This is a genomic window from Citrobacter europaeus (assembly GCA_020099315.1).
GTDB lineage: Bacteria > Pseudomonadota > Gammaproteobacteria > Enterobacterales > Enterobacteriaceae > Citrobacter > Citrobacter europaeus.
This window is the reverse complement of sequence record CP083650.1, coordinates 2,768,232-2,883,574: the sequence shown is the minus strand read 5'-3', so window position 1 is coordinate 2,883,574 and position 115,343 is coordinate 2,768,232. Positions and strand designations below refer to the sequence as shown.

General features: G+C 51.0%; 111 protein-coding genes and 3 pseudogenes (2 of these 114 cut by a window edge). 71 read left to right on the top strand and 43 right to left on the bottom strand.

Translation table 11 applies throughout. The features are described from left to right. Together ruvA and ruvB are read left to right on the top strand one after the other, a co-directional pair. Positions 1 to 62: the 3' portion of a Holliday junction branch migration protein RuvA gene (gene ruvA, locus LA337_13670; protein ID UBI14241.1), read on the top strand. Its footprint begins 550 nt before the window's first position; 62 of the gene's 612 nt are visible here — the last part of the coding sequence; the start codon falls outside the window, past its left edge; its stop codon occupies positions 60 to 62. 8 nt (positions 63 to 70) lie between these two features. Beyond that, positions 71 to 1,081 carry a Holliday junction branch migration DNA helicase RuvB gene (gene ruvB / locus LA337_13665; protein ID UBI14240.1) on the top strand — a complete coding sequence of 337 codons (1,011 nt, stop codon included), beginning with the start codon at positions 71 to 73 and terminating at the stop codon, positions 1,079 to 1,081. Between the two features lie 78 nt (positions 1,082 to 1,159). Here ruvB and znuB read toward each other — a convergent pair whose 3' ends face one another. After that, positions 1,160 to 1,945 (bottom strand): zinc ABC transporter permease subunit ZnuB, encoded by a 786-nt coding sequence (znuB, locus tag LA337_13660; GenBank protein ID UBI14239.1) that lies wholly within the window; start codon positions 1,943 to 1,945, stop codon positions 1,160 to 1,162. After that, positions 1,942 to 2,697: a zinc ABC transporter ATP-binding protein ZnuC gene (znuC, locus tag LA337_13655; GenBank protein UBI14238.1), complete on the bottom strand. Its 756-nt coding sequence runs from the start codon at positions 2,695 to 2,697 to the stop codon at positions 1,942 to 1,944. The genes znuB and znuC overlap by 4 nt, the downstream gene beginning before the upstream one ends. A gap of 78 nt (positions 2,698 to 2,775) precedes the next feature. Between znuC and znuA the strand changes: the two genes are divergently transcribed. The 3 genes from znuA to lpxM all read left to right on the top strand — a co-directional run bounded on the left by znuA (position 2,776) and on the right by lpxM (position 6,146). After that, on the top strand, positions 2,776 to 3,720 hold the full coding sequence (gene znuA, locus LA337_13650) for a zinc ABC transporter substrate-binding protein ZnuA (protein UBI14237.1): 945 nt from the start codon (positions 2,776 to 2,778) through the stop codon (positions 3,718 to 3,720). Between the two features lie 15 nt (positions 3,721 to 3,735). Further along, positions 3,736 to 5,055 (top strand): murein DD-endopeptidase MepM, encoded by a 1,320-nt coding sequence (gene mepM / locus LA337_13645; GenBank protein ID UBI14236.1) that lies wholly within the window; start codon positions 3,736 to 3,738, stop codon positions 5,053 to 5,055. A 119-nt stretch (positions 5,056 to 5,174) separates the two neighbouring features. Then, the gene (lpxM, locus tag LA337_13640; protein ID UBI14235.1) at positions 5,175 to 6,146 is read left to right on the top strand and encodes a lauroyl-Kdo(2)-lipid IV(A) myristoyltransferase; all 972 of its coding nucleotides are present in this window, start codon (positions 5,175 to 5,177) and stop codon (positions 6,144 to 6,146) included. 46 nt (positions 6,147 to 6,192) lie between these two features. Here the strand turns inward: lpxM and pyk are convergent, their stop codons facing one another. Next, the gene (pyk, locus tag LA337_13635; GenBank protein UBI14234.1) at positions 6,193 to 7,635 is read right to left on the bottom strand and encodes a pyruvate kinase; all 1,443 of its coding nucleotides are present in this window, start codon (positions 7,633 to 7,635) and stop codon (positions 6,193 to 6,195) included. Between the two features lie 118 nt (positions 7,636 to 7,753). Beyond that, positions 7,754 to 8,623, bottom strand: coding sequence for a MurR/RpiR family transcriptional regulator (locus tag LA337_13630; GenBank protein ID UBI18470.1), 870 nt, complete (start codon positions 8,621 to 8,623; stop codon positions 7,754 to 7,756). Positions 8,624 to 8,991: 368 nt separating this feature from the next. On the opposite strand from LA337_13630, the gene zwf reads away from it, so the two are divergent. The 3 genes from zwf (at position 8,992) to kdgA (ending at position 13,188) form a co-directional block, all read left to right on the top strand. Next, a complete protein-coding gene (zwf, locus tag LA337_13625) occupies positions 8,992 to 10,467 on the top strand; it encodes a glucose-6-phosphate dehydrogenase (GenBank protein UBI14233.1) in 1,476 nt (491 codons plus the stop codon). Between the two features lie 233 nt (positions 10,468 to 10,700). Continuing rightward, complete coding sequence (gene edd, locus LA337_13620) at positions 10,701 to 12,512, top strand: phosphogluconate dehydratase (GenBank protein ID UBI14232.1); 1,812 nt, start codon at positions 10,701 to 10,703, stop codon at positions 12,510 to 12,512. Positions 12,513 to 12,546: 34 nt separating this feature from the next. Next, positions 12,547 to 13,188 (top strand): bifunctional 4-hydroxy-2-oxoglutarate aldolase/2-dehydro-3-deoxy-phosphogluconate aldolase, encoded by a 642-nt coding sequence (gene kdgA, locus LA337_13615; GenBank protein ID UBI14231.1) that lies wholly within the window; start codon positions 12,547 to 12,549, stop codon positions 13,186 to 13,188. 67 nt (positions 13,189 to 13,255) lie between these two features. On the opposite strand, the gene purT is transcribed toward kdgA, so the two are convergent. Continuing rightward, entirely contained in the window at positions 13,256 to 14,434 is a 1,179-nt protein-coding gene (gene purT, locus LA337_13610) for a formate-dependent phosphoribosylglycinamide formyltransferase (protein UBI14230.1), read from the bottom strand. Positions 14,435 to 14,566: 132 nt separating this feature from the next. On the opposite strand from purT, the gene yebG reads away from it, so the two are divergent. The 4 genes from yebG (at position 14,567) to ptrB (ending at position 18,227) form a co-directional block, all read left to right on the top strand. Continuing rightward, a complete protein-coding gene (gene yebG, locus LA337_13605) occupies positions 14,567 to 14,857 on the top strand; it encodes a DNA damage-inducible protein YebG (protein UBI14229.1) in 291 nt (96 codons plus the stop codon). Between the two features lie 121 nt (positions 14,858 to 14,978). Next, positions 14,979 to 15,332, top strand: a complete 354-nt coding sequence (locus LA337_13600) for a hypothetical protein (GenBank protein UBI14228.1) — start codon at positions 14,979 to 14,981, stop codon at positions 15,330 to 15,332. Between the two features lie 94 nt (positions 15,333 to 15,426). After that, on the top strand, positions 15,427 to 16,086 hold the full coding sequence (locus LA337_13595; GenBank protein UBI14227.1) for a tellurite resistance TerB family protein: 660 nt from the start codon (positions 15,427 to 15,429) through the stop codon (positions 16,084 to 16,086). Positions 16,087 to 16,172: 86 nt separating this feature from the next. Continuing rightward, complete coding sequence (gene ptrB, locus LA337_13590; protein ID UBI14226.1) at positions 16,173 to 18,227, top strand: oligopeptidase B; 2,055 nt, start codon at positions 16,173 to 16,175, stop codon at positions 18,225 to 18,227. A gap of 2 nt (positions 18,228 to 18,229) precedes the next feature. Here the strand turns inward: ptrB and exoX are convergent, their stop codons facing one another. The 3 genes from exoX to LA337_13575 all read right to left on the bottom strand — a co-directional run bounded on the left by exoX (position 18,230) and on the right by LA337_13575 (position 19,909). Beyond that, on the bottom strand, positions 18,230 to 18,892 hold the full coding sequence (gene exoX / locus LA337_13585; GenBank protein ID UBI14225.1) for an exodeoxyribonuclease X: 663 nt from the start codon (positions 18,890 to 18,892) through the stop codon (positions 18,230 to 18,232). A gap of 23 nt (positions 18,893 to 18,915) precedes the next feature. Then, positions 18,916 to 19,572 carry a carbon-nitrogen hydrolase family protein gene (locus tag LA337_13580; GenBank protein UBI14224.1) on the bottom strand — a complete coding sequence of 219 codons (657 nt, stop codon included), beginning with the start codon at positions 19,570 to 19,572 and terminating at the stop codon, positions 18,916 to 18,918. Positions 19,573 to 19,678: 106 nt separating this feature from the next. Further along, positions 19,679 to 19,909 carry a DNA polymerase III subunit theta gene (locus LA337_13575; GenBank protein ID UBI14223.1) on the bottom strand — a complete coding sequence of 77 codons (231 nt, stop codon included), beginning with the start codon at positions 19,907 to 19,909 and terminating at the stop codon, positions 19,679 to 19,681. 143 nt (positions 19,910 to 20,052) lie between these two features. On the opposite strand from LA337_13575, the gene yobA reads away from it, so the two are divergent. The 5 genes from yobA (at position 20,053) to pphA (ending at position 24,232) form a co-directional block, all read left to right on the top strand. Continuing rightward, positions 20,053 to 20,427, top strand: coding sequence for a CopC domain-containing protein YobA (yobA, locus tag LA337_13570; protein UBI14222.1), 375 nt, complete (start codon positions 20,053 to 20,055; stop codon positions 20,425 to 20,427). A 3-nt stretch (positions 20,428 to 20,430) separates the two neighbouring features. Then, positions 20,431 to 21,303 (top strand): copper homeostasis membrane protein CopD, encoded by an 873-nt coding sequence (copD, locus tag LA337_13565; GenBank protein ID UBI14221.1) that lies wholly within the window; start codon positions 20,431 to 20,433, stop codon positions 21,301 to 21,303. Between the two features lie 20 nt (positions 21,304 to 21,323). Beyond that, positions 21,324 to 21,662 carry a YebY family protein gene (locus LA337_13560; protein ID UBI14220.1) on the top strand — a complete coding sequence of 113 codons (339 nt, stop codon included), beginning with the start codon at positions 21,324 to 21,326 and terminating at the stop codon, positions 21,660 to 21,662. A gap of 570 nt (positions 21,663 to 22,232) precedes the next feature. Beyond that, on the top strand, positions 22,233 to 23,489 hold the full coding sequence (locus tag LA337_13555) for a hypothetical protein (protein UBI14219.1): 1,257 nt from the start codon (positions 22,233 to 22,235) through the stop codon (positions 23,487 to 23,489). Positions 23,490 to 23,590: 101 nt separating this feature from the next. Next, complete coding sequence (gene pphA, locus LA337_13550) at positions 23,591 to 24,232, top strand: protein-serine/threonine phosphatase (protein ID UBI14218.1); 642 nt, start codon at positions 23,591 to 23,593, stop codon at positions 24,230 to 24,232. Here pphA and LA337_13545 read toward each other — a convergent pair whose 3' ends face one another. The 5 genes from LA337_13545 to yebS form a co-directional block, all read right to left on the bottom strand. Further along, entirely contained in the window at positions 24,233 to 24,424 is a 192-nt protein-coding gene (locus tag LA337_13545) for a YebW family protein (protein ID UBI14217.1), read from the bottom strand. It abuts the gene before it with no gap. 102 nt (positions 24,425 to 24,526) lie between these two features. Further along, positions 24,527 to 24,763 carry a YebV family protein gene (locus LA337_13540; GenBank protein ID UBI18469.1) on the bottom strand — a complete coding sequence of 79 codons (237 nt, stop codon included), beginning with the start codon at positions 24,761 to 24,763 and terminating at the stop codon, positions 24,527 to 24,529. A gap of 100 nt (positions 24,764 to 24,863) precedes the next feature. Beyond that, on the bottom strand, positions 24,864 to 26,285 hold the full coding sequence (gene rsmF / locus LA337_13535) for a 16S rRNA (cytosine(1407)-C(5))-methyltransferase RsmF (protein UBI14216.1): 1,422 nt from the start codon (positions 26,283 to 26,285) through the stop codon (positions 24,864 to 24,866). An 82-nt stretch (positions 26,286 to 26,367) separates the two neighbouring features. Next, on the bottom strand, positions 26,368 to 29,001 hold the full coding sequence (locus tag LA337_13530; GenBank protein UBI14215.1) for an MlaD family protein: 2,634 nt from the start codon (positions 28,999 to 29,001) through the stop codon (positions 26,368 to 26,370). After that, positions 28,970 to 30,253 (bottom strand): membrane integrity lipid transport subunit YebS, encoded by a 1,284-nt coding sequence (gene yebS / locus LA337_13525; GenBank protein UBI14214.1) that lies wholly within the window; start codon positions 30,251 to 30,253, stop codon positions 28,970 to 28,972. The genes LA337_13530 and yebS overlap by 32 nt, the downstream gene beginning before the upstream one ends. A 128-nt stretch (positions 30,254 to 30,381) precedes the next feature. Here yebS and LA337_13520 point away from each other — a divergent pair, with 128 nt between their 5' ends. The 8 genes and pseudogenes from LA337_13520 (at position 30,382) to LA337_13485 (ending at position 41,912) form a co-directional block, all read left to right on the top strand. Next, a complete protein-coding gene (locus tag LA337_13520; protein UBI14213.1) occupies positions 30,382 to 30,879 on the top strand; it encodes a GAF domain-containing protein in 498 nt (165 codons plus the stop codon). 96 nt (positions 30,880 to 30,975) lie between these two features. After that, the gene (proQ, locus tag LA337_13515; GenBank protein ID UBI14212.1) at positions 30,976 to 31,662 is read left to right on the top strand and encodes an RNA chaperone ProQ; all 687 of its coding nucleotides are present in this window, start codon (positions 30,976 to 30,978) and stop codon (positions 31,660 to 31,662) included. Positions 31,663 to 31,681: 19 nt separating this feature from the next. After that, positions 31,682 to 33,730 carry a carboxy terminal-processing peptidase gene (gene prc / locus LA337_13510; protein ID UBI14211.1) on the top strand — a complete coding sequence of 683 codons (2,049 nt, stop codon included), beginning with the start codon at positions 31,682 to 31,684 and terminating at the stop codon, positions 33,728 to 33,730. A 192-nt stretch (positions 33,731 to 33,922) separates the two neighbouring features. Then, entirely contained in the window at positions 33,923 to 34,804 is an 882-nt protein-coding gene (gene htpX / locus LA337_13505) for a protease HtpX (GenBank protein UBI14210.1), read from the top strand. A gap of 332 nt (positions 34,805 to 35,136) precedes the next feature. Next, a complete protein-coding gene (locus LA337_13500) occupies positions 35,137 to 35,718 on the top strand; it encodes a PhoP regulatory network YrbL family protein (GenBank protein ID UBI14209.1) in 582 nt (193 codons plus the stop codon). A gap of 594 nt (positions 35,719 to 36,312) precedes the next feature. Next, entirely contained in the window at positions 36,313 to 36,843 is a 531-nt protein-coding gene (locus tag LA337_13495; protein ID UBI14208.1) for a hypothetical protein, read from the top strand. A 314-nt stretch (positions 36,844 to 37,157) separates the two neighbouring features. Continuing rightward, a pseudogene (locus tag LA337_13490) lies at positions 37,158 to 37,286 on the top strand (ESPR domain-containing protein). A 1,716-nt stretch (positions 37,287 to 39,002) separates the two neighbouring features. After that, positions 39,003 to 41,912 (top strand): annotated as a pseudogene (locus LA337_13485) (autotransporter outer membrane beta-barrel domain-containing protein). A 75-nt stretch (positions 41,913 to 41,987) separates the two neighbouring features. Here LA337_13485 and LA337_13480 read toward each other — a convergent pair. Beyond that, the gene (locus LA337_13480; GenBank protein UBI14207.1) at positions 41,988 to 42,260 is read right to left on the bottom strand and encodes a hypothetical protein; all 273 of its coding nucleotides are present in this window, start codon (positions 42,258 to 42,260) and stop codon (positions 41,988 to 41,990) included. A gap of 241 nt (positions 42,261 to 42,501) precedes the next feature. Between LA337_13480 and LA337_13475 the strand changes: the two genes are divergently transcribed. Further along, the gene (locus LA337_13475; protein ID UBI14206.1) at positions 42,502 to 44,025 is read left to right on the top strand and encodes an EAL domain-containing protein; all 1,524 of its coding nucleotides are present in this window, start codon (positions 42,502 to 42,504) and stop codon (positions 44,023 to 44,025) included. 104 nt (positions 44,026 to 44,129) lie between these two features. On the opposite strand, the gene LA337_13470 is transcribed toward LA337_13475, so the two are convergent. Further along, positions 44,130 to 46,217 (bottom strand): TonB-dependent receptor, encoded by a 2,088-nt coding sequence (locus tag LA337_13470; protein ID UBI14205.1) that lies wholly within the window; start codon positions 46,215 to 46,217, stop codon positions 44,130 to 44,132. A gap of 430 nt (positions 46,218 to 46,647) precedes the next feature. Here LA337_13470 and LA337_13465 point away from each other — a divergent pair, with 430 nt between their 5' ends. From LA337_13465 to LA337_13415, 11 genes are all read left to right on the top strand, one after another. Then, entirely contained in the window at positions 46,648 to 48,234 is a 1,587-nt protein-coding gene (locus LA337_13465; protein ID UBI14204.1) for an ABC transporter substrate-binding protein, read from the top strand. Next, positions 48,234 to 49,208, top strand: a complete 975-nt coding sequence (locus tag LA337_13460; protein ID UBI14203.1) for an ABC transporter permease — start codon at positions 48,234 to 48,236, stop codon at positions 49,206 to 49,208. Before LA337_13465 ends, LA337_13460 begins: the two co-directional genes overlap by 1 nt. After that, entirely contained in the window at positions 49,198 to 50,010 is an 813-nt protein-coding gene (locus LA337_13455; GenBank protein UBI14202.1) for an ABC transporter permease, read from the top strand. Before LA337_13460 ends, LA337_13455 begins: the two co-directional genes overlap by 11 nt. Beyond that, a complete protein-coding gene (locus LA337_13450) occupies positions 50,004 to 50,798 on the top strand; it encodes an ATP-binding cassette domain-containing protein (GenBank protein UBI14201.1) in 795 nt (264 codons plus the stop codon). Before LA337_13455 ends, LA337_13450 begins: the two co-directional genes overlap by 7 nt. After that, on the top strand, positions 50,782 to 51,399 hold the full coding sequence (locus tag LA337_13445) for an ATP-binding cassette domain-containing protein (GenBank protein ID UBI14200.1): 618 nt from the start codon (positions 50,782 to 50,784) through the stop codon (positions 51,397 to 51,399). The genes LA337_13450 and LA337_13445 overlap by 17 nt, the downstream gene beginning before the upstream one ends. A gap of 1 nt (position 51,400) precedes the next feature. Beyond that, positions 51,401 to 51,919 carry a phospholipase D family protein gene (locus tag LA337_13440; GenBank protein ID UBI14199.1) on the top strand — a complete coding sequence of 173 codons (519 nt, stop codon included), beginning with the start codon at positions 51,401 to 51,403 and terminating at the stop codon, positions 51,917 to 51,919. Between the two features lie 96 nt (positions 51,920 to 52,015). After that, entirely contained in the window at positions 52,016 to 52,645 is a 630-nt protein-coding gene (gene zinT, locus LA337_13435; protein ID UBI18468.1) for a metal-binding protein ZinT, read from the top strand. A gap of 140 nt (positions 52,646 to 52,785) precedes the next feature. Continuing rightward, positions 52,786 to 53,424 (top strand): leucine efflux protein LeuE, encoded by a 639-nt coding sequence (gene leuE, locus LA337_13430; GenBank protein UBI14198.1) that lies wholly within the window; start codon positions 52,786 to 52,788, stop codon positions 53,422 to 53,424. Between the two features lie 173 nt (positions 53,425 to 53,597). Continuing rightward, entirely contained in the window at positions 53,598 to 53,960 is a 363-nt protein-coding gene (yeaR, locus tag LA337_13425; GenBank protein ID UBI14197.1) for a DUF1971 domain-containing protein YeaR, read from the top strand. A 3-nt stretch (positions 53,961 to 53,963) separates the two neighbouring features. Next, positions 53,964 to 54,146, top strand: coding sequence for a DUF1869 domain-containing protein (locus LA337_13420; GenBank protein UBI14196.1), 183 nt, complete (start codon positions 53,964 to 53,966; stop codon positions 54,144 to 54,146). 218 nt (positions 54,147 to 54,364) lie between these two features. After that, positions 54,365 to 55,009 carry a hypothetical protein gene (locus tag LA337_13415; protein UBI14195.1) on the top strand — a complete coding sequence of 215 codons (645 nt, stop codon included), beginning with the start codon at positions 54,365 to 54,367 and terminating at the stop codon, positions 55,007 to 55,009. Between the two features lie 52 nt (positions 55,010 to 55,061). Here LA337_13415 and fdhF read toward each other — a convergent pair whose 3' ends face one another. Next, on the bottom strand, positions 55,062 to 57,209 hold the full coding sequence (gene fdhF / locus LA337_13410; protein UBI14194.1) for a formate dehydrogenase subunit alpha: 2,148 nt from the start codon (positions 57,207 to 57,209) through the stop codon (positions 55,062 to 55,064). 361 nt (positions 57,210 to 57,570) lie between these two features. Between fdhF and LA337_13405 the strand changes: the two genes are divergently transcribed. Next, positions 57,571 to 57,819 carry a GlsB/YeaQ/YmgE family stress response membrane protein gene (locus LA337_13405; GenBank protein ID UBI14193.1) on the top strand — a complete coding sequence of 83 codons (249 nt, stop codon included), beginning with the start codon at positions 57,571 to 57,573 and terminating at the stop codon, positions 57,817 to 57,819. A 49-nt stretch (positions 57,820 to 57,868) separates the two neighbouring features. Here the strand turns inward: LA337_13405 and yoaJ are convergent, their stop codons facing one another. From yoaJ to LA337_13390, 3 genes are read right to left on the bottom strand one after another with little or no spacing between them, the layout of a single operon-like run. After that, a complete protein-coding gene (gene yoaJ, locus LA337_13400; GenBank protein UBI18467.1) occupies positions 57,869 to 57,943 on the bottom strand; it encodes a protein YoaJ in 75 nt (24 codons plus the stop codon). A 2-nt stretch (positions 57,944 to 57,945) separates the two neighbouring features. Continuing rightward, positions 57,946 to 58,044, bottom strand: coding sequence for a YoaK family small membrane protein (locus tag LA337_13395; GenBank protein ID UBI14192.1), 99 nt, complete (start codon positions 58,042 to 58,044; stop codon positions 57,946 to 57,948). Between the two features lie 47 nt (positions 58,045 to 58,091). Continuing rightward, a complete protein-coding gene (locus LA337_13390) occupies positions 58,092 to 59,117 on the bottom strand; it encodes a sensor domain-containing diguanylate cyclase (GenBank protein UBI14191.1) in 1,026 nt (341 codons plus the stop codon). Positions 59,118 to 59,303: 186 nt separating this feature from the next. On the opposite strand from LA337_13390, the gene LA337_13385 reads away from it, so the two are divergent. Then, positions 59,304 to 59,552, top strand: a complete 249-nt coding sequence (locus LA337_13385; protein UBI14190.1) for a DUF333 domain-containing protein — start codon at positions 59,304 to 59,306, stop codon at positions 59,550 to 59,552. Positions 59,553 to 59,559: 7 nt separating this feature from the next. On the opposite strand, the gene LA337_13380 is transcribed toward LA337_13385, so the two are convergent. Then, on the bottom strand, positions 59,560 to 59,907 hold the full coding sequence (locus LA337_13380; GenBank protein UBI14189.1) for a DUF488 domain-containing protein: 348 nt from the start codon (positions 59,905 to 59,907) through the stop codon (positions 59,560 to 59,562). 198 nt (positions 59,908 to 60,105) lie between these two features. Here LA337_13380 and LA337_13375 point away from each other — a divergent pair, with 198 nt between their 5' ends. Beyond that, a complete protein-coding gene (locus LA337_13375; protein ID UBI14188.1) occupies positions 60,106 to 60,813 on the top strand; it encodes a CTP synthase in 708 nt (235 codons plus the stop codon). 37 nt (positions 60,814 to 60,850) lie between these two features. Here LA337_13375 and LA337_13370 read toward each other — a convergent pair whose 3' ends face one another. Further along, on the bottom strand, positions 60,851 to 62,038 hold the full coding sequence (locus tag LA337_13370) for a CynX/NimT family MFS transporter (GenBank protein UBI14187.1): 1,188 nt from the start codon (positions 62,036 to 62,038) through the stop codon (positions 60,851 to 60,853). A gap of 98 nt (positions 62,039 to 62,136) precedes the next feature. On the opposite strand from LA337_13370, the gene LA337_13365 reads away from it, so the two are divergent. Next, complete coding sequence (locus LA337_13365) at positions 62,137 to 62,955, top strand: helix-turn-helix transcriptional regulator (protein ID UBI14186.1); 819 nt, start codon at positions 62,137 to 62,139, stop codon at positions 62,953 to 62,955. Here the strand turns inward: LA337_13365 and LA337_13360 are convergent. From LA337_13360 to LA337_13350, 3 genes are all read right to left on the bottom strand, one after another. Then, on the bottom strand, positions 62,912 to 63,358 hold the full coding sequence (locus LA337_13360) for a DUF441 domain-containing protein (GenBank protein ID UBI14185.1): 447 nt from the start codon (positions 63,356 to 63,358) through the stop codon (positions 62,912 to 62,914). The two genes, LA337_13365 and LA337_13360, sit on opposite strands and share 44 nt — an antisense overlap. Positions 63,359 to 63,496: 138 nt before the next feature. Further along, a complete protein-coding gene (locus LA337_13355) occupies positions 63,497 to 64,000 on the bottom strand; it encodes a YbaK/prolyl-tRNA synthetase associated domain-containing protein (protein ID UBI14184.1) in 504 nt (167 codons plus the stop codon). 44 nt (positions 64,001 to 64,044) lie between these two features. After that, complete coding sequence (locus LA337_13350) at positions 64,045 to 65,535, bottom strand: GGDEF domain-containing protein (GenBank protein ID UBI14183.1); 1,491 nt, start codon at positions 65,533 to 65,535, stop codon at positions 64,045 to 64,047. Positions 65,536 to 65,700: 165 nt separating this feature from the next. On the opposite strand from LA337_13350, the gene LA337_13345 reads away from it, so the two are divergent. Genes LA337_13345 through LA337_13335 form a run of 3 tightly spaced genes read left to right on the top strand, consistent with a single transcriptional unit; the run spans position 65,701 to position 67,569 of the window. Then, positions 65,701 to 66,471 (top strand): class I SAM-dependent methyltransferase, encoded by a 771-nt coding sequence (locus LA337_13345; protein ID UBI14182.1) that lies wholly within the window; start codon positions 65,701 to 65,703, stop codon positions 66,469 to 66,471. Positions 66,472 to 66,484: 13 nt separating this feature from the next. After that, a complete protein-coding gene (locus LA337_13340) occupies positions 66,485 to 66,895 on the top strand; it encodes a hemerythrin domain-containing protein (protein UBI14181.1) in 411 nt (136 codons plus the stop codon). A gap of 35 nt (positions 66,896 to 66,930) precedes the next feature. Further along, positions 66,931 to 67,569: a CatB-related O-acetyltransferase gene (locus tag LA337_13335; GenBank protein UBI14180.1), complete on the top strand. Its 639-nt coding sequence runs from the start codon at positions 66,931 to 66,933 to the stop codon at positions 67,567 to 67,569. Positions 67,570 to 67,644: 75 nt separating this feature from the next. Here LA337_13335 and LA337_13330 read toward each other — a convergent pair whose 3' ends face one another. Beyond that, positions 67,645 to 68,928: a YeaH/YhbH family protein gene (locus LA337_13330; GenBank protein ID UBI14179.1), complete on the bottom strand. Its 1,284-nt coding sequence runs from the start codon at positions 68,926 to 68,928 to the stop codon at positions 67,645 to 67,647. Between the two features lie 124 nt (positions 68,929 to 69,052). Beyond that, positions 69,053 to 70,987, bottom strand: a complete 1,935-nt coding sequence (gene yeaG / locus LA337_13325; GenBank protein UBI14178.1) for a protein kinase YeaG — start codon at positions 70,985 to 70,987, stop codon at positions 69,053 to 69,055. 433 nt (positions 70,988 to 71,420) lie between these two features. Between yeaG and LA337_13320 the strand changes: the two genes are divergently transcribed. From LA337_13320 to LA337_13305, 4 genes and pseudogenes are all read left to right on the top strand, one after another. Beyond that, the gene (locus LA337_13320) at positions 71,421 to 72,167 is read left to right on the top strand and encodes a MipA/OmpV family protein (GenBank protein UBI14177.1); all 747 of its coding nucleotides are present in this window, start codon (positions 71,421 to 71,423) and stop codon (positions 72,165 to 72,167) included. A 579-nt stretch (positions 72,168 to 72,746) separates the two neighbouring features. After that, positions 72,747 to 72,989: a hypothetical protein gene (locus LA337_13315; GenBank protein ID UBI14176.1), complete on the top strand. Its 243-nt coding sequence runs from the start codon at positions 72,747 to 72,749 to the stop codon at positions 72,987 to 72,989. 10 nt (positions 72,990 to 72,999) lie between these two features. After that, on the top strand, positions 73,000 to 73,353 hold the full coding sequence (locus LA337_13310; protein ID UBI14175.1) for a hypothetical protein: 354 nt from the start codon (positions 73,000 to 73,002) through the stop codon (positions 73,351 to 73,353). 176 nt (positions 73,354 to 73,529) lie between these two features. Then, a pseudogene (locus LA337_13305) lies at positions 73,530 to 74,384 on the top strand (aldo/keto reductase). 82 nt (positions 74,385 to 74,466) lie between these two features. Here LA337_13305 and LA337_13300 read toward each other — a convergent pair. Further along, on the bottom strand, positions 74,467 to 75,351 hold the full coding sequence (locus LA337_13300) for a D-hexose-6-phosphate mutarotase (GenBank protein ID UBI14174.1): 885 nt from the start codon (positions 75,349 to 75,351) through the stop codon (positions 74,467 to 74,469). Between the two features lie 199 nt (positions 75,352 to 75,550). Further along, the gene (gene gapA / locus LA337_13295) at positions 75,551 to 76,546 is read right to left on the bottom strand and encodes a glyceraldehyde-3-phosphate dehydrogenase (protein UBI14173.1); all 996 of its coding nucleotides are present in this window, start codon (positions 76,544 to 76,546) and stop codon (positions 75,551 to 75,553) included. Between the two features lie 341 nt (positions 76,547 to 76,887). Between gapA and msrB the strand changes: the two genes are divergently transcribed. Beyond that, complete coding sequence (msrB, locus tag LA337_13290) at positions 76,888 to 77,301, top strand: peptide-methionine (R)-S-oxide reductase MsrB (protein ID UBI14172.1); 414 nt, start codon at positions 76,888 to 76,890, stop codon at positions 77,299 to 77,301. A 42-nt stretch (positions 77,302 to 77,343) separates the two neighbouring features. Next, on the top strand, positions 77,344 to 77,619 hold the full coding sequence (locus LA337_13285) for a YeaC family protein (GenBank protein UBI14171.1): 276 nt from the start codon (positions 77,344 to 77,346) through the stop codon (positions 77,617 to 77,619). A gap of 44 nt (positions 77,620 to 77,663) precedes the next feature. Here LA337_13285 and yajD read toward each other — a convergent pair whose 3' ends face one another. Both yajD and LA337_13275 read right to left on the bottom strand, forming a co-directional pair. Next, on the bottom strand, positions 77,664 to 78,008 hold the full coding sequence (yajD, locus tag LA337_13280; GenBank protein UBI18466.1) for an HNH nuclease YajD: 345 nt from the start codon (positions 78,006 to 78,008) through the stop codon (positions 77,664 to 77,666). A gap of 93 nt (positions 78,009 to 78,101) precedes the next feature. Next, positions 78,102 to 79,355: a glycoside hydrolase family 18 protein gene (locus LA337_13275; GenBank protein ID UBI14170.1), complete on the bottom strand. Its 1,254-nt coding sequence runs from the start codon at positions 79,353 to 79,355 to the stop codon at positions 78,102 to 78,104. A gap of 296 nt (positions 79,356 to 79,651) precedes the next feature. Between LA337_13275 and LA337_13270 the strand changes: the two genes are divergently transcribed. The 8 genes from LA337_13270 to LA337_13235 all read left to right on the top strand — a co-directional run bounded on the left by LA337_13270 (position 79,652) and on the right by LA337_13235 (position 88,395). Then, positions 79,652 to 80,728: a zinc-binding dehydrogenase gene (locus tag LA337_13270; GenBank protein UBI14169.1), complete on the top strand. Its 1,077-nt coding sequence runs from the start codon at positions 79,652 to 79,654 to the stop codon at positions 80,726 to 80,728. Positions 80,729 to 80,754: 26 nt separating this feature from the next. Beyond that, on the top strand, positions 80,755 to 82,134 hold the full coding sequence (locus LA337_13265; GenBank protein ID UBI14168.1) for an MFS transporter: 1,380 nt from the start codon (positions 80,755 to 80,757) through the stop codon (positions 82,132 to 82,134). A 17-nt stretch (positions 82,135 to 82,151) separates the two neighbouring features. After that, positions 82,152 to 83,195 (top strand): NAD(P)-dependent alcohol dehydrogenase, encoded by a 1,044-nt coding sequence (locus LA337_13260; GenBank protein ID UBI14167.1) that lies wholly within the window; start codon positions 82,152 to 82,154, stop codon positions 83,193 to 83,195. A 24-nt stretch (positions 83,196 to 83,219) separates the two neighbouring features. Further along, the gene (locus tag LA337_13255) at positions 83,220 to 84,056 is read left to right on the top strand and encodes a ketose-bisphosphate aldolase (GenBank protein UBI14166.1); all 837 of its coding nucleotides are present in this window, start codon (positions 83,220 to 83,222) and stop codon (positions 84,054 to 84,056) included. Positions 84,057 to 84,060: 4 nt separating this feature from the next. Then, the gene (locus LA337_13250; GenBank protein ID UBI14165.1) at positions 84,061 to 85,008 is read left to right on the top strand and encodes a sugar kinase; all 948 of its coding nucleotides are present in this window, start codon (positions 84,061 to 84,063) and stop codon (positions 85,006 to 85,008) included. A gap of 9 nt (positions 85,009 to 85,017) precedes the next feature. After that, positions 85,018 to 86,001, top strand: a complete 984-nt coding sequence (locus tag LA337_13245; GenBank protein UBI14164.1) for an aldo/keto reductase — start codon at positions 85,018 to 85,020, stop codon at positions 85,999 to 86,001. A 136-nt stretch (positions 86,002 to 86,137) separates the two neighbouring features. Further along, positions 86,138 to 86,896, top strand: a complete 759-nt coding sequence (locus tag LA337_13240) for a DeoR/GlpR family DNA-binding transcription regulator (GenBank protein ID UBI14163.1) — start codon at positions 86,138 to 86,140, stop codon at positions 86,894 to 86,896. Between the two features lie 140 nt (positions 86,897 to 87,036). Beyond that, on the top strand, positions 87,037 to 88,395 hold the full coding sequence (locus LA337_13235; protein ID UBI14162.1) for an MFS transporter: 1,359 nt from the start codon (positions 87,037 to 87,039) through the stop codon (positions 88,393 to 88,395). 37 nt (positions 88,396 to 88,432) lie between these two features. Here LA337_13235 and pncA read toward each other — a convergent pair whose 3' ends face one another. From pncA to sppA, 3 genes are read right to left on the bottom strand one after another with little or no spacing between them, the layout of a single operon-like run. Next, the gene (gene pncA, locus LA337_13230) at positions 88,433 to 89,077 is read right to left on the bottom strand and encodes a bifunctional nicotinamidase/pyrazinamidase (protein ID UBI14161.1); all 645 of its coding nucleotides are present in this window, start codon (positions 89,075 to 89,077) and stop codon (positions 88,433 to 88,435) included. 7 nt (positions 89,078 to 89,084) lie between these two features. Further along, a complete protein-coding gene (gene ansA / locus LA337_13225) occupies positions 89,085 to 90,101 on the bottom strand; it encodes an asparaginase (protein ID UBI14160.1) in 1,017 nt (338 codons plus the stop codon). A gap of 55 nt (positions 90,102 to 90,156) precedes the next feature. Continuing rightward, positions 90,157 to 92,013, bottom strand: a complete 1,857-nt coding sequence (gene sppA / locus LA337_13220) for a signal peptide peptidase SppA (GenBank protein UBI14159.1) — start codon at positions 92,011 to 92,013, stop codon at positions 90,157 to 90,159. A 175-nt stretch (positions 92,014 to 92,188) separates the two neighbouring features. Between sppA and LA337_13215 the strand changes: the two genes are divergently transcribed. From LA337_13215 to topB, 3 genes are all read left to right on the top strand, one after another. Continuing rightward, entirely contained in the window at positions 92,189 to 92,740 is a 552-nt protein-coding gene (locus tag LA337_13215) for an NAD(P)H nitroreductase (protein ID UBI14158.1), read from the top strand. A 116-nt stretch (positions 92,741 to 92,856) separates the two neighbouring features. Beyond that, a complete protein-coding gene (selD, locus tag LA337_13210; protein ID UBI14157.1) occupies positions 92,857 to 93,900 on the top strand; it encodes a selenide, water dikinase SelD in 1,044 nt (347 codons plus the stop codon). Positions 93,901 to 93,904: 4 nt separating this feature from the next. Then, positions 93,905 to 95,851, top strand: coding sequence for a DNA topoisomerase III (topB, locus tag LA337_13205; protein ID UBI18465.1), 1,947 nt, complete (start codon positions 93,905 to 93,907; stop codon positions 95,849 to 95,851). Positions 95,852 to 95,940: 89 nt separating this feature from the next. On the opposite strand, the gene gdhA is transcribed toward topB, so the two are convergent. After that, entirely contained in the window at positions 95,941 to 97,284 is a 1,344-nt protein-coding gene (gene gdhA, locus LA337_13200) for an NADP-specific glutamate dehydrogenase (protein ID UBI14156.1), read from the bottom strand. 237 nt (positions 97,285 to 97,521) lie between these two features. Between gdhA and LA337_13195 the strand changes: the two genes are divergently transcribed. Beyond that, positions 97,522 to 97,797 carry a YnjH family protein gene (locus LA337_13195; protein UBI14155.1) on the top strand — a complete coding sequence of 92 codons (276 nt, stop codon included), beginning with the start codon at positions 97,522 to 97,524 and terminating at the stop codon, positions 97,795 to 97,797. Here the strand turns inward: LA337_13195 and LA337_13190 are convergent. Continuing rightward, entirely contained in the window at positions 97,757 to 98,170 is a 414-nt protein-coding gene (locus LA337_13190; protein UBI14154.1) for a pyrimidine (deoxy)nucleoside triphosphate diphosphatase, read from the bottom strand. The genes LA337_13195 and LA337_13190 overlap by 41 nt on opposite strands. 79 nt (positions 98,171 to 98,249) lie before the next feature. Between LA337_13190 and LA337_13185 the strand changes: the two genes are divergently transcribed. After that, on the top strand, positions 98,250 to 98,819 hold the full coding sequence (locus tag LA337_13185) for a carboxymuconolactone decarboxylase family protein (protein ID UBI14153.1): 570 nt from the start codon (positions 98,250 to 98,252) through the stop codon (positions 98,817 to 98,819). Then, complete coding sequence (locus tag LA337_13180; protein UBI14152.1) at positions 98,812 to 99,435, top strand: CDP-alcohol phosphatidyltransferase family protein; 624 nt, start codon at positions 98,812 to 98,814, stop codon at positions 99,433 to 99,435. Before LA337_13185 ends, LA337_13180 begins: the two co-directional genes overlap by 8 nt. A gap of 44 nt (positions 99,436 to 99,479) precedes the next feature. On the opposite strand, the gene LA337_13175 is transcribed toward LA337_13180, so the two are convergent. From LA337_13175 to xthA, 7 genes are all read right to left on the bottom strand, one after another. Beyond that, the gene (locus tag LA337_13175) at positions 99,480 to 100,787 is read right to left on the bottom strand and encodes a sulfurtransferase (GenBank protein UBI14151.1); all 1,308 of its coding nucleotides are present in this window, start codon (positions 100,785 to 100,787) and stop codon (positions 99,480 to 99,482) included. Positions 100,788 to 100,874: 87 nt separating this feature from the next. Further along, a complete protein-coding gene (locus LA337_13170; protein ID UBI14150.1) occupies positions 100,875 to 101,507 on the bottom strand; it encodes an ATP-binding cassette domain-containing protein in 633 nt (210 codons plus the stop codon). Next, complete coding sequence (locus LA337_13165) at positions 101,507 to 103,042, bottom strand: thiamine ABC transporter permease (protein ID UBI14149.1); 1,536 nt, start codon at positions 103,040 to 103,042, stop codon at positions 101,507 to 101,509. The genes LA337_13170 and LA337_13165 overlap by 1 nt, the downstream gene beginning before the upstream one ends. After that, positions 103,015 to 104,184 carry an ABC transporter substrate-binding protein gene (locus LA337_13160; GenBank protein ID UBI14148.1) on the bottom strand — a complete coding sequence of 390 codons (1,170 nt, stop codon included), beginning with the start codon at positions 104,182 to 104,184 and terminating at the stop codon, positions 103,015 to 103,017. The genes LA337_13165 and LA337_13160 overlap by 28 nt, the downstream gene beginning before the upstream one ends. A 31-nt stretch (positions 104,185 to 104,215) precedes the next feature. Then, positions 104,216 to 104,926, bottom strand: a complete 711-nt coding sequence (locus LA337_13155) for a TVP38/TMEM64 family protein (protein UBI14147.1) — start codon at positions 104,924 to 104,926, stop codon at positions 104,216 to 104,218. Beyond that, entirely contained in the window at positions 104,914 to 105,579 is a 666-nt protein-coding gene (locus LA337_13150; GenBank protein UBI18464.1) for a TVP38/TMEM64 family protein, read from the bottom strand. The genes LA337_13155 and LA337_13150 overlap by 13 nt, the downstream gene beginning before the upstream one ends. 223 nt (positions 105,580 to 105,802) lie before the next feature. Next, positions 105,803 to 106,609, bottom strand: coding sequence for an exodeoxyribonuclease III (xthA, locus tag LA337_13145; protein ID UBI14146.1), 807 nt, complete (start codon positions 106,607 to 106,609; stop codon positions 105,803 to 105,805). Between the two features lie 444 nt (positions 106,610 to 107,053). Here xthA and LA337_13140 point away from each other — a divergent pair, with 444 nt between their 5' ends. The 7 genes from LA337_13140 (at position 107,054) to ves (ending at position 114,835) form a co-directional block, all read left to right on the top strand. Then, the gene (locus LA337_13140) at positions 107,054 to 108,274 is read left to right on the top strand and encodes an aspartate aminotransferase family protein (GenBank protein UBI14145.1); all 1,221 of its coding nucleotides are present in this window, start codon (positions 107,054 to 107,056) and stop codon (positions 108,272 to 108,274) included. Further along, a complete protein-coding gene (gene astA, locus LA337_13135) occupies positions 108,271 to 109,305 on the top strand; it encodes an arginine N-succinyltransferase (protein ID UBI14144.1) in 1,035 nt (344 codons plus the stop codon). The genes LA337_13140 and astA overlap by 4 nt, the downstream gene beginning before the upstream one ends. Continuing rightward, positions 109,302 to 110,780 (top strand): succinylglutamate-semialdehyde dehydrogenase, encoded by a 1,479-nt coding sequence (gene astD, locus LA337_13130; GenBank protein UBI14143.1) that lies wholly within the window; start codon positions 109,302 to 109,304, stop codon positions 110,778 to 110,780. The genes astA and astD overlap by 4 nt, the downstream gene beginning before the upstream one ends. Continuing rightward, a complete protein-coding gene (astB, locus tag LA337_13125; GenBank protein ID UBI14142.1) occupies positions 110,777 to 112,120 on the top strand; it encodes an N-succinylarginine dihydrolase in 1,344 nt (447 codons plus the stop codon). The genes astD and astB overlap by 4 nt, the downstream gene beginning before the upstream one ends. Further along, on the top strand, positions 112,113 to 113,078 hold the full coding sequence (gene astE / locus LA337_13120) for a succinylglutamate desuccinylase (protein ID UBI14141.1): 966 nt from the start codon (positions 112,113 to 112,115) through the stop codon (positions 113,076 to 113,078). Before astB ends, astE begins: the two co-directional genes overlap by 8 nt. A 348-nt stretch (positions 113,079 to 113,426) precedes the next feature. Beyond that, positions 113,427 to 113,912, top strand: coding sequence for an ATP-independent periplasmic protein-refolding chaperone Spy (gene spy / locus LA337_13115; GenBank protein UBI14140.1), 486 nt, complete (start codon positions 113,427 to 113,429; stop codon positions 113,910 to 113,912). Between the two features lie 347 nt (positions 113,913 to 114,259). Further along, positions 114,260 to 114,835: an environmental stress-induced protein Ves gene (ves, locus tag LA337_13110; protein ID UBI18463.1), complete on the top strand. Its 576-nt coding sequence runs from the start codon at positions 114,260 to 114,262 to the stop codon at positions 114,833 to 114,835. Here ves and cho read toward each other — a convergent pair. Continuing rightward, positions 114,795 to 115,343, bottom strand: partial view of an excinuclease Cho gene (gene cho, locus LA337_13105; protein UBI14139.1) — the 3' portion only. It continues 339 nt past the right edge of the window; the window shows 549 of its 888 coding nt (coding positions 340-888); its start codon lies off the right edge, out of view; its stop codon occupies positions 114,795 to 114,797. The genes ves and cho overlap by 41 nt on opposite strands.

The window sequence follows — 115,343 nt, the reverse complement described above, 5'->3', positions numbered from 1 at the left end:
TTGCCCGCCCTGATGCCAGCAGTGAAACCCTGATTCGTGAAGCGCTTCGCGCGGCATTGTGAGGTAAAGGATGATTGAAGCAGATCGCCTGATTTCGGCTGTCAGCACTACCCCTGAAGATTTGGTGGATCGTGCGATCCGTCCTAAATTACTGGAAGAGTATATTGGCCAGCCTCAGGTACGTTCGCAGATGGAGATTTTTATCCAGGCGGCGAAGCTGCGCGGTGACGCTCTCGATCACCTGCTGATTTTCGGTCCTCCAGGTCTGGGTAAAACCACGCTTGCCAATATTGTGGCCAATGAAATGGGCGTTAATCTGCGTACCACTTCCGGTCCGGTACTGGAAAAAGCGGGCGATCTGGCGGCAATGCTGACCAACCTTGAACCCCACGATGTGCTGTTTATCGATGAAATCCATCGCCTGTCACCGGTGGTGGAAGAGGTGCTGTATCCGGCGATGGAGGATTATCAGCTGGATATCATGATTGGCGAAGGGCCGGCTGCACGTTCGATCAAGATCGATCTGCCACCGTTTACGCTCATTGGGGCGACCACGCGTGCCGGGTCGTTAACCTCTCCGCTGCGTGACCGCTTCGGTATTGTGCAGCGCCTGGAGTTCTATCAGGTGGCTGACCTGCAGCATATTGTTGGGCGCAGCGCACGCTATATGGGGCTGGAAATGAGCGATGAAGGCGCGCTGGAAGTGGCGCGTCGGGCCCGCGGTACGCCGCGTATTGCCAACCGTTTGTTACGCCGGGTACGCGATTTCGCCGAAGTGAAGCATGACGGCACAATTTCAGCAGACATCGCCGCTCAGGCACTGGATATGCTCAATGTGGATGCGGAAGGATTCGATTATATGGACCGTAAGCTGCTGCTGGCGGTTATCGATAAATTCTTCGGCGGACCGGTCGGCCTGGATAACCTGGCGGCGGCGATTGGGGAAGAGCGTGAAACCATTGAGGACGTGCTGGAGCCGTATCTGATTCAGCAAGGTTTTTTGCAGCGTACGCCGCGCGGAAGAATGGCAACGGTGCGCGCATGGAACCATTTTGGCATTACGCCGCCAGAGATGCCTTAGTGCCTGATGTCGCTACGCTCATCAGGCCTGGGCGATTTTGTATGCCCGGTAAGCGCAGCGCCACCGGGCAACCCACGTTTAGCTTGCCTGCTTTTTCATCATGCTGAAGATAAACAACAGCGCAGCACACAGCACTACGGAAGGACCTGCCGGGGTGTCATAGAAGGCCGAGAAGGTCAGTCCGCCTGTAACCGCTATCATTCCCACACCAACGGCAACCCCTGCCATCTGCTCCGGCGTACGGGCAAAGCGGCGGGCGGTCGCCGCGGGGATGATCAGCAGCGAGGTGATGATCAGCGCCCCGACAAACTTCATCGCCACGCCAATAGTTAACGCCGTAACCAGCATCAGCAGTAGCTTGACGCGTTGCAGTTTCACGCCATCGACAAATGCCAGATCCGGGCTGATGGTCATCGACAGCAGGTTGCGCCACTGCCAGAACAAAATCGCCAGAACGATAACCACGCCAATGGCGATAGAGATAAGATCTTCTGGCGTCACGGCGAGCAAATCACCAAACAGGTAGGCCATCAGATCCACACGGATGTTAGACATCAGGCTAACGACAACCAACCCCAATGACAGCGCACTGTGGGCCATAATGCCCAGTAAGGTATCGATCGCGAGGTGAGGGCGCTTCTCCAGCCATACCAGACCGCCAGCCAGCAACAAAGTGACGGCGATGACCGCATAGAAGGGGTTTACATCCAACAGCAGGCCGAAGGCGACGCCCAGCAGCGAAGCGTGAGCCAGCGTATCACCGAAGTAAGACATTCGACGCCAGACCACAAACGAGCCGAGTGGGCCAGCGGCACAGGCCAGCATGATCCCGGCTAACCAACCGGGTAATAACAATTCAATCATGAGTGACCATTTCCCCGGCGTAAGACGATACGACCCTGTAAATCGTGGCGGTGATTATGATTATGACGGTAAATTCCGAGTTGTTCGGCACCGCGTTGCCCGAACATTGAGATGAATTCCGGGTGCATAGAAACCACTTCCGGCGCGCCAGAACAACAAATATGATGGTTTAGACACAGTACTTCATCGGTTTTTGCCATCACCAGATGCAGGTCATGGGAAACCATCAGTACGGCGCAATCCAGTTCACGTCGCAACTGGTCGATAAGATCGTACAGTGCAACCTGCCCATTGACATCCACACCCTGGGTTGGCTCATCAAGTACCAGTAGCTGAGGTTTATTCAATAAAGCACGGGCCAACAGCACGCGTTGCGTTTCTCCGCCGGAGAGTTTTTGCATCGGCGCATTCATCAGATGTCCGGCCTGAACGCGTTTCAGTGCCGGGAGGATATCCTCTTTTTTGGTGCCGGGACGTAAACGCATAAACCGGCTTACCGTCAGCGGAAGCGTAGTATCGAGGTACAGTTTTTGCGGCACATAGCCGATCCGCAACTGACCATTACGCTTGATAACTCCCTCATCAGCCGCTACCAGGCCTAATACAACGCGCACCAGCGTAGATTTCCCGGCACCGTTTGGGCCGAGTAGCGTTAATATTTTACCGGGTCGAAGTTCAAGCGAAACGTCAGAGAGGACGCGGCGTTGACCATAAGAGACCGAGACATTTTCCAGTGAAACCAAAGTCGTCATATCAATTTTAGTCTTGCAGAAGTTATAGAATGTTATAATATCACATTTCTTACATTCATTACGATGATTGGTCGCATTATGTTACATAAAAATACGCTTCTTTTCGCAGCATTATCCGCTGCTCTTTGGGGTAGTGCAACACAGGCAGCAAATGCCGCTGTCGTTGCTTCTCTTAAGCCGCTGGGGTTTATTGCTTCAGCCATTGCTGACGGGGTCACTGACACCCAGGTTCTGCTGCCCGACGGGGCTTCCGAACACGATTACTCATTGCGTCCTTCAGACGTAAAACGCTTACAGGGCGCGGACTTAGTCGTTTGGATCGGACCTGAGATGGAAGCGTTTATGGAAAAATCAGTCAAGAATATTCCTAACGCGAAACAGGTAACGATTGCGCAGCTCAATGACGTGAAACCGTTACTCATGAAAGGTGCGGATGACGACGACGACGATCATGGACACAATGATGCTGGCAGTGAAAAAAGTGACGAGCATCACCATCACGGCGATTACAACATGCATCTTTGGCTTTCCCCAGAGATAGCGCGGGCCTCAGCGGTTGCAATCCATGAAAAATTAGTGGAACTTATGCCGCAAAGTCGAGCCAAACTTGACGCCAACCTGAAGGATTTTGAGGCACAATTAGCCGCAACCGATAAGCAGGTAGGTAACGAGCTCGCACCGCTCAAGGGAAAAGGTTATTTCGTTTTTCATGACGCCTATGGCTACTACGAGAAACACTACGGACTAACACCGCTTGGTCACTTTACCGTGAACCCTGAGATTCAACCTGGTGCGCAGCGTTTACATGAAATAAGAACACAGTTGGTTGAGCAAAAAGCAACCTGCGTTTTTGCTGAGCCACAGTTCAGGCCAGCGGTCGTTGAAGCCGTCGCGAGAGGGACATCCGTTCGAATGGGAACGTTGGATCCGCTCGGTACGAATATCAAACTGGGTAAAACAAGCTATTCAGCGTTTTTAAACCAATTAGCCAACCAGTATGCGAGCTGCCTGAAAGGAGATTAATGAGGAAGTGAATACGTGCAACAGATAGCCCGCTCTGTCGCTCTGGCATTTAATAATCTGCCGCGACCCCATCGCGTTATGTTGGGGTCGCTTACCGTACTGACATTGGCCGTCGCCGTCTGGCGGCCTTATGTTTACCATCCCGATTCCGCACCTATCGTTAAAACTATCGAGCTGGAAAAAAGCGAGATTCGTTCACTGTTGCCAGAGGCCAGCGAACCTATCGATCAGGCCGCTCAGGAAGACGAAGCTATCCCACAGGATGAACTGGATGACAAAACGTCTGGTGAGGCTGGCGTGCATGAATATGTCGTCTCCACGGGCGATACGCTGAGCAGTATTCTCAATCAGTACGGCATCGATATGGGCGATATCAGCCAGCTCGCTGCTTCCGATAAGGAACTGCGTAACCTGAAAATTGGTCAGCAACTTTCCTGGACGTTAAGCGCGGAAGGTGACCTGCAGCGCCTGACCTGGGAAGTGTCTCGCCGTGAAACCCGTACTTACGATCGCACCGCGACGGGTTTCAAGATGAGCAGCGAAATGCAGCAGGGCGATTGGGTTAACAGCCGAATCAAAGGCACCGTGGGCGGAAGCTTCGTCGCCAGCGCCAAAGAAGCCGGACTCACCAGCTCTGAAATCAGCGCGGTGATTAAGGCCATGCAGTGGCAGATGGATTTCCGCAAACTGAAGAAGGGCGATGAGTTCTCGGTGCTGATGTCTCGCGAAATGCTGGACGGCAAGCGTGAGCAAAGCCAACTGCTGGGCGTACGTTTGCGCTCTGAGGGCAAAGACTATTACGCCATCCGTGCTGAAGATGGTAAGTTCTATGACCGTAACGGTACCGGGCTGGCGAAAGGCTTTATGCGTTTCCCGACGGCGAAGCAGTTCCGTATCTCCTCAAACTTTAATCCGCGTCGCCTGAACCCGGTGACCGGACGCGTTGCGCCGCACAAAGGTGTCGACTTTGCGATGCCGCAAGGCACGCCGGTGTTGTCGGTGGGGGATGGCGAAGTAGTGGTAGCGAAGCGCAGCGGCGCAGCCGGATACTATGTTGCGGTACGTCATGGTCGCACCTACACCACGCGTTATATGCACCTGCGTAAGCTGTTGGTCAAACCAGGACAAAAAGTGAAACGTGGCGATCGTATCGCGCTTTCAGGCAATACCGGTCGTTCAACGGGGCCGCATTTACATTACGAAGTATGGATCAACCAGCAGGCTGTTAACCCTCTGACGGCGAAACTGCCGCGCACAGAAGGTCTGACCGGCTCGGATCGCACCGATTACCTGGCGCAGGTGAAAGAAGTTATGCCTCAGCTACGTTTTGATTAATTAGTACACTGATAAAGCCGGTACGCTATGCGTGCCGGCTTTTTTATTTTGTACGGCGCATCGTGCGCCGCTACACTATCAGCAGATCTACTTTTCGCCGCACCAGACACTGGAAGAGCATGGAAACGAAAAAAAAGAATATTGAGTATATCCCTGAGTTTGATAAATCATTTCGCTATCCGCGCTACTGGGGCGCCTGGCTGGGCGTGGCGGCGATAGCAGGGATTGCGTTAACGCCGGCATCATTTCGCGATCCTGTTCTGGCAAAGCTCGGACGCCTGGCCGGACGATTGGGCAAAAGCTCACGTCGCAGAGCGCTGATCAATTTATCCCTGTGTTTTCCTGAACGTAGCGAAGCTGAGCGCGAAGCCATTGTCGATGACATGTTTGCGACTGCGCCTCAGGCAATGGTGATGATGGCGGAACTCGCCATACGTGGTCCGGAAAAAATTCAGAACCGGGTTGACTGGCAGGGTCTGGAAATCATCGAAGAGATGCGTCGCAACGATGAAAAAGTGATTTTTCTCGTTCCTCATGGCTGGGGCGTAGATATCCCGGCGATGTTGATGGCTTCCCAGGGACAGAAAATGGCAGCGATGTTCCACAATCAGGGGAACCCGGTATTCGATTATGTGTGGAACACGGTGCGCCGTCGTTTCGGTGGTCGATTACATGCGCGTAATGACGGCATCAAACCGTTTATTCAGTCTGTCCGTCAGGGATATTGGGGATACTACCTGCCGGATCAGGACCATGGTCCTGAGCACAGTGAGTTTGTCGATTTTTTTGCTACCTATAAAGCAACGTTACCGGCGATAGGTCGTCTGATGAAGGTCTGTCACGCCCGCGTGGTACCGCTGTTCCCGGTCTATGATGGGAAAACGCACCGTCTGACGATTCAGGTCCGTCCTCCGATGGATGACATCCTGACGGCGGATGACCACACCATTGCCAGACGAATGAACGAAGAGGTGGAAATCTTTGTGACGCCGCACCTTGAGCAATACACCTGGATTCTGAAACTGCTTAAGACGCGTAAGCCTGGTGAAATTGAGCCCTATAAGCGTAAAGATCTCTATCCGAAGAAATAAAAAAAAGCCTCTCAAACGAGAGGCTTTTTTACATCAAACGTTGGCGTTACTCGACGGTCAGAATACGCGTGGTGTTGGTTGAGCCAACGGTGCTCATCACATCGCCCTGGGTCACAATCACCAGGTCGCCGGAAACCAGATAGCCTTTATCTCGCAGCAGGTTCACTGCTTCATTGGCGGCAACGACGCCATCTGTTTCGCTGTCAAAGTGAACCGGGGTGACGCCGCGATACAGAGAGGTCAGATTCAGCGTACGTTCATGACGAGACATCGCGAAAATTGGCAGGCCGGAACTGATACGAGACGTCATCAGCGCAGTACGACCGGACTCTGTCATTGCGATGATAGCGGTCACTCCTTTCAGGTGGTTAGCGGCATACATCGCTGACATGGCAATCGCTTCTTCAACGTTATCAAACTGCACGTCAAGGCGGTGTTTAGAAACGTTGATGCTCGGGATTTTCTCGGCGCCCAGACAGACGCGCGCCATGGCCGAGACGGTTTCCGCCGGGTACTGACCTGCTGCTGTTTCTGCAGAGAGCATGACGGCATCGGTACCGTCGAGAACGGCGTTAGCCACGTCCATCACTTCCGCACGGGTTGGCATTGGGTTGGTGATCATCGATTCCATCATCTGCGTAGCGGTAATAACCGCACGGTTCAGCTGACGTGCGCGACGAATCAACGCTTTCTGAATACCTACCAGCTCAGGATCGCCAATTTCAACGCCCAGGTCGCCACGTGCGACCATCACCACGTCGGAAGCCAGAATGATGTCATCCATCGCATTCTGGTCGCAGACGGCTTCAGCACGCTCTACCTTGGCGACAATTTTCGCATCGCAACCTGCGTCGCGCGCCAGACGGCGGGCATAGTTCAGGTCTTCGCCGCAGCGCGGGAAGGAGACGGCCAGATAGTCAACGCTGATTTGCGCAGCGGTGATGATGTCAGCTTTGTCTTTTTCGGTCAGGGCTTCAGCAGAGAGACCGCCGCCCAGTTTGTTTATGCCTTTATTGTTAGACAGCGGGCCACCGACGGTGACTTCGGTGAAGACCTTCATACCCTGAACTTCCAGCACTTTAAGCTGTACGCGACCATCATCGAGCAGCAGGATATCGCCTGGCACGACGTCAGCAGGGAGACCTTTATAATCAATACCGACTTTTTCTTTGTCGCCTTCGCCTTTACCGAGATTGGCGTCTAACAGGAACTTGTCGCCAACGTTAAGAAATACTTTACCTTCTTTAAAGGTAGATACGCGGATTTTAGGTCCCTGCAGGTCACCCAAAATAGCGACATGACGTCCCAGTTTTGCGGCAATTTCACGGACCTTATCCGCCCGCAGTTTGTGATCTTCTGGAGAGCCGTGAGAAAAGTTCATACGTACGACGTTTGCACCCGCGGCGATAATCTTTTCAAGGTTGTTATCGCGGTCAGTTGCCGGGCCTAACGTGGTTACGATTTTGGTTCTGCGAAGCCTTCTGGACATGTAATACTCCGTTGACTGAAACAACTTGGTGTTGCGTGAACATTAATCCGGCCGTTCTCAAACATTAACGGTAAATGAACGACCCGGATGATAAAAGGGTAGAACATTGTTATTGCTTTTAGCGGTCATCACTCTTGATGAGTAATTCTTTATCAAAACGCGATTCCTTGAGCGCTTCCTTGACACGCTTCAAGTTATCTCTAAATTTTGCCCCACGGCGCAAAGTAAATCCTGTAGCCAGCACATCTATCACGGTCAGTTGAGCAAGTCGAGAGACCATGGGCATATAAATGTCAGTATCTTCCGGTACATCAAGGGTAATTGCCAGCGTTGCTTCACGCGCCAGTGGCGTGCCGGGAGAGGTGAGGGCGATAACCATGGCGTCGTTTTCCCGCGCCAACTGCGCCAGTTCAACCAGGCTTTTGGTCCTTCCAGTATGGGAAATAAGCACAATGACGTCGTCGTCGCTACAATTCATACAACTCATGCGTTGCAGAACAATATCGTCGGAATAGATGACCGGTACGTTAAAGCGGAAAAATTTATTCATCGCGTCATGCGCTACCGCGGCCGAAGAACCCAGGCCAAAGAAAGCAATTTTCTTCGCCTGGGTTAATAAATCTACCGCCCGGTTTACCGCCGCGTTATCCAGCGACTGGCGAACGTGATCGAGGCTTGCCATCGCTGATTCGAAGATTTTCCCTGTGTAAGATTCAACGCTGTCATCCTCATCCACATTACGATTAACATAAGGGGTGCCATTTGCCAGACTTTGCGCCAAATGCAGTTTAAAATCAGGAAAGCCACGGGTATCCATGCTGCGACAGAAACGGTTCACCGTCGGCTCGCTGACGTTGGCTTCTACAGCTAGTGCGGCGATGCTTGAATGGATTGCTCGCTCGGGAGAGACAAGAATAATGTCAGCGACTTTACGCTCTGACTTGCTCAACTGTTCCAGTTTTAACTGGATTTTTTCCAGCATATTCATGATGTAGGTAGACTCATGGGTCATGGGCAAAAACGATTTCAGCGATATGGGGAAACCGAGGCTTGATTCAGTGTATAGATAGTACCCCCGCTGATGCAGCAACGGGGCAAAATGGACAGAATAGTTGTTGTTTTTTTTCATTACATGATCAGAGTCTGGTTTTCTTACTTCTTCATGGGTACAAAAAAAGACGACTTTTTTGTCCATTTTGCGACGGGAAATGGTAATAAAGCGGCTGTTCACGGTAACAGCACGGCTGGATAAGCGTTTACGGTTTCCGGATTCACGTAAAAGCAGTACAGTGCAGTGTAATAAAATTACAACCAGTGTCTGGCAAAAGCACCAGGCACTTAATTGAGGAGAATGACATGGCGGTAACGCAAACAGCCCAGGCATGTGATCTGGTCATTTTCGGCGCAAAGGGCGACCTGGCGCGGCGAAAATTGCTGCCTTCCCTGTATCAACTGGAAAAGGCCGGACAGATTAACCCTGAAACCCGCATCATTGGGGTTGGGCGTGCCGACTGGGACAAAGCAGCCTATACCAAGGTTGTGCGCGAAGCGCTCGAAACCTTCATGAAAGAAAAAATCGATGAAGGTTTATGGGAGACCCTCAGCGGTCGTCTGGAGTTTTGTAATCTGGACGTCAATGACACAGCCGCGTTTAAACGTCTGGGCAAAATGCTGGATCAAAAATCGCGGACCACCATCAACTATTTTGCGATGCCGCCGAGTACCTTCGGCGCGATCTGCAAAGGTCTGGGTGAAGCAAAGCTGAATGCTAAACCAGCCCGCGTCGTGATGGAAAAACCACTGGGTACGTCACTGGCAACATCCCGTGAAATCAACGATCAGGTTGGCGAGTATTTCGAAGAGTGTCAGGTTTACCGCATCGACCACTATCTCGGCAAAGAGACGGTCCTGAACCTGCTGGCACTGCGTTTTGCCAACTCCCTGTTTGTGAACAACTGGGATAACCGCACTATTGATCACGTAGAAATTACCGTGGCGGAAGAGGTAGGTATTGAAGGGCGCTGGGGCTATTTTGACCAGGCCGGTCAAATGCGCGATATGATCCAGAACCACCTGCTGCAAATTCTGTGCATGATCGCGATGTCTCCACCGTCCGATCTGAGCGCTGACAGCATCCGTGATGAAAAAGTGAAAGTACTGAAATCACTACGTCGCATCGATCGTTCGAACGTACGTGAAAAAACGGTTCGCGGCCAGTACACCGCCGGTTTTGCCCAGGGCAAAAAAGTTCCGGGATATCTGGAAGAAGAAGGCGCGAACAAGAGCAGCAACACGGAAACGTTTGTGGCGATCCGTGTGGATATCGATAACTGGCGCTGGGCGGGTGTTCCTTTCTACCTGCGTACCGGTAAACGTTTGCCGACGAAGTGCTCTGAAGTCGTGGTTTACTTCAAAACGCCTGAGCTGAACCTGTTCAGAGAGTCCTGGCAGGATCTACCGCAGAACAAGCTGACCATCCGTTTGCAGCCTGATGAAGGTGTCGATATCCAGGTACTGAACAAAGTACCGGGTCTGGATCACAAGCATAATCTGCAAATTACCAAGCTTGATCTGAGCTATTCCGAAACCTTCAACCAGACGCACCTTGCCGACGCCTACGAGCGCCTGCTGCTTGAAACGATGCGCGGCATTCAGGCGCTGTTTGTGCGCCGTGATGAAGTTGAAGAAGCATGGAAGTGGGTCGACTCCATTACCGAAGCATGGGCGATGGACAACGACGCGCCGAAGCCGTATCAGGCAGGCACCTGGGGACCGGTTGCTTCTGTGGCCATGATCACCCGTGATGGTCGTTCCTGGAACGAGTTTGAGTAAAATATCATCTAGCCCATAGGTGTTATTTTACCGGTAACATGATCTAACACAGATTGTAGAATAATTTTTGCACTTTTAAGCTCCGCGTGGATTCACCCGCGGGGCTTTTTTTATTACACTGCCTGAAACGATTTTGCCCCTGAGCTGCGGCTAACAAGCGATTCAGCCATTTTTAACCCAACTGAAACACATTGTTGATCCAACGCTCTGACAGATAAATTTTAGGAGCCTCTATGAATCCGAATTTGTTACGCGTAACACAACGTATCGTCGAACGTTCTCGTGACACACGTTCCGCCTACCTCGCCCGTATTGAACAAGCGAAATCAACTACCGTTCATCGCTCACAGCTGGCATGCGGTAACCTGGCGCATGGTTTTGCTGCGTGTCAGCCGGACGACAAGGCTTCGCTGAAAAGCATGCTGCGTAACAATATCGCGATCATTACCTCCTATAACGACATGCTCTCCGCGCATCAGCCGTATGAACACTATCCGACCATCATTCGTAAAGCGCTACATGAAGCCAATGCTGTAGGCCAGGTTGCGGGCGGTGTGCCTGCCATGTGCGACGGTGTGACCCAGGGCCAGGATGGGATGGAGCTTTCCCTGCTGAGTCGTGAAGTGATTGCGATGTCGGCTGCAGTAGGCCTTTCCCACAATATGTTCGACGGTGCGCTGTTCCTCGGCGTGTGTGACAAAATTGTCCCGGGCCTCGTGATGGCGGCGCTGTCATTTGGTCATCTGCCTTCAATCTTTATTCCTTCCGGTCCGATGGCGAGCGGTCTGGCGAATAAAGAAAAAGTGCGTATCCGTCAGCTGTATGCTGAAGGTAAAGTCGATCGTATGGCGCTTCTTGAATCCGAAGCGGCGTCTTATCACGCACCGGGTACCTGTACGTTCTATGGCACCGCGAACACCAACCAGATGGTGGTGGAGTTTATGGGGATGCAACTGCCAGGCTCCTCATTCGTGCACCCGGATGCGCCATTACGCGAAGCACTGACCGCGGCGGCAGCCCGTCAGGTAACGCGCCTGACTGGAAACGGCAATGAATGGATGCCGATCGGTAAAATGATTGATGAAAAAGTTGTGGTGAACGGTATTGTCGCGCTGCTGGCGACCGGGGGCTCAACTAACCATACGATGCACCTGGTAGCGATGGCGCGTGCGGCCGGGATACTGATTAACTGGGACGACTTCTCCGATCTGTCCGATATCGTGCCGCTGATGGCGCGTTTGTACCCGAATGGTCCGGCAGATATTAACCACTTCCAGGCCGCGGGTGGTGTGCCGGTGTTAATGCGAGAACTGCTTAACGCGGGTCTGCTGCATGAAGATGTGAACACCGTTGCCGGGTTCGGTTTATCACGTTACACCATGGAACCCTGGCTCAACGAGGGTGAACTGGACTGGCGTGAAGGGGCGGCGAAGTCGTTGGACAGCAATGTGATTGCCACCTTTGACCAACCGTTCTCCCACCATGGCGGCACCAAAGTGCTGAGCGGAAACCTTGGTCGAGCAGTGATGAAGACGTCGGCGGTCCCGGTAGAAAATCAGGTAATTGAAGCACCGGCAGTCGTTTTTGAAAGTCAGCATGATGTGTTACCGGCCTTCGATGCGGGTCTGCTTGATCGGGATTGCGTGGTGGTTGTGCGCCATCAGGGACCAAAAGCGAACGGAATGCCAGAATTACATAAACTCATGCCGCCACTTGGTGTATTATTGGACCGTTGTTTCAAAATTGCGTTAGTTACAGATGGACGACTTTCAGGTGCTTCAGGTAAAGTGCCTTCAGCAATCCATGTAACCCCGGAAGCCTATGATGGCGGGTTGCTGGCAAAAGTACGCGATGGCGACATCATTCGTGTGAATGGACAGACAGGTGAATTGACGCTGCTGGTTGATGAAGAGGAACTTGCCTCTCGTCAGCCTCACATTCCTGACCTCAGCGCATCGCGCGTGGGTACAGGCCGTGAAATGTTCAGCGCGTTGCGTGAAAAGCTGTCCGGTGCGGAGCAGGGCGCAACCTGTATCACTTTTTAAGACTTATTTTGTAATCAGGCGAGAGAAAACTCTGATGAAAAACTGGAAGACAAGTGCAGAAGCAATCCTGACCACTGGCCCGGTTGTACCGGTTATTGTGGTTAATAAACTGGAACACGCGGTGCCGATGGCAAAAGCGCTGGTTGCAGGGGGCGTGCGCGTTCTGGAAGTGACCTTACGTACCGCATGTGCGATGGATGCCATTCGCGCGATCGCCAAAGAAGTTCCAGACGCTATCGTTGGCGCGGGTACCGTACTGAACCCACAACAGCTGGCTGAAGTGACCGAAGCCGGTGCGCAGTTTGCTATCAGCCCGGGCCTGACTGAGCCGCTGCTGAAGGCTGCAACCGAAGGCACTATTCCGCTAATTCCTGGTATCAGCACCGTTTCTGAACTGATGCTGGGTATGGACTACGGTTTGAAAGAATTCAAATTCTTCCCGGCGGAAGCGAACGGTGGTACTAAAGCACTGCAGGCGATTGCGGGTCCGTTCTCTCAGGTCCGTTTCTGCCCAACTGGTGGTATTTCCCCGTCTAACTACCGCGATTACCTGGCACTGAAAAGCGTGCTGTGCATCGGCGGTTCCTGGCTGGTTCCTGCAGATGCGCTGGAAGCGGGGGATTACGATCGCATTACTAAGCTGGCTCGTGAAGCAGTAGAAGGCGCGAAGCAGTAATCCGTTAATGCGTAAACCGTAGGTCAGATACGGCAGCAATGCTTTATCCGACCTACGGGTCTGGTTTTTATCCTGCGACTTTCACCTGTGCGGCTGCGTCTGTCGCGCGTATCACCGCATCTTCAATGCTCTGTGCTGTGGCCAGCACAACGCCCAGACGACGGCTCCCGTCGATTTCCGGCTTGCCAAAGAAACGCACTTGCATACCCGCACCTACAGCGGCCTGCACGTTATCAAACGTGATATTCTGGCTGGTAAGTTGCGGCAGGATAACGGCGGAAGCAGAAGGTCCATACTGGCGGATTGCGCCAACGGGCAGACCGAGAAATGCGCGTACGTGTAGGGCAAACTCGGACAGATCCTGCGAAATCAAGGTCACCATACCCGTGTCGTGAGGGCGAGGGGAAACTTCGCTGAAAATCACCTCATCACCGCAGACAAACAGCTCCACGCCAAACAGTCCATGGCCGCCCAGTGCCAGCACCACCTTACGGGCAATCTCCTGCGCGCGCATCAGTGCCAGGTCACTCATCTGCTGCGGCTGCCAGGATTCACGATAATCGCCATCTTCCTGACGATGTCCTACCGGCGCGCAGAAATGGACGCCATCAACGGCGCTGACGGTAAGCAGGGTGATTTCAAAATCAAAATTCACTACGCCTTCGACGATAACACGTCCGGCGCCTGCCCGGCCTCCCTGCTGAGCATAGTCCCAGGCCTCGGTGAGCCGATCGGCGGAACGAATAAAGCTCTGTCCCTTCCCGGAGGAACTCATTACCGGCTTCACAATGCAGGGGTAGCCGATTTCGGCGACGGCCTCACGAAAGCGGGCTTCGCTGTCAGCAAAGCGGTAAGAAGAGGTCGGCAAAGACAATTCTTCGGCGGCCAGTCGACGGATCCCCTCGCGGTTCATGGTCAGTTGCGTCGCCCTGGCACACGGCACGACGCGTTGGCCTTCCTGTTCCAGTGTTACCAGCATATCTGTGGCAATCGCCTCTATTTCGGGCACGATATAATCTGGTTTTTCACGCTCCACGAGCTGGCGTAATGCATCGCCATCCAGCATGTTGATTACGTATGAACGATGGGCAACATGCATAGCTGGCGCGTCGGGGTAACGATCCACGGCAATGACTTCCACGCCCAGGCGTTGGCATTCAATAGCCACCTCTTTACCCAGTTCACCTGAACCTAATAACATCACTCGCGTTGCTGCGGGACGCAGCGCTGTGCCTAATAACGTCATAAATTAATCCCCTGTTTTATCTGGGCGCAGTATATACGAAAACGTTTGCGTCTGTCTTTATTACCAGGTTGATTTCGAGGCGCAAAAAGAATATACTGTACATAAATACAGGTAATTTGAGAGGCTGCAAAAATGGCGGTTGAAGTTAAATACGTAGTCATTCGGGAAGGTGAGGAAAAAATGTCGTTTACCAGCAAAAAGGAAGCCGATGCGTATGACAAAATGCTGGACACAGCGGATTTGCTCGACACATGGCTGGAACAATCGCCGGTAGCGCTCGAAGACGAGCAGCGTGAAGCACTTTCCCTGTGGCTGGCTGAGCAAAAGGATGTGCTGAGCGCCATTCTGAAAAATGGCAAACTGCCATCGCCGCAGGCGGTCGAAAACGACGCGCACACTGAGGATGATACTCAGGCTGCCTGAAACGACTTGCGCTCCTGACGTTTTGTACCATGCTTTTCCCTGAATCATTGTGCAATCCCTGACGTCATTTCACGTTGCTACAGGCAACATGAATGGCGAAGGGGAGATTAAGGAGAAAAGAATGTATAAAAAAAGAGCGTTACTGAGCCTGCTGTTGTTGTCCGCCAGCGTATCTGTGTTTGCGGCAAATACGGAAAGCAAGAATGTTCAGTTCCCCAAGTGTGAAGGACTGGATGCAAACGGCATTGCGGCGAGCGTGAAACGTGATTATCAGCAAAATCGCATCTCCCGCTGGGCTGACGATCAAAAACGCGTTGGTCAGGCCGACCCTGTCGCCTGGGTCAACACGCCCGATATTACGGGCAAAGACGGGAAATGGTCAGTTCCCCTGACGGTTCGCGGTAAAAGCGCGGATATTCACTATCAGGTAAAAGTCGACTGCAAGGCCGGAACGGCGGAGTATAAGCCGCAATAACGAAGGTATTTGCACATCTTTTGATGACCTGAACACTTCCTGACATCCCCTCGGGTACGCTTTGATGATTATTCGTCTGTACTTGAGGGGCAAAATGGCTAACTGGCTAAATCAACTACAATCTCTTCTTGGGCAAAAAGGATCCTCCGCGTCATCTTCTGGCGAGCAAGGGCTGAGTAAACTTCTGGTTCCGGGCGCGTTAGGCGGTCTGGCAGGATTACTGGTTGCCAATAAATCTTCACGTAAATTACTGAGTAAATACGGCACCAGCGCGCTTTTAGTTGGTGGTGGGGCAGTTGCCGGTACCGTGTTATGGAACAAATACAAGGATAAGGTTCGCGCTGCGCATCAGGATGAACCGCAGTTCGGCGCACAAAGCTCACCGCTGGATGAGCGAACTGAACGTCTGATCCTGGCGCTGGTTTTTGCGGCGAAAAGCGATGGTCATATTGATGCTAAAGAACGTACCGCCATTGAGCAGCAACTCCGCGAAGCGGGCGTTGAAGAGCAGGGTCGCGTTCTGATTGAGCGCGCCATCGAACAACCGCTAGATCCTCAACGCCTGGCACAAGGTATCCGCAACGAAGAAGAAGCGCTGGAAATTTACTTCCTGAGCTGTGCGGCGATTGATATCGACCACTTTATGGAGCGTAGCTATCTGAACGCGCTGGGCGATGCGCTGAAGATCCCGCAGGATGTTCGTGAAGGCATTGAACAGGATCTCAAAGAACAAAAACAGGCTTTACCGGGTTAATTACTTACCGCTAAGGCGCATGTTTCGCTTGCATCATTGCTGTCTTTTGCCACCCTTATAGGATGATTAAGCAAAAGAACAATGACATGCTACCAAAAGCTTCTCGTATTCCCCACGCCATGACGCAGCATGGCGATACTCGTGTTGATAATTATTACTGGTTGCGAGATGACACCCGCTCGCAGCCGGAAGTACTGGATTATCTGCAACAAGAAAATGCGTATGGCCGCCAGATTATGGCCTCGCAACAGGCCTTGCAGGATCGCATCCTGAAAGAGATTATCGACCGAATCCCGCCCCAGGATGCATCCGCCCCTTATGTGAAGAATGGTTATCGCTACCGGCATATTTATGAACCGGGGTGCGAGTATGCCATTTACCAGCGTCAGTCTGCCTTCAGTGAAGAGTGGGATGGATGGGACACCCTGCTGGATGGTAACCAGCGAGCAGCTCACAGTGAGTTTTATACGCTGGGAGGGCTGGCGATATCGCCGGATAACACTATCATGGCACTGGCCGAAGATTATCTCTCTCGTCGGCAATATGGCGTGCGTTTTCGCAATCTGCAAAGCGGCAACTGGTATCCTGAAGTGCTGGACAACGTTGAAGCAGACCTGGTCTGGGCAAATGACTCGCAGACCTTCTATTACGTGCGCAAACATGCAACCACGCTGCTTCCGTATCAGGTTTGGCGGCATATCGTCGGCTCGCCATCGTCACTGGATGAGCTGGTGTATGAAGAAGCCGATGATATGTTTTATGTCAGCCTGCATAAAACCACCTCGCTTCACTATGTGGTTATTCATATCGCCAGTGCGACCACCAGTGAGGTTTTGCTGCTTGATGCAGAACTGGCGGATGCCGAGCCGTTAGTCTTTTTAGCCCGGCGCAAAGACCACGAATACAGCCTCGATCACTATCAGCATACGTTTTATCTGCGCTCTAACCGTCAGGGTAAAAATTTTGGTTTGTACCGTACCCGTGTGCGAGATGAACAAGCCTGGGAGACGCTGATCCCGCCGCGCGATAGCGTCATGCTGGAGGGTTTTACGCTGTTCACAGACTGGCTGGTGGTGGAGGAGCGCCAGCGAGGCTTAACCAGCCTGCGACAGATTAATCGTAAAACGCGCGAAGTAGTCGGCATCGCTTTTGACGATCCAGCGTATGTGACCTGGCTTGCCTATAATCCAGAGCCGGAGACATCGCGGCTGCGCTATGGCTATTCCTCCATGACCACCCCGGACACGTTGTTTGAACTGGATATGGACACCGGGGAACGTCGCGTACTTAAGCAGACGGAGGTCCCCGGATTTGATGCGGCGAATTACCGCAGCGAACACGTATGGATCACCGCGCGTGATGGCACCGAGGTTCCGGTTTCACTGGTTTATCATCAAAAGTATTTCCTGAAAGGAAAAAATCCGTTACTGGTTTACGGCTATGGTTCGTATGGCGCCAGCATGGACGCCGATTTCAGCAGTAGTCGCTTGAGCCTACTGGATCGCGGCTTTGTCTATGCCATTGCCCATGTGCGTGGCGGTGGTGAGTTAGGACAGCAGTGGTATGAAGACGGTAAGTTTCTGCTCAAGAAAAATACCTTCAATGATTACCTTGACGTCTGCGATGCGCTGCTAAAAATGGGCTACGGTGCGCCTTCACTCTGTTATGGCATGGGGGGGAGTGCCGGAGGAATGTTAATGGGCGTCGCCATTAATGAGCGCCCGGAACTCTTCCATGGCGTCATTGCGCAGGTGCCATTTGTCGATGTGGTAACTACGATGCTGGATGAGTCAATTCCCCTGACGACCGGTGAGTTTGAAGAGTGGGGTAATCCGCAGGACGAAGAGTATTACACCTACATGAAAAGCTACAGCCCGTATGACAATGTTACAGCACAGGATTATCCGCATCTGCTGGTTACGACGGGATTACACGACTCCCAGGTGCAATACTGGGAACCGGCAAAATGGGTGGCAAAACTGCGTGAGCTGAAAACGGACGATCGTCTGCTGTTGCTCTGCACGGATATGGATTCCGGGCACGGCGGTAAATCCGGGCGTTTTAAATCTTACGAAGGCGTGGCCCTGGAATACGCATTTTTGGTAGGACTGGCGCAGGGAACACTGCCTGGACAGGCGTAAACTCAGGCGTTATCCAGATAGTGTTTCAGCGTTAAGCGCAGCTCCGGGCTCATACTGTCGAGGTTATTAAATAACCAGCGCAAGTAGCCCGGATCGCGTTCAGCCACTTCTGATACCGGTTTTCCGCGGTACTTACCAAAAGTGAACGTAGTGAGTAACGCAGGGCGACCGGTAATATCGACCATCTGTTCTGCTGACCAGCCTGACGTCTGCATGATGTCGATCAGCAGTGCCGCAGTGATGTAGCAGTCATACAGGGCGCGGTGATGATGCAGACCTGACGGCGTCTGGACGCTCAGCTTACGTGATTTATACAGCGCCATATTGCTGTATTTGATCCCCGGCCACAAACGACGGGAGAGCTTCATGGTGCAAATCCACTCCCCGGGCATGTCGGGTAACACGCGGCGGTCAAAGCTGGCATTGTGCGCCACGTACCACTCGCTGCCGTAGTATTGCGGGATGACATCTTCAATCCACGGCTTATCGGCTACCATCGCTTCAGTAATACGATGGATAGCCATCGCCTGAGGGCTTATAGGGCGGTCAGGACGCACCAGGTGGCTCATTGGATTGACTATTTTTCCGTCAACCACATCGACAGAAGCAATCTCAACAATGCCTCCCTGCAGACCACAGGTTTCTGTATCTATTATGCGCAACATGCCATGCTCCTGACCCAAAACGATTAGCGTAATGGAATGATATCACCTTGCCAACCCCGTGGCGTGCGTTGACCCGTTAAGAGTAAGGAACCGCTGTCTGCACGAACAATCAATCGACCGCGCTCATCCCATAATGCGCTGCTGCCACGCGCATTAGCCATTAATACCGCAATGGCAAACTTATGCGAGAAACTCTGTAGACGAGATGTGGAGGAGAGCAATTCGGGTTCGCTAACGGACTGACTGCTGGTGAACAGGGAATAAGCCGGGTCGATATCGATACCTTCCGGTTGGCTATCCACAACGCTAATGGCATTTCGCTGTCTGGCGATACAGGCCCCGTGACTCTGATGAAACGTTAAGGGCGAGGTCATCCAGGGAGAGAAAAGTGCGATCCCTTTTACGAACCGATTGTTATGCTCTACCGGCAGTCCCGCAATAATCGTCATGCGATAAGTCGCGGCGGCATGCGCGAGAGGTTCTAACAACGATAAATCGGGTGGGGCTGGGAGCGCGTCATGCTCATCAACACAACCCAATAGCGAAAGGGAGGGGAAAACCAGCAATTCACATTGGCATTGAGCTGCTGCCTGAATGAATTGCAGGTGATGCGCGACATGTTCGGTAACTGAGGTATGAAGAGGTTCGTACTGCGCTGCTGCGATTTTCCAGTGTGACATAATGATTTCCTTTTCATAGTGTCTACAACCATCCTTAAATTATAGATTAAGGATATACTTATACTGTAGCAGGCATCATGTAAGGAATCGTAACGTTATATAAGTTTTATTTAACTTTAGGCTCGTAGGGTAAACGCGAAAGGGAAACGGATGCCAAACGGTGCGCGATGAGTCTTTCCCGAAACCAGTCGCGCAAATGTTCGGGTTGTTCACGTTCAACTACTTCGGCAACAACCGGCATATTGTATCGCTCCTTAAATGCGACACCCGCCGCGGCCAGGTCAACATTGACCTTATCCATTTCAGCTTGTTCAAGTTTGGCCAGATTGATGTTCATGGGCTTCTCCTTTTCTCTGTCTTTCGGCGCGCAAAGTTACTAAGAGTGTGCATTAATGGCAAGACCGAAATGATGATTCTCGACTCGATCATTGTAGAAGGTTATTCTCTATAGATTAGACATAACAAAAAGGAATAGTTGAAATGGCTTCATCTGCATCTATGCTTCGCAACGCTCTCATCGTACTGGCCAGCGTTCTGGTCACGCCTGCCGCCCTGGCTCATGCTCACCTGACGAAACAAAGCCCGGCGGCTAATGCCGAGGTTGCGGCATCTCCTCAGGCGTTGACGCTGAATTTCTCTGAAGGCGTAGAGCCAGGATTCAGCGGTGCAACGTTGACCGGTCCAAACAAAGAACAGATCAAAACGGGCAAAGCGTCGCGCAGTGAGCAGGACAAAACGCAACTGATTGTTCCGCTTGCTCAGACGCTGGAAGCTGGAAAATATACGGTCGACTGGCATGTCGTCTCCGTAGATGGTCATAAAACGAAGGGGCAATATACCTTTAGCGTGAAATAACCGATGCTGGCATTTACCTGGGTTGCACTACGGTTCATCCATTTTACCACTTTGATGCTGGTGTTTGGCTGTGCGCTTTACGGCGCATGGCTGGCTCCCGTTTCGGTTCGTCGTTTAATGATGCGTCGTTTTTTACGTCTGCAACGGCATGCCGCAACGTGGAGTTTTATCAGCGCGACGCTGATGCTGGCGATCCAGGGTGGGCTAATGGGCTCAGGCTGGCGGGATGTTATCTCTACAGATGTATGGGGCGCGGTGTTGCAAACGCAGTTTGGCGGCGTCTGGTTATGGCAGATTATCCTCGCGCTGGTCACGCTGGTGGTGGTTATTATCGTACCGCGTAGCATGCCGCGACGGCTGTTAATGTTGACGATTGCGCAGTTTATTTTGCTGGCTGGCGTCGGGCATGCGACGCTGCACAGTGGCATTACTGGGGCATTCCAGCAGGTTAACCATGCCTTGCATCTGATATGCGCTGCCGCCTGGTTCGGTGGCCTGCTACCCGTACTTTACTGTATGCGAATGGCGCATGGCCGCTGGCGAGAACAGGCCATCAGCACCATGATGCGTTTCTCCCGCTACGGGCATCTTTTCGTTATCGGTGTTTTACTTACCGGTATTATGAATGCGCTGTTTATTGTCGGTTTTTCTGTTCCCTGGCACATGGCTTACGGGCAACTGCTTTTGTTAAAAGGTGCTCTGGTAATGCTAATGGTGGCGATTGCGCTGGTGAATCGGTATGTTCTGGTACCACGCATGCGGCAGGATAACCGCAGTATGACACTCTATTTTATTTGGATGACTAAGCTGGAATGGGGAATTGGGGCCGTTGTGCTGGCGATTGTCAGCCTGTTTGCAACTCTCGAACCTTTCTGATTGATGGACTGGCAAAACGCATGAAAAAAATCATTATCTCGTTAGTACTACTGGCAAGCTCCGGGGCCGCACTGGCTGCGCCACAGGTCATCACCGTCAGCCGTTTTGAGGTTGGTAAAGATAAGTGGGCGTTTAATCGGGAAGAGGTGATGCTGACCTGCCGTCCGGGTAACGCGCTGTATGTCATCAATCCCAGTACGCTGGTGCAATACCCGTTAAATGATGTCGCCAGACAGCAGGTGGAGAGCGGGAAAACCACGGCAAAGCCGATCGAGATTATCCAGATTGATGATCCGGCGAAACCGGGCGAAAAAATGAGCCTGGCGCCGTTTGTGGAGCGTGCAGAAAAGCTCTGCTAATTGTCAGATGTAGCACTCTGATTTCCAATAAAAAACCGCAAGGATCTCTCAGGAGAACTTGCGGTTTTTACGTTTGGGTGCGTGACAATCGTCCTTTTTTTCAGGCCACTTTAGTCGCGGACTGGAAAACCTGGCGCTGTCATCTATTCTTAAATGGCAGGGTAACTTAGCCTGCATTAATGCCAACTTTTAGCGCACGGCTCTCTCCCAAGAGCCATTTCCCTGGACCGAATACAGGAATCGTATTCGGTCTCTTTTTATGTGGATTTTTATTTCAATAACTTAGGACATAATGTCTGAAAGTTTCCGAAATTTTTCCGCATATCACTTTTCGGGATTTCTTCGTTATACCATACTGTTTTTAACATTCACACTTCATTTGCACAGAAAAAAATCAGATCGTGATGCCCGTTTTTCCTGAGATCCGGCTGATGTGCCGGCATTTCAGTTGATGCCTGTTCCTCAGAGGCTTGGACACGCCTCTCTCAATAGCGGTATGATTATCCATCAATTGATGAAGTTCTGGTCCCTGATACATGGACTTAGTTTCTCGATAAAGAGACATAAGAAATGGAAAAATTAAAAGAAAGGCTTGTGATGGAGATTGGTAATGCTGATGATCTCTCTGCATCATTAAAACTATATACCAGTTTCTATCCATTAATTCCTGAGTATAAATTTGTCTTTTCATCGCCTAAAGGGCCATATCCGGGTTTTCAAACTAACAAGAAATTCGAGCATGGGGCGTCTATCCGCTCTTTATTCAATGATGAAAATGTTTTCGTGATGGATCCCCAAACCATAGAGGAAATGTTCAGTGAGAAAGGGCACTCTACATTTAAAATAGACTACTCCATATCCCTTGATAGTCAGGCATTAAGCTATCTCAGACCATATATTAATGGCAAAGTTTCTGGTCTGGATGATGATATTGAAGAAATATTTAAATTTATTTCACATAAGAATACGCAAGTAGACTCAGTATTATATGAACTGGAGAATCTTAAAAATCTGGATGAAAAAGATAATCACCATAAAATATTTGACAAGTTGATGGGATACGAATTTATAAAAGATGTTGATCTCGTTAAGTCTGGAAGCAGTGGAATATTGACCTCAAAGATATCTCAAGGTGAGCTTTTTCTCAATACAGACAGACATTTTAGCTCAATGCTCACCAAAAACAGAAACTCTGAGTTCAGGCGTGCGTTAACAGACAGGCACGATAGCGTATACGCTTATGTTCTTATGATGAGTATCATACAAATAAAATCGCCTGCCAGATCGCTTAAGAATAAACTAATCGATCTCTTAAGTTTTGCTCACACCAAAGCTTGCTTTTTGGCGACAAGAGAATTGATCCTGGCGAGTGAGTTTTTTAAGCGAGGGACTGACTTTAGGTTTTTTAACAAAGTACATAAAAAATCGAAAAATCTGTGGCCGGCATTACGGGGTATGGCCTGGGACTTGACTCACTGTAGGTATTTAGAACAGGCACTCACATTCAATACAGGAAAGGATGAGCGGTATTTTTTTCCTGGAATATTGAGTTGTGACAAAGGCTTTGTTGAGGCGATGGAGCTCACGCCGCTTAAGGCTGTTGCATTTAACACCCAAGGTGGGCCACCGTTACTATTTTATCATGAACATGATGTAATAAAAATTACCGGGAATATCCCTGCGGTTAATGATTTTTATCAGGAGTTGTGTAGTAAACAGAAAAGAGAAGAAAGAGCCTGTGCACGTAATGCACCTGATTATGACCTGCAATTTTTAGTCGCTGAACTGGAAGAAGAACTGGAAGCTGTTGCGATTGTACCTCGTTGACGCGCGGATAGCGTAGGGCCACGACGTCTGGTTCGGTCATTCTGTTTTTTACTGCTAAGGTTTAATTAAGAACAGGGCAATATTTGTGTACAGGAGGTCAAATGGGACTGCCTGACAATGCCTATCAGAGAGTGGAAGCGACGCGCTGGCGTCACGTCTGGGTGGTCGGGGACATCCACGGTTGCTTCTCATTATTGATGGCTAAATTGCGCCACTGTCATTTTGATCCGTGGCAGGACCTGCTGGTTTCAGTGGGAGATGTTATCGATCGCGGGCCTGACAGTTTGCGCTGCCTGAAATTACTGCGTAAAAGCTGGATTGTCGCGGTCAGAGGGAATCATGAACAAATGGGGTTGGATGCGCTGGCAACAGGGGAGCAATCGCTGTGGTATATGAATGGCGGTTCGTGGTTTGCACAGGCGGAGCAGCCAGCGGCAAAATTCGCTCTTGAAGAATGTCAGCAATTACCCTGGATTCTGGAGCTGCGTTGCAGCAATGGCATTCATGTCATTGCCCACGCAGATTACCCTGATGATGATTATCAGTGGCAAAAAGATATCGATTTACAGCGGGTGCTGTGGGATCGCTCAAGGCTAATGAATAAAGGCAACGGCATTCGCGGCGCGGATCACTTTTGGTTTGGTCACACGCCATTGCGCCAACGGTTGGATCACGAGAATCTGCACTATATTGATACCGGAGCGGTATTTGGAGGCGAGTTAACGCTGGTGCAACTGCAATAATCAAAAATCGCTGTACTCCTGGGCCGGACGCCAGAAGCTGTCGATATAGTCATCCGCGGGTAAACATCCGCCGTTACGAATACGCTGATCGTCCATCGATATCAGGCACTGCTGCTCGGTTTTGTAGACATCAACAACGATATCTTCACAACCGCCGCCCAGGTAGCACACAAAAAGAACCAGCGTGAACATTCCATCCTCAAAGGGTAAAGCCATACCTGTAGTGTAGAAGATGTTGATAGATGAGGGAAATTAACCAGGAAATAACCCGTCTGGCGACGGGTTCTTTTTGAATCAGGCAAGGCGCATGATCCAGGCATCTGACTTACGATCGTAGTGCTCGCGAAATAGAACCGAATGTTCTCCGTTAAGAAGGGCCGGGACGCTGGTGTCGGCATCCCAGGCGTCCAGTTGCATACATAAATCCGGATCGGATTTACACGGAATGGTTAACGTTCGATCCCCTGGCGATTCGCCATGTAATTCGGCGTCGTCGATTTCAAAAGCGCCAATGCGCACACTGGTTTTCATCATCGTGCTCTCCGTTTATTTGCTGGTTGTGGTACGACCAGTTAGGGCGTCCATTTTTCAGCGTAGCCAACGTTAGCAAAAGCGCCAGTAAAAACGTGCGTTATCCTGTAAAGAGTTTGCCATCCCGGACAAGATCGCGTGGATAGCTATTCTTTAATCGCGAACCAATACGCTTTGCCAGGCCGAGCGGCTGATGCTGGAACGTAACCAGTACATCATCGGTGGTCGGCGCGGTTTGTGGGTAGATATCCCGGCCACGGTACCACTCTTCGGCTTCGGCAAGGGTCAGTTCAAACGCATGGCTGTGATTTGGGTTGGCAAGAGCAATTACGGCCTCATGCTGCCAGCGGTATCCTTTATTGTGCGTTTCAGCCAGTTTGACACCGAGTCGGGAAAAACGAACTTTGCCAATCAGGGGTTCAATCTCGGTTGGAAACAGCCAAATTTCTTTATCACGCTGCCACAGGCGCAGACTATCTTCCCACTGCAATCCACAGGCGTTAGCAGCCTCAGTGATAAGGGCAGATTCACGTCCTTTTAGCGGAGTGAACGGGAAGTTACCGACTTTGTATTTCGGCGCGGGTAACGCAGGAATGGAGGCCGTTTTGCGCAAACGCGCAACGAAGAAACCTTCACAATCGTAGATCTGCGGGAATACATGCAGGAATCCTTCCGGCGTCAGGGCGCGTTCGGCCTCCGGGAATAAATCGCCCAACGGTAAAAACTCGACGGCATCCGGGTAGGACTCAATCAACCATTGCATGATGTTTTCATTTTCGTCACGATTCAGCGTGCAGGTCGAGTAAACCATCGTGCCACCGGGACGCAGGGCATGAAAGGCGCTGTCGAGCAGTTCGCGCTGGGTCTCGGCGATTTGCAGATTACTTTCTGGCGACCAGTTTTTTAGCGCATCGGGGTCTTTACGCACCACGCCTTCACCGGAACATGGGGCGTCCAGCAAAATGGCATCGAAGGCTTCTGGTAATGCTGCGCCAAATACCCGTCCGTCAAAATGGGTGAGCGCGACATTGGCTATCCCGCAACGGCTGATGTTGGCGTGCAAGACTTTGACACGACTGGCGGAAAACTCATTCGCCAGAATCGTGCCCTGATTATTCATTTTCGCAGCAATTTGTGTGGTTTTGGAGCCGGGGGCAGCCGCAACATCCATTACGCGTTCCGGGGTATTGCCTTCGGCAAACAGCGCGGCGACCGGCAGCATCGAGCTGGCTTCCTGAATATAAAACAGACCGCTCAAATGTTCCGCGGTGCTGCCAAGAGGCACTGACTCCTCATCATCGCGTTCGATCCAGAAGCCTTCTGCACACCAGGGAATTGGAGTGAGTGACCAGTTGTAAGGCGCAGTCAGAGTGAGGAAGTCAACAACGGAGATTTTCAGCGTATTGACGCGGATACTGCGGCGCAGCGGGCGCTGGCAGGCAGCGAGAAAATCATCGAATGAGAGCGTGGAAGGCATTGCTTCACGCATTTGCGTCAGAAAGGCGTCGGGAAAATAAGCCACTTGGTACCACCGGCAAAAAAACAGGTGCGCAGTGTAGCATAACTGCTCCGGCGTACGTACTCGCGCCGGAGCAGTGGATACATTAACGTGGCAGGGCGGTGCCCCATTCACGCCACTCTTTTGGTTCGCTTTCGAGTAGCAGGAAGTGTTTACCGGCCTGCGCTTTCGGGGCCAGTGGCGTACCCGGCGGCGTAGCGAAGGCGATACCACCGCGGATGAACTGATTGAAGGTACCGGTCTTCACAACGCCGCCAGTCAAACCAAAGTCGAGATTGTATCCGGATGCCAGCCAGAACACGGAGTTGTTGCGCACCAGATGCTGATAGCGCTGGCTAATGCGCATGGCAACCATCACGCGGTCAGAAAGCGAGCCCAGCGTCAACCCGGTGACGGTACCCACTTCAATGCCTCTGAACAGGACTGGCGTACCGATATTCAGCGAACCTGCTTCCGGCGCTTCCACCACAATGCTCAAACCATCGAGGTAACGAGAGTCGGTGATAGTGGCTTCCTGCAGCTCAAAATCACGGCGCGGGTTACCGCGTCCTGGTTCAACGTTAATATACGGCTGTAAGATCGTATCCAGATGCTCTACGCCTGCCGCCGAAATTTGCGGTGTGATCACGGAGAAACGGGTACCGCTTCGGGCAAAGTTTTGCACGTATTCCGGATACAGAACCGCTTTTGCCTGAACTTCGTTACGGGCGGTGATCAGCTCAAGCGTCTGGATCTGGCCGATATCGATTCCCAGGTAGCGAATTGGCATGCCGGCAGCGAGTTTACCAGCGTCGAACGCGTGCAGGGTAATCTGGCCGCCCACTGCGCGCGCGGCGGTTTCGGAAGCATACAGAATACGCTTGTCGCCTTTGCGTTGGCTGGCGCTGGCGCCGCTCAGGTTATCGAAGCTAATCGCGCCCTTAAGCGCCCGCGAAAGGGGAGATGCCTGTACGGTCAAACCGCTGCCGTTAAGCTGAACCTTTGCCCCGCCTTCGGCCCAGAATACGCTGTTGCTGGTCAACAGATTGCGATATTCCGGTTTGATATGCAGATCGATATCAAATGCATCGGCGCGTGGACGAACGCTGATCACTTCACCGACTTCGAATTTGCGATAGAGCACCACCGAACCAGCCTGCACATCAGGTAACGTTTCGGCGCTCAGGCTGACCGTGGTGGTCGGCAGATCGCTCAGGCTGTTTTCAATCGCTTTTTCCAGGTTAGCATACAGCGGGTAGCTTTTTTTCATTTCACCTTTGGTACCGGGTAAAATGCGAATGCCGCCGCTGAGCCACTCACTGGCGCTGGCGCCAAGGAATTCAACGCCATCAAGCCCTACTTTGACATCCACACGGCTGTTGACCACGAACTTACTGTCACCTTGCACCAGGGCACGATGCTGTGGTTCAACGGCAACGGTAAATGAGACGCCTTTGCTGGAAAGCGTGCGCTCAATCACCTGACCGACCTGTACGCCGTGGAGAATCAGCGGCTGGCCAGCATCAATACCGTAACTCTCCGGCGCGGTCAGCGTAAACGTCATGACGCCCGGATCGTGCAATAAAGACTTCTCAGCGGGGATCACGGCAAACTGGCTACGCGGCTCTCCCTCGCCGGGTACCAGCTCGAAAGTTTTCCCCGTCAGTAGCGAACTGATATTTGCATCGCTTAACGACAATTTAGGGCTGTGTAATTCAATCCGCGTGTTGTCACGCAGCAGCGTTACGACACTGGGATCAACCGTCATTTCGCCGGTGACTTTACCGCCTGGATTTAAATCCAGTTTGGTCAGTTGACCGACTTCTAATCCTTGATACATCAGCGACGTTGAACCAGCCTTGAGTCCGTCGCCGCTGGGTAAATCAAGTTTGACGATCACCCCGCGCTGGCTATGCGCGAGATCCTGATATAAACCAAACGTGTCATCGGCCACCGCGGGTTTTGAGTCTTCAGGCGAATCAAAAGCAATGGCTCCATTGACCAGCGCCGCCAGACTCTCGAGCTTGATCTTCGCTCCGCTGAGGCTGACATCGGCATTTACGCCGGACACGTTCCAGAAACGGCTGCCTTTTTTCACCAGATTAGTAAAGCGACGTTCGATCAGCACGTCGATGGTTACGCCCTGATGATTTGGGTTGATGGTGTAGTCATACACCCGACCCACCGGAATCTTACGGAAATAAACCAGCGAACCGCTATTGAGCGATCCGAGGTCAGGGGCCCGCAGATGCAGCATCAAATCGCCATTATCCAGGCGATATTTAGGTTGCGTATCGAGGGCGACGAAATGATCTTCCGGCTCGCCGGTTCCGGGCATCATGCCGATATAGTTGCCGCCAACCAACGCATCCAGACCAGAAACCCCGGCCAGTGACGCTTTTGGCGTGACCAGCCAGAACTGGGTATCTTTGCGCAGAGCATCTTTCATGGTCGATTTGATGCTGACGCGGACTTCAATTTTGCGCAGATCTTTGCTGAGGTTGATATCCTGCACCGTGCCCACTTCAACGCCCTGATAACGAACGGGAGTACGGCCCGGAACAATGCCGTCCGCAGACATAAAGTCAATGGTTACGGTATTACCGCGATCTTCATAGCTTCCCCAGATAAGCCATCCTGCAATCATCAGCGCGATGAACGGCAGCAGCCAGAACGGAGAAATACGGCGTTTAGTTTTAATCTGCGCTTCAGTCTGCGAAGCGGGCGTTTCCTGACTCATGTGCATCCCAAAGTAAGCGGCTGTCCAGCCATTCCACAGCAAGAATAGTCAATATTACCGCTGCGCCGAAATAAAACGCAGCCGGTCCCATAGTAAAAGCAAGTATCTGATCGCGATTAATCAGCGACATGGTTAAAGCGATAACAAACAGATCCAGCATCGACCAGCGACCAATCCAGGTCACTATACGCAGCAGTTTGATGCGGGTACGCAATCCTTGCTCACATTTAAAATGGATGCTGATGAGCAACGTAAACATCACAATCACTTTGGTGAATGGCACCAGAATACTGGCGATAAAAACGATCGCCGCCACGCCGATGTTGCTGTTCGCCAGTGACATTATGCCTGACAGGATCGTATCTTCCTGTCGGCCGCCGTTGACATAAATTACCGAGATGGGCAGCAGATTAGCAGGCAAAAGCAGGACTACTGAGGCCAGCAGAGCAGCCCAACACTTTTGGATACTTTGATTTCTGCGCCAGCGCAATGGGATATGGCAGCGAGGGCAGCGACCGCGGGCGTCCGGATAACCTGTAAAATGGCAGCCGAGGCAGACGCGGAGCTTTTCATCGGGCCGACGAGCCGGTCTTTGCGGGTAGAAACGGTCCCAAAGCTGCTCAACGTTAAGATGCGACAGCGTCAAAATGCTCAGGATCACCAGCGCAATAAAAGCAAACAGCCCCACACCAGGTTGCAAAAAAGCATAGTCCTGAACTTTGATTGATGCGACGCCAATACCAACCAGATAGATATCAAGCATCACCCATTCTTTGAGTCTTTCCAGCATCAGCAGCACCGGGCGCAGGTTCATGCCAAGAATATTGCCGAACCATAGATAAGCGATTGAGGTAACCAGAATGATTGGTGCCCCGGCAACGCAAAACAGTACGAAAGATGCGGTGAGTGGGTCACCTTGTCGGGTCATTTGCCAGATACCTTGCAGCACATTGGCGTCAATGCGCACACCTAATAAATAGATGTGCAGGAGTGGTTCTCCCCAGGCAAAGGGCATCAGCAGCAGCATGGTGAAAGCCATTGCCGCCAGCCGTGTTAATGACCAGTCGCGTCCGTCACGAATTTTTGCCTGACAGCGTGGGCAAAATGCACTTTGGTGCGAACGCATTTTAGGCAAGCTAAAGATCAGGTCACATTCAGGGCAGCGATGGTAATGCGCACGAGGAATTGCATCACCAATGGACCTGATGGCTATTTTTTTAGTCGGCGTGATGCGTGGTGTCGTTAAGGCCATGTATCGCGAATCAAATTGTTGAAGTAATGTTATCTTAACTCATGACGGGAATGATCTTGAGCATTAACGCATTTAATGTTTATTTTAGTAGGCTGCAGTTTTAGGTAAGACAACCAAGTGATTAAATAATGAACAAAATAGAGCTATACACGGATCTAAACCGTGATTTTCAGGCATTAATGGCAGGTGAAACCAGTTTTCTGGCAACGCTGGCGAATACCAGCGCGTTGTTGTACGAGCGTCTTGCAGAAGTAAACTGGGCCGGTTTTTATCTACTCGAAAACGATACGCTGGTGCTTGGACCCTTCCAGGGAAAAATCGCCTGTGTGCGGATCCCGGTAGGGCGCGGGGTGTGTGGTACCGCAGTAGCGCAGAACCAGGTGCAGCGCATTGAGGACGTTCATGCTTTTGACGGGCACATCGCATGCGATGCCGCCAGCAATGCAGAAATCGTTCTGCCAATCACCGTCGAAAATCAGATGATCGGCGTGCTTGATATCGATAGCACGGCGTTTGGCCGCTTCAGTGAAGAGGATGAACAGGGGCTGCGAACGCTGGTGGCAGCGCTTGAAACCGTGCTTGCAACGACGGATTACAAAAAATTCTTTGCGCGCGTCGCAGGATAATCAACGGATAACGTAGCAATTACTGATGACGTCATTATAATGTCGCCTGTTCATGCCTGCGCTTGTTGGCTACGTCCGTTGTAATCAGGAAATTTCATGGAAAATCAACCTAAGTTGAATAGCAGTAAAGAAGTCATTGCGTTTCTGGCCGAACGCTTCCCGCAGTGTTTTAGTGCGGAAGGCGAAGCGCGCCCACTGAAAATTGGCATTTTTCAGGATCTGGTAGAGCGTGTTGAGGGCGAAATGAACCTCAGCAAGACGCAGCTCCGCTCTGCCTTACGTCTCTATACTTCAAGCTGGCGCTATCTGTATGGCGTAAAATTGGGCGCAACGCGTGTCGATCTTGACGGCAACCCTTGTGGTGAGCTGGATGAGCAGCACGTTGAACATGCCCGCAAACAGCTCGAAGAAGCTAAAGCCCGCGTTCAGGCGCAACGTGCAGAGCAACAGGCGAAAAAACGCGAAGCGGCCGCTGCTGCCGGTGAAAAAGAAGACGCACCGCGTCGTGAGCGTAAGCCGCGTCCTGCTCCGCGTCGTAAAGAAGGCGCTGAGCGTAAACCTCGCGCTGAAAAACCAGCAGCAAAAGCACCGCGTGCTCCTCGTGAAGAACAGCATACCCCGGTATCTGATATTTCAGTACTGACGGTAGGGCAATCTCTGAAGGTGAAAGCAGGTAATAATGCGATGGATGCCACCGTATTAGAAATCACCAAAGATGGCGTCCGTGTACAGCTGAATTCGGGTATGTCTTTGATTGTACGCGCAGAACACCTGGTGTTCTGAAACGGAGGCCAGGCCTGGCATGAACACTTTTTTTAGGCTTACTGCGTTAGCTGGTCTGCTTGCATTAGCAGGCCAGGCACTTGCTGTAGAAGATATCACGCGTGCCGATCAAATCCCCGTATTAAAGGAAGAAACCCAGCATGCGACGGTAAGCGAACGTGTGACATCGCGTTTTACGCGTTCACACTATCGCCAGTTCGACCTGGATCAGGCGTTTTCGGCAAAAATTTTTGACCGCTATTTGAATCTGCTCGACTACAGCCACAACGTGCTGCTGGCGAGCGATATCGAACAGTATGCAAAAAAGAAAACGGTCCTCGGCGATGAACTGCGTACCGGTAAACTGGATGTCTTTTACGATCTCTATAATCTGGCGCAAAAACGTCGATTTGAGCGTTATCAGTACGCATTAAGCGTACTGGCTCGTCCAATGGATTTCACCGGTACCGACACCTTTAACCTCGACCGGAGCAAAGCCCCATGGCCGAAAAGCGAAGCAGAGCTTAACGCGCTGTGGGACGGCAAGGTTAAATTTGACGAACTCAGCCTGAAGCTGACCGGTAAAACCGATGCGGAAATTCGTGAAACGCTGACGCGTCGCTACAAGTTTGCGATTCGCCGTCTGGCGCAGACCAATAGCGAAGATGTGTTCTCTCTGGCGATGACGGCTTTCGCCCGTGAAATCGACCCGCATACTAACTATCTGTCTCCACGCAATACCGAACAGTTCAATACTGAAATGAGCCTGTCTCTGGAAGGTATTGGCGCGGTTTTGCAAATGGATGATGACTATACCGTCATTAACTCCATGGTAGCGGGTGGCCCGGCAGCCAAGAGCAAAGCGATAAGCGTTGGCGACCGTATTGTCGGCGTGGGCCAGACCGGAAAAGGTATGGTTGACGTGATTGGCTGGCGTCTTGATGACGTCGTGGCGCTGATCAAAGGACCTAAGGGCAGCAAAGTTCGCCTTGAAATCCTGCCCGCTGGTAAAGGTACCAAGACGCGCACCGTAACGTTAACGCGTGAACGTATTCGCCTCGAAGACCGCGCCGTGAAAATGTCCGTGAAAACCGTTGGCAAAGAAAAAGTTGGCGTACTGGATATCCCTGGCTTCTATGTTGGCCTGACGGATGATGTCAAAGTTCAGTTGCAGAAGCTGGAAAAACAGAACGTCAGCAGCATCATTATCGATCTGCGCACCAACGGCGGTGGCGCGCTAACCGAAGCCGTTTCACTTTCCGGTCTGTTCATTCCTTCTGGCCCGGTGGTTCAGGTTCGTGACAATAACGGTAAAGTGCGTGAGGACAGCGATACCGACGGCGTTGTGTACTACAAAGGCCCGCTGGTGGTGTTAGTCGATCGCTTCAGTGCTTCGGCATCAGAGATTTTTGCCGCGGCAATGCAGGATTATGGTCGTGCGCTAATCGTTGGTGAACCAACCTTCGGGAAAGGCACCGTACAGCAGTATCGCTCCCTGAACCGTATTTACGATCAGATGCTGCGTCCGGAATGGCCGGCGCTCGGTTCTGTTCAGTATACGATCCAGAAATTCTACCGTGTAAACGGTGGCAGTACGCAGCGTAAAGGCGTTACGCCGGACATCATCATGCCGACAGGCAATGAAGAAACTGAAACCGGTGAGAAGTTTGAAGACAACGCGCTGCCGTGGGATAGCATTGATGCTGCGACCTACACCAAATCAGATAACCTGACGCCGTTTGGGCCTGAATTGCTGAAAGAGCACAATGCGCGTATTGCCAACGATCCTGAGTTCCAGTACATCATGAAGGACATTGCGCGTTTCAATGCGCTGAAGGATAAACGCAACATCGCATCTCTCAATTACGCTCAGCGTGAGAAAGAGAATAACGAAGATGACGCAATGCGTCTGGCGCGTATCAACGATCGGTTTAAGCGCGAAGGCAAACCGCTGCTGAAGAAACTGGACGATCTGCCGAAGGATTACCAGGAACCCGATCCGTACCTGGATGAAACGGTAAAAATTGCGCTCGACCTGGCGCATCTTGAAAAAGAAAAGCCAGCGGAACAGCCCGCAACCGGTAAATAACCTTAAACAGGCACAAGAAATTGTGCCTGTTTTTTTAACAAACGCATGAAGACGTCAGTCTGATACGATAAAATGTAAAGTTGTGTCTTTCTGGTGACTTAGCACCTATGGATGCTTGAAAATAGCCATAAGACCCATACGATATGGGTAATCGCATAGTGCGTTTTGTTAAATTGAGGTTAAAAGAAAATTATGATGCGAATCGCGCTCTTCCTGCTGACGAACCTGGCTGTGATGGTCGTTTTCGGGCTGGTATTGAGCCTGACAGGGATTCAGTCAAGCAGCGTTCAAGGCTTGTTGATCATGGCACTGCTGTTTGGTTTTGGTGGTTCCTTCATTTCGCTGCTGATGTCCAAGTGGATGGCGTTAAAGTCCGTTGGTGGGGAAGTAATCGAACAGCCCCGCAATGAAAGGGAACGCTGGCTGATGAATACGGTAGCGAATCAGGCTCGTCAGGCCGGGATCGCCATGCCACAGGTCGCAATCTACCATGCGCCAGATATTAACGCGTTTGCTACCGGTGCGCGCCGGGATGCTTCGCTGGTGGCTGTGAGTACTGGCCTGTTGCAAAACATGAGCCCGGATGAAGCCGAAGCCGTCATCGCGCACGAGATCAGCCACATTGCCAATGGCGATATGGTTACCATGACGCTCATTCAAGGGGTGGTGAACACCTTCGTTATCTTTATCTCACGTATTCTGGCGCAAATTGCCGCTGGCTTTATGGGCGGAAACCGCGATGAAGGTGAGAGCAGTAACGGCAACCCGTTGATTTACTTTGCAGTGGCGACGGTGCTGGAGCTGGTATTTGGTATTCTGGCGAGCATTATTACCATGTGGTTCTCACGTCACCGTGAATTCCATGCGGATGCCGGTTCAGCAAAACTGGTGGGGCGTGAGAAAATGATCGCCGCGCTGCAGCGTCTGAAAACCAGCTATGAGCCGCAGGAAGCGACCAGCATGATGGCGTTCTGCATCAACGGTAAATCCAAATCACTGAGTGAGCTGTTTATGACTCACCCTCCGTTGGATAAACGTATTGAAGCGCTGCGCAGCGGTGAATACCTGAAATAACTGGCAGCAAGCTAAAAGTAAAGAGCGCGTCGACAGACGCGCTTTTTTTTATCTATATTATTTGACGGGGAGTTCAAAACAGATTTACCCGTCTCCCTGGTTGCCAGAAGATTCATTTACTTCAGTTCGTGTGCAGTACCATCAGATAGCAAATGGATTCGGCGTAATGAAGATGTGATAGCGGCAATTAGAAAAATGAACTGGGTGAATACACATCTCGTTTAACTACCATTGAAATACATGGATACATAATAGTTTTAACTGGCAGAACTCACTGACGCAGGTTAGTTGAGGCGAATTCATTTTCCTTAGGGTAAGAGTCAAAAACTATTATGAAACAAGAGCTTGTATTGACAGATGAAGACTTGCTGGCAAGAGGTAACGACCGATACGTCTTTCAGCATCCTCAGGATAGCAAGCTGCTGATCAAAATCGTTATTTCAGATATAGCTAACTATAAAAGCAAATTACGTGAAGTCTTCCGCGATCTCAAAGAGTGCAAGCCTAACCATCAAACTGACTCGCTTTATATGCAAAAGATCGAAGGTCTTGTTGAAACAAACAAAGGAGTAGGGCAGATCACTGTGAAGGAGTGCGATGAACATGGCAATATTGCGCAAACTCTTTATCAGCTCGCCGTGAAAAAAGAACTCGATGACAGTAAATTACAGAAGCTGAATGCTTTTTTAGCATGGTTTGTCAGCACCAGAGTCATTATTAACTCTCTGCATTGTAAAAACATTGTTTACGCCTGGGACAGCGAGCGTCAGGAGTATCGCTTCAAAGTCATTGACGGGTTTGGTGACAAAACGTTTTTTCAACTCAGTAAGCTTTCACAGTCAGTTCGCGATAAGAATAAAATCAAATGTCTCAAGCGGATGCTTAACGATTTGAATGGCCTTCAACAAGCTTAACCACACTGGTTAGAAATAGTCTAATCATAATTGTTTGTTGCTGGATATCCAATACAACGAGCTGATTAATAGAGGTTTATACTCAGACGTTCGTTGTATATCAACTTCTTGAAACATATTCTTAATTGCCCGGCTTATGTGCTCATGTTTGCAGCTTAAGTATAGATTGCTGGCAGTTTCATTATCGGCTTAACCCGATATCAGTATCCTCGTAGACCCAGTGAACTTTCTTATCAACCCTCCCGTTATCTATTTTTCATTCCTGTCTTCGATATAGCAAATATCTCTTCCTTTGAAGCAATATTTACTATTTTCCCAATAGTTCGGTCAGGATCTGATCTTAACAACACAGTATGATCTACTGAAACGATGGTGGATTTTTTGTATTTTATATTTTACAGACTGTGCTGCCAGATATCTTTATGGCCAAAACATCTATAAATTAATTTTTTATTAGTATAAATAACTGACATTGTGCATGCCGATTATAATGAAGGTGTCATTTTAAAAGTAAATACATTACAAGATTTCTCATCTACAGTATCGATTCCTGAACGGAAATTCAGGAATTAGAAAACGACAGGAGTTATTGGTTTGCTGCAACAAAAATATATTGTTTTTACTCAGGATACTTACCTTCGTTGTTCTATAGACGCTTTGATGCAAGCGAGTTTTACAGAGAAAATATTGTGTTTCTGCGATGTAGATTCATTTCCTACACTGGATGCGCTTTATCGTGCAATTGAATCAGTCTGTACAGATACTAGAATAATTACTATCTCACGGGGATTATGGCTCTCCCGGTTACTTGGAACACTAGTAGATTTGGAAATGACAGATGATTTCTACAAGTGGCGTTTATGTATCTTCAGGGGACAAAAAAATCACTCCCGTAAGGTAATCGATAAAATACTAAGCATCAGACAACTTAAGACATTAACCCGACGAGAGATATATGTTATTCATTTATTACTGGCTGCAAATAGCGTCAGCGAAGCTGCTAAATTAGCAAGAATTGACGTTAAGTTTTTCCAGGCGATAACAATCGCTATTGCGCGAAAATATAATTTACGTAATTCTAACGAACTGCACTTTTTTGTTCGTAAATTTATGCTGTGGAGTTAGCGTGGTAACAGCTATGTGGAATTTATCTATACAAATCATTAACACCGCCTTGTCTTAGCATTAAACTGAATTGGTGTTAATGACTGTTTTTGTCATATAAGTAAGATAAAGTATCTATAATACGTCAAACTATCGATATAAATGGATGTTTTTGTGAGCCGGGAATAGTATCCGTCCCGTACAGGTGCTCAATGTTTCTGCGGAAAAGACCAGAAAAGAGAGGCTATCTGTTGAGTGTCGTTATATTCATTGCTGTACCGCCATGATAATTAGCCAAAATATAAAGGCTTCGTGGTCTTATTCGGAAGGTGATTATGAACAAGATTTATCGTGTTATATGGAATTCGGCTCAAAATTTATGGGTTGTGGTTTCGGAGTTTGGTAAAGGTAAAACGAAAAGTAAAAGCACTACCCAGTTCTCCCCGAAATCCACCAGTATGCTGTTTAATCTTAAAGCTGTTAGCACGGTTGTTACATTAATACTATCAGGGAACGTTAATGCGTTAGAAATCAATGGATATACTGAATTCAATTCATCAGATAGTATAAATGATGGTTTGCAATGGAACACAACCTCTACTGTGCAGGTAAATAACGGTGCGGATGTTATTATTACAGGTGGCAATCCAACAATAAATATGGCGCCACCTGCCAATGAAAATACATCTATATGGATCAATGGCGGCAGTTTAACAGCGGAAAATAGCGGTGCACTATTAATGGGAAATAATAGTATGCTGCAAATTGGTGGTTCCCAATTAGGAGGGTTGACATCGGAGCAATCCGGGGGGACTGCCGGTGTTATCTCTGCTGGTGATATTAAAACGAATACTGGCGCGACAGATGCGACCATCTGGATGTTTGGTTCAGCGAATGCAATGGCTAGGTTAACTGCAGAAAGCATTAGTCTTACTGCAGATCATAATAGCATATGGCTGGCAAATCCCAGTTCTTCAGAGCAGGGTGCCGAAATTAATGTTACGGGTGACATGACCGTAAAAAACACCAGTGGCGGCACGTTCATGATGGTGGGCAATTCCCAGCTTAACGTGGGCGGCGATCTGTCTCTTGATACTACGAACGGTAGTTTTTTAGCGACTAACAATTCAACTTCGAATGGTATCAACGTTGGTGGCGATCTTACTTTCAGTAATAACGTTGAAATCAATAACATTGATGCTGTTAGTACTGCTGCAGGCATTTATTCAACGGTGGTAAATGTTGGTGGAGATATAAATGTTGTTGGTAAAAACGTAGGGGGTACGGGTCTTCAGATATTGAATGCAACAGGAACGGGCATAACGACGAATGGTGATTTCAATATATCGTCAGCAGTCGCTGACAACGTGACAAAAGTGATCCTGGGGCACGCTTCAAAAGTGACTGCTGAGAATGATATCACATTAAACAGTGTATCCGGCGGCGCTACCCAGCTTTATATTGGTGATGCTAAGTATGGTGCCCCTACCTCTATTGCTGCCAAGAGCATAGCAATGAGTGGCGATGGCCAGAATACGGTTATTTTCAATAACATCAATCAGGCTCAACCTGGTACTGAAGGCTATTTATTCAATATTGCGATTAATGGCGATGGCGCGGTGGAGCAACAATCAGGACATACTACTCTGGCTGCTGTGTCAAATTACACTGGTGGGACGGTAATTAGCGGTGGTTTACTTTCCATTGCGGATAGTAAAGCACTGGGAAGTGGTGTGGTATCTGTTAATACGGCTCCAAACACTAATACTGGACTGGATATTGCTTATGCTGATGGCAGTGCATTCAATAACATATTATCAGGTAGCGGTAATTCAACCGTATCTGGTAATGCCCAGATAACCGGTACTAACCAAAACTATGCGGGTAACTGGAACGTAGCGGGCACTGCTTCAACGGATACCGCGGTGTCCTCTACGCAGAATAATTTCGGTACCGGTGATGTAAATATCAGCAGTGGCGGACGCTTGCTCGCGACAACAAACAATGGGTTCAGCTTTGATAATAAGTTAACCGGAGCCGGATATCTTGTTGCTGATAATAATGGTAATGCGTTTAACTTTAGCAATACCACGGGTTCTGAATTCGCAGGGAATGTGATTCTCAATAATAATCTGTTCGCATTAGAGGCAGACAATACGTCTGCGTTAACGAATGCCACGCTTACCGTGGGTACTGGCAACGCTACATCGGTTGGAACTGGAACACAAAACATTGGTGGTCTGGCCTTTAATGGCGGGACATTAATTTTTGGTGCTGTTTCTCCTGGCGATACGCTTAGCGATCGTTTCATTCAGACGGAAAACGATCTGAATTTAACCGGTAGCGGGCAAATTCAAATTAGTACTGGTGGCGATTTTGAGAACACGCCGCAGCATCCTGACACAACTTTACCTTTGCTCCAGCAGGATGAAGGTGACGTCCTGGTTAAATTGGCTGATAGCTACGGCACGGTTACAGGTAGTGCTGGGAATCTTAGCCTGGTCGATCAGAATGGTAATGTGGTTTCTAATGCCCAGACATCTCACATTACTCAGAATGGTGAGACCGTGGCAAATGGTGTTTACGATTATCGTCTGACAAGTGGTGAAAATGGCGATGGACTTTACATCAATTATGGTCTGACCCAACTCGAATTACTTGCGCAAGGGAATAATGCCCTAACCCTCAATGCCGAAGGGAATACCGGTAATGCCGCAGATCTCAGCGCCCGCGTGACCGGCACTGGCGATCTGGCGTTTGACAGCGCCAGAGGGCAGACGGTATCGCTGTCGAATATGGATAACGATTACACCGGTATCACCGATGTACGCAGCGGCAACCTGCTGATGAAAAACGATAATGTTCTGGGACAGACCAGCGAACTGCATCTGGCCGCTGATACCGGTTTTGACATGAATGGTCACAGCCAGACTGTCGGTAAGCTGACGGCGGCAGCTGACTCACTGCTGAACATCAATGGCGGTAACCTGACCCTGCAGCAGGGTGGCACAGCTGATGGAATATTGACCGGAAGCGGCGCGCTGAACATCAATGGCGACACGCTGACCATCACCGGTGAAAACAGCACGCTGACGGCAAAAACGACCATTGCAGAAGGCGCGCGCGTGCTCATGAACACGACGCTGGGCCTTGGCACCGGCGATATTGTGGCGGCGGGGACGCTGACGATGAGCAAGGCCGCAGGCGCGCTTTACAACAGCATCAGCGATGCCGGACGGGTTGAACTCAGCGAAAGCGATGTCGCGCTGGTGGGCAACAACAGCGCCTTTACGGGGCAATTTGCTGTGGATGCGGATTCCCGGCTCACCGCGTTCACAGCAGAAAATCTGGGCAGCGCAGAGGTGAGCAACGGCGGTTCACTGGTGCTGAACAGTAATACCGACTGGCAGCTTAATAACGAGGTTTATGGTAGCGGCGATGTGACCAAGCTGGGAGCCGGCTCCATTACCGTCGGCAATAACGCCGCCTGGACGGGCAAAACGGAGATTGAGCAGGGCGGCCTGGTACTGGGGGACGGCACATCTCCGGTCACGCTGGCCAGTAGCGAAGTCAACATTGCGGCTGCGGGGATGCTCTCGGGCACGGGGGGCGTTGCAGGTCATGTGAATAACGCCGGTGTGCTGCAGGTGGGAACCGGGACCGGCGACAACCTCCTGTTCACGGTGGGGGGCGACCTGGTTAACAGCGGTACCCTCGCAACCGGTGTGAGTGGTCAGCAGGCCGGTAACCAGCTGGTGGTCAATGGCAATTATACGGGGAATGGTGGCCATCTTTCCCTGAACACCGTGCTGGGGGATGACAATTCCGTTACGGATAAGCTGGTGGTGAAAGGCGATACCAGTGGCACCACCTCCGTCAGCGTCACCAACGCCGGTGGGAAAGGGGCCGCCACGATTGATGGGATCGAAGTTATTCATGTTGATGGCGCATCGGACGGTGAGTTCACCCAGGCTGGCCGTATTGTGGCAGGGGCATATGACTACAGCCTTGGGCGCGGTCAGGATGAGAACAGCGGCAACTGGTATCTGACCAGCGGCAAAACCAATCCGGATCCCGAACCAAATCCGGATCCGGATCCCGATAAAGATCTGCGCCCGGAAGGCGGCAGCTACACGGCTAACCTGGCGGCAGCCAACAACATGTTCGTCACCCGTTTGTACGATCGCCTGGGCGAAACGCAGTATACCGATGCCCTGACCGGCGAGCAGAAAGTCACCAGTATGTGGATGCGCCACGTTGGCGGGCACAACAACTGGCGTGACGGCAGCGGCCAGCTGAAAACCCAGAGCAACCGTTATGTATTGCAGCTGGGAGGTGACATTGCGCAATGGAGCCAGAACGGACTTGACCGCTGGCACCTGGGCGTGATGGCGGGATACGGGAACGACCACAGTAACACCCGGTCATCACGCACGGGTTATCGTTCCCGGGGTTCAGTCAATGGCTACAGTACCGGCGTGTATGCCACATGGTATGCCAATGACGCGTCGCATAACGGCGCCTGGCTGGACAGCTGGGCTCAGTACAGCTGGTTTGATAACAATGTTAAAGGCGATGACCTGCAGGGCGAGTCATATAAATCGAAAGGGGTGACCGCCTCGCTGGAAATGGGATATGCCCAGAAAATGGGCGAATTTGCCGGCAGTCATGGCACGCTGAATGAATGGTACATCCAGCCTCAGGCGCAGGCGGTCTGGATGGGCGTGAAGGCGGACGATCATCAGGAAAGCAACGGCACCCGTATCACCAGCAACGGTAACGGCAATGTACAGACCCGGCTGGGCCTGAAAACCTGGATTAAGAGCCATCATCAGATGGATAACGGTAAAGAGCGTGAATTCCAGCCGTTTGCCGAACTGAACTGGCTGCACAATTCACGTGATTTCAGTACGACCATGGACGGCGTGAATGTTCGTCAGGACGGGGCGAAAAATATCGCCGAAGTAAAAGTGGGTGTGGAAGGACAGGTGAGTCCGCGTCTTAATCTGTGGGGCAACATCGGGGTCCAGGCTGGCGACAAAGGCTATAACGACAGCGCTGCGATGGTCGGTGTGAAATGGAACTTCTAAGCTGATTCTGCCGGGCAAGTTCAGCCAGACTGGCGTATGTCAGTCTGGTTATTTTAAACCCAATAATGAGTGCAATTATTCTTTTGATGAAAGTTTGTACGGGAATACATGCAGAGCGTTGGCTGCGATGGGATAAACGCCAAGGCCTTCAGTTCTGGCTTTGATTTCCTCGAATGAGAGTGAAGGGGAGGGTTCTCGTCCGCCCCACAAATTAATACCTTCAGGAACATCGTCCCGGCTATACTCCTCGGCGATCTCGATAGTGCCGCCGCTATTCAATTCGATGACAACGCTTTTTCCGTCAACAGGAATCAGGTTCCCGTCACTGTCAGTGATAAAGATTTTCATTGGCTCACCTCTTATTCGTATATTTCTATGATAGCAAAATTGGATGAGGTACTACGCCGGTTATGTAATGCTATTTTTAGTGATTTTTTTATATACAAATTATACGGTTACGTTTTTATTGGGGAAGTGTGACTGGGCTTATGGCGGTTTCTGATTCTGTCTACCATGCTCTGTAGAGATAAATTTGAACACGTAAATGTTCATCATCATGAGTTTTTAATTTTCGCCACAGGACACGAGAATGCGCAAAGCATTGTTACCGGTAATTGCTGCGGTGTGCCTTTTATTCATCGGTGTTTTTATTCTCAATATGCAGCTCTGGTATTCCTCCTCGTTGGAAACTCTTGGAGGAGCCAGATATGCCGCGAAAAATATGGATAACATACTCGATGAGGCTTTCCAGGCAACCGGTACAGCCATGCGTATCGCTGAAAAAAAATGCGACCAGGATGCTCAGTACCAACTTGGAACCGAGGCAGCGCTTCGGCCTCATTTGCGAACGCTGATCATTATCCGGCAGGGGAAAGTTTGGTGTACGTCTTTGCCGGGGAACAGGATCTTACTTAAGCGAATTCCTGTAATAACTGATTCAAATTTGCTGCTGACTCCCGCAGGCAATACGGAAAACGAGATACCCGTTCTGCTGTATCAAACTCGTTTTCAAACCAGTCGTATTATTGTCACGATCAGTGGGGTGCATATTCGTGGCGCTCTAAAAGTTCCATTAAAGGGTGCGGCATACTCACTGCTCGTGGGCGATAACGTACTCGGTTTAGTGGGCGATGTGAAAACCGTCACAGCAAGTACTCGTACGTCTGGACAGGTGAATTCCGCAAAGTATCCGTTCAGTATTATTTATAATAAACCACCATTATTTAGTGCAAAAAGGCTGGTTACACAAGGCTCAGGAATTTTGGTTTTTGTCCTGTTAATTTCTGTTGCAGCCGCTTATGCCATTGATAAATATCTGAACAAGAATGATACCCCCGAAGAAACGTTGCGTAGGGCGATAGCAAAAGGAGAGATCGTGCCTTTTTATCAACCTATCGTAAATGGTCGAGAGGGGACGTTACGTGGCGTTGAAGTGCTGGCCCGATGGAAACATCCGAAGGTCGGGTATATCTCTCCCGCTTCCTTTATTCCCATCGCCGAAAAGTCAGGTCTGATCGTGCCGCTAACACAAAGCCTGATGAGGCAGGTCGCTGCGAATATGAACTCTATTTCCAGCAAATTGCCACCCGGCTTCCATGTCGGTATTAACTACAGTGCATCTCATATCATATCCCCTACATTCGTGCATGAGTGCCTGCAATACAGGGACAGTTTTAACCGCGATGATCTCAATCTGGTCATCGAAGTCACTGAGCGCGAACCGCTGGATGTGGACGAGGATCTTGTGCAGAGACTCAATACGCTCCATGAAAATGGCTTTGTGATCGCCTTGGATGATTTTGGTACCGGTTATTCTGGCCTTTCTTATTTGCATGATTTGCATATTGATTACATCAAGATCGATCAGAGCTTTGTGGGAAGGGTAAATGAGCATCCCGATTCAACCCGGATTTTAGATTGTGTACTTGAACTGGCACGTAAACTGTCTTTAAGCATCGTTGCAGAAGGGGTTGAAACAAAGGCGCAGCTTGATTACCTGAATAAAAACAACATCGTTTTCCTGCAAGGATACTATTTCTATAAGCCCGTAACTTTCACTGAGTTCGTCATTATTCTGCTGTCAAAACCTAAAGTGAATGTTTTTGTCGAATAAAACTGGATTAACTCGGTACCAGAAGAATATCTGTTGCCTTATAGATCTTGAGCTCCTGCTGACTGAGATACATGTGATAGCTCGGCCAGCAGGATTTGTAAAAATTAGAACTGATAGTTTAGAGAAACCCAGTAGTTACGACCCGGGTTTACGTATCCGGTTGTAGATTGCGCAGTCTGATAATAATCACCTGCGTAGGTGCTATTACGGCCCACCTGGTACAGTTTGACTTCACTAAAGTCTTTATCCAGCACGTTATTAATCGCTGTATTAAGCGTCAGGTCTTTGGTCAGCTTATAAGACATCCCCATGTCGAGAACGGTCCAGGCTTTTAAATCAGCGCCTTTGTCGTCATATACGGCCTTTTGTACCGCGCTGAGGTTGTCGTAATTTTCGGTAAAGCGTGGAGCTTTACCGCGATAACGTGCGCTCAGCCAGGCGTTCATATCTTCCGTTGCCTGCCAGTTCAGGCGGGCGTTAGCCATATGTTTTGGCGTGTAACTTAATGGCGCGCCTTTATTGTCACCATCTTTTTGCTTGCTCTGGGTGTAGGTATAGTTGAGGGATAAGGTCAGCACATCTGACCACAGCGGGAAGGTGCTGGCAAATTCAACGCCATCGGTCCTTGCCTTGCCGCTGTTGGTATAGCTGTTGGTATTATCATCGATAGAATATGAGACAATTTTGTTTTTATATTCGGTATAGAAGCCAGTAACGTTGGCGTTAAGCCCTGCATCGTTCTCGTAATACAGCCCGGTTTCGTAGCTGAGACTTTCCTCCGGTTTGAGGTCCGGGTTACCGACCGTATTCACCGTTCCTTGCGCAGTTACGCCGCTGATCCCGTTATGCAACTGGCTCAGCGAGGGGGCTTTATAACCTGTCGTTACGCCACCTTTGAGCGTCCATTCGTCGGAAACATCCCAGACCATATACGCTCGTGGGCTGAGATGACCGCCAAAGACATCGTTATGCTCATAGCGTGTTCCTGCGGTTAAGGCCAGCGAATCGAGAATATGCCATTCATCTTCCGCATAGGCTGCCCACGTTTTTTGGTGGAACGTCTCACCGGTATTGGCCAGCACCACACCATCTTTCATTCGTGCATCCCAATATTCCCCACCGAGGGTTAAGAGGTGCGAATCACCCAATGGCGTCAGCAGCACTGAGTCCAGGATGACGTTGGTGTTCTTCAGTTCACGTGCATCACCGGCCCGGCCTGCGTTCTCTGGCGTGAGTGCCGAGGAGACCAGTTGTCGGCCTTTGTTCTCGGTTTCATTCCAGCCGAGGGAGGATTTCCAGGTGCCGAACGTTAAGGCGGTATCGTGACCGAGGGTAACTTTGTTACGCTCGTAGCGCAGCGTTTTGTCGTAACCCCCCGTCAGGTTTCCTAATTGACCGTCGTCGTTGTCATAACGCTGTCTGGCAGAATCGAGATCTAACCACAGCGTATTGTTTTCATTCGTTTTCCAGTCGAGGCGCGTACCGATGTTATAGTTTTCCGATTCGGTCGGATAAGGTACGCGGGTGGAGGCGGTATCGCTCAGGGAGGTGACGCTGGAACCCTGACGCTGGGTTGTGCTCCCCCGAACCTGCATATCCAGTACGCCCGCGATTAACGGGCCGCTTGACCAGAAGTTGGCGACCGTACTGTTACCCCATTTATTACTCTCTTGCAGGTTAACGCCAGTATTGATGGAGGTGCTCCATTTATCGGTGCTTTTTTTGGTGATGATATTCACTACGCCACCGATTGCGTCGGAGCCATAAAGCGTCGACATCGGGCCGCGGATCACTTCAATATGGTCGATTGCCGCCAGCGGAGGCATAAAGCTGGTATTCATGGCAGAGAAGCCGTTTGGCGTCACGTCGCTGCTGCCGTTTTGACGAATACCGTCAATCAGGATCAAGGTATAGCTGGCGGGCATACCGCGGATGCTGACCTCCAGCCCACCGGTTTTACCGGTACTGCTTTCAACATCGACCCCTTCAACAGAACGCAGAGCTTCGCCTAAGTCATTATATTTATTGGTTTGTAACTCTTGCTGCGAAATAACGGAGACGCTGGCAGCGGCGTTGGTGATTTTCTTTTCATAACCGGAAGCGGTTACCACCATGACATCTTCAGCGAAGACCAGAGGACTAGAAAATCCTAAACAGGACAGAACAACAGAAGCAACAGGTTTTAAGCGCATAGTCAAACTTCCTTTGTTAAAATTCAAAGGCAGTAAGATAATTGATGGTAATGATAATACAAATAATTATCATTATGTATTTACATAACTTATCACTTCTGGTCTTTTTCTTGAATAAATATACATAAATTGTCATTAATTTGAGCTAAGGGAATAGCGAAAAAGACCAATAATTAGTATTTGCAATCATTAGGTTGTCATTAATTTGCCATTAATTAAATGGCTAACTTTTGCTCTGTTTCTGTAATTCAGTGCGTACTCATAACGGAGTATCAAAAAAAAGTATGATAATTTTAGAAAATCGTCATACTTTTCTGCGCCGCATCATTTTTTTCGTCATTTCTGTCCGCCATAATCCCTTCCCCAGGAGACCGTTAAACGACAAGACATCGTTGAGCGGCATAAAAATAACGTAAATCTGGATAACATAATGATCAAAGGCAAGCTGGCACTGCTTACGTGCGCATTGACTCTCGCATTAACCTCACCACTTCTCGCCGCGCAAAATGCGAGCGAAGGGCAGACGTTAAAACTGGCAATTGGACCGGAGCCAACGGAAGGGTTTGACCCGATGTTGGGCTGGAGTCATGGCAGCTATTTGCTTTTGCACGCACCATTATTAAAACAAAATGCAGATATGAGCTGGGGAAACCTGCTGACGGAAAAAGTAGAGACCAGCGCAGATGGCAAAACCTGGACATTGACGTTAAAACCCGACCTTAAATTCTCTGATGGATCCCCGCTAACCGCGGAAGATGTGGTGTTCACCTATAACAAAGCCGCAAAAAGCGGCGGCAAAATCGACATGGGGAACTTCAACCATGCCAGCCTGAAAGATAACCGCACGGTAGAAATTACGCTGCGCAGCCCGCAGAGCACCTTTGTAAACGTGCTGGGTTCTTTGGGTATTGTCCCGGAAAAACGGTATGACGAAAAAACCTTCGCCAAAAATCCAATAGGCGCGGGTCCTTATCGGCTGGTGAGTTTTCAGCCGGGGCAGCAGTTGATCGTGGAGGCTAACCCCTGGTATGCCGGTAAGAAAAATGATTTCAGTAAGCTGGTGTTTGTCTTCCTTGATGAAGATAACGCTTATGCCGCAGCGCGCAGTGGCCAACTGGGACTCGTGCGTATTGCGCCGTCGATGGCAGTCGCCCCTCAGCAGCAGAATTTGAAGCTTTGGGTTCGCGACAGCGTGGAAAACCGTGGCATTGTGTTCCCGATGGTTCCTGCGGGTAAAAAAGACGCCAATGGTTACCCAATTGGTAACGATATCACTGCCGATGTCGCTATCAGACGCGCCATCAATTACGCCATTGACCGTAAGCAGCTTGCCGAACAGGTCATGGAAGGCCATGCGATTCCGGCGTATAGCGCGGTTCAGGGCCTGCCATGGCAGGGGCAGTCCGTCGCGTTCAACGATGGCGACAGCGAAAAAGCACGGACAATTCTGGAAGAGGCCGGCTGGAAGGTGGGGAAAGACGGCGTACGAGTGAAAGACGGCAAAGAAGCTCGCCTGACGCTGTGGTACGCCAGCGGTGACAGCACGCGCCGGGATTTAGCCGAAGCCGTACGTGCGATGCTGGAGCCCGTGGGTATTCAGGTCTCGCTGCAATCCGGAAGCTGGGAAACCGTTGAGCGCCATATGCATGCGAATCCGACGCTGTTTGGCTGGGGAAGCCTGGATCCGATGGAGCTTTTCCATCACTACAGTAATCAGGCCGCGGGCGTGGAATACTACAATCCTGGCTATTACAGTAATCCCGTTGTTGAACAGCATCTTAAACAGGCTATTGACGCCCCGGACTGGCAAAAAGCATTGCCTTTCTGGCAACAGGTGGAGTGGGATGGCAAGCAAGGGGCTGGCGTGCAGGGCGATGCCGCCTGGGCCTGGCTGCTGAACATTCAGCACACTTACTTGGCTAATCCGTGTATTGACCTGGGCAAAGGCGCACCGGAAATTCACGGTAGCTGGTCACTGCTCAATAATCTGGACGAATGGACCTGGACCTGCCGTTGATGAAGTCTGTTGTGGGCCATTTTCTACGGCTGATTGTGCTATTAGTGCTGGTTGCGGCTGGCACTTTTGTGCTGCTCAGTTTTTCTCCTGTCGATCCGATTCGCGCCTATATCGGCAACGATCTCCTGCACGTGCCGCCGGAACAATATGCGCGGATCGCTGCTCGCTGGGGATTGGACCAGCCGCTATGGGAGCGTTTTGTTCACTGGTTTATACGCGTATTGCAGGGCGATCTCGGCTATTCAATGTTATTTAATGCGCCGGTTGCCAGCGTGATTAAAGAGCGCTTTGCTACCTCGTTTGCGCTACTTGGCGGCGCGTGGTTACTTTCCGGTGTACTGGGAACGGTGATGGGATTTGTCGCGGGTCGCTACTTGAATCGCTGGCCGGATAAAGCAATTTGTCGCCTCAGCTATTTGCTTTCTTCGCTGCCGACCTTCTGGATTGGCATGCTGTTACTGGCGTTATTTGCTGTGCGCTGGCCGGTATTTCCGGTCTGCTGCGCATGGGAGCCGGGCAACAGCGGCGATATGGCCACGCTGACTGAGCGTCTGCGCCATCTGGTGCTTCCCGTTTGCGCGCTAAGTTTGCTGGGACTGGGACAAATTACGCTTCACACGCGGGAAAGTATCGCCAGCGTGATGAAAAGTGATTTTGTTCGTTTTGCGCGTTCTCAGGGAGATAAAGGCTGGTCGCTGTTGCGTCATCAGGTTCTGCGCCACGCTATCACGCCAGCGCTGTGCCTGCAGTTTGCTTCGCTGGGAGAACTACTGGGCGGCGCGCTGCTGGCGGAAAAAGTGTTTGCTTACCCGGGACTGGGACAGGCCACTATTGATGCCGGGTTACGCGGCGATCTGCCGTTACTCATGGGGATAGTGTTATTCAGTACCGTATTGGTGTTCATTGGCAACTCGCTGTCAACTTGGCTTATCCATGTGTTGAATCGCGCTCTGGAGCGACCTGATGCTCTATAACCCAACGCCGACGCTAATTCGTCTTTTGTTCTCTTTTAGCTGCCTGCTTTTTATTGCGGTGTATGGCGCAGCGACGCTGGATAATCCGTTGAGCGTTAATCTGCTTGCCCGTCATCTGCCACCCGATGCGCTTTACTGGTTTGGCACCGATAACCTGGGTCGCGATTTGTGGACACGATGCTTTCAGGGCGCGTTAACCAGTCTGCAAATTGGTATTGGCGCGGCGTTGTGCAGCGGCTTCATCGCATTAATGATGGCGGCGGTTTCGCGCATACATCCGCGTCTGGATGTGCTTATGCGTCTGATTACCGATGCCATGCTGTCGATGCCGCATCTGCTGTTGCTCATTTTGATCTGCTTTACGCTGGGTGGCGGGAAAAACGGGGTGATCATGGCGGTTGCGCTGACCCACTGGCCGCGACTGGCGCTGATCCTGCGTGCCGAAGCGCAGCGCGTGGCTCATAGTGACTATCTGACGCTGACCTGGCGTCTGGGACACGGACATTTTTACTGCTGGCGGCACCACTATCTACCCGCATTATTACCCCAGTGGTTAACGGGAACATTGCTGATGTTTCCTCACGCGGTGTTGCACAGCGCGGCGTTAAGCTTCCTCGGTTTTGGGCTGGCGCCGCATGAACCGTCACTGGGCCTGCTGCTGGCGGATGCGCTGAGATTTATCAGTCATGGCGACTGGTGGTTGGTGCTGTTTCCAGGACTGATGCTGTTCAGTCTGGTGATGCTATTTGATCAGCTCGCAAGGGCGGTGCATCGTTTATGGTTACGAGGTGACGCATGTTGAGTTTAAGACAGGTTTCGCTGGATGTAGCGCGTTATCGCTGGTACGGCGCGAAACAATGGTCTTCGCTGTTGCAGGATATCTCTTTTGACGTAGCGCCTGGTCAGATGGTGGCGCTAGTTGGGGGAAGTGGGGAAGGGAAGAGTCTGCTGCTGCAATGCCTGCTCGATCTCTTACCGGATAATTTGCGCTTCCAGGGGGCTATCACCCTTGAGGGTAAAACGCTGGACAACGATGATATTCGTAAATGTCGCGGCAATACCTTCACTTATGTCCCGCAAGGCGTTCAGGCGCTTAACCCGCTGCTCTCGATTGAAAAACATCTGCGCAGGGCAAGCCAGCTTTCTGGCCAGCAATGGAATGCCGGAAAAATCGACCGATTGCTCCAGCGTAGCCGACTGGAAAGTCAGGTATTAGATGCTTTCCCGCGCCAGCTTTCAGGGGGCATGGCGAAACGTGTTCTGGCCTGTCACGCATCTCTGAGTCAGGCTCGCTATATTCTGGCGGATGAAATTACCGCCTGGCTTGATGCGCCGCTGGCGAATCAACTGCTTGAACAACTGCGCGAGCTTTGTGAGCACGAGGCAGGCGTTTTGTGGGTAACGCATGACCTCACGCTGGCGGCCCGTCATGCGGATCGTATTGTCGCGCTGCATCAGGGTAGGGTGTCGGATAACGTCAGCCGGGAACAGCTGTTACGCGGAGAGATTAGCGAGCATCTGCAACGACAATGGCGGGCGCTGCCTGAAAGAAATCAACTTTTTGGAGAGCGCGATGCTGTGCTGTCGTGATGTTACGATTTGTCAGGGGGGAAAAGTGTTATGGCAAAATCTGACCTTCTCTCTGCCCCCTGGAGAACGCATTGGGATTTGCGCGCCCAGCGGAACCGGAAAAACGACGCTGGGGCGCGTGCTGGCGGGTTGGCAAAAGCCGACCTCGGGTGACATTGTTGTTGATGAGCAACCGCTGCCAATGCACCAGTATTGCCCGGTGCAACTGGTGCCCCAGCATCCGGAATTAACCTTTAACCCCCGGCGCAGCACCGGCGATGCGGTTCATGATGCCTGGCGACCTGATGCTGAAATGCTTACCCGTCTTCACATCAACTCAGAGTGGTTGGATCGCCGTCCCGGACAGCTTTCCGGCGGTGAACTGGCGCGAATTGCCTTACTTCGCGCGCTGGATCCGCGGACACGTTTTCTTATTGCCGATGAAATTACCGCCCAGCTCGATCCTTCCATCCAACGGGATATCTGGGCGCTGCTGCTTGAAGAATGTCAGCGTCGGCCATTAGGTATGCTAATTATCAGCCATCAGCAGGCGTTGCTTGATCAGATCTGCACGCGAGCGCTACTCTCTTCGGACGATTCATCCTTTCAGGCTAATATCTAACGTGAGCGTAAAATCAATTGGTTTGGCTGCGCTATTGTGCGGTGCAGTTGTTGTTGCCGCGCATGCTTCGATTCAGGTGGGCTTTTCGCCGGAAGGTTCGGCCCGGGTTTTAGTGCTGGATTCGATTAACCATGCGCAGCGCAGCATCGATATGATGGCTTATTCATTTCAGTCGGCAGATATTGTTCAGGCCCTGGTAGATGCCGAAAAGAGGGGCGTTGTTGTTCGGGCGGTTATCGATAAAAAACGAAATCAGGGCAAGGTCAGCCAGAAGGCCATCGCTTTCGCTGCCGCGAATGGGGTCGATGTGCAACTGGATGGCCACTACCACATCCAACATGACAAAGTAATGATAATAGATGGCGACACACTGGAAACCGGCTCGTTCAACTTTGCCAAATCTGCAGAATTTGCCAACTCCGAAAATGTGCTGATCGTTCGTGGCGAACCTGCCGTTATTGCGCAGTATCAGGCCCATTTTGACAGTCGTTGGAAAATCGCACACCGGAGCGTTGAATAGTTTTCACAACGGCGTTGATTTAAATGTAACGTTATATTATAACATTTCACTCGCAAATGATTAGAGGGTGAAATTTTGGCTATTCGTTTTAAAAAAATGACAATCGCTCTGGGGATGCTTTTAGTCAGTGGTTCGGTTTTGGCGCATGGTCATCATTCCCATGGTGCGCCAATGAGTGAGGCAGAACAAAAGGCGTCGGAGGGGGTATTTGATGATAACCAGGTGCAGGACAGGGCGCTGACCGACTGGGATGGCATGTGGCAATCCGTCTATCCGTATCTGGTCAGCGGCGAGCTTGATCCGGTATTCAAAAAGAAAGCGGAGAAAGATAAAAGCAAAACGGCAGAACAAATTAAAGCTTATTATCGTACAGGCTATGCAACCAACGTAGACACCATTGGCATAGAAAATGGCGTGATGGAATTTCACACCGGTAATCAGGTTGCATCGTGCAAATACGACTATGCCGGGTTTAAAATCTTGCACTATAAATCAGGCAAGAAAGGTGTACGGTATTTGTTTGAGTGTAAAGCCGCTGACAGCAAAGCACCTAAATACGTGCAATTCAGCGATCATATTATCGCACCGCGTAAATCCAGCCACTTCCATATCTTTATGGGAAATACCTCGCAGGCAGCCTTGCTTGAAGAGATGGAAAACTGGCCTACCTACTACCCTTATCAGTTAAAGGGTGAAGAGGTTGTGGATGAGATGCTGCACCACTGATCCAAATTAACCTTATCTGTACACACCCGCCACCAGTGGCGGGTTTTTTTAATTAATAACCTTCTCTTTCCATCACCTGTCGCATTCGTTAGCATATTGTATTGCAGCAAGTGCATGTGTTTTTTCAGGAAGAGGTTAACGTGTTCGCAGAGTATGGAGTTCTGAATTACTGGACGTATCTGGTGGGGGCTATTTTTATCGTGCTGGTACCGGGGCCAAATACGATATTTGTGCTGAAGAACAGCGTCGGTCGGGGAGTGAAGGGCGGTTATCTCGCAGCCAGCGGTGTGTTTATCGGTGATGCCGTGTTGATGTTTTTGGCCTATGCCGGCGTTGCCGCATTGATCAAAACAACGCCCGTTTTGTTTAACATCGTTCGTTACCTCGGCGCGTTCTATTTACTGTATCTTGGCGCGAAGATCCTGTATGCAACACTGAAATCGAAAGTAGGCGACGCCGCGCCAGAGGAAGTCCCGTTTGGTGCCATTTTTAAACGCGCACTCATTCTGAGTCTGACCAATCCCAAAGCTATTCTGTTTTATGTTTCGTTCTTCGTGCAGTTTATTGATGTCAATGCGCCGCACTCAGGACTGTCGTTCTTTATTTTGGCTATTACGCTTGAGATAGTGAGCTTTTTCTACCTGAGCTTCCTTATTTTCTCCGGCGCGTTCGTGACGCAGTATATCCGTACGAAGAAAAAATTGGCCAAAGTGGGTAATTCCCTTATCGGTCTGATTTTCGTCGGTTTTGCCGCTCGTCTGGCCACGCTTCAGTCGTGATGCTATCGGCCCGCTGATTGCGGCGGGCCTTCGATATGATGCTTTGCTTTTCATTGATAATCGTATGGTTATAACCAATAAATGGTATTTTAAATGTATATTTTGAGGCGTACCCTGTGTACAGCAGCGGTTCAATAAGACTCGCTGGTTGTCGACTGGAAAAGGGAAGAAAAATGCTTCAAATTCCACAGAATCATATCCATACACGCTCTACTCCATTCTGGAACAAAGAAACGGCGCCTGCCGGAATTTTCGAACGCCACCTTGATAAAGGAACCCGGGCTGGGGTTTATCCTCGACTTTCGGTTATGCAGGGGGCGGTCAAATATCTCGGATACGCAGATGAACACAGTCCGGAGCCAGTAGAGGTGATGGTTATTGAAGCCGGTCAGTTTGGCGTTTTTCCACCGGAAAAATGGCATAACATCGAAGTGATGACCGACGACACTTACTTTAATATCGATTTTTTCGTTGCCCCGGAAGTTCTGATGGAGAGCGCAAATCAACGAAAAGTCGTGCGCACCGGCAAGGAGTAAATCATGGGTAAAGCAACCTATACCGTAACAGTGACCAATAACAGCAACGGTGTTTCTGTTGATTATGAAACAGAGGCACCTATGACATTACTGGTGCCGGATGTGGCAGCAGAAGTGGTCAAAGATCTGGTCAACACCGTGCGTTCGTACGATACCGAGAATGAGCACGAAGTCTGCGGGTGGTAAGCGTTAGCTACTGTTACTGATTGAATACATTAGTTTTTAATCTAAAAACCGCACTGCGTTTCGATGGCGCAGTGCGGTTTTTTTATCCGCGCGAAACACGAATGTGTCCGGAAAAGGATTCCTTAAGAATACCTTAAGAAATTCGCATTGATTGCTAATAGTTGATCATTCACAGGGGTTATGATCGCGAAACAGTAACAATACAGAACATCGCGCTTATGAAACTCAATACCCGACTTACATTATCCACAATCATTCTTGGACTGGTCATTGTCGCGATCCCGTTCGTCGCGAACTGGCATCTACCGCTGCTCAACGGGACTGTGGTCAGATGGATTGAAAATGGCCAGGCGCTTTGGCTGCTGTTTGGCGCGGTATTTACTCTTATCTACATCCGACCTTTGTCACGTCCTGTAGGCGAGAAGCAATTTTGGCTTTGGGCGGCAGCGTGGTGGGTGGTCTTGCTGGGCCGAAGCACCAGTTGGGGACGCGATTACTTCCCTGAGCATCCTAAACTTCTGTTCAGAGCTATCTCAGTTGTATTAATTGCCATGCTTATTCTGCCGGTGCTGCTGTCGAAGCACTTACGCCAGGATATTGCCCGCCGTGTGCGTAATGAACCGTTACCGCTCTGGCTGTTGGCGATCACCACCTGTGCATTTTTAATCTCTGATACGGTGGAGCATCATCGTCTGCTGGCCCCCATCTTTCTGCACAATGCACAGTATGGCGATCTGATTGAAGAATTGTATGAGCTACCGTTTATGGCGGGATTGTTCCTGATGAACCTGGGCTTTATGCGACGTGATAAGCAGGAGGAAACTGCTTCCATCCGTTTTAGTGAACCGCAGCTGGCGAAGTAATGAGATAAGGCCTGAGTCTGGAAAGTTAGACTCAGGCGATGATGGCGCTGACTTACGCAATAGCCTCACACAGGCGTGATTTCATGTCACTATACGTTTGCGCGGCATATTTCTCTGCCCATCCCTGATCGGTAATGTGCTCAATATTCACGGCGCAATATTTGGTTTCCGGCGTTTTCGAAATAGGATCAAGGTTATCCTGGGTTAACTCGTTACACGCGCCAATCCACCATTGATAAGTCATATAGACTGTTCCGGCATTGATGCGCTCGGAGACGTCTGCGCGGCTGATGACCTTACCCCGACGCGAGCTGACCCATACCAGGTCACGATGACGAATACCCAGCTTTTCTGCATCATGGGTATTGATTTGCACATATCCAGGCTCGTCTGCCAGCGCTTGCAACGCTGCACAGTTGCCGGTCATCGAACGGCAGGAGTAGTGTCCGACCTCGCGCACCGTACACAGTACCAGCGGATATTTGTCATCAGGAACTTCTGCGGGCGCTCGCCACTGTGCGGCAAACAGTTTGCCTTTGCCATTGGCGGTATCAAACTGGCTGTGCGCGTAAAGGTATGGTGTTCCAGGACTATCGAGATCCGTGCATGGCCACTGAACATGCCCCATCTCACCCATTTTCTCATAGGTCACGCCGTAGAACAGGGGGCATAGTTCGCGCATCTCATCCCAGATTTGCTGGTTATTTTGATACTGCATTGGATAACCCATTTCGCTGGCCAGCAGGCTGATAATCTCCCAGTCACGCTTTACATCACCGGTGGGGTCAATCGCTTTCTCAAAACGCTGGAAGCCGCGATCGGCGCAGGTAAAGACGCCGCCGTGTTCGCCCCATGAGGTGGCAGGCAGGAGAACATCAGCCATTTCCGCCGTTTTAGTCATGAATATATCCTGCACGACGACAAAATCGAGCGCGTTAAATCCTTCGCGGACCAGGCCCAAATCGGCCTCGGTTTGCAGCGGATCTTCTCCCATGATGTAGTAGGCTTTGATTTTACCTTCGATAGCCAGATGCGGAACTTCGGTGATACGGGTCCCGACCTTGCCATCCATCTGATTAACATCGATGCCCCAGGCGGTGGCGAATTTCTCCCGAACGGCAAAATCGGTCACGTCCTGATACCCTGGGAACTGGTTAGGCAGTACCCCCATATCGCACGCGCCCTGCACGTTATTTTGCCCGCGCACCGGGCCAACGCCGACGTTAGGACGTCCCAGATTTCCGGTCAGCAACGCCAGACTCGATAAACCGCGAACCACGTCAACGGCCTGACCAAACTGGGTGACGCCCATTCCCCACATTACGGTTGCCGATGGCGCCGCGGCAAATGTACGCATTGCCTGACGAACCTGTTGTGCTGGAACGCCGGTCAAATGTTCAACAGCTTCAGGCGCATAGTCCTTAACGACTTCCCAATATGTTTCCAGGCCTTCCGCATGCTTTTGCACATATTCGCGATCGTAGAGTTGCTCTTCGATCAGAACATGGCCAAAGGCGTTGACCATCGCCATATTGCAACCGTTTTTTAACTGCAAATGTTGGTCAGCGATACGGGCGGTTTCAATACGACGCGGGTCGCAGACAATGATTTTTGCGCCGTTCTGGCGAGCTTTAATTACCCGGCGAGCCACGATTGGGTGTGAGTCTGCGCAGTTATAACCAAAGATCAGCAGGCATTTTGAGTTTTCAATGTCGCTGATGGAGTTGCTCATTGCGCCATTGCCTAACGTTTCCTGTAACCCGGCAACGGAAGGACCGTGACAGACGCGGGCACAGCAATCGACATTGTTGGTATGTAGCACGCCACGTGCGAATTTTTGCATCACATAGTTGGTTTCATTCCCGGTGCCTCGGGAAGAACCAGTGGTCATGATGGCGCGAGGGCCATAGGTATTTTTGATTTCAGATAAGCGTTTAGCGGTGTAACGAATGGCTTCATCCCAGCTAACGGGAGTGAATTTTCCACCTTTTTCATAACGGATCATCGGGCGAGTCAGACGAGGGGTCAGAAGGCGAGTATCGTTAAGAAAGTCCCAACCATAGTAGCCTTTCAGGCATAACTGATTTTGGTTTGTTACACCCTCTGCGGCTTCAGCGCGGATGATTTTGTTATTTTCAACGACAAGCTTAAGCTTGCACCCGGCCCCACAGTATGGGCAAACACTGGTGATTTTTTTCATCAATAACAGACCTGTTAAATGCTGAAATAGCGCGAATTGTAGACGCAGCCAAGCGATAGGCATCGCGGGCTACGATTTGTCATGGTGACGGGCTGTTAAAGCATAAAGTGTGCCAGAAGTGAAAACCCAGCAATAGCGGGGCTGACAGCCAAAGCGTTAAGTATGATGACTGACGATTCGACATTAATGACGAGATGCGACAAAAATTTAGCACGTTGCTCAGCAGTCATAACATTATGAAACATCGGAAAAAGATGAAAATAAGAAGTGATGATGATCACAAATTTTAATTTTTCAGCGCTATGCTATGCTTTTATACGACGAGTGAATCGTTAATTTAAAAACATAAGTGAGGAAAATTATGGGCATCATTTCATGGGTGGTTTTCGGTCTTATCGCTGGGATTTTGGCAAAATGGATTATGCCGGGTAAAGATGGCGGCGGATTCTTTATGACCATTATCTTAGGGGTGGTTGGTGCGGTAGTGGGTGGCTGGATAAGTACCCTCTTTGGTTTTGGTAAAGTCGATGGCTTCAACTTCGGCAGTTTCGTCGTAGCGGTTATCGGCGCGATTGTGGTGTTGTTTATCTACAGAAAAATCAAAAGCTAAGTAAACATACAGACAACAGAGGCCACTGATAAGTGGCCTTTTTCTTTGATTACCACCAGCCCAGTTCCGTTCCCAGAACGACGATGATAGCCACCCCAATCATAATCAACGTTGTTTTTTTCATCGTTATGCTCCCGGCGCAGCGTAACCGCCAATAAAAAACCAGGATAAGAAAACGACAGCGGAAATGAAAATGATGACGGGGAAAATAATACCGAGTCGCATACGATTATCTGCCAGAGTGATTTAAAGACGAGTCAGCATAGCAGGGCTTAATGTACGACAAAAGGGGTTTTATCCTGACGTTTCTTATCTTTGTACATAGCGCTGTCTGCAAGGTGAAGCGCACAGTTTACATCAGTCTCCAGCGGATCAATTTCCACGATGCCCAGACTGGCGCCAGGATAAAACAGATGAATGTCACCCAGGAGGTAGTCGCCACAAATTTGCTGATGCAGTTGATTCTTTACCTGCAGCAGGCGATCGCGTTGCTCTTTGTCATCTTCCGGTGACAGGCTAACGACTAAAAATTCATCACCGCCCAGTCGACCAAGAATATCATTGTCACCGCATTTACCAAGCAGGCGCTGACCAATCTGGATCAGGAACTGATCGCCAACCTCATGACCAAAGCGGTCATTGATCAATTTGAAATCATCCAAATCAATATAGGCGACGACTACCTTCTGCCTGAGGTGGCGGGCAAGCGAAAAAAGGGTCTCGACATTTTCAAAGATTGCGCGCCGATTTGGTAATCCGGTCAGGGCATCGGTATAGGAGTGGGCAATCAGCGCGGCATTCGCTTCGCGTAACTGAGCCACCAGCGACTCTTTTTGAATCGACTGGGCGATCAGGCCCGCAAACAGATGTAACACCTGCTCGCCACGTTGGCTCAAGGCATGCTGGCGACGGCTGGTGGCGCAGAGCGTTCCGTAAAATGTTCCGTCGGGAAGATGAACCGGAGTGCTCAGGAAGGTGGTTATCTCCAGCGTGCGGGCGGCGGTGCATTCCGGCCAGCGGGCGGGTACGTTATCGCTGTAAAGACAGTTTTCGTCTATGGCGCGTTTGCACAGCGTCTCATCCCACGGTACGGACAGCCCCTCAGGGATCTGCATCTGCTTGCTATTGCGCGCGTACAAAATATGCTGCAGGCGGGCATCTAAATCGACCTTGGTTAAATAGGTGGATTCCATCTCTGTCACCACTTCCAGCATCTCCAGAAGTTGGCGAACCAGACTCTCAACTGACTGCTCCGTAGCTAAGGATTGTGAGACTCTGGCAAGGATCATGTCCGACATGAGGTGTAAATGCTCCTGAGTAATGACTGGGCTGACGTTGCCCGCATGATAGAACATCAAGGTGAAAGATGAAACACGCCATCCAGCACAGAATGTAAACATAAAATGGATAGCTGGCAGGAAAATATGGAGATAGATGTAAAGTCGGGGTAACCTGCCAGGATAAGTTTTTTAACAGGAGTAAATATGAAACTGGCGTCTATTGTTTTGCCCGGCTTGTTGGTGCTGGCGGGATGTACCGCTCAGCCTGAAGCCCCCAAACCACCTAAGATTGGCATGGCGAATCCGGCATCGGTGTATTGCGAACAAAAGGGCGGCTCGCTGATTGCGGTGCAGACCCCACAAGGCGTAAGGTCAGACTGCAAACTACCCGGCGGTGAAGTTATTGATGAATGGGCGCTCTGGCGTAGAGATCATCCGGAAACGGGTAAGTGATACGCGGTCAGCATTGACGTAGCCACTCAGCGAGCACCAGTGCGTGGTTTTGCTGAGTATTTTTCGCCGCATACAGTAGCGTTAAGGTTTGCTGTCGGGCAATCTCTGCGAGACGCTTTCCTTCCTGCTGCTGTTGAGCCAGTTCAGTGCGGTATTGCTCGGAAAAGTGCGAAAAATCAATCAATTCTGCGTGGAACGCCTTACGTAAATCAGATGACGGCGTAAGCGCTTTATTCCATTCATCAAAAACAAGGTCGGTTTTTTTTATCCCACGAGGCCACAACCGGTCGACCAGTACGCGATAGCCATCATCTTTTTCCGCGGGGTCATACACGCGTTTACATTGAATTTTCATCTTTTCATCCGCTCCTTTAAGCCACTGCTTTGATATATTTCATCACCTTTATTACGGTTAAATAAGATCGTAAAACGTGACCATTATAGCATTCTGCCCGCTCTGACACCCAATTTAAGGGATTGTGATATCAACAAAAAATAGGTAGGCTGAGGCTCCTTATAGTGTCCCTCATTGTCTGGACATAAGGAAAGCTTAATGGAAATTTCCCCAATTAAAGATACGCTTCGCATTGCGCTGGTGGGCGATTACAGTCCCGATATTGTAGCGCACCAGGCTATCCCTCTTGCCATCGATGATGCCGCCGCCGTCCTGGAATTGGTGGCTGATTATGACTGGCTAACCACATCTGATATCAGCAGCAGTGAAGATTTGATCGGCTATGATGCCATCTGGGTCGTTCCTGGCAGTCCATATCGCCATGTTGAAGGGGCGTTGATAGCGATACGCCACGCGCGTGAAAACAGCATCCCATTCTTGGGGACTTGTGGCGGTTTTCAACATGCGGTTCTGGAGTATGCCCGCAACGTGCTGGGCTGGAGCGACGCCGCACACGCGGAGACGGACAGCACGGGTCGGATGGTGATTGCGCCGTTGACCTGCTCGCTGGTAGAAAAAACGGATGATATTGAGCTGCGGGCCAATACGCTGATTGCCAAAGCCTACGGACGGGATGTTATCACCGAGGGGTATCACTGCAACTACGGCGTATCGGAGGATTTTGCCGCCGAGCTTGAAAGCGGCGATCTTCGGGTAACCGGTTGGGATGAAGCTGGTGATATCCGCGCCATTGAGCTGGTGACGCATCCATTTTATGTCGGTACGCTCTTTCAGCATGAACGCGGAGCTCTCGCGGGAAAACCCGTGCCGTTAGTTCAGGCGATGCTGCGCGCCGCGCGTGGATGAAAAAACAGGCAGGTTGTTCATGAACCTGCCCGCTGTATTATGCGTTTGCGATTTCCCGATTGCGTCCCGCGCACAGACCAAACACTGCCATCAGCATCGCTAACACGGCGACACCCGCTAATGGAATCAGCCAGCTACCGTTGAGGTCGTGAATTTTACCCATCAGCGGTGGCCCGCAGGCGGCCAGTAAATACCCAACAGATTGTGCCATGCCGGACAGGGCAGCAGCCTGATGTGCTGAGCTTGCGCGCAGGCCAATAAAGGTCAAGCCGAGGATCATCGTCGCGCCTGAGCCAAAGCCAAACAGGATAGTCCATAGCAATGCCTGGTCTGGCATTACCGCGAATCCTGCCGCGCCGAGGGCGCACATTAACGAAACCAGAGCGGCGATGGCGCGCTGATCCTTAAATCTGTTCAGTACGAGAGGGATTAATAACCCTGGCGCGGCGGTCGCCAACTGCAGTAAACCATGTAACGAACCAGCCTGCGCCTCGCTGTAACCGTGGCTGATCAAAATGGCAGGCAGCCAGCCGATGATCACGTAGTAGATAAGTGAATTGATCCCGAGAAACAGCGTCACCTGCCAGGCGAGGCTTGATCGCCAGATGGCGCGGGAATGCAATGCGCGCGAGTTGCTCAGACTGGCATTGGCCTTCTGGCGGCATTGAGGTAACCAGATAATCAGCGCCAGCAGCGGAAAAACCATCAGTACCATCAGCGCACCGCGCCAGCCAAACCCGTTCAACGCCAGCGGAACCACAATAGCTGAACCCAGTGCCGCCGCCGCGCCCATGGTCAATGAGTATGCGCCAGTGAGTTTTGCCACATGCTGAGCAAAATCACGCTTGATCAGCCCAGGTAAAAGCACATTTCCCAGTGCGATTCCGCAACCAATGATGGCGGTGCCACTAAACAGGAACCCAGGTGAGGGTAGCGAACGTATCGCAATACCTGCGCAAATCAGTAGCATAGCGGCAAACAGGCTGCGCTCGATGCCCCAACGGCGCGCAACGGCGGCGGCCAGAGGCGATACCAGTGCAAACGCCAGCAGCGGCAGGGTGGTCAGAAGTCCCGTCTGGGCGGTGCTCAGACCATAATCGGCGCGAATTGCATCCAGCAATGGGGCGGCACCGGTAAAGGTGACGCGCAATGTGGTGGCAATCATCAGGATCCCTGCAATCAGCAAAGCTGCGTTTTTGCCGCGGGAGGAAGGCGTATTTGTCATTTTTTTCTCATATCGTCAGGCGAGGCGATACTTTAGCGTTTTTACTCTATGGATGAATCAAGCTAAAATGACAGTTTATCGCTAAAAACGGACATTTTATGTTAGGACTGAGGCTGGATGGGTATGAGCCCGACCTTCATCACGATGCGGCGGTGGCGTTTTGTATTCAGGCCCGGGAAGATGAACTCTTCAGTCCGCTACATCAGCACCGTAAGGGTCAGTTGATTCTGGCGTTGCATGGCGCGATCACCTGTGAGGTTGAAAATGCCATGTGGATGGTGCCTCCACAATATGCCGTATGGATCCCCGGTGAGATTCCACACAGCAACCACGTTACCGTTGGCGCGCAATTGTGCTTTTTGTTTATTGAGCCGCAGGCCGTCGTGATGCCCGAACGCTGCTGCACGCTGAAAATCGCCCCGTTATGTCGGGAGCTTATTCTGGCGCTGGCGTCCAAAACGGATACTCAACGACTGGAGCCGGCAACCCAGCGACTGACGCAGGTATTATTTGATGAACTTCCGCAGCAACCGCAGGAGCAAATGCAGTTACCGGTTTCCGAACACCCGAAAATCCGCAAAATGGTCGCGACGATGGCGCGGGAACCGGCGCAGTGGCAGACCTTGGGGCAGTGGGCCAGCGTATTTGCGATGAGTGAGCGGAACCTTGCCCGTCTGGTCGTTAAGGAAACGGGGTTGAGTTTTCGCCGTTGGCGTCACCAGCTTCAACTGATTCTGGCGCTGCAGGCGCTGATAGATGGTCATAACGTGCAACAGGTTGCGCAAATGCTCGGTTACGATTCAACCACGGCATTTATCACCATGTTCAAAAAAGGCCTGGGACAGACGCCAGGCCGTTATCTGGCTGGGCTGGCTACTGCTTCCCAACAATCAATGACACCAGACCTGCTGCAATGAGCGGCCCCACCGGCACACCGCGAAATAGCGCCACGCCCAGTACCGTGCCCACCAGTAAACCGGCAACGAGCTGAGGTTGGCTGCCCATAAGCGTGATACCGCGCCCGCCAAGCCAGGAGACAAATACCCCGACGGCAATAGCGACCAGTGATTTCCAGTTAACAAAGGAGTGGATGAGCGTGGAGGGCGGTAGCGTTCCGCTGGCGATCGGCGCCATAACGCCAATGGTCAGAATGATAATCCCGACGGTCAGGCCCTGTTTTTCTATCCATGGGAAGAAAGTATTCAGAGGGGTAACACGGACAATGATCAGCACCAGAATTGAAACAGCGACAGTGGTGTTGTGGCTGACAAAGCCCAGAGCTGCCAGTCCGAGCAGGATCAGCAGAGTGACATCAAACATCGTAGTTTCCTTGCCAAAAGAAAAAATAAGCCTGCTTACTGTACGCGTAAATGCGTGACGGAACAGGCTTTTTTTAATGATTATGATTTTTTTTGGGCTAACGCACGATGCGACGTTTTTTACTGCTAACTCGGGCTGTTATTGCTCGCGGCGGAACGGGATTAATTCCGGTTGCGCGATGCGCAGATAATCTGCGGTATCCATAATCACGGATTTTTCGAGCACCCCGGCATTGAACGCAATTTCATTAAAACGCGCAAATAATAGCGGATCGGCAACCAGCTTGAGATTTGGATGGAAGCTAAACGGTGGGATAGCGCCAAATACGCAGCCTGTCAGCTCATCGACTTCCGCAGGGCTGGCAAGTGATGCTCTTAACCCGCCGATATGACTGGCGAGCAGGCTCAGGTCAGCCTGCTGGTCGGCAGGCAGAATCGCCAGTACATGCTGATTTACACCGTTGCCTTTCACCTTACAGACCAGCGCTTTTGCTCCCTGACCCAGCGCGGTACCACGAATTTCAGAAACCGCTTCACATTTACCTACGGCTTCATGGCTTATCACGCGATACGTTGCGCCTTGTTCTGCCAACAGCGAAATTAAACGCTGATGTGTGGCGTTACCTTTGTTCACTTCCGTCATGACTTACTCCTGGTACAACAATGAAAATCCTGTCAGAAAAAAGATCACGCACCGGTGCGTTTTTTCTGTTTGTTCAGGTAGAGCTGTGCATCGGATGCTTTATAGGCATCATCGATGGTGTCGTTTGGCTGCATATTATAAATCCCTGCGGAAAAGCTGATTGATATATCTTGCGCAATAATTTGTAAGTTATAGCGGATCCTCTCCAGCAGACGAGGCGTTAATTCGCCGGGGTGATCGATGAGGATAATACAAAACTCATCCCCACCGAGGCGGATGGCATAGTCGCTTTTGCGAATCGAGGTTTGAATAGCTTTGGCCAAAATGGTGATAATGCGATCGCCTTCCTTATGACCCAGCGTATCATTAATGACTTTTAGTTTATCGCAATCAATGGCGATAAAGGTCACGAGGGTGCCTGAGTTTACTAACTGCTGTAAACGCTGTTCGAGCGTCGGCGTGAGAATTTTACGGTTATAGAGCCCGGTCATCGCGTCACTGATGTTTTCCCGCGTGACGTTGTGGTACAGCCGAAAGTGTGTTCTGACCATATTCAGCAGCAGGATCGTCGCCAGCAGATAGAAGGCGAATATTTTCCAGGAGGAGACAATAAAGTACATAAAATCAAGCGATAAAGTGATGCGTATCCCGCCGGGTATCTCCTTCTGGTAGTGAACGTAGCGAAACAGGTTGGTCTCGCTTTGGTGAACGAGTATCTCTTTACCAGAGTTGATGTCCGAGAGCGTTACGTTAAGATAGCGCCAGACGAGAGGGCGGTCGCTGGTATAAAAAATATTCTTTAAATTCTCTTTGTTGATATCCACCATCACCACGCCTTTTAACTTACTGGCATAGTAGACCGGTGTTAAAAAGCTCATCACCTTTTTCTCGGTCAGATTATCTTCATAAATGCTGGAGATCACCGTGCGCCCCGTGAAGATACCGTCAATATCATTCTGGTCGATTCCCAGAGTACCTTTTTGCAAAAACGACCAGTTGTGTATCGCAAATTTTCGCGAGTCGATCAGATCATAGAAATAGACATAATTATTCTTGAGATCGACGTAATATCGAAATTTATACTCCAGCGTACCTAATCCCTGGCCGTAATCTTTTTGCTCACGATTAACGTTTACCGCCTGGTCAAAAGAAGGCAGTAGAAATATATCTTCAAGTTTCTCGCTACATTTTGTGGAGGTAGTTTGCAACGTACCGTGTAATGGCTGGTAGCTATGCTTCGTGAGGTTGAGCCCATGAGTGCCGTTAACGCTGTCGAAAGCGTTGCAAAGTGCTTTTTGTTGCTCGACAGAAGCAGGTTCCTGGGGGGATGAAAAAGTGCGCATCAGATGGGCTGCAATGCTTTGATTAGTATACTTATCATAGAGAAACGACGAGTCTGCTTTCTCATTGATATAGCGCATATACGCATTCATTGCTTTATCGCTGGCAATGAGCTCATAAACCAAAAAAGAAGACGTCAAAACAATTACGCTGACGGAGATAAAGAGCCTGAGCGCTTTATGATGCAATTTCATAATGATTTACAGCCCTGTAAGTCTGATACTTCAGTCTATCACACGGCATACATCCGCTCTAACGCTACTGGAAAGGACATTTTGTAATAAAAATCATTCGCGTGCTTCACCTTTAACTCTTAATGTTGTATTTATAATGCAACTTATAGAAAAGGAGACAGACAGATGAGCGCGACTGAAAAAGCGGGGCATACTTTCTTAGCCAGCCTGGGCAAAACACGTCTGCGTCCGGGAGGCGTTGAAGCAACAGAGTGGTTGTTCAGCCAGTCACAGTTAACGTCCAACAGCCAGGTACTTGAAGTGGCATGCAACATGGCCACGACGGCGATAGAGTTAGTTCAACGCTATGGTTGTACGGTATACGCCATTGATATGGATAAAACCGCACTGGAAAACGCCAGAAACAACGTGGCGGCAAAAGGTCTGGAAAATCACATTCACGTCATGGCTGCTAACGCCAACATCCTTCCTTTTGCGGATAACAGTTTCGACGTTGTGATTAACGAAGCCATGCTGACAATGTATGCCGATAAAGCGAAGGCGAAGTTAGTTGCCGAGTATTTTCGCGTATTGAAGCCCGGCGGTCGTCTGCTCACTCACGACATTATGTTTACCGCACAAAAACTGGGCGCGGGCGAGCAGGGCCAGCTTGTAGAGGTGGTGAAGTCGAATGTCAGCCCGATGACCAGACAAGCCTGGCGCGAGTTATTTCTCAACTGTGGGTTTGAACAGGTCCTGCAGCAGAATGGCGATATGTCGCTGATGTCGCCGCGAGGATTAATTCGTGATGAAGGGCTGACAGGAGCGATTAAAATTGTGTTTAACGGATTACGCACGAGTGACAATCGTCGCCGGTTCCTGAAAATGTTTCGCTTCTTCCGTTCGCAACGTCACCAGCTCAACTACATTGCCTGCTGCTCCGTAAAGGGAAAATGAAAAGGATAACCGGATGAATATTGATAAAATGAAAAATCAGCATGTTGAAATCCTGGAAAAAATATCATTTCTGCGTAAGTTGAGCCATGCAGGGGTATCATCCAATGCTCAGGAAATTGCTACTGCGATCGTTAGCATGAGTGCAATTATTAAAACGCATTTGTCTGCTGAAGATCAGTTCCTTTATCCGCATATTGAACATGATGGAAGCAGCACGCTCAGACAGGTTAGCTCAAAATTTCAACGCGAAATGACGGATATCGTCAGTGAATATGAAGTTTTTTCCCGGCGCTGGAATATTGCCAGTAAATTAGTAGGTAATGATGCGGCATTCAGATGTGATGCAAACAATGTTCTACGCAAAGTGTATGAGCGTATGCAAAAAGAAAATAAAGACTTCTATCCGCTGGTGGAAAGGATGTAGGGTGTTTTAAAACTCAATGATAAAAGGATTGTGAAGTGTCAGAAAAACACTGGTCGAGAATGGAGTATCTTCATCAGACGGTGACCAACCCTAATATTATTATTAAGGGTACACATAGTTATTACAGTGATTGCTGGGATCAAGGATTCGAACGTTCGGTTGTGAGGTATTTACTCGGCGATGAGATCAGCAAAGACTGGGAACCGCTTGGACATTTGGATAAGTTGATTATCGGGAATTTCGTCTGCATAGGCGCGGAAAGCGTTATTCTGATGGGTGGAAATAGTACGCATCGGCTTGACTGGATCAGCCTTTATCCTTTTATGGCGTCAATCAAAGATGCTTACGAGTTTCGTGGCGACACGGTGTTGCATGATGGTTGTTGGTTAGGTATGCGGGCCATGATCATGCCAGGCGTTACTATTGGGGAAGGCGCTGTTGTTGCAGCAGGTGCGGTGGTGACTAAAGATGTGCCACCGTATGCTGTAGTCGGAGGTAATCCGGCTAAAATAATAAAATATCGCCTGCCGATGGGTGAAATTGAACGATTACTGGCCCTTAATTTGTACCAGCTACCAGAGGAGTCACTCGTGAAAATGCAACTTCTGTTGTCTTCTGGCGATATTTCCGCGCTCGAAGTGGAAGTGGCTTGCCTGAGACAAAATGCGCTATGACATAAAGTCTGGTCAAGATACGTGGTCATAAAAATCAGCCAGAGGAGGCAATCTCTGGCTGATTTGTTTATGTGGTCAGCTATTACTGGTCGTACTTTGCTTATGAAACAGTTCGCGGAATACCGGATAAATATCATCCTGGTCGCGGATATGTTGCATCGCAAAATTTTCAAACGTTGACTGTAGATGTTCGTATTCACGCCACAAGGTCTGGTGCGCGCGGCGGGTGATTTCGATATAGCTATAATATCGCACCACCGGTAGCAGTTTTTTCGCCAGAATCTCGTGACACAACGGTGAATCATCCGCCCAGTTATCACCGTCCGAGGCCTGCGCGGCATATATATTCCACTGGGCCGGGTCATAACGGTCTTTTACCACTTCATCCATTAACTTCAACGCGCTGGAGACAATGGTGCCACCGGTTTCCTGAGAGTAGAAGAACTCGTGCTCATCCACCTCTTTCGCCTGGGTATGGTGGCGAATATAAACCACTTCCACGTTTTTGTAGGTCCTGCTCAGGAACAAATACAGCAGGATGTAAAAACGCTTGGCCATGTCTTTGGTCGACTGATCCATTGAGCCAGAAACGTCCATCAGACAAAACATCACTGCCTGGCTGGAAGGATCGGGCCGTTTTTCATAATTCTTGTAGCGTAAATCAAAGGTGTCGATAAACGGCACGCGTTCGATTTTTGCCCGTAATTCGGCAATTTCTTTGCGTAACCGTTCTTCTTCCAGCAACTGCGCTGGTTCACTTTTCGCGATGGTTTCCAAATCTGCTTCGAGCGCATGCAGTTCGCGACGCTTACCCGCCGTCATCGCCGTGCGGCGCGCCAGTGAGTTTTGCAGGGAGCGCACCACGCTGATGTTGGCAGGCACACCGTTTGAGGTAAACCCTGCCCGGTGCGTTTTGTACTCCGTTAACTGACGCTGCTGATTCTGCTTCAGGTTAGGAAGTGCTAAATCTTCGAACAACAGATCGAGATACTCATCTTTAGAGATCTGGAAGACGAATTCATCCTGACCTTCGCCATCCTGGCTGGCCTGGCCTTGCCCGCTTCCTGAACCGCCGTCGCCACCCTGTGGGCGCTCAATACGGTCATTCTGCACAAAATGGTCGTTACCCGGATGCACACGATGGCGCAGGCCGCCACGCCCCTGGTGGAACATCGGTTCGCTAATATCATCGGTCGGAATAGAGACAGATTCGCCGCTATCCACATCAGTCACCGAACGCTTGTTAATGGCCTCGGAGATCGACTGTTTAATTTGCGATTTATAACGGCGTAAGAAGCGCTGACGGTTTACCGTGCTCTTGTTTTTGCCGTTAAGACGTCGGTCTATGAACCAGGTCATATGCCCCCCGTACTGCCAACTGTTCGCCATGTCTGTAAGTGCCGGATGGCGCTGGCGCTATCCGGCCTACGGAACATTGTTTTGCAAGCCCGGTAAGCGCATGCGCCGCCGGGCATTTATGCTATTAGGACGATTTACGTACGCGCAAATACCATTCGCACAGTAAACGCACCTGTTTACGCGTGTAGCCTTTTTCCATCATACGATCGACAAAATCGTCGTGCTTTTTCTGCTCGTCAGTCGAGGTTTTGGCGTTGAACGAAATGACCGGCAGCAGCTCTTCGGTATTGGAGAACATTTTCTTCTCAATAACCGTGCGCAATTTTTCGTAACTGGTCCAGTTTGGGTTACGACCGCTGTTATTCGCTCTGGCACGCAGAACAAAGTTAACGATCTCGTTACGGAAATCTTTCGGGTTACTGATACCCGCCGGCTTCTCAATTTTCTCCAGTTCTGAGTTCAGCGACTCACGGTCAAACAGCTGACCGGTATCCGGGTCGCGATACTCCTGATCCTGAATCCAGAAATCCGCATAAGTGACATAGCGGTCGAAAATATTTTGTCCATATTCGGAATAGGATTCGAGATAGGCTGTCTGGATCTCTTTGCCAATGAATTCAGCATATTTCGGGATCAGATAACCTTTCAGGAACTCAAGATATCGTTCAGCCAGCTCCTGTGGGAACTGTTCGCGCTCGATTTGCTGTTCCAGGACGTAGAACAGATGCACCGGGTTCGCCGCAACTTCTGCATGATCAAAGTTAAAGACGCGAGAAAGGATCTTAAACGCAAAACGCGTGGAGAGACCGTTCATTCCCTCATCTACCCCAGCGTAATCCCGATACTCCTGGTAGGACTTCGCTTTTGGATCGGTATCTTTCAGGCTTTCACCATCGTAAACGCGCATCTTCGAGTAAATGCTCGAGTTCTCAGGTTCTTTCAGACGAGAAAGAATGGTGAAGCGAGAGAGCGTTTCCAGCGTACCCGGCGCGCAAGGCGCATGGGTCAGCTCACTATGATTGAGCAGTTTTTCGTAAATCTTGATCTCTTCGGAGATCCGCAGGCAATAAGGCACTTTGACGATGTAAACACGGTCAAGGAACGCCTCATTGTTTTTGTTATTACGGAACGTCACCCATTCGGATTCGTTCGAGTGGGCAAGAATAATCCCGTTAAACGGCAGGGCGGAGATACCTTCTGTCCCGTTGTAGTTTCCTTCCTGGGTTGCGGTCAGCAGAGGATGCAGCACTTTAATCGGTGCTTTAAACATCTCAACGAACTCCATAATCCCCTGGTTTGAGCGGCACAGTGCACCCGAATAACCATAGGCATCAGGATCGTTCTGGGCGTGGTGTTCGAGTTTACGAATATCCACTTTCCCCACCAGCGCAGAGATATCCTGGTTGTTTTCATCACCAGGCTCCGTTTTGGCGATTGCGATCTGCTCCAGAATAGACGGCCAGACTTTGACGACGCGGAATTTTGTAATGTCCCCGCCAAAATCATGCAGACGTTTCGCAGCCCACGGCGACATGATCGTACCGAGATAGCGACGCGGGATCCCATACTCTTTTTCCAGAATCTGCGCGTCTTCCTGTGGATTAAACAGGCATAACGGATGATCGTTTACCGGACTACGTTCGCCATTGGCGCTCAGGACATAAATCGGTACTCGCTGCATCAGCGACTTCAGCCGCTCAGCAAGAGATGATTTCCCCCCTCCCACAGGCCCCAGCAGATACAGGATCTGCTTCTTCTCTTCCAGACCTTGAGCCGCATGCTTCAAATAAGAAACAATCTGCTCAATGGCGTCTTCCATGCCGTAAAACTCTTCAAAGGCGGGATATCGTGCAATCACCCGATTCGAAAAGAGTCGAGAAAGTCGAGGTTCGTGGGCAGTGTCGACCATGACAGGCTCACCAATAGCCATTAATAGCCGCTCTGCCGCGTTGGCATAAGCACTGCGATCTTGCCGACAAGTGGTAAGAAACTCCTGCAGCGTGAACTCTTCGTCCTTGGCAGCTTCATAACGCTGGCGATAGTGATCGAATATATTCATGGTATGCCGTCCTTTCGTTTTTTAGCACATGTTAAGAGCCGTTCATATGAATAGTAGAGGCCCCTGAAGAGGTAAACTGAACGACGTCGCCGCTGAAGAAATAAGCAACTCTCATGCCATTGTGGTGGTCAGGAGATCAACGCATTCGGTGATACACCTTCTAAAATTAAGCGTAGATGGCATTTGCAAAACTTGCCTGTGTGCGCAAATGAATTTCAATGGCATATCAATAACTCATCAGCAAAAAAAGCACATCTTATGTAAAGAAATGAGGCAGGATTCATACAGTGTTAACCCTTCTGCAAGCAAATTGTCATCACTCGCTGAGAAATTAGGGGGTTACATTCCGGGGCGAATACGTAAAATAGTTGGGCTGAAGCGTATTGGCGGTTAAACTTTGACCGCTACACATTTGAATAAGGAATTATGGACTGTGACCAAACTCAAACTTCTGGCATTGGGCATCCTTGCAGCAACCGCAGTTAGCACCGCACAGGCGGAAAGTCAGTGGACTGTTGGTGCAGGTGCCGGCGTGATTAACAGCCCGTACAAACAGTATGACCGTGATGTTTATCCCGTTCCGGTTGTCACCTATGAAGGCGATAACGTCTGGTTCCACGGTCTGGGTGGCGGCTACTATCTGTGGAATGATACGGCAGATAAGCTCTCCATCATGGCGTACTATGATCCGACGCACTTCAAGCCGGGTGATAGCGATAGCCATGCTTTGCGCCAACTCGACAAGCGTAAAAGCAGCTTGATGGCTGGCCTCTCGTATGTACATAACACCCAGTATGGTTTCCTGCGTACTGCACTGGCGGGTGATACTCTGGATAACAGCAATGGTTTTATCTGGGATCTGGCCTGGCTCTACCGTTACACCAACGGTGCGCTGACTCTGACGCCGGGTATCGGTGTGCAGTACAGCAGCGAAAACTACAACGACTATTATTATGGCGTGTCTAATAACGAGTCTCGCCGCAGTGGTCTGAAAAGCTACAACGCTGACGATGGTTGGGATCCGTTCCTGGAGTTAACCGCGAGCTATAACTTCCTTGGCAACTGGAACGTATACGGCACTGGCCGTTATGTGCGTTTGAGTGATGAAGTGAAGGACAGCCCAATGGTTGACAAGTCCTGGTCTGGCATCTTCTCAGTGGGTGTGACCTACAAGTTCTGATACCACTGCGTGTCAAACACTAGCCCGCAGAGATGCGGGCTTTTTTGTGCGTAACAGAGATAAATGTTGATCTAAAACATGAGATTTGATTTTTTGTGCCATTATGACATTACACCTGGTCGCAACGAATATTTAACGTAGTTTCTCTGTCGCAATTACCAAAATTAAACCTCTTGCATGATTAACCTTAAATATCTTCGTTTGGTAAGGGAGGCGTATCTGCACAATTTTACGAATCATTGTCCTGTGTAAGTGATTTTGGTTTGTGCAATATCTTGATAGGATTCTCTTTTATAATCGTAGCATGCATTTATTATTTCTTATCGTGCGCTATAAAACAGTTGATAACTATTTTATTCTTTTTGATTAACATTGAAAGTTAACTTTCATTTGAAAAAAAAGAAAAGCATTCAATTCATTTTTACTTTACATCTTTTGGGTATTTATCTGAAAAAATTAAAATTGACATTAAATTATCTATTGCAGATATTAATCCAACTTAAAGTTAAGACAGTAACTCTGCGTGGCTGAGGTATTACATGCCATGTGGCTTTCTTGAGAATCAACCGGGTATAAATAATGAAAAAGTTAATCTTGATAGCGATGATGAGCTGCGTTCTGGCGGGATGTTCCACTGAGGCTTCACGCATGAATGCTTGCGAAAGCAAGGGCGTGAGCCGCGATGCCTGCTATATCGCAGAGCAAAACCGTCAGGCGACAATCAATGCCGCAGCTGAAAAACAGGCTATGGAAAACGCGCAAAACGTATATAGCTCAAATGATACTAATACCAGTCATCACCACAAACACGACAAATATTAAGATTTAACTTATGAAAAAATTAATAATTATCGCTGTGCTGGCAGCGACATCTGCAGCGGTGCCCGCCTATGCCATCAGTGAAGCATATCGACAGCAGCTGCAGCATGAACATAAAACGATGGTCAGCGATGCGAATGCTCCGGTACACGTCACTAAAATCACACCAGTGCATGTGAATAAACTGGGCGTAGACTTTAAATGCGGCGCTGATGGTATTGCTTATATTAATGGCAAAGCTGCGGCAAATGATGAGAACAGTGCAGAAGCTCAGACTTATAGCGCGGGCCTGATTTCCGTCATCGTTTATAAAAATGGAAAGATCAATGCGATGAAAGAGGGTAAATATTTAGGCCGCTTGAAATAACCACCGCGCAGTTAAGATTTTTTGCTATTTAGCCCGGGAGCATTATTTCTTCCCGGGTTTTTTATGCCATTGCCATAGCGGTCAATTCCAATCACGGATGGTGCAATTTGTGCACCTTAACAGGACACATGCCGGTTGTTTTGCTTTACTGTGATGCATTAACACAGGAGGGTGCGATGACAGCGAAACAGGTGATGTTTACAAAGCAGGAATCGCTTCCTGCTATTGGGCAGGGAACATGGTACATGGGCGAGGACCGAAGCCGACGTCGGGATGAGGTTTCAGCCCTGCGAGCGGGTCTTGATCTCGGGCTGCGGCTGATTGATACCGCCGAAATGTATGCTGATGGCGCAGCGGAAGAGGTTGTGGGTGAAGCAATAGCGGGGCGGCGTGATAACGCCTTTTTAGTCTCGAAAGTTTATCCCTGGAATGCCGGTGGACAGAAGGCCATTACCGCCTGTGAAGCGAGCTTGCGTCGACTGAAAACTGATTATCTGGATCTCTATTTGCTGCACTGGTCGGGAAATTTTTCATTTGCTGAGACCATCGACGCTATGGAAGCGCTTATCGCGCAGGGGAAAATCCGTCGCTAGGGCGTCTCAAATCTCGATTATGATGATATGCAGGCGTTATGGCAGGTACCAGGTGGACGGGAATGCGCAACTAACCAGGTGCTTTATCATTTAGCATCGCGCGGTATTGAATATGATTTGCTGCCGTGGTGCCAGCAGCAGCAGATGCCAGTTATGGCTTACAGCCCACTGGCTCAGGCAGGTCGACTGCGCGGTGACTTGCTTTCTAACTCTGTGGTTAACGACATTGCGCGCACGCACAATGTTAGCGCTGCTCAGGTTTTGCTGGCGTGGGTGATTCGTCTTCCGGGCGTAATGGCGATTCCGAAAGCGGCAAGCGTAGCGCATGTGGAACAGAATGCCGCTGCCCTGGAGATAGCGCTCTCTGTTGATGAGCTGAAGCAGTTAGATAAGGCATATCCGGCACCAAAAGGCAAAACGGCGCTGGATATGGCCTGATTTGTCGAATAGCCTACGGCTGCGAGCGGTTTGTTGGCCGGATAAGGCGTGAGCCGCATCCGGCATGGTGCGCAGAGCTGTGTTAGCGTTTAGCTACCCGGATAGTTTGCGCCAGGCGAGACGGTTTTTCTTCAGTGGTTTTCTGCGGAGCTGTCGCATAAGCCGTCTCTACGCAAACAAACGTTTTGTAGCCGTCATCAGGCATGTCGCCCATGCTGACGGACAGTGCCGGGCCCGGGTTCCAGCCCACGACGTTCAGATGATGGTGGTGGACGACGTCGATATTGCGATTCAACGCAGCATCATGAATCACGCTGCACGCTTCCGGGTTCAGATAAACACGATCGGTCCTGTCCGGGAAGGTCTGGATACCATCAGCCAGCACATCTTCTTTAGCATCATTCACTTTATCGATCAGTCGATCGCCAAGACCACTGACTTTCACTGCCGCAATGTCACCCACGTTGAAATAGGTATGCAGCGCAGAGGTGGTTTCAAACTCACCGTGAGCTTCCAGTTCCATCTCACAGGTAGCGCCCACTTTGAAACGGGCCAACAGGCAGAATTCATGCGGCCATAGCTGACGCGTTTCAGCGTTGCTTTGCAGTTCAAACGTCAGCACCACGCTATTGTCGTCTTCGTTGTGTGCTTTTAGCGTCCATGGCAGGTTACGGGCAAAGCCATGAGAAGGCAGACCCTGCTGAGCCGCCGGACCAAACCACGGCCAGCATATTGGTACGCCGCCACGCAGCGCTACGCCGGTTTTAAACGGAGTGTTGTTACTTAACCACAGAACGTCCTCTTCGCCGTTTGGTTTCCAGGAAAGAAGGTGTGCGCCCTGCAGTGCGAAAGAAGCTTTAACCTGTGGGTGATCGACAACAAGAACCTCAAGCTCATCAAGCTGACGGCGGGAGAGGACAGGGGTAATTTGTTCAATGACCGGGAGAGCGAAAATTTTGTTAATCATGATGCAATCCTTTTTAACCCTAAATAATTCGAGTTGCAGGACGGCGGCAAGTGAACGAACCCCCGATGAGCTTACTGTAGTAAGTGATTCGGGTGAGAGAGCGTAGCCAACACACCTGCAATTTGAAGTATGACGGGTATCTTCGGGCAAAAAAAAGAGCGACCTGAGTCGCTCTTACAGATTACTGTTTCATCTCAACTTATTTGGAGATGTGAGCAATCAGGTCCAGAACTTTGTTGGAGTAACCAGTTTCGTTGTCGTACCAGGATACCAGTTTCACGAAGTTGTCGTTCAGTGCGATACCAGCTTTAGCATCGAACACGGAAGTGCAAACTTCACCGTTGAAATCGGTAGATACTACGTCGTCTTCGGTGTAACCCAGAACGCCTTTCATCGGGCCTTCGGAAGCAGCTTTGATTGCTTTCTTAATTTCTTCGTAAGAAGCAGCTTTTTCCAGACGAACGGTCAGGTCAACAACAGATACGTTCGGGGTAGGAACGCGGAACGCCATACCAGTCAGTTTGCCATTCAGTTCTGGCAGTACTTTACCTACAGCTTTAGCAGCACCGGTAGAGGACGGGATGATGTTCTGGGATGCGCCGCGGCCGCCGCGCCAGTCTTTGTGAGACGGGCCATCAACGGTTTTCTGAGTAGCGGTGGTTGCGTGAACAGTAGTCATCAGACCTTCGATGATGCCGAAGTTGTCGTTGATAACTTTAGCCAGCGGAGCCAGGCAGTTAGTGGTGCAGGAAGCGTTAGAAACGATGTCCTGACCTTCGTATTTGTCAAAGTTAGCGCCTTTAACAAACATCGGAGTGTTATCTTTGGACGGACCAGTCAGAACCACTTTTTTCGCGCCAGCAGTGATGTGCTTACGAGCGGTTTCGTCTGTCAGGAACAGGCCAGTAGCTTCAGCTACTACGTCAACACCAACTTCGTCCCATTTCAGGTTAGCCGGATCACGTTCAGCGGTAACACGGATTTTTTTACCGTTTACGATCAGATGACCGTCTTTCACTTCAACGGTACCGTTGAAACGGCCGTGAGTGGAGTCATATTTCAGCATGTAAGCCATGTAGTCAGCGTCTAACAGGTCGTTGATTGCAACGATCTCGATGTCAGAGCGTTCTTGAGCAGCACGGAAAACAATGCGACCGATACGGCCAAAACCGTTGATACCTACTTTGATAGTCATATATTCCACCAGCTATTTGTTAGTGAATAAAAGGTTGCCTGTAAAATTACAAAAACCTTACGCAGCGTCAAGCGGAATCGTGTCAATCATTGCGACAAATCAAACTGCTGCCTAAGCTTTGCGCAACTGACTCGCCTCACTCTTCCTTTGGGCTTGAAACCACATGGGGTCGGCGGCCCGAATTTTAAAGGGCAATCAAGATAAAAATGTGATTCTGATCACGAATTGCAGGCTGCCATTTCGCAAGTATCAAGTTTAGAACAAAAGTTCGTACTCCGGTGTTAATGTTTTGTTAGAATCTGTCTCGCGATGTGAGTTTAGATAAAGCGAGATGTGAGCAAATGGCTAATCAACCTTCTCCAGAAGAACTGAAAAATAATTTAACCGAAATGCAGTTCTACGTGACGCAGAATCACGGGACAGAACCGCCATTTACCGGGCGTTTGCTGCATAACAAACGTGACGGCATCTACCACTGTCTGATCTGCGACAAACCGCTATTTCGTTCCGAGACAAAATATGACTCAGGCTGCGGCTGGCCCAGCTTTTACGAGCCTGTCAGTGAAGAGGCTATCCGTTACATAAAAGATACGTCACACGGTATGCAGCGCATTGAAATCCGCTGCGGTAACTGCGATGCGCACCTGGGACACGTCTTCCCGGATGGCCCGAAACCTACCGGTGAACGTTACTGCGTTAACTCAGCGTCTTTGAACTTCACCGATGGTGAAAACGGTGAGCAAACCAAGGGCTGAAGAAACGATTCAGCAAATTATTCTGCGGAGAGTGGATTTAACATGAATCTTGATGAGATGATCAACAGCATGACGCCGGAAGTTTATCAGCGCTTATCTACTGCCGTTGAACTCGGAAAATGGCCGGATGGCGTGGCGCTAACGGCAGAACAAAAAGAGAACTGCTTGCAATTGGTCATGTTATGGCAGGCGCGAAACAATATTGACGCGCAGCATATGACAATTGATACCAACGGTGAGATGGTGATGAAGAGTAAGCAGCAGCTGAAAGTGGAATTTGGTATTTCACCCGAACCGATAGCGACGTTTAAATCTTGATTACCCAGGCCCGGCATATATAGGTGTCGGGCCCGCAGCTGAAGTTATTTCTTGTTCATCATCGCCTTCAGATCGGCGAACGGGTTATATTTCGCTTCGCCGACGTCTTTCTGCGCATCTTCGCCCGCCACTACGGTAGAACCATACTGATCCACTTCTGTGTATTTCGAGTGCTCATGATCGTGGCAGTACAGGCACAACATTTCCCAGTTGCTACCATCTTCCGGATTATTGGAGTGATCGTGATCGATATGGTGTACCGTCAACTCGCGCAAATTTGAATACGCGAATTCACGGGAACAACGTCCGCAGACCCAGGGAAAGAGTTTAAGCGCCTTTTCCCGGTAACCGACTTCCAGACGGGCGTAATTTTTAGGGATAAAAGCCATAAAGCTCATGCCTCCAGTAGAAAATGAAGAGCTGCGCCAAAAGCGGGCGCAGCAGAATGCGCTAATCATAACCTATTGTGTCAGGCGTTGGGATCAGTGTTTGATGCCTAACGAATCGGCTAACTGCTTCGCCAACTGATTTTGGTCATCCGCACCGTATTCCCAGAACATGGCGCCACCCAGCCCCTTACTCTTGATGTAGTCAGCCTTAATCGCTACCGAGCGCGGATTTTCATAGGAGAGAGCAAAGAGTGCTTTTCCATCCGCAGACTTTACCGATAACCACGGCACTTTCGCTTCATCATCCCAATGTTGGCTAAAGCGCTTTTGCGGATCGTTGATCAACTTCGCCACGATATCGTTGTACTTCACATAGGTATCTTTGCTCAGATCGACGCCCAGTGATTTGAACAACTCAATTTGCGCGGGTTCGAAATAGGGCTGGGTAACGGGGTTTTTCTGCGCGTCGGGTTTGCTCCAGTCAATGCCTGGCTCAACGGCGCGTTTTGGTACTCGTCCATAAAAACCAATGCCAAGGTTCATCTGACTCGCTTTTAGACCAGCGGCAAGATAGTTGTTAACGACAAAGTCGGCGCTGTACTTATCCGCCGTGGCGACCGTCGGCCAATGCGTCGAATCGTACAGGTTCGAGTTGAAATACTGGGTGCCGTAAGCCATGTCATAAGTCATCAGGTTGATGTAGTCGAGCGATGGCGCAATGGCTTTCACATCCACCCAGCTTTTCGGACTTTCCGCATTCGCGCCCACGGCGATGGTCAGTAGTTTTTTATGCCCTAATGCGGCACGCAGCTCAGTTAACAGTGCGGTAAAGTTAGCGCGGTCGCCCGGCTGACTTTCGACCAGTCCCCAGGCGCCATTGACCGGATATTCCCAGTCGAGATCGATGCCATCAAGACCATATTTCGCAATTATCTCCTGCGCAGACTGAATAAATACCGCACGTGTTTCTTTCGTTGCCGCCGCGCCAGAGAATCCACGTGCGCCCCAACCACCGACGGAAAGCAGAACTTTCAGGTTCGGGTTTTGTTTACGCAGTTGTGGAATTTTCAGCAAATCATCCTGCACTTTCTGTGAAAGCCAAATCTGATGCAACTTGCTGGCGTCTTTTAAGGCGTCATTGGTCTCGTCTTTTTCATTGTTGTAGACAAGGCCAAATGAATAGTTGAGGTGGGTTATCTGACGAACATCCAGTTTATTGATGTCGCCACCGGGGCCGGCAGTGACGTCGCCGCCACCATTAAAGTAGCCAACTGACATCAGTGAACTGGCGGAAACAACGCTGGCGCAGAGCAGGGATAATGCTGCCAACAAAGGCAATAGTTTCATCGGTGTTCCTCTTTGACATTTAAACAAGCAAACACGCCACGGAAATGGCGTGGCGAAAAAAACAGCACTCGTAGGTTAACAGTTTCATAACAGAAAAAATGCGAAGAGGTTCACGCCATTTTTAGCGAAGCGGCTGCCGTGTTCCATTGAGTTTCAGTTCATCTTTGCACTGATTTGTGATCTGAGTTGTGAAATGCAGATCTGTATCTGTGTTTTAAAGATTTAATGTTGACCTCAAAAATTATATGGATAAGTATGATGACCACTGATGCAAAACGAACACAAAGGAAAATTCAATGAAAGCACTGGCAAGATTTGGCAAGGCCTTTGGTGGCTACAAGATGATTGATGTTCCGGAGCCAGTATGCGGTCCGGATGACGTTGTGATTGAAATCAAGGCGGCTGCTATCTGTGGCGCGGACATGAAACACTACAATGTCGACAGTGGATCCGACCTTTTTAATTCGATTCGTGGTCATGAATTCGCTGGGCAAATTGTACAGGTTGGCGACAAGGTTAAGGACTGGAAGGTAGGGCAGCGAGTGGTGTCAGATAACAGCGGGCACGTTTGCGGCGTATGTCCTGCATGCGAACAAGGCGATTTTCTTTGTTGTACAGAAAAGGTGAATTTAGGTCTGGATAACAATACCTGGGGCGGTGGGTTCTCGAAATATTGTCTGGTCCCTGGGGAAATCCTCAAGATTCACCGTCACGCGCTGTGGGAAATCCCTGCTGGGGTCGATTATGAAGAAGCGGCTGTGCTGGATCCTATCTGCAATGCCTACAAATCTATCGCTCAGCAATCCAAATTTCTTCCGGGCCAGGACGTTGTGGTTTTCGGTACCGGCCCGTTAGGACTCTTTTCCGTACAAATGGCGCGCATTATGGGGGCTGTTAATATCGTGATGGTCGGTCTGGAAGACGATGTCGCGGTGCGTTTCCCCATTGCCAAAGAAATGGGGGCGACAGCGGTCGTCAACGGTTCGACCGAAGATGTGGTTGCACGTTGTCAGGAAATCTGCGGGAAAGACAATCTGGGACTGGTTATCGAATGTTCCGGTGCCAACATTGCCCTTAAACAATCAATTGAAATGCTGCGTCCCAACGGTGAAGTCGTCCGCGTGGGCATGGGCTTCAAGCCTCTCGAATTTTCCATTAACGACATCACTGCGTGGAATAAAAGCATCATTGGCCATATGGCTTACGATTCCACCTCCTGGCGCAATGCCATCCGTCTGCTGGCCAGCGGCGCGATCAAAGTCAAACCGATGATCACTCACCGTATTGGTCTGTCGCAATGGCGCGAAGGTTTTGACGCCATGGTCGATAAAACCGCGATTAAGGTCATCATGACCTATGACTTTGATGAATAACCCATTTATTAAAGGAAGGTTCCCGGATGGAACAGATAGCAAAACCGCACTGCGGCGCGAGGTTAGACAGGCTGCCTGACTGCCGCTGGCACATGTCGATGTTTGCAATGGTTGCCTTCGGATTACTGGTTTGTTGGAGTAATGCCGTTGGCGGATTAATTCTCGCGCAGTTAAAAGAACTCGGCTGGACCGATAATTCCACCACCGCCACGTTTTCTGCCATTACGACGGCAGGAATGTTTCTCGGCGCGCTCGGGGGGGGAATTATCGGTGACAAAACCGGGCGTAAAAACGCATTTATCTTGTATGAAGCGATTCATATTATTTCTATGATAGTTGGTGCGTTTTCACCCAACATGACCTTCCTGATCGCCTGTCGTTTTGTAATGGGAGTTGGATTAGGTGCATTGCTGGTGACCTTATTTGCCGGGTTTACCGAATATATGCCAGGCCGAAATCGTGGTACCTGGTCCAGTCGGGTATCGTTTATCGGTAACTGGTCTTATCCACTTTGTTCGCTGATTGCTATGGGGCTGACACCACTTATCAGCGCGGAATGGAACTGGCGTGTCCAGTTGTTGATTCCAGCTGTGCTGTCGCTTATAGCAACTGTTATTGCATGGCGCAGTTTCCCGGAGTCGCCTCGCTGGCTGGAATCTCGCGGACGCTACCAGGAAGCCGAACAGGTAATGCGGATAATTGAGGAGGGCGTTATTCGCCAGACCGGCAAGCCGCTGCCACCAGTCGTAATAGATGATGATGGCAAACAACCGCGTTCTGTTCCGTATTCCGCCTTATTAACAGGGGTGTTACTTAAACGGGTTATTTTGGGTTCCTTTGTTCTGATTGCCATGAACGTCGTGCAGTACACCTTAATTAACTGGCTACCGACAATATTTATGACTCAAGGTATTAATCTGAAAGACTCCATTGTTTTAAATACCATGAGTATGTTTGGCGCGCCGTTTGGGATTTTTATCGCCATGTTGGTAATGGATAAAATTCCGAGAAAAAGCATGGGGGTTGGCTTATTAGTGTTAATCGCTGTGTTGGGTTATATCTATTCACTGCAAACCAGCATGCTGTTAATAACATTAATTGGTTTCTTCCTGATTACATTTGTTTATATGTACGTCTGTTATGCCTCAGCGGTTTATGTTCCGGAAATATGGCCGACCGAGGCGAAACTTCGCGGGTCTGGGCTTGCCAACGCGGTAGGGCGTATCAGCGGTATCGCGGCACCTTATGCTGTCGCGGTATTGCTTAGCAGCTACGGTGTGACGGGAGTATTTGTACTACTTGGCGCTGTCTCAATTATTGTCGCGGTTGCTATTGCCACTATCGGAATCGAAACAAAAGGCGTCTCTGTCGAAAGTCTCGGTATTGATGCAATTACCAGCAAATAATATTGATGGGAAATAAGATGAAAAATTCAAAAGCAATCTTAAAAACACCGGGAACGATGAAAATTATCGACGCCGAAATTCCGGTGCCAAAAGAGCATGAAGTGCTGATTAAAGTGGAATACGTTGGAATTTGTGGATCAGATGTTCATGGTTTTGAATCGGGTCCTTTTATTCCGCCGAAAGATCCCAATCAGGAAATTGGTCTGGGGCATGAATGCGCTGGTACGGTGGTGGCGGTAGGAAACCGAGTGACAAAATTTAAATCCGGAGACCGGGTGAACATTGAGCCGGGCGTGCCGTGTGGTCACTGTCGCTACTGTCTTGAAGGGAAATACAACATCTGTCCGGACGTCGATTTCATGGCCACTCAGCCCAATTATCGCGGCGCGCTAACCCACTATCTGTGTCATCCGGAGAGCTTCACTTACAAGCTGCCCGATAACATGGACACGCTGGAAGGCGCGCTGGTGGAGCCTGCGGCGGTCGGTATGCATGCTGCAATGCTGGCGGACGTTAAGCCGGGCAAGAAAATCATCATTCTGGGGGCTGGCTGTATTGGTTTAATGACCCTGCAAGCTTGTAAATGTTTGGGCGCAACCGACATTGCGGTGGTTGATGTGCTGGAAAAACGCCTGGTGATGGCCGAGCAACTTGGGGCGTCGACCGTTATCAACGGTGCAAAAGAGGACACCATCGCCTGTTGCCAACAATTCTCTGGCGACATGGGGGCGGACATTGTTTTCGAAACCGCCGGCTCAGCCATCACCGTTAAACAGACTCCCTATCTGGTGATGCGCGGCGGGAAAATTATGATCGTGGGTACAGTACCTGGTGATTCAGCGATTAATTTCCTCAAAATTAACCGTGAAGTGTCGATTCAGACGGTTTTTCGTTATGCCAACCGCTACCCGGTAACGATTGAAGCCATCTCCTCTGGTCGTTTCGATGTGAAGTCGATGGTGACGCATATTTACGATTATGCAGATGTTCAGCGCGCGTTTGATGAATCCGTTAATAACAAGCGTGAAATTATCAAAGGCGTTATTAAAGTAAATCATTAATTTATTCAAAAGGGAGAAATAACCATGTTGGCAGATATTAAATATTGGGAAAATGATGCCCAAAATAAACATTATGCAATTGCCCACTTTAACGTGTGGAATGCAGAAATGCTAATGGGTGTGATGGATGCGGCGGAAGAATCTAAATCGCCGGTGATTATTTCCTTCGGCACTGGTTTTGTAGGTAATACCTCATTTGAAGATTTCTCGCACATGATGGTTTCAATGGCGAAAAAAGCCTCGGTTCCGGTTATTACGCACTGGGATCACGGACGCAGCATGGAAATTATCCATAACGCCTGGACCCATGGTATGAATTCGCTAATGCGTGATGCCTCTGCCTTTGATTTTGAAGAGAATATTCGTCTGACGAAAGAGGCTGTGGATTTTTTCCATCCGCTGGGTGTGCCGGTCGAAGCTGAACTGGGCCATGTGGGGAATGAAACGGTTTATGAAGAGGCGTTGGCGGGCTATCACTATACCGACCCAAGCCAGGCGGCGGAATTTGTCGAGCGTACCGGCTGTGATTCTCTGGCGGTGGCGATTGGCAACCAGCACGGGGTTTATACCTCTGAACCGAAACTTAATTTCGAGGTTGTTGAGCGCGTACGCCGGGCGGTTTCTGTTCCGCTGGTGCTACACGGTGCGTCAGGTATCAGCGATGCGGATATCAAAAAAGCCATTTCATTAGGCATCTCTAAAATCAACATTCATACTGAACTATGCCAGGCCGCCATGGCGGCTGTACAAGCGAATCAGAATCAGCCGTTTCTCCACGTTGAACGTGAAGTTCGTAAAGCAGTAAAAGAGCGAGCATTAGAAAAAATTAAATTGTTTGGCTCTGACGGTAAAGCGGAATGACAATATGGATAATATCGAGGTTATTTGTATAGGGGCGGCAATTGTTGATATTCCTTTGCAGCCAGTGAGCAAAAATATCTTTGATGTAGACTCTTATCCTTTAGAAAGAATAGCCATGACCACGGGCGGCGACGCTATTAATGAGGCGACCATTATTTCTCGCCTTGGCCATCGTACAGCGTTAATTAGTCGGGTGGGGGATGATGCGGCAGGTCATTTTATTATCGAACATTGTCGTCGGGAGAGTATCGATATTCAGAGTCTGAAACAGGATGCCGATGTTGATACCTCTATCAATGTGGGCTTAGTCACTGCTGATGGTGAGCGTACTTTTGTGACTAACCGCAACGGCAGCCTGTGGCAGTTGAATATAAACGATGTAGATTTTGACCGTTTCTCTCAGGCAAAACTGCTGTCGCTGGCAAGTATTTTTAATAGCCCATTATTGGATGGCGATGCGCTGACGGCAATTTTCACTCAGGCGAAAGCGCATCAGTTAATTATTTGTGCCGATATGATCAAGCCGCGGCTTAATGAAACACTGGAAGATATTCGCCAGGCGTTAAGCTACGTCGATTATCTGTTTCCCAATTTCGAGGAGGCAAAACTGCTCACCGGGAAAGAGACGCTGGATGATATTGCCGACAGTTTCCTGGACTGTGGCGTGAAAACAGTGGTGATTAAGACCGGCAAAAGAGGCTGCTTTATCAAACGTGCCGATCTGAAAATGGAGGTCCCGGCAGTTTCGGGAATTACCGCTATCGACACCATCGGTGCGGGAGATAATTTTGCCTCGGGATTTATCTCTGCACTGCTTGAAGGCAAGCCGCTGCGCGAGTGCGCGCTGTTTGCTAACGCAACGGCAGCGATATCGGTACTGAGCGTGGGCGCCACGACGGGCGTGAAGAACAGAAAGTTGGTTGAACAACTTCTTGACGAATACGAAGGGTAATAGCGGCAGATGAAAATGATTCCTTTAGGCAGTACGGATATTATGCTTTCCCGCATGGGATTAGGCACATGGGCTATTGGCGGCGGCCCCGCATGGAATGGCGATCTCGATCTGCAGATTTGTATCGATACCATTGTTGAGGCGCATCGCTGCGGTATCAATTTGATAGATACCGCGCCAGGCTACAACTTTGGCAACAGTGAAGTGATTGTCGGGCAGGCGCTGAAAAAGCTGCCGCGCAGTGAGGTAGTGGTTGAAACCAAATGCGGCATCGTCTGGGAGCGAACAGGTAGCCTGTTTAACAAAGTGGGCGATCGCCAGCTGTATAAAAACCTCACGCCTGAATCTATTCGCGAAGAGGTTGATGCCAGCCTGCAAAGATTGGGTATCGACAGCATTGATATCTATATGACCCATTGGCAGTCGGTCGAACCCTGTTTTACGCCGATAGCGGAAACTGTTGATACGCTGAACGCCCTGAAGAAAGAAGGCAAAATTCGATCTATAGGTGCCGCAAACGTGGATGCCGGGCATATCAAAGAGTATCTCAAACATGGTGAGCTGGATATCATCCAGGCCAAATACAGCATTCTTGATCGCGCACTGGAAACTGAACTGCTGCCGTTATGCCAGCAGAATGGCATTGTTGTGCAGGTTTATTCACCGCTCGAGCAGGGACTCCTGACCGGGACTATTGATCGGGATTATGTCCCTGGCGGTGCGCGGGCCAACAAAGTCTGGTTCCAACGGGACAATATGCTGAGGGTGATTGACATGCTTGAGCAATGGCGGCCGCTGTGCGAGAAATACCATTGTACAATCCCCGCGCTGGCTCTGGCGTGGATATTAAAGCAAAGTGATTTAATCACCTTACTGAGCGGCGCAACTGCGCCTGAGCAGGTTCGTGATAATGTTGAGGCGTTAACTATTCCTCTGTCAGATGATGATTCATTATTGATGAGACAAATGGCAGAAGCGTTGGATAGCAAATAAGCCTGATGGGACTGACCTCTGTTTCTGTGTAAAATAGCATTAAAATCTGTGATTCAGACATGTTCTTTTGAAAATAAACATAGCCTGTGAGATACTAGGGTCTTATTATTACTTTGCAGGAAACAGAGGTGTCATCGTGGCGGCAAAAGACAGGATTCAGGCCATTAAGCAAATGGTGGCTAACGATAAGAAAGTGGCGGTATCGAATTTAAGTTCAATCTTTCAGGTAACTGAGGAAACGATTCGCCGCGATCTTGAAAAACTGGAAGATGAAGGTTTTTTGACTCGAACATATGGCGGTGCAGTGCTCAATACCACCGCGTTGTCCGATAATATTCATTTTTATAAGCGAGCAAAATCTTTCTTTGAAGAGAAGCAGATCATTGCCCGTAATGCATTGCCGTTTATTAAAAATAAGACCACGATGGCTGCCGACTCCAGCAGTACTGCGATGGAATTATTAAAGCTGTTGAAGGAAAGAAACGATCTGACACTGCTTACCAACTCGGCTGAAGCTTTTCATGAATTGGCGCAGTCAGAAATTAACGTGGTTTCTACCGGCGGTGAATTGAACAAGAATACACTGTCGCTGCAGGGAAGGATCACCAAGGAGATTATCAGCCGCTATCATGTTGATATTATGGTGATGAGCTGCAAAGGACTGGATATGCAGAGCGGGGCGCTTGATTCTAACGAAGCGGAAGCGGAAATCAAAAAAACCATGATCCGTCAGGCGACTGAAGTGGCGCTGTTGGTTGATCACTCAAAATTTGATCGCAAAGCTTTCGTCCAGCTCGTTGACTTTAGCCATATTAATTATCTTATAACCAATAAGGCACCGGGTGCAGAGTGGATTGCATTTTGCCAAGAGAATAATATTCAACTCGTTTATTAATTGTAGCGTGAGTTGCGTCGATATTATTTTAGTTTGCACCTGGAAAATGCCATAAGAATCTAATGATGATGGATGGCGCGGCAAAATTGTTTCTGCCGCGATCGCCATACTTTCTATTTAGCTGAGTTTGAGGCATCCAGATGGAAAAATGTGACCCTATCGGCGCAAGATTAGATCGCTTACCTTTATCTCGATTTCATTTTCGTATTTTCGGCATTATTAGTTTTAGTTTATTAATAACCGGTTTTCTCAGCTACTCCGGGAATGTGGTATTGGCAAAATTAGTCAGTACCGGCTGGTCAAATAATTATCTGAATGCCGCGTTTACCTCAGCGTTGATGTTCGGCTACTTTATCGGTTCACTCGGCGGTGGCTTTATTGGTGATTACTTCGGACGACGCAAAGCGTTCCGTATCAATTTGCTAATCGTCGGGGCCTCAGCCTGTGCGGCAACGTTTGTGCCCAACATGTATTGGCTTATCTTTTTCCGCTGTCTGATGGGGGTTGGAATGGGGGCGCTAATTATGGTGGGCTATGCCTCATTTACGGAATTTATTCCGCCTGAGGTGCGCGGAAAATGGTCTGCCCGCCTGTCGTTTGTCGGCAACTGGGCGCCAATGCTATCGGCGGCAATTGGCGTCGTGATTATTGCCTTTATAAGCTGGCGGGTGATGTTTTTGCTTGGTGGTATGGCAATGCTGTTGGCCTGGTATCTGTCGGGAAAATACTATATTGAATCCCCGCGTTGGCTGGCTGGTAAAGGTCAAAGAAGTGAAGCTGAAAAACATCTTTTACAGGTGGAATCGCAAATTGAGAAAGAAAAAAACATCACTTTATCCTCCTGCCAGAATGGTTGCCTGACGGCGGACTTAAGCACGGAAAGTGGGTCATTTTGGCTCCTGTTCAAGGGGCCGATGTTGCGCTGTACGTTGGTGGCGATCACTGTGCTTATCGCGATGAATATTTCGCTCTATACCATTACGGTATGGATCCCGACGATATTTGTTAATTCAGGAATCGATGTAACGAAATCCATCTTTATGACCGCGATAATTATGATTGGCGCGCCGGTTGGAATATTTATTGCTGCGCTAATTATCGATCGCTTTCCACGGCGGTTATTTGGTTCATCCTTGTTGATTATTATCGCGCTGCTCGGGTATTTCTATTCGATTCAAACCGAAGAGTGGGCCATTCTGAGCTATGGGCTGGTGATGATCTTTTTTCTGTATATGTATGTTTGCTTTGCTTCTGCGGTGTATGTCCCTGAACTGTGGCCCACGCATCTTAGATTGCGGGGGTCGGGTTTTGTGAATGCAGTCGGAAGGATTGTCGCGGTGTTTACGCCTTATGGCGTTGCTATTTTGTTGACCCGTTACGGGTCGATTACGGTCTTTATCGTGCTAGGCGTAATGTTGGTGCTATGCGCGCTGATTCTTTTTTGTTTTGGCATCGAAACACGCAAAGTATCGCTGGAAGAGATTTCAGCGCTGGCCTGAGAAAATGCGCCGACAGGAGTGACCCTGTCGGCATCGCTTACGGCTGGGTTTCCAGCCAGTCATCAAGCGTATACAGCGTTGCGCCCGCCGCCGCCATTTCCATAAAAGCCTCTGCACTGTCCTGGGGGTGAATATTGACGCCACGACAGCCGTCGGTAATCACGCTGACGGTGTAACCAAGATCGAGCGCATCCAGTACGGTGAACTTAACGCAATAGTCGGTAGCCAGCCCCATGATAATAAGCTCGGCAATGCGGTGTTCGAGCAGCCAAGCGTTCAGCGCGGTTGCCTGACGACGGCCGTTATCAAAAAATGCACTGTAACTGTCGACCAGTAGATTCTCTCCCTTGGTGAAGGTTTGAGAAATCGCACGTTGGTTCAACAGCGGATGCAAAGCTGCCCCTTCGCTGTTTTGCACGCAATGATCGGGCCAGAACGTCTGCGCCAGGCCATCGAGTTGCCCCTGACTGTAGGGTTCGACCTGATGCTGACTGGCAAAGCTACCGTGATTCGCCGGGTGCCAGTCCAGACTGGCAACGACAGTGTCGCCGCGTACTGTGCACCAGTCAATCAGACGGTTGGCAATATCGATTGTGCTGTCGCCTTGCGGAACGGCGAGAGCGCCGCCGGCACAAAAGTCATTTTGTAAATCGACCAACAGTAAGGCTCGGGCCATGGGCATAGACTCCTTATTCGTCCGGGGTAAGCTCGCCGCGCAGATTTTGCGTCATTGCTTCACGAATGGTCTGCGTGTCCAGTCCTTGGCTCAGTAGATAGTGCAATTTGGTGAGCGTAGCCTCGACGGTCATATCCGCGCCGCCAATCACGCCAGCATGCGCCAGGGCATTCCCCGTCGCATAGCCACCCATATTTACCTTGCCGGACATACACTGGGTCAGATTCACCACCACAATGCCACGCGAACTCGCATCTTCAAGCTCTTTCAGAAATTCTTTGTTTTGTGGGGCATTGCCCACGCCGTAGGAGCGCAATATTAACGCTTTTACCGGTTGGCGCAGGAAGTTGCGCACCACATCAGCAGAGATGCCGGGATAAATGGTGACCACGCCAATTGGTTGTGGAGTAATAGGATGAACAATCAGTTCGCCTGTGCCGTGTGGGGCTGGTGGTGTACCCAGTCGACGGATATGGATCCCGGCTTCCAGCAGCGGTGCAAGGTTAGGGGAAGCAAAGGCGTCAAAACCATCGGCGTGCGCTTTAGTGGTACGGTTGCCGCGAAACAGTCGGTTGTTGAAAAACAGGGTCACTTCATTGATCGGGTAATTTGCCGCCACGTACAGCGCATTCAGCAGATTGATTTGCCCGTCTGAACGTAGCTCTGCCAGCGGGATTTGTGACCCTGTCACAATTACCGGTTTACCCAAATTCTCCAGCATGAAAGAGAGCGCTGAAGCCGTAAACGCCATGGTGTCAGTACCGTGCAGGATGACAAAACCGTCGTAATCGTCGTAGTGCGCTTTAATGTCTTCCGCAATATGCTGCCAGTCTTCAGGCGTCATGTCGGAGGAATCCATCAGCGGGACATATTCGTGGATGGTGAAGTCTGGCATCTCTGGGCGGTGGAATTCAGGCATCAACGCCAGCTGACGCTGGAGATGACCGGAAACAGGAATATAACCCTGTTCGGAGCGCTGCATACCAATGGTACCGCCGGTATAGGCAACGTAAATCGATTTCTTTTGCATGACTTATCTTCTGTCTCAAAGAAAACCCCTCTTCATCCTGAAGAGGGGTCAATAGTTAGCGAACGTTGGCGCAGGTCAGGCAAAACGCATATCGGTTTTGCGGATCGTTAAACGCGGCCAGCTTATCGCTTTCCGCTTTTACCGCGCTCGCCGCAGAAGCAAGCGGTGGCGGGAGCATGGCCTGAATGGCTTCGGGCAGCATGGCGCGAACGGAGCCTGACATGCTGTCCATCACCATATCGACGAATGTTGGTTCGTCCTGATAATACTCAATATGCCACTGTTTCAGTTTGGCAAGCTCAGCCGCTTTCGCGACGGCGTCGTCAAAATCACCGAGGCTGTCTACCAGTCCGTTGGCTTTCGCATCCTGACCGGTCCAGACGTGGCCCTGCGCGATTTTGTCAATCTGCTCAGGCGTTGTCTTACGCGCATCCGCAACCAGCGTGATAAAGCGCTTATAGCCGTTCTCAATGCTCAGTTGCATCATTTGCTGGACTTCAGACGGTAACGCTTTGGTGATGGAGATATCCGCCAGCGGGGATGTCGCCACGCCGTCGGTATGTACGCCAATAGAATCCAGACTGTTTTCGACGGTGTTGATCACACCAAAGATCCCGATTGACCCGGTCAAGGTGCTGGGGTTTGCCACAATGTAGCTGGCTGGCGTGGAGATCCAGTATCCACCAGAAGCCGCCATGCCGCCCATGGAAACGACAACCGGTTTACCCGCCGCTTTTACCGCAGCCAGTTCAGCACGAATGACTTCAGAGGCGCTGACGCTGCCGCCAGGGCTGTTCACACGCAGCACAATCGCTTTAACTTTCGGGTCGAGACGCGCTTCGCGGATCTGTGCGGCAGTGGTGTCGCCACCCACATTTCCCGGGGTTTCTTCACCGTCCATAATCGCGCCATTCGCGAAGATAACGCCAATGCTGTCTCCGGTATCCGCTGGCGTTTTCAGCGAATAATCGTAATAGCTGACTGCGCGATAGTTTTTATCCGCTTTGCTCCAGCCAAACTGTTTGGTCAGCATTTTTTCGACTTCAGCGCTGGAAGCGAGTGCATCCACCAGTTTGTTGTCGAGCGCGTATTTCGCGGTATCACCATCGACTTTCGTTAATCCGTCCAGCATCGCCTGCGCGCCAGGGAACACCTGCTGAGCAGGGATCTGGCGGTTGGCGGCGACCGTGTCGAGATAGTTCTGCCACAGCTCGCCGATCCAGCGGCTGTCCGCTTCACGCGCGGCAGGAGACATATCATCGCGGATAAACGGCTCTACGGCAGACTTATAGGTTCCGACACGGAACACGTGCGTGGAGACTTTCAGTTTGTCGAGCAGAGACTTGTAGTACAGACCGTTGGTGGCAAAGCCGTGCAGATCAACGGAACCCTGAGGAGAGAGGTAAATTTTGTTGGCAAAACTGGCGAGGTAATACTGTCCCTGGCTGAAGTTATCGCCCACGGCAAAGACCGGTTTCCCGCTGTCACGGAATTCCCGCAGCGCTTTGCCGATATACTGCATGGAGGGCTGGTCAGCCCCGGCAAAATTTTTCAGATCCATCACGATGCCGGTGATGTTGCGATCATCTTTTGCCTGACGAATGGTATTCACGATATCGAACAGGGAGTTTTCCTGCAGACGATCGGAACTGGCACCAAACAGCTGACGGCCAATCACGCTTAAACGACTGGTGCTTGAGGGTTTATCAACAATCACCCCCGAAATATCCAGCAGCAGCGCGCCTCGCTCAGCGTGTTCGCTGGTATTGCTGCTGCTGACCTGCATCCAGATGCCCACGCCAACCAGCACCAAAAAGATGAAGAACAGGTTAAGCACAAATTCACGGACGAAATTGAGTAATCGCCATGTCCATTTAAAAAATCCGGCAATAAATCGCCACAGGGTTCGCATGTATTCTCCCTACCGATTAACAACACGCCATCCCGAAATCCCGGAGAAAGGCGATAAGATGAGGCTATCGTAATGACCCGACAGGCACTTGTCAGCAGGAATCACCGCCTGTGCTGTAACAAAATCCGCTCACGTGTTAATTTTGTGAACAAATCTCATTGTTGGAGTTAAGCAAATGGATGCACTCGAATTACTTATGACCCGTCGTAGCGCCTCTCGTCTCGTCGATCCGGCCCCGGCTGGAGAGCAACTGCAAAATATTCTACGGGCGGGAATGCGCGCGCCGGACCACAAAACGCTGCAACCGTGGCAGTTCTTTGTTATTGAGGGCGAGGGACGTGAACGCTTTAGTGATGTGCTGGAAAAAGGCGCGATTGCCGCAGGCAGCGATGAGAAAGCCCAGGAAAAAGCGCGCAGCGCACCGTTTCGCGCGCCGCTGATTATTACCGTGGTGGCGAAATGTGAAGAAAACGACAAGGTTCCGTTATGGGAACAGGAAATGTCTGCCGGTTGTGCGGTGATGGCCATGCAGATGGCTGCAATTGCGCAGGGCTTCGGTGGTATCTGGCGCAGCGGCGCATTAACCGAAAGTGCGGTCGTTCGTGACGCGTTTGACTGTCGCCCGCAGGATAAAATCGTTGGTTTTCTCTATCTGGGCACACCACAGCTCAAAGCGTCCACGACGGTTAACCTTGCCGATCCGAGCGCATTCGTCCGTTATTTCTGATATCAACGGCAAAACTGTCTGGATTATGAGCAAAGACACCCGAATTCAGACAGTCACTCTTACCACATCATGGAATGAGCGCTACCATATCCGGATTGCAATGACAGGAGATGTCCATGAGCGAGCAAGCTATTCGTTTAACGCAATACAGCCACGGAGCCGGTTGCGGTTGTAAAATTTCCCCAAAAGTGCTGGAAACCATTCTGCACAGCGAGCAGGCGAAGTTTGTTGATCCGAACTTACTGGTGGGTAATGAAACCCGAGACGACGCGGCCGTATACGATCTGGGGAACGGCACCAGCGTTATCAGCACCACCGATTTCTTTATGCCGATTGTCGATAATCCGTTTGATTTTGGCCGCATCGCTGCGACTAACGCCATCAGCGATATTTTCGCAATGGGCGGCAAACCGATTATGGCAATTGCTATTCTGGGTTGGCCGCTTGATAAGCTGGCGCCGGAAATCGCCCGCGAAGTTACCGAAGGCGGACGCTTTGCCTGCCGTCAGGCGGGTATTGCGCTGGCGGGCGGCCACTCTATCGATGCCCCAGAACCTATCTTTGGCCTTGCGGTAACCGGCATTGTGCCGACCGAACGCGTGAAGAAAAACAGCACCGCCGAGGCCGGATGTAAGTTGTTCCTGACCAAGCCGCTGGGTATTGGCGTCCTGACTACCGCAGAGAAAAAATCGCTGCTGAAAGACGAACACAAAGGACTGGCGACGGAAGTGATGTGCCGGATGAACATTGCAGGGGCGGCATTCGCCGATATCGACGGCGTGAAAGCCATGACCGACGTTACCGGTTTTGGTCTGCTGGGACATCTGAGCGAGATGTGTCAGGGCGCGGGCGTTCAGGCGCAGATCGTCTACCAGGATATTCCTAAGCTTCCTGGCGTTGAAGAATACATCGCGCAGGGCGCGGTGCCGGGCGGAACCCAGCGTAACTTTGCCAGCTACGGACACCTGATGGGTGAAATGCCGCAGTCGGTACGCGATCTGCTCTGCGATCCGCAAACTTCTGGTGGTCTACTGCTGGCGGTAACGCCGGAAGCTGAAGCCGAAGTGAAAACGGCGGCAGCGCAGTTTGGCATCGACCTCACCGCGATTGGTGAGTTAGTGGAAGCTCGTGGCGGTCGCGCCATGGTTGAGATCCGTTAACTCGATGCGGTTGTTTATTGCCGAAAAACCGAGTCTGGCGCGCGCTATCGCCGATGTGCTGCCGAAGCCGCATCGCAAAGGTGACGGTTTTATTGAATGCGGAAACGGACAAGTGGTGACCTGGTGCATTGGTCACCTGCTTGAGCAGGCGCAGCCAGATGCCTACGACAGTCGCTATGCTCGCTGGAGTCTGGTCGATCTGCCGATTGTCCCGGAAAAGTGGCAACTGCAGCCGCGTCCCTCGGTGACCAAACAGCTCAATGTCATTAAGCGCTTTTTACATGAGGCCAGCGAAGTCATTCACGCAGGTGACCCCGACCGTGAAGGACAACTGCTGGTGGATGAGGTACTTGATTACCTGCAACTGGCCCCTGAAAAGCGCCAGCAGGTGCAACGCTGCCTGATTAACGACCTCAACCCGCAGGCCGTCGAGCGGGCTATTGAGCGCCTGCGCGCCAACAGTGAGTTCATTCCGCTGTGCGTGTCGGCACTGGCGCGGGCGCGGGCGGACTGGCTGTACGGTATCAATATGACGCGCGCTTACACCATTCTTGGGCGTAACGCGGGCTATCAGGGCGTACTTTCGGTCGGGCGCGTACAAACGCCGGTGCTCGGCCTGGTTGTGCGTCGCGATGAAGAGATTGAAAACTTCGTCGCCAAAGATTTCTTCGAGGTAAAAGCACATATCGTGACGCCTGCCGATGAGCGATTTACCGCTATCTGGCAACCGAGCGAAGCGTGTGAGCCGTATCAGGATGAAGAAGGGCGCTTGCTGAATCGTACCCTGGCTGAACACGTGGTAAACCGCATTAACGGCCAGCCGGCGATAGTCACCAGTTATAACGATAAACGGGAATCAGAATCTGCGCCGCTGCCGTTTTCGCTGTCGGCGTTGCAGATTGAAGCGGCGAAACGCTTTGGCTTAAGTGCGCAAAACGTTCTGGATATCTGCCAGAAGCTGTATGAAACCCATAAGCTGATTACCTATCCGCGTTCGGATAGCCGTTATCTGCCGGAAGAACACTTTGCCGGACGTCACGCGGTGTTGAACGCGATTAGCGTTCATGCCCCCGATTTGCTCCCGCAACCAGCGGTCAATCCTGATACGCGAAACCGCTGCTGGGACGATAAAAAAGTGGATGCGCACCACGCCATCATTCCTACCGCACGCAGTTCGTCCATCAACCTGAACGATAACGAAGCGAAAATTTACAACCTGATTGCCCGTCAGTATCTGATGCAGTTCTGTGCGGACGCGGTCTTCAGGAAGTGCGTTATTGAGTTGGATATCGCCAAAGGAAAGTTTGTCGCCAAAGCGCGTTTTCTGGCGGAGGCCGGATGGCGCACGCTGCTTGGCAACAAAGAGCGCGATGAAGATAACGACGGGACGCCGCTGCCGGTGGTGGCAAAAGACGATGAGCTGCTGTGCGAAAAAGGCGAAGTGGTTGAACGTCAGACCCAGCCCCCGCGGCACTTTACTGATGCCACGCTGCTGTCAGCGATGACCGGGATTGCGCGCTTTGTGCAGGATAAAGATCTGAAAAAGATCCTGCGTGCCACGGATGGATTAGGAACGGAAGCGACGCGCGCCGGGATTATCGAGCTGCTGTTTAAACGCGGATTCCTGGTAAAAAAAGGGCGTTATATCCATTCTACCGACGCGGGAAAAGCGCTGTTTCACTCGCTGCCCGAAATGGCGACGCGTCCGGACATGACCGCGCACTGGGAATCTATCCTGACCCAAATCAGTGAAAAGCAGTGTCGTTATCAGGACTTCATGCAGCCGTTGGTGGGAACGCTGTATCAGCTTATCGATCAGGCGCGCAGCACGCCGGTACGACGCTTCCGTGGCATTGCCGCTCCGGGCGGTAGTGGTGGCGATAAGAAAAAGAGCGCGCCGCGTAAACGTACGGCGAAAAAAAGCCCGCCATCCGAAGAGGCAGGCGTGTAAGTCTGTAGGCCTGATAAGCGTAGCGCCATCAGGCTTTGCCGGATGCGGCACTCGCGCCTTATCCGGCCTACGGATCTACAGAGACAATATTAAATCACACCCTGGCCCAACATCGCGTCGGCAACTTTCACGAATCCTGCGATGTTGGCGCCACGTACGTAGTTGGTTTGCTTGCTTTCGCCGCCATACTCGACGCAGGCATGGTGAATATCCAGCATGATGTGATGCAGACGCGCATCCACTTTCTCCGCCTTCCAGCCCAGACGAGCGGCGTTTTGCGCCATTTCCAGACCAGATGTCGCTACGCCACCGGCGTTGGCTGCTTTACCCGGTGCGAACAGGATGCCCGCTTCGAGGAACAGGTCGGTGGCTTCGATGGTGGTCGGCATGTTGGCCCCTTCGGCGACAGCTTTCACACCGTTGGCGATCAGCACGCGCGCCGCATCGACATCCAGTTCGTTCTGAGTGGCGCACGGCAGGGCGATATCAACCGGAACCGACCACGGCTGTTTGCCTTCCAGATAGGTCAGGCCAAACTCACGAGCGTAATCCGCCACGCGACCGTCACGGCTGTCTTTGATCGCGCACAGACGCGCCAGTTTTTCTTTGGTAAAGCCGCTTTCGTCAACCACGGTACCGCTGGAATCGGAAGCGGTAACGACGCGGGCGCCAAACTCCATAGCTTTTTCAATGGCGAATTGCGCCACGTTACCGGAACCAGAGACCGCTACGCGCATGCCTTCAAAGCCCAGACCATGGCGTTTCAGCATTGCTTCGGTGAAGTACACAAGGCCGTAGCCGGTGGCTTCCGGGCGAATCAGGCTGCCGCCAAAAGAGAGACCTTTACCGGTAAAGACGCAGGCGCTGTTGTTGGACAGTTTTTTCATCATCCCGGCCATAAAGCCGACTTCACGACCGCCCACCCCGATATCGCCCGCCGGAACGTCGGTATCGGGGCCTAAATGGCGGAACAGTTCGGTCATCAGCGCCTGGCAGAAGCGCATGATTTCGCCTTCGCTTTTTCCTTTCGGATCGAAATCGCTCCCGCCTTTACCACCGCCCATTGGTAACGTGGTGAGGGCGTTCTTAAACGTCTGCTCGAAGCCAAGGAATTTCAGGATCGACAGATTCACGGAAGGGTGAAAACGCATACCGCCTTTGTACGGGCCAATGGCGGAGCTGAACTGCACACGCCACGCGCGGTTAACCTGTACCTGATTGCGATCGTCCAGCCAGACTACGCGGAACTGGATCACGCGCTCCGGTTCAACCAGACGTTCCAGCAATGACATCTGACGATAACGTGGGTTTTGTTCGAGGAAGGGCCACAGTGTCGTCATTACCTCACGAACGGCTTGCGCGAACTCGGTCTGATTCGGGTCGCGCTTTTGCACATGGTTAAGGAATGACTCCAGAGAACATGTCTGATCCATAGATATAAGAACCTCTTATGTATTGATATGGTTATATTTTTGATTTTTGTGTTAAGTGTTTTGCAGTTTTTGACTATAACATCAGCAGTGTGACGGGACGCAAGAAAAAATTAACCCCGCTAAGTAAATTAATATTGCGCCGCGGGTCATAACCAAAAACGATGACGGAAGGGGCTAAAGTTTCTGCCGATTTATACCGTTATACTGAGCATAACTGTCAGTCAAAAAGGAAAGAATATGCGCCGTTTAATCGTGGCAGGAGCGTTGGCAATAATGTCCAGCGCGACGCTGGCAAATCAGCTTTATCGCCCGGACGTGCAGGTGAATGTGCCGCCGGAAGTGTTCAGTTCCAGCGGTCAGCGGGCGCAACCCTGTAGTCAGTGCTGTATTTATCAGGATCAAAACTACTCAGAAGGGGCGGTGATTAAGGCGGATGGCGTTCTGTTGCAGTGCCAGCGTGATGATAAAACGATCAGCACGAATCCGCTGGTCTGGCGGCGCGTAAAAGGATAAACGCTTCTAACAACGGGATATCGGCAGGCGCCAGCGGATAACGCAGCGCCTCTTCGGGTGAACACCAGACGATATCCTGATGCTCATACGCCTTCAGTTCTCCCTGATATGACGGCACATGCCAGGCATGTAAGTGAATCAGTCGGCCTGAAACCTCGCGTTGATGGCTGGCAATGTAGTGCCCAACGACCGCCTCGATGCCCAACTCTTCACGCAGTTCACGGACCAGCGCCTCGGGCTGACTTTCGCCAGACTCAACCTTACCGCCGGCAAACTCCCACATACCTGACTGATCCGCATGCTGCGGACGTTGAGCCAGTAAAATTTTGCCATCACGTTCTATGATAGCGGCGACCACGTCGAGGGTTTTCATTATATTCATCAAGATCTAACGGCAGAAAGTGACATACTATCGTTATCTTCGTTTTATCTAAAGTATTCAGGAGCAACCGTTGAACGATCCTCAGTCGTGGGTAAAACCGTTAACGCGTATCCCTTTCAGTTTAAAACCGCTCGTTGCGACGCAGAAAAAGCATTATGGCGATGTGCTGCATCCCACGCGCTGGTGGGGGCGGATGCCATTTCTGTTCTGGCTGGTAGCGCTGTTTGTTGGATTTCTGGAGCGTAAAAAGGCGCGCTTAACGCCGGTGATGCGCGCATTGCTAATGACCCGCGTATCTCAGGTGTGCCACTGCGCTTTCTGCGTTGATGCCAACAGTTTACGGCTGGCTGAACGCTGCGGCGCGCTGGATAAAGTCTTGCAGGTTGCCAACTGGCAAGAATCGACGCTGTTCAGTGCAGAAGAGCGCGTAGCGCTGGCCTATGCGGATGCGGTGACCGCAACGCCTCCACAGGTTGACGATGCGCTGAAAGCGCAGATGAAGCAGTATTTTACCGATACCGCCATCACTGAAATGACCGCGCTGATTGCGTTTCAAAATCTCTCGGCGCGTTTTAATGCCGCACTCGATATCCCCTCCCAGGGACTGTGCGACAGTTATAAAGGACGCCCGCATGCTTGACCGTCATCTTCACCCGCGATTAAAACCGCTTTTGCATCGCTGCGTGGGGGTCATTGATAAACCCGCGATTACTCCGGACGGACTTACGCTTGTCGGTTTTGCCATTGGTGTGCTGGCGTTGCCATTTCTGGCGCTAGGCTGGTATCTGGCGGCGCTGGTGGCCATTGTGCTCAATCGGCTGTTTGATGGGCTGGATGGGGCGCTGGCTCGGCGTAGAGGGCTTACCGATGCGGGAGGATTTCTCGATATCTCGCTTGATTTTCTGTTTTACGCTTTAGTGCCGTTTGGTTTTATTCTTGCCGCACCGGCGCAAAATGCGCTGGCAGGCGGCTGGCTGCTGTTCGCGTTTATTGGCACCGGCAGCAGCTTTCTCGCCTTCGCCGCGCTGGCGGCTAAGCATCAGATAGATAACCCTGGCTACGCGCATAAATCGTTTTATTATCTGGGTGGGCTGACCGAAGGAACCGAGACGATTTTGCTGTTTGTGGTGGGATGTCTGTTCCCGGAATATTTTGCCGTGCTGGCGTGGATCTTTGGCGCGCTGTGCTGGATGACGACGTTCACCCGGATCTGGAGCGGGTATCTGACGCTGAAAGCGGTTCAGCGTCAGGCGTAATGTATTGCGTTGCCGGATGCGCTTATCCGGCAATCGTGACCATTTTACTTGCTGGCGTCCGGACCCCGTTCACCGCGGGCGACCGGGTTTTTCGGATTACTGCTCCACTCATACCAGCCGCCGTCGTAAACAGAGACGTTTTTCCAGCCCATCGCGCGGGCATACATAAACGTTTCTGAAGCACGCCAGCCGGTGCCGCAGTAGAAAGAAACCTGCTGGTCTGGCGTGATATTCCACTGTTTCCACATGGCGGCGATGTCATCCGCGCTGCGCATGGTGCCATCCGGATTATGGAAATCTTCCATATGCGTGGAATCGCTGCCTGCGTGGCCCCAGCGTGCGCCTGCGATCTCACCTTTTGGCTTGATGTAGCTATAGCCGCTGGTAGTACCGATAAACTCCGGCCATGAACGAATGCTCACCAACGACGCATCCTGTCGATGCAGCAGGCCGCGAGCCTGTTCCATATCCAGCATCAACTGCGGCTGGGCAGGAATTTTCACGCCGAAATCAGGTTCTGGCTTCACCGTCGGCGGAGTACCACGTTCGACCGGTAAACCTGAGTCGGACCAGGTTTGCCAGCCGCCGTCGAGTAGACGAACATCTTTCACGCCTGCGTACAGCATAATTTGCGCCACGCGCGCGGCGGCATAAACATCGCGTCCATATAAAATCACCGTGGTGTCGTGGCGGATACCGTGTTTCGCCAGCATCGCTTTGAGCTGCTCGTCGGAAACTTTATTCCACAGTGGTTCGCTTTCGACTTCGTTGGTATCAATATAGCCCGCACCGGGGATATGGCTCAGCAGATACAACTTCGGCGCGCCCCAGGCGGCTTCAATCACTTTCCAGTCACCGGTCGGTTTGGCAGTCACGTCTTTACCCTGCTGCAGGTCGTGCAGCCACTGCGGGTAAACCAGTTGTTCGAAGTGCGGCAGACGTTGCAGACGGGCAGGGTCCGTAAACGCATCGCTGAGGGTTGAGATATGGCTAAAGCCGACTTTCTGCAGGCGGGATTTGACGGCCTGCATGTCGCTATCGCTGCCATACAGCGCCACCGGCGCGTCGGTTTTCAGCTGATGTGACTTAACCCAGGCGCTGAGTTGTGCATCATTCATCGTGTCGAGCCAGGCGGCAGACAGGTTCAGCGCGGAAGGTTCGTGTCCTGAAGGACCATTGAGCGACTGCGGCCAGCCGTTGTAAAAAGCGCTCTGACGGGTATCGATCGCCGCGCCTTGCTTTTGCTGTAACTGGTTGAGGGTGAGCGTTTGTGCTGTTTCAGCAGCCCAGGATGAAGCGCAAGCGAGCCCTAAAGCCAGTGCCAGCGCGGTCATTTGAGAAACACGTTTCATCGAATAGCCCGACGTTGAAAAAAGAGGACGACATTCTGTGCCGCCAGTGAAGTAAAAACCTTGCGTTAACGCAGCATATCGCTACATTCACGCCCAGCTTTCCATCTGTAATACACGGCCTGCGGGCGGAACGTCCTGCGCGTCATGGGTAACCTGGACCACCGGTATACCCAGCTTACGGACTTCAGTGAAGACCCACTGGCGAAAGGTATCGCGCAGTGACGCATCCAGCCTGCTAAAGGGTTCATCGAGTAACAGCGCCTGAGGCTGCGCCAGCAGCGCGCGAAGCAGGGCGACGCGCGAACGCTGCCCACCGGAGAGCGAAGCCGGATCGCGTGAATAAAATCCTGACAGGTCCGCGCGAGCGAGGGCGCTTTCTACCTCATGACGCCTGGCGGGACCTTGCAGGCTGGCGGGTAAGGCCAGCAGTAAATTCTGCCCAACGCTGAAATGGTCAAACAGCAGCGCATCCTGGAACAGGATGCCAATCTGGCGCTGCGCGGTAGGCAGGGTGTCAATGCGTCGTTCGTTGAGCCACAGTTCGCCTGACGCCTGAAACTGAGGAGACAGCGCTCCGATCATCCACGAAAATAGCGAAGACTTTCCGCTGCCGGAAGGCCCCATAATAGTGACAATGTCACTTTTATTTACCTGAAAATTAACGTCCTTCACCAGCGCTGTCGCGCCCTGGTACAACGAAACGTCTCGTACGGTAAGCATTAGCGGAGTCCTTGTCGAAAGCGGCCAATCCACGCAGCGAGAAACGCCGTGAGTGCGAAAACTAACAGTGGTAACAGAAGCTGCCATAATGCCTGGGTCGCCAGAATCGCGGTGCTACCACCGCTGCTTAATGCCACCGCTTCGGTGGTCAGCGTCGGATAGCGTCCGGCACCTAACCACAGCGTCGGCATATACTGGGCAATACTGACTGAGAATCCTACCGCGAAGGCAATCAGCGCCGGGCGCACTAGCAGTGGGCATTTCACCTGCCAGAATATCCGCCCCCGCGTCCAGCCCAGCGTTTGTGCAATCAAAATCAATCGCGGATCAATGCGTTGCCACGCCGGTTTGAGAACAAACAGCATCCATGGCATCACCCACAGCAGGTGGCTCCATACAATGGTCGTCATCAGCCCATCCTGTCCGCCATATAATGCCAACAGGTACTGTCCGGTCACCAGCGGCAGCGCAGGCAAAATGAGCGGTAGCCAGACCCAGCGGTGTCCGGTTTGTGGACCCCATTCCAGCCAGGCAAACAGTATCAGCAGCGCCAGCACGCTGGAAAGGAGTCCCAGTTGCAGGCTGTTGCTGAGCGCCTCGCTGTTTAGCGAGGAATAGTTGGCGAGAAGCGCCAGCACCAGCGCACATACCACACCGCTCAGGGGTAAAAGCTGTACCAGCGGGCGTGCGGCCGTAGCGGATGAAAAACGCAGGCGTTCACCGTTGACTGCCGGAATAGTGCGTCGCCAGATGCGCCAGAACAAATAACCCGCCAGCGCAATAATGAGAAGTAACAACACCAGCAGCAGGCTGGCGAGCGCACCTTTAGCCTGCTGTTCAACATCGCCCTGACTGAGCCATTGCCAGCTCAATACGGCAAGCGTTGGCGGATTGCCGGGGCCAAGAACGATTGCCACATCCACAACGGAGAGTGACCAGGCGACAATCGCCAGCATAGCTTTGCCCAACGCCGGGGCGATAGCGGGCAGAACCAGCCACTTCAGGCATTGCAGTCGGCTGTAACCCAGCGAATCCAGCACGATAACCTGCTGCGAAAGTTGTTTTTCACTTAGCAGGGCCGAGAGGATCCATAACAAAAAGGCGCTCTCTTTCACGGCCAGCGTCACGCCAAGTCCAATGCCGTAGCGATCCGGCTGGGGGCTGAAAAACGCAAGCCATTGCCAGAGCAGGCCGCCTTCGGCAAAAACTAACAGCACGCTGGTGGCAAAGGCAACGTGCGGAATTGCCAGCAGCCAGGGAAGACGCGTATACAGACGCACCCAGCCAGCGCCGGGCCACAGGGCGAGGATTGCCAGCAGAGCGATGAGCAGCGCGCCGCCAGCCGCGAGGATTACGGAAACCAGCGTTGCCAGTAACGCCTGCGGGAATTGAGGATCGGTGACTAACGCCAGCCAGTGTGCGGTGTTAAGCGCCGGTGCTATCAGCGACAATGCCGCTGGCGCCAGCGGCAGATATACTGCCGCCATAATGGCCCAGAGTAGCAGTATTAATGCGTACCGTAGCGGCGTAGCCATTCTTGTTCCAGAGCGTTTACCCAGGCTGCATGCGGTTCTGGCAGTACGGCAGGGAGTCCTTGCGGGATCCGTGCCAGCAGCGCATTACGCTGTTCGACAGGTAATTTTTGTGGATCAAGCACCGAAGGATCCCCCCAGACAGTCGGGTCGGCTTTGCGCAGTTGCGCTTCGGGCGAAAGCAGGTAGTTTGCCACGACTTTCGCTCCGGCGCTGGCGCGCGCATTCGCCGGAATGGTGACAAAATGCACGTTGCCGAGCATGCCCTGTGAGAAACCAAAACTATAGCTGCTTTTGGGCAATTCGCCGCTGGCCACTTTTTGCTGTGCGTGGGCAGGGTTAAAGGTTATTGAGAAACGCAGAACGCCACTATTAAGCAGCGCATCCATTCGCGCAGGCGTGGGCGGAAAGTCTTTGCCTTCGCGCCAGAGTACAGGGTGCAACGCATCAAGATAGTGCCATAACGGGGCAGTAACGTCGGCGAAGGTGGTTGCATCGGGAGCGATTTTCAACGCTTGCGGTTTGGTGGTGAGCGATAGTAACAACTGCTCAAGAAACGCTGTTCCGGTAAAATCTGGCGGGCGCGGATAGGTCACGGTACCGGGGTGCGCCTGCGCGAACTCCAGAAGCGCCTGCGGGGATTGCGGCGGCTGCGCGGTGAGGTCGCGCCTGGCAATAAAGGTTAGCTGGGCGCCGCCCCACGGTGATTCAGCCCCCTCCGTTGGAACGGAGAAATCTTCCGTCACCGGTTTTTGGGTATCAACATAGCGCCAGTTAGGCAGCGTTTGCGCCCACTGAGTTTGCAGCAGTCCGGCTTCTTTCAGCGTACGGAAGTTTTCGCCGTTAACCCACAGTAAATCGACAGAGCCACCGGTTTTTCGCCCGGATGTCGCTTCCGTCTGAATGCGTTTTACGGCGTCGGCAGCATCCGCCAGGCGCACGATTTTTAGGTTAATGGCGTAGTGCGTTTTCATCTCACCGCTAACCCAGTCGAGATACTGATTAACTGCATTGTCGCCACCCCAGGCGTTGAACCACACCGTCTGACCGCGGGCATCTTTTTTGATTTGCTGCCAGGTGGCGTCCTGGGCAAACGTCGCCAGCGGGCAGAGCAACAAACTCAGGCACAATAAGCAGTAACGCATAATATCTCCATTGCTAAAAATGGGGGAAGTCTCAGGTTTTTTTCCGTTGATGCTCAAGATAAAGGCTTCTCGCCACGGATATCACTACGCTCAGGGCGAACAGAATGAACAGGCCGGTAACAAACCAAAATGTGCCGCCGGTTAACAGGCTACCCGCCCACGAATAGACGATAGTGGCAGGTAATTGTCCGATGCCGGTGGCGATGAAAAAATGGCGAAAGCGAATCGAGGTCAGGCCTGCTGCATAACTTACCGGGTCGAAGGGCACAAAAGGTAACAGGCGACAGACCAAAATTGTATGCTTGCCATAGCGCTCGAAAAAAGCGTCCATGCTGTTTAGCACCGTTTTTCCGGTCAGTTTTTCCACCGCGCCGCGACCTAAAACGCGGGCAATAAAAAAGCACAGCGCCGCACCCACCATCGCGCTGCTCCAGGACAGTACGCCGCCCCAAAATGCGCCAAACAGTGAGGCATTGGCAAACGTAATAACAAAGGCAGGAAGGGGCGCGACGATGGCCTGCAGGATCATCAGGAAGAACGACACCACCGCGGCCTGGGTTCCGTAAGAACGAATGAAGTTCTCAACAGCATGCTGATCGAGCGTAGCAAACGCCGCCAGGCTGGCGTGGAGAAAGTCGCTCACGCCTGGTATCCACGCCCATGCGATTAGCGCGAGCAGCAGCAGAGCAAGCAAGCTTACCCGGTAATAGCGTGTCAGCCGCGGTGTATTCATTTTGAACATTTACCCGCGCACTCATGCCGGGACGATGGATCGATATGCTTATACCTAGCCCAGGCTTTGGCGGCCTGAACAAGGGCGAATAACACCAGCCCCGCAATGCTGAGCGTACCGATAAATGCCCAGCTAATCCCTTCGCTGGCCAGTTCGTGCGACATCAGCGTATAAATGAAGATGCCGGGCAAGGTGGTTACCGCAGATATCACGGTAAATGACCAGAACGGAATCGCCGTCAGCCCATAAGCGTAGTTTTGAATGTTATAGGGGAACAGCGGCACGAGCCGGGTCAGGATCAGAAAGTCTACTCCGCTATGGGCAATGCCTTTTTCGATAGCCTGAAACGTCGCTGTGTGCCCAACGTATTTTTGCAGTAGATCCCGACCAAGCCAGCGAGCCAGCAAAAACGACAGCGCCGAGGCAACGGTTGCCGCCACTAACGAGATGAGCGTTCCTGTCACGGGACCAAATAGCACCCCGCCGACGATCACCAGGATACTGCCTGGGATCAGACACAGCGCAGCAACAATAAACAACAGGATATAAAGCGTATAGCCGAACATACCGCTTTGGCGGATGACGTCTCGTAAATGATGGAAATTGGTTATCAGGTCGGTCAGACCATAATGATGGAAAACTCCCGTCAGAACGCAGAACAGGACCGCGACAATCAGCAGCCGGTATTCTGCTTTATGCGAACTTCTTTTTCATGGGGGTTCTCCTGTAAAACCGAGTGCAATGCAGCATTTTCGTCAGCGAAAAGTGCGCGGGAAGATATAATAAATTCCCGGCCGTAACAATGTATTACCGTCGCTTTATTGATTTTGCACAGAATAAACAGACTCTCCAGGCCGGGCCCGGAGAGTGAAAAGACGAAGAAGGTCAGACGCGGAATTTAGCCCATACAGGCGCATGATCGGACGGTTTTTCCATGCTGCGAATTTCATAGTCGATGCCGGTTTCTTCGCAGCGCTCCGCCAGTGGGTTGCTCGCCAGCAGAAGATCGATACGCAGGCCACGGTTATCGTCAAAGCCTTTTGAGCGGTAATCAAACCACGAGAACTGGTCGTTCTTTTCAGGATAAGCGTGGCGATAGGTATCTACCAGACCCCAGCCCAGCAGGCGCTCCATCCACTCGCGCTCTTCCGGCAGGAAGGAACATTTACCGGTCCGCAGCCAGCGTTTACGGTTCTCTTCGCCGATGCCGATATCGAGGTCGGTAGGGCTGATATTCATATCGCCCATGATCAACACCGGATTGTCGCGTTTCAGTTCTGTCTCCAGATAGTTTTGTAGGTTCTGATAAAACGCGGCTTTGGCCGGGAATTTAGTTTCATGGTCACGGCTTTCGCCCTGCGGGAAATAGCCGTTGATCACCGTGATGCTGCCCAGCGGGGATGGAATTTCCGCCATGATGATACGACGCTGCGCTTCCTCGCCATCGCCCGGGAAGCCACGACGCACCGCGATTGGCGTTTCTTTCGTTAACAGCGCCACGCCGTAATGACCTTTCTGTCCATGATAAAAGACGTTGTAACCGAGCTTTGCTACCTCTTCGAGAGGGAACATATCGTCGTGGACCTTTGTCTCCTGTAAGCCAATAACATCCGGTTGGTGTTTTTCGACAATGGCTGCCAGTTGATGGGGACGGGCGCGCAGGCCGTTGATATTAAAAGAGACAAATTTCATAGTCGCTGCCACTTTGCAAGATGAATAGTGCAAGGATGGTAGCAGAATTTCCGCAGGCTGACTGCTTCTTGTCACCTGATTCCAACAATGATTGCTAATGGCGTTAACGATGGAGCAAAAACTGCACCGTTTTGGCGCGAAGCGCGTCGGAATAGGGCAATAATTTCCGATAAATTTCGTATACGATCACAATTTCAGAATTATATTTGGCGACTGAATAAAACTGCGTTTTTTCCTCTGTTTAGTCGCCGGATGCGCAAACATATTCACTTTATATGCACATATAGTGAATATCGCCACGTTGTAACCTGTTGATATTCCGTTACCAACCTCTGTTTATGCACTTTTTTCGCTGGCTGGCACGAACCCTGCAATCTACATTTACACCGCAAACACTATATTTATTAACATACAGATAACTTTTTATTTACCGTTGAGGTCGCTATGTCTCTGTCAATTACGCGTGAAAATTTTGATGAATGGATGATGCCCGTATACGCTCCGGCCCCTTTTATTCCGGTGCGTGGTGAAGGTTCACGTCTGTGGGACCAGCAGGGCAAAGAGTATATCGATTTCGCGGGAGGCATTGCGGTTAACGCGCTGGGTCACGCCCATCCGGCATTGCGCGAGGCATTAAATGACCAGGCGAGCAAATTCTGGCATACGGGAAATGGCTACACCAACGAGCCGGTGCTGCGTCTGGCGAAAAAGTTAATTGACGCCACCTTCGCCGAGCGCATTTTCTTCTGTAACTCTGGCGCAGAGGCCAATGAAGCGGCACTAAAACTGGCGCGTAAATATGCTCACGATCGTTTTGGCAGCCAGAAGAGCGGCATTGTAGCGTTTAAAAATGCTTTCCATGGCCGCACGCTCTTTACCGTCAGCGCCGGAGGACAGCCTGCCTATTCACAGGATTTCGCACCGCTGCCGCCGGATATCCGTCATGCCGTATACAACGATCTCGACTCTGCCAGCCAACTGATTGATGACACCACCTGCGCGGTTATCGTGGAGCCGGTGCAGGGTGAAGGCGGCGTGGTGCCGGCAACGAATGCCTTTTTACAGGGGCTGCGTGAATTATGCGATCGCCATAATGCACTGCTGATATTTGATGAAGTTCAGACCGGCGTTGGCCGTACCGGAGAACTGTATGCCTATATGCATTATGGCGTTACGCCGGATCTACTGACGACAGCAAAAGCGCTGGGCGGTGGTTTCCCCATCGGCGCACTGCTGGCGACAGAGCATTGTGCCAGCGTGATGACGGTCGGTACGCACGGTACAACGTACGGCGGAAACCCGCTGGCCACGGCGGTGGCGGGCAAACTGCTGGAAATTGTTAACACGCCGGAAGTGCTCAACGGAGTGAAACAGCGCCACGACTGGTTTGTGGAGCGTATTAACGCCATTAACGAACGTTTTGGACTGTTTAGTGAAATTCGTGGACTCGGACTGCTGATCGGCTGCGTGCTGAACGCGGAATTTGCCGGGAAAGCGAAACTTATCTCGCAAGAAGCGGCCGTTGCCGGGGTGATGGTACTGATTGCTGGTGCTAACGTGGTGCGTTTTGCCCCTGCGTTAAACGTCAGCGAAGAAGAGGTCGCCACCGGGCTGGATCGCTTTGCGCTGGCCTGCGAACGCATTAAAGCAGGAGGTTCATCATGATGGTGATTCGTCCCATTGAACGCGCGGATATCACTGCGTTGATGCAGCTTGCCAGTAAGACCGGCGGCGGATTGACTTCGCTACCGGCGAATGAAGCTACGCTAATGGCGCGTATCGAACGTTCGCTACAAACCTGGCGCGGTGAGTTGCCAAAAAGTGAGCAAGGATATGTGTTTGTGCTGGAAGACAGCGCCAGCGGAACCGTGGCGGGGATTTGCGCCATCGAGGTGGCGGTGGGGCTTAACGACCCCTGGTACAACTACCGGGTCGGTACTCTGGTGCACGCGTCGAAAGAGCTGAACGTATACAACGCGCTGCCGACGCTGTTTCTGAGTAACGATCATACGGGCAGTAGCGAACTTTGCACTCTGTTTCTCGATCCGGACTGGCGTAAAGAGGGCAACGGTTATTTGCTGTCGAAGTCGCGTTTTATGTTTATGGCGGCCTTTCGCGATCGATTCAATGAGAAAGTCGTGGCCGAGATGCGCGGCGTGATCGATGAGCATGGCTACTCTCCGTTCTGGCAAAGCCTCGGCAAACGATTTTTCTCGATGGAGTTTAGCCGGGCGGATTTTCTCTGCGGAACCGGGCAAAAAGCATTCATTGCTGAACTGATGCCTAAGCATCCGATTTATACCCATTTCTTGTCTGATGAAGCGCAAAGCGTGATTGGTCAGGTACATCCGCAAACGGCTCCTGCTCGAGCAGTGCTGGAGAAAGAAGGGTTTCGCTACCGTAACTATGTCGATATTTTCGACGGCGGGCCGACCCTGGAATGTGATATTGACCGGGTGCGGGCTATCCGTAAAAGCCGACTGGTGGAGGTGGCTGAAGGGCAGCCTGCGCCGGGCGATTATCCAGCTTGTCTGGTTGCCAATGAAAATTATCAAAACTTCCGCGTCATGTTGGTTCGTGCCGACCCGGATACTCAGCGTCTGGTACTGACGGCGGCGCAACTGGACGCCCTGAAATGCCATGCGGGCGACCATGTACGTTTTGTGCGTCTTTGTGCAGAGGAGAAAACAGCATGACATTATGGATAAACGGCGACTGGGTGACCGGGCAGGGTGAGCGTCGGGTGAAAACCAATCCGGTAAGCGGTGATGCGCTGTGGCAGGGCAATGATGCCGATGCAACTCAGGTAGCACAGGCATGTCGGGCCGCGCGCGCAGCCTTTACCGGTTGGGCTAAACAGCCCTTTAGCGCCCGTCAGACTATTGTTGAAAAGTTTGCTTCATTGCTGGAAAGCAATAAAGCCGAGCTGACCCAGATTATCGCCCGGGAAACCGGCAAACCTCATTGGGAAGCCGCGACTGAACTGACGGCGATGATCAATAAAATAGCTATCTCCGTGAAAGCTTATCATGCCCGTACCGGAGAGCAGCACAGCGAGTTACCGGATGGCGCGGCAACGTTGCGCCATCGCCCGCACGGCGTACTGGCGGTATTTGGCCCGTATAACTTCCCCGGCCATTTACCCAATGGTCATATTGTTCCGGCACTGCTGGCAGGCAATACGTTGATTTTCAAACCCAGCGAGCTGACGCCGTGGACCGGCGAAGCCGTGACAAAGCTGTGGGAGCTGGCGGGATTGCCGCCGGGCGTGCTGAACCTGGTGCAGGGTGGACGCGAAACGGGGCAGGCGCTGAGCGCGCAGGAAGATCTTGATGGTCTGCTGTTTACCGGCAGTGCCAATACCGGTTATCAACTGCATCGACAGCTATCCGGCCAGCCGGAAAAAATCCTTGCCCTGGAAATGGGGGGCAACAACCCGCTGATTATTGAGAATCCGCAAGATATTGATGCCGCGGTGCATCTGACGATCCAATCCGCGTTTGTTACCGCCGGACAGCGTTGTACCTGCGCCCGCCGCCTGTTAGTTAAAAAAGGCGCGCAGGGGGATGCGTTCCTGGCGCGTCTGGTGGAGGTCAGCCAGCGTTTAATGCCCGGCAACTGGGATGCACAACCGCAGCCGTTTCTTGGCGGACTGATTTCCGAACAGGCCGCGCAGCACGTCTATGATGCCTGGCAGCGCCTGGAGTCATTGGGTGGCCGTACGCTGCTGGCGCCACGTCTGGTGAAAGCCGGAACGTCACTGCTGACCCCTGGTATTATCGAACTGACCGGGGCAGGAAACGTACCTGATGAAGAGGTTTTTGGTCCGCTGCTCGGCGTCTGGCGTTATGACAGCTTTGATGATGCGATTCGTATGGCGAACAACACCCGTTTTGGGCTGTCATGCGGCCTGGTTTCACCCGATCGCAGCCAGTTTGACCAATTGCTGCTGGAGGCGCGGGCTGGGATCGTCAACTGGAATAAGCCGTTAACTGGCGCGGCGAGCACAGCGCCGTTTGGCGGGGTTGGCGCGTCCGGGAACCATCGCGCGAGCGCGTGGTATGCCGCAGATTATTGCGCCTGGCCGATGGCAAGTCTGGAATCACCTGCCTTAACGCTGCCAACGGCGCTTAGCCCCGGACTGGATTTTTCTCGCGAGGACAAGCTATGAAATCCCGTGAGGTAAATTTTGATGGTCTGGTGGGACTGACCCACCATTATGCGGGGCTGTCATTTGGTAATGAGGCCTCAACCAAACATCGTTTTCAGGTGTCGAACCCGCGTCTGGCGGCGAAACAGGGTCTGCTAAAGATGAAAGCGCTGGCGGATGCGGGATTTCCCCAGGCGGTGATCCCTCCCCACGAACGGCCTTATATTCCGGTATTGCGTCAGTTGGGGTTTCACGGCAGTGACGAACAGGTGCTGGAGAAGGTGGCGCGTCAGGCGCCTCACTGGCTTTCCTGCGCCAGCTCCGCATCGCCTATGTGGGTGGCGAACGCGGCAACGGTCTGCCCTTCGGCAGATTCGCTGGACGGGAAAGTACATCTGACAGTGGCAAATCTGAATAATAAGTTTCACCGTTCGCTGGAAGCGCCAACTACCGAAGCATTGTTACGGGCAATTTTCCGTGATGAGAATAGCTTTGCGGTCCACGGCGCGTTGCCTCAGGTTGCGCTTTTCGGTGATGAAGGGGCGGCAAACCATAACCGCCTCGGTGGAGATTACGGTGACCCTGGCGTACAGCTATTCGTTTACGGTCGTGAAGAAGGGAATGCCTCCCAGCCGAAGCGCTATCCGGCGAGGCAATCCCGTGAGGCCAGCGAAGCGGTCGCACGACTGAATCAGGTTAACCCGCATCAGCGCATTTTTGCCCAGCAAAACCCGGACGTCATCGATCTTGGCGTGTTTCATAACGATGTGATTGCGGTATCGAATCGTCAGGTGCTGTTTTGTCATCAACAGGCATTTGTCAGACAGCAGGCGTTGTTAGAGCAGTTACGCAGCCAGGTGGCTGGATTTACTCCGCTGGAAGTTCCGGCTGCGGAAGTGTCGGTGCAGGATGCGGTCACTACCTATCTGTTTAACAGTCAGTTACTCAGCCGGGTTGACGGTTCGATGATGCTGGTCCTGCCGCAGGAATGTCGGGAGCATGCGGGCGTGTGGCGGTATTTGAACCGTCTGCTCGAGGAAGACAATCCGATCGATGACCTACGGGTATTCGACCTGCGCGAAAGTATGTCCAACGGCGGCGGTCCGGCATGTTTGCGCCTGAGAGTGGTGCTTACCCCACAAGAGCTGCAGGTGGTGAACCCAGCGGTTATTATGAACGACACGCTGTTTAACACGTTGAATAACTGGGTTGACCGTTACTACCGCGATCGTCTTACCGCCGCGGATCTTGCAGACCCGCAGCTGTTGCGCGAGGGGCGTGAAGCGCTGGATACGCTGACGCAATTGCTCAATCTCGGCTCTGTGTATCCTTTCCAGCAGGAGAGGACCAGTCATGGATAATTTTCTGACCCAAACGCTTAACGGGAAAATCCCCGAGCAAATCCAGGGCACAGCACATGGTTTTACCTGGCAGTGGGTGGGGCGCGGGATTCTGGAACTGACGCCGAATGCACCCGTTGAACAGTCTCTGGTGCTGTCTGCGGGGATCCATGGCAATGAAACGGCCCCGGTAGAGATTCTCGAATCATTGCTTTCCAGGCTGTTTAGCGGCGAGCTGGCACTGACATGGCGACTGCTGGTGATTCTGGGAAACCCGCAGGCGCTGGCAGCGGGAAAACGTTATTGCCATAGTGACCTTAACCGGATGTTTGGCGGTCGTTGGCAGATTTTTGCCGCGAGTGAAGAAACGCACCGCGCCCACGAGCTTGAGCTGTGTCTGGAAGATTTCTATTCGCGGGCAAAAGAGCCAGTACGCTGGCATCTGGATCTGCACACCGCGATCCGCGGGTCACAGCATCTGCGCTTTGGCGTGTTGCCACAACGCAACGTTGCCTGGGACGAAGATTTTCTGGGATGGCTGGGTGATGCAGGGCTGGAGGCGCTGGTTTTCCATCAGACACCTGGCGGCACGTTTACCCATTTTAGCGCCGAACATTTTGGCGCGCTGGCCTGTACGCTGGAGCTGGGTAAAGCGCTACCGTTTGGACAAAACGATCTGGCCCAGTTTTCGCAGACGTCAGATGCGCTGGCGAAGCTGCTGCGGGGCGAGCGAATGGCTTGCGGAGAAACATCCCCGCTGCGTTACCGCGTGGTGTCGCAAATAACGCGGCGTAGCGATGATTTCATTCTCCATATGGATAACCAGACGCTCAATTTTACCCCTTTTAAAGAGGGAACTTTGCTTGCGCAGGACGGGGATGAACGTTTTATCGTCACCCATGATGTTGAATACGTTCTCTTTCCGAACCCTAACGTGGCCTGCGGTTTACGAGCCGGATTGATGCTGGAAAAATTGTGACGAATATATTTGCCCTGCAGGTTTATCCTTAAGGGCATATTTTGCGTGCTGTTTTTATTTATTACAGATTATTCCTGGTGAATTGCTTTCTTAATAATCAGGGTTCAGGTATAGTTCTTCATAATCCCTTCAAAATCATCCTGTTGTAATTTTTCATTGCAAGTCTGCGCAATTAATTCTTTTTTTCTCCATAATTGATGAAAGTTTGTTTTTTACACTTTCACTGTTTTACCGTTGCTCTGATTAATTGACGCTTAAGCCGGTAAAGTTAATCTCGTCAACACGACATCACATTGCATAAGAGTCGCATGAGTGTCGTAAAAATAACTGAAAGAAAGGATAGAAATTATGCGTAAACTGACTGCTCTGTTTGTTGCCTCTACCCTGGCGCTGGGCGCTGCTAACCTGGCACACGCCGCTGACACGACAACAGCTGCGCCAGCGGATGCCAAACCGATGATGCACCACAACGGCAAATTCGCCCCGCATCATGACATGATGTTCAAAGACCTGAACCTGACCGACGCACAGAAACAGCAGATTCGCGAAATCATGAAAGGTCAGCGCGATCAGATGAAACGTCCACCGCTGGAAGAGCGCCGCGCAATGCACGACATCATTGCCAGCGATAGCTTCGATAAAGCAAAAGCAGAAGCGCAAATTGCGAAGATGGAAGAACAGCGCAAAGCCAATATGCTGGCGCATATGGAAACCCAGAACAAGATTTACAACATCCTGACGCCGGAACAGAAAAAGCAGTTTAATGCCAATTTTGAGAAGCGTCTGACAGAACGTGCAGCGCAGAAAGGTAAAATGCCGCAAGCTGCTGAGTAATCGTTCAGCGTCTACACTAAATCATTCACGCTGTGTGTGCTGATTGCCGCGCAGTGTGAAACCAAACTCAAGACCGCCGCTCTTGTCCACAACACGTTTAACGAGGTGGGCAGGATCGGCGGTTTTTTCTTTACCGCCTCTTGCACCGCGCTTGTGACGCGTTATTCTCCTGAAGCCCGCGAAAATTCCACCTGGAAGGCGCTAATTTTTTTGCAAAACACCGGGTTCATCGCTAAGGCAAATCAACTCTGCTGCCGATAACAATAATCTGCAGGGTGAACAAAACAATGATGATTTATGGCGGCCTGTTATGGCGGGCTGCCGTGCTGCGCCTTTCTGGAGGGATGATGGAATACTTTGATATCCGCAAAATGCCGGTCAATCTGTGGCGAAATGGTGCGGGAGAAACGCGTGAAATTTGCTGTTTTCCGCCAGCAACACGAGATTTTCACTGGCGGGCGAGTATCGCCTCCATCGCAGCAAACGGTGAGTTTTCTCTTTTTCCCGGTGTAGAACGCGTGATTACCCTGCTGGAAGGCGGAGAAGTGACTCTGGAAGAGTCGAACACCTTCACTCATACCCTGAAACAGCATCAGCCTTTTACCTTTGCCGGTGACAAGGTGGTAAAAGCGAAGCTGACGGAAGGGCAGATGTCGATGGATTTTAATATCATGACCCGACGGGATGTCTGCCAGGCGAAAGTCAGGGTGGCCGATCGCACCTTTACGACCTTTGGTTCGCGCGGCGGTGTGGTGTTCGTTATCAGCGGCGCCTGGCAACTGGGCGATAAGCTGTTGACGGCCGATCAGGGTGCAAGCTGGCACGACGGTAAACACACATTACGACTGCTGGAGCGTGAGGGGAAACTGCTGTTTAGTGAGATTAACTGGATGCCGGGGCATTCTCCGGACGCAGTTCAATAATGTCATATTGACCAGACAGAACAGGCCGGCAGAGAATTTTATAGCCATCATGGTCAAAGCCGGCCGGCATACGCGCCAGTGTTGCCGCTTCATCCAGCGTAGAAACGGCCCCCAGCCACAGCCAGTTATTGATGATATGGTACTGAGTCATTTCAGCGCGCGTTTCCTGCAGCGCAATGGCATTGCTCCATGGCCAGCAGATCACGCGCACTCTTTCCAGTGCTTCTACCAGACGCAAATGATGCGCTTCAGGGCTTTCCTTCCCACAGCAGGCTCCGGCACAGCGTTTAAGCGCGGAGCGAAAACAGGCGCGCCCGCGACTCAGGGGTTCCAGACCCAACAGGCCGTAGCACAGCTTTTGTTCATCGGCGAGACTTTGCAGCGTCTGTAGCGCCGCGCGGCGATTAGCAAACAGACCAAACAGATTGGGGGCGTGGGAGAAATCAATATCTCGTGCGTAGACAACCTGAACAGTCCGCTCGGTAAGCTGCAAGGCACAAAGTTGACG

Excerpts from the sequence above, each read along its gene's own strand:
- copD (UBI14221.1), top strand. The coding sequence starts at position 20,431 with ATGCTGGCATTTACCTGGGTTGCACTACGGTTCATCCATTTTACCACT.
- proQ (UBI14212.1), top strand. The coding sequence starts at position 30,976 with ATGGAAAATCAACCTAAGTTGAATAGCAGTAAAGAAGTCATTGCGTTT.
- LA337_13235 (UBI14162.1), top strand. The coding sequence starts at position 87,037 with ATGGAAAAATGTGACCCTATCGGCGCAAGATTAGATCGCTTACCTTTA.
- sppA (UBI14159.1), bottom strand. The coding sequence starts at position 92,013 with ATGCGAACCCTGTGGCGATTTATTGCCGGATTTTTTAAATGGACATGG.
- kdgA (UBI14231.1), top strand. The coding sequence starts at position 12,547 with ATGAAAAACTGGAAGACAAGTGCAGAAGCAATCCTGACCACTGGCCCG.
- yebS (UBI14214.1), bottom strand. The coding sequence starts at position 30,253 with ATGGCCTTAACGACACCACGCATCACGCCGACTAAAAAAATAGCCATC.
- LA337_13530 (UBI14215.1), bottom strand. The coding sequence starts at position 29,001 with ATGAGTCAGGAAACGCCCGCTTCGCAGACTGAAGCGCAGATTAAAACT.
- LA337_13540 (UBI18469.1), bottom strand. The coding sequence starts at position 24,763 with ATGAAAACCAGTGTGCGCATTGGCGCTTTTGAAATCGACGACGCCGAA.
- htpX (UBI14210.1), top strand. The coding sequence starts at position 33,923 with ATGATGCGAATCGCGCTCTTCCTGCTGACGAACCTGGCTGTGATGGTC.
- LA337_13195 (UBI14155.1), top strand. The coding sequence starts at position 97,522 with ATGCGCCGTTTAATCGTGGCAGGAGCGTTGGCAATAATGTCCAGCGCG.
- LA337_13330 (UBI14179.1), bottom strand. The coding sequence starts at position 68,928 with ATGACCTGGTTCATAGACCGACGTCTTAACGGCAAAAACAAGAGCACG.
- LA337_13370 (UBI14187.1), bottom strand. The coding sequence starts at position 62,038 with ATGACAAATACGCCTTCCTCCCGCGGCAAAAACGCAGCTTTGCTGATT.
- LA337_13170 (UBI14150.1), bottom strand. The coding sequence starts at position 101,507 with ATGCTTACCGTACGAGACGTTTCGTTGTACCAGGGCGCGACAGCGCTG.
- LA337_13450 (UBI14201.1), top strand. The coding sequence starts at position 50,004 with ATGTTGAGTTTAAGACAGGTTTCGCTGGATGTAGCGCGTTATCGCTGG.
- LA337_13355 (UBI14184.1), bottom strand. The coding sequence starts at position 64,000 with ATGACGGAAGTGAACAAAGGTAACGCCACACATCAGCGTTTAATTTCG.
- LA337_13190 (UBI14154.1), bottom strand. The coding sequence starts at position 98,170 with ATGAAAACCCTCGACGTGGTCGCCGCTATCATAGAACGTGATGGCAAA.
- LA337_13155 (UBI14147.1), bottom strand. The coding sequence starts at position 104,926 with ATGTTCAAAATGAATACACCGCGGCTGACACGCTATTACCGGGTAAGC.
- LA337_13500 (UBI14209.1), top strand. The coding sequence starts at position 35,137 with ATGAAACAAGAGCTTGTATTGACAGATGAAGACTTGCTGGCAAGAGGT.
- LA337_13265 (UBI14168.1), top strand. The coding sequence starts at position 80,755 with ATGGAACAGATAGCAAAACCGCACTGCGGCGCGAGGTTAGACAGGCTG.
- LA337_13165 (UBI14149.1), bottom strand. The coding sequence starts at position 103,042 with ATGGCTACGCCGCTACGGTACGCATTAATACTGCTACTCTGGGCCATT.
- astA (UBI14144.1), top strand. The coding sequence starts at position 108,271 with ATGATGGTGATTCGTCCCATTGAACGCGCGGATATCACTGCGTTGATG.
- xthA (UBI14146.1), bottom strand. The coding sequence starts at position 106,609 with ATGAAATTTGTCTCTTTTAATATCAACGGCCTGCGCGCCCGTCCCCAT.
- LA337_13470 (UBI14205.1), bottom strand. The coding sequence starts at position 46,217 with ATGCGCTTAAAACCTGTTGCTTCTGTTGTTCTGTCCTGTTTAGGATTT.
- LA337_13275 (UBI14170.1), bottom strand. The coding sequence starts at position 79,355 with ATGAAACTATTGCCTTTGTTGGCAGCATTATCCCTGCTCTGCGCCAGC.
- LA337_13180 (UBI14152.1), top strand. The coding sequence starts at position 98,812 with ATGCTTGACCGTCATCTTCACCCGCGATTAAAACCGCTTTTGCATCGC.
- LA337_13380 (UBI14189.1), bottom strand. The coding sequence starts at position 59,907 with ATGAAAATTCAATGTAAACGCGTGTATGACCCCGCGGAAAAAGATGAT.
- LA337_13345 (UBI14182.1), top strand. The coding sequence starts at position 65,701 with ATGAGCGCGACTGAAAAAGCGGGGCATACTTTCTTAGCCAGCCTGGGC.
- LA337_13575 (UBI14223.1), bottom strand. The coding sequence starts at position 19,909 with ATGAACATCAATCTGGCCAAACTTGAACAAGCTGAAATGGATAAGGTC.
- gapA (UBI14173.1), bottom strand. The coding sequence starts at position 76,546 with ATGACTATCAAAGTAGGTATCAACGGTTTTGGCCGTATCGGTCGCATT.
- LA337_13560 (UBI14220.1), top strand. The coding sequence starts at position 21,324 with ATGAAAAAAATCATTATCTCGTTAGTACTACTGGCAAGCTCCGGGGCC.
- LA337_13360 (UBI14185.1), bottom strand. The coding sequence starts at position 63,358 with ATGTTTGATGTCACTCTGCTGATCCTGCTCGGACTGGCAGCTCTGGGC.
- LA337_13480 (UBI14207.1), bottom strand. The coding sequence starts at position 42,260 with ATGAAAATCTTTATCACTGACAGTGACGGGAACCTGATTCCTGTTGAC.
- zinT (UBI18468.1), top strand. The coding sequence starts at position 52,016 with ATGACAATCGCTCTGGGGATGCTTTTAGTCAGTGGTTCGGTTTTGGCG.
- ansA (UBI14160.1), bottom strand. The coding sequence starts at position 90,101 with ATGCAAAAGAAATCGATTTACGTTGCCTATACCGGCGGTACCATTGGT.
- ptrB (UBI14226.1), top strand. The coding sequence starts at position 16,173 with ATGCTACCAAAAGCTTCTCGTATTCCCCACGCCATGACGCAGCATGGC.
- LA337_13420 (UBI14196.1), top strand. The coding sequence starts at position 53,964 with ATGGGTAAAGCAACCTATACCGTAACAGTGACCAATAACAGCAACGGT.
- LA337_13520 (UBI14213.1), top strand. The coding sequence starts at position 30,382 with ATGAACAAAATAGAGCTATACACGGATCTAAACCGTGATTTTCAGGCA.
- LA337_13245 (UBI14164.1), top strand. The coding sequence starts at position 85,018 with ATGAAAATGATTCCTTTAGGCAGTACGGATATTATGCTTTCCCGCATG.
- topB (UBI18465.1), top strand. The coding sequence starts at position 93,905 with ATGCGGTTGTTTATTGCCGAAAAACCGAGTCTGGCGCGCGCTATCGCC.
- astB (UBI14142.1), top strand. The coding sequence starts at position 110,777 with ATGAAATCCCGTGAGGTAAATTTTGATGGTCTGGTGGGACTGACCCAC.
- LA337_13375 (UBI14188.1), top strand. The coding sequence starts at position 60,106 with ATGGAAATTTCCCCAATTAAAGATACGCTTCGCATTGCGCTGGTGGGC.
- znuA (UBI14237.1), top strand. The coding sequence starts at position 2,776 with ATGTTACATAAAAATACGCTTCTTTTCGCAGCATTATCCGCTGCTCTT.
- pyk (UBI14234.1), bottom strand. The coding sequence starts at position 7,635 with ATGTCCAGAAGGCTTCGCAGAACCAAAATCGTAACCACGTTAGGCCCG.
- LA337_13465 (UBI14204.1), top strand. The coding sequence starts at position 46,648 with ATGATCAAAGGCAAGCTGGCACTGCTTACGTGCGCATTGACTCTCGCA.
- gdhA (UBI14156.1), bottom strand. The coding sequence starts at position 97,284 with ATGGATCAGACATGTTCTCTGGAGTCATTCCTTAACCATGTGCAAAAG.
- LA337_13415 (UBI14195.1), top strand. The coding sequence starts at position 54,365 with ATGAAACTCAATACCCGACTTACATTATCCACAATCATTCTTGGACTG.
- znuC (UBI14238.1), bottom strand. The coding sequence starts at position 2,697 with ATGACGACTTTGGTTTCACTGGAAAATGTCTCGGTCTCTTATGGTCAA.
- LA337_13215 (UBI14158.1), top strand. The coding sequence starts at position 92,189 with ATGGATGCACTCGAATTACTTATGACCCGTCGTAGCGCCTCTCGTCTC.
- edd (UBI14232.1), top strand. The coding sequence starts at position 10,701 with ATGAATCCGAATTTGTTACGCGTAACACAACGTATCGTCGAACGTTCT.
- msrB (UBI14172.1), top strand. The coding sequence starts at position 76,888 with ATGGCTAATCAACCTTCTCCAGAAGAACTGAAAAATAATTTAACCGAA.
- LA337_13175 (UBI14151.1), bottom strand. The coding sequence starts at position 100,787 with ATGAAACGTGTTTCTCAAATGACCGCGCTGGCACTGGCTTTAGGGCTC.
- pphA (UBI14218.1), top strand. The coding sequence starts at position 23,591 with ATGGGACTGCCTGACAATGCCTATCAGAGAGTGGAAGCGACGCGCTGG.
- LA337_13445 (UBI14200.1), top strand. The coding sequence starts at position 50,782 with ATGCTGTGCTGTCGTGATGTTACGATTTGTCAGGGGGGAAAAGTGTTA.
- LA337_13310 (UBI14175.1), top strand. The coding sequence starts at position 73,000 with ATGAAAAAATTAATAATTATCGCTGTGCTGGCAGCGACATCTGCAGCG.
- LA337_13580 (UBI14224.1), bottom strand. The coding sequence starts at position 19,572 with ATGTCACACTGGAAAATCGCAGCAGCGCAGTACGAACCTCTTCATACC.
- LA337_13285 (UBI14171.1), top strand. The coding sequence starts at position 77,344 with ATGAATCTTGATGAGATGATCAACAGCATGACGCCGGAAGTTTATCAG.
- lpxM (UBI14235.1), top strand. The coding sequence starts at position 5,175 with ATGGAAACGAAAAAAAAGAATATTGAGTATATCCCTGAGTTTGATAAA.
- LA337_13270 (UBI14169.1), top strand. The coding sequence starts at position 79,652 with ATGAAAGCACTGGCAAGATTTGGCAAGGCCTTTGGTGGCTACAAGATG.
- znuB (UBI14239.1), bottom strand. The coding sequence starts at position 1,945 with ATGATTGAATTGTTATTACCCGGTTGGTTAGCCGGGATCATGCTGGCC.
- LA337_13250 (UBI14165.1), top strand. The coding sequence starts at position 84,061 with ATGGATAATATCGAGGTTATTTGTATAGGGGCGGCAATTGTTGATATT.
- LA337_13595 (UBI14227.1), top strand. The coding sequence starts at position 15,427 with ATGGCTAACTGGCTAAATCAACTACAATCTCTTCTTGGGCAAAAAGGA.
- LA337_13555 (UBI14219.1), top strand. The coding sequence starts at position 22,233 with ATGGAAAAATTAAAAGAAAGGCTTGTGATGGAGATTGGTAATGCTGAT.
- LA337_13405 (UBI14193.1), top strand. The coding sequence starts at position 57,571 with ATGGGCATCATTTCATGGGTGGTTTTCGGTCTTATCGCTGGGATTTTG.
- yeaR (UBI14197.1), top strand. The coding sequence starts at position 53,598 with ATGCTTCAAATTCCACAGAATCATATCCATACACGCTCTACTCCATTC.
- fdhF (UBI14194.1), bottom strand. The coding sequence starts at position 57,209 with ATGAAAAAAATCACCAGTGTTTGCCCATACTGTGGGGCCGGGTGCAAG.
- LA337_13315 (UBI14176.1), top strand. The coding sequence starts at position 72,747 with ATGAAAAAGTTAATCTTGATAGCGATGATGAGCTGCGTTCTGGCGGGA.
- LA337_13140 (UBI14145.1), top strand. The coding sequence starts at position 107,054 with ATGTCTCTGTCAATTACGCGTGAAAATTTTGATGAATGGATGATGCCC.
- LA337_13160 (UBI14148.1), bottom strand. The coding sequence starts at position 104,184 with ATGCGTTACTGCTTATTGTGCCTGAGTTTGTTGCTCTGCCCGCTGGCG.
- selD (UBI14157.1), top strand. The coding sequence starts at position 92,857 with ATGAGCGAGCAAGCTATTCGTTTAACGCAATACAGCCACGGAGCCGGT.
- purT (UBI14230.1), bottom strand. The coding sequence starts at position 14,434 with ATGACGTTATTAGGCACAGCGCTGCGTCCCGCAGCAACGCGAGTGATG.
- pncA (UBI14161.1), bottom strand. The coding sequence starts at position 89,077 with ATGCCCATGGCCCGAGCCTTACTGTTGGTCGATTTACAAAATGACTTT.
- prc (UBI14211.1), top strand. The coding sequence starts at position 31,682 with ATGAACACTTTTTTTAGGCTTACTGCGTTAGCTGGTCTGCTTGCATTA.
- LA337_13350 (UBI14183.1), bottom strand. The coding sequence starts at position 65,535 with ATGAAATTGCATCATAAAGCGCTCAGGCTCTTTATCTCCGTCAGCGTA.
- spy (UBI14140.1), top strand. The coding sequence starts at position 113,427 with ATGCGTAAACTGACTGCTCTGTTTGTTGCCTCTACCCTGGCGCTGGGC.
- exoX (UBI14225.1), bottom strand. The coding sequence starts at position 18,892 with ATGTTGCGCATAATAGATACAGAAACCTGTGGTCTGCAGGGAGGCATT.
- LA337_13365 (UBI14186.1), top strand. The coding sequence starts at position 62,137 with ATGTTAGGACTGAGGCTGGATGGGTATGAGCCCGACCTTCATCACGAT.
- LA337_13455 (UBI14202.1), top strand. The coding sequence starts at position 49,198 with ATGCTCTATAACCCAACGCCGACGCTAATTCGTCTTTTGTTCTCTTTT.
- yeaG (UBI14178.1), bottom strand. The coding sequence starts at position 70,987 with ATGAATATATTCGATCACTATCGCCAGCGTTATGAAGCTGCCAAGGAC.
- astD (UBI14143.1), top strand. The coding sequence starts at position 109,302 with ATGACATTATGGATAAACGGCGACTGGGTGACCGGGCAGGGTGAGCGT.
- ruvB (UBI14240.1), top strand. The coding sequence starts at position 71 with ATGATTGAAGCAGATCGCCTGATTTCGGCTGTCAGCACTACCCCTGAA.
- LA337_13460 (UBI14203.1), top strand. The coding sequence starts at position 48,234 with ATGAAGTCTGTTGTGGGCCATTTTCTACGGCTGATTGTGCTATTAGTG.
- LA337_13630 (UBI18470.1), bottom strand. The coding sequence starts at position 8,623 with ATGAATATGCTGGAAAAAATCCAGTTAAAACTGGAACAGTTGAGCAAG.
- LA337_13300 (UBI14174.1), bottom strand. The coding sequence starts at position 75,351 with ATGATTAACAAAATTTTCGCTCTCCCGGTCATTGAACAAATTACCCCT.
- LA337_13600 (UBI14228.1), top strand. The coding sequence starts at position 14,979 with ATGTATAAAAAAAGAGCGTTACTGAGCCTGCTGTTGTTGTCCGCCAGC.
- astE (UBI14141.1), top strand. The coding sequence starts at position 112,113 with ATGGATAATTTTCTGACCCAAACGCTTAACGGGAAAATCCCCGAGCAA.
- LA337_13390 (UBI14191.1), bottom strand. The coding sequence starts at position 59,117 with ATGTCGGACATGATCCTTGCCAGAGTCTCACAATCCTTAGCTACGGAG.
- ves (UBI18463.1), top strand. The coding sequence starts at position 114,260 with ATGGAATACTTTGATATCCGCAAAATGCCGGTCAATCTGTGGCGAAAT.
- LA337_13385 (UBI14190.1), top strand. The coding sequence starts at position 59,304 with ATGAAACTGGCGTCTATTGTTTTGCCCGGCTTGTTGGTGCTGGCGGGA.
- zwf (UBI14233.1), top strand. The coding sequence starts at position 8,992 with ATGGCGGTAACGCAAACAGCCCAGGCATGTGATCTGGTCATTTTCGGC.
- LA337_13475 (UBI14206.1), top strand. The coding sequence starts at position 42,502 with ATGCGCAAAGCATTGTTACCGGTAATTGCTGCGGTGTGCCTTTTATTC.
- LA337_13340 (UBI14181.1), top strand. The coding sequence starts at position 66,485 with ATGAATATTGATAAAATGAAAAATCAGCATGTTGAAATCCTGGAAAAA.
- LA337_13255 (UBI14166.1), top strand. The coding sequence starts at position 83,220 with ATGTTGGCAGATATTAAATATTGGGAAAATGATGCCCAAAATAAACAT.
- yebG (UBI14229.1), top strand. The coding sequence starts at position 14,567 with ATGGCGGTTGAAGTTAAATACGTAGTCATTCGGGAAGGTGAGGAAAAA.
- yajD (UBI18466.1), bottom strand. The coding sequence starts at position 78,008 with ATGGCTTTTATCCCTAAAAATTACGCCCGTCTGGAAGTCGGTTACCGG.
- yobA (UBI14222.1), top strand. The coding sequence starts at position 20,053 with ATGGCTTCATCTGCATCTATGCTTCGCAACGCTCTCATCGTACTGGCC.
- LA337_13260 (UBI14167.1), top strand. The coding sequence starts at position 82,152 with ATGAAAAATTCAAAAGCAATCTTAAAAACACCGGGAACGATGAAAATT.
- LA337_13395 (UBI14192.1), bottom strand. The coding sequence starts at position 58,044 with ATGCGACTCGGTATTATTTTCCCCGTCATCATTTTCATTTCCGCTGTC.
- LA337_13545 (UBI14217.1), bottom strand. The coding sequence starts at position 24,424 with ATGTTCACGCTGGTTCTTTTTGTGTGCTACCTGGGCGGCGGTTGTGAA.